The sequence below is a fragment of the Rathayibacter tritici genome, from assembly GCF_001641005.1.
Lineage (GTDB): Bacteria > Actinomycetota > Actinomycetes > Actinomycetales > Microbacteriaceae > Rathayibacter > Rathayibacter tritici.
This window is the reverse complement of the sequence record NZ_CP015515.1, coordinates 3,251,564-3,354,681: the sequence shown is the minus strand read 5'-3', so window position 1 is coordinate 3,354,681 and position 103,118 is coordinate 3,251,564. Positions and strand designations below refer to the sequence as shown.

The following is a 103,118-nucleotide window of genomic DNA, read 5'->3' as shown; positions in this document are numbered from 1 at the left end:
ACCGAGCTGCGGTCTCGAGTGCCGCTTCTCCACAGGGTTGTCCACCGGCCTCGAGTGATGCCTGTGCGGGAGCGGGAGGACGCGGATCCCACCTGTGGATAACTGCGGCTCAACACCGTAACCAACCGAGCCGACAGGAGACAAATCCACCACAGCGACTCCCGCGTGTCAATGAGCGGAAGCCCTCGTCCTCCGTGCATGATCGAGGATTCGCCCGGTCCACATTTGACCGGCGACGGTGCAGGCCGTAGCTTTAATCAGTTGACGCCTGCCCGGTGTCGTCCGTGCGGCCCTCGCGGGTTTCACGGAGCCGCAGCCGGGCACCCCTTCTTCCCGGAGGATCCGAGTCGCCGCCCGAGCGGGTGGCGCCGGTTCGCGCCGCGGAACACGTACGTGGAGATCTGAATCATGAGCAAGCGAACCTTCCAGCCGAACAACCGTCGTCGCGCCAAGGTGCACGGCTTTCGTCTGCGCATGCGCACCCGCGCCGGCCGCGCCATCCTGAGCGCTCGCCGCGCCAAGGGGCGCACCGAGCTCTCCGCCTAGTAGCGACCGGTACCGACCAGCGGTGCTGGCCAGAGCCAATCGCATCGTCCACGGAGGCGAGTACCGGACAGTCGTCCGTCGCGGTGTGCGGTCCACGGGACCGCACACCGTCACGTATGTCCGCCGGTCCTCCGCGGCCGCTCCTGCGCGGTTCGGGTTCATCGTCGCCAAGACGGTCGGCACCGCGGTGACGCGCAACACCGTCCGCCGCCGCCTCAAGGCTGTCGCGTTCGAGCTTGTCCGCGAGATCGACCCGGGCACCCAGGTGGTCGTCCGTGCACTCCCGGGCAGTGCCGACGCTGCGTGGTCGGATTTGCGGGCCGAAGTCGCTACCGCGATGGCGCGGGCCCTGCGCAAGAGCGGCGCCCCCTCATGACGGCAGTACTCCCCCGCTGCGAGTCCTGGCCCGCCCTGCTCGGCTGGACGGTGCTCCTGCTCCCGAGGAATCTCGGCGTCCTGCTTCTGATTGCCTACCGGTCCGTCGTCTCTCCGCTCTACGGGGACGTCTGCCGCTACTACCCCTCGTGCTCCGCGTACGCGCTCCAGGCGGTCCAGTTCCACGGGCTCGTCCTCGGCTCCGTCCTCGCGGCCCGCCGTCTGCTCCGCTGCCACCCGTGGGCGGCCGGCGGCATCGACGACGTCCCGACCTCGATCCCCCTGCACCGACCGGCTTCCGGCCGGACCCGCTTCGCTGTGACGCGAGCCGGGTTCGTCGTGGGCCCTCGAAAGGACTGACCTCACTTCATGGACCTCCTCGGCACGATCCTCTGGCCCCTCAAGTGGGTGGTCGAGCTGCTCCTCGTCGCCTTCCACCAGCTGCTGACGTTCACCGGCATGGAGGCGGCCGCAGGAATCACCTGGGTCCTCTCGATCGTCGGCCTGGTCATCGTCATCCGCGCCGCGCTTATTCCGATCTTCGTCAAGCAGATCAAGAGCCAGCGCCGGATGCTGGAGGTCGCACCTCAGCTCAAGAAGATCCAGGACAAGTACAAGGGCAAGCGCGACCAGCTGTCCCGCGAGGCGATGTCTCGCGAGACGATGGAGCTCTACAAGAAGACGGGCACCAATCCGCTCGCCTCCTGTCTGCCACTGCTGATCCAGATGCCGATCTTCTTCAGTCTGTTCTCGGTCCTGAACGCGGCGCAGCACAGCCAGAAGGGCGTCGGTCCGCTCGATGAGACCCTCGCCCGCCAGTTCGGCGAGGCGAACCTGTTCGGCGTTGCTCCGTTGCACCAGTCGATCCAGGGCGCGCTCGCTCAGGGCGGCCAGGAGCCGGTCATCGTCATCGCGGTGATCATGGTGGTCCTGATGACCGCCTCGCAGTTCATCACCCAGCTGCAGATCGTGTCGAAGAACATGTCCCCCGAGGCCAAGGCCTCGCCGACGTTCAAGCAGCAGCGGATCCTGCTCTACATCCTCCCCCTCGTCTTTGCTTTCTCGGGCTTCGCCTTCCCTCTCGGCGTCATGTTCTACTGGCTGACCTCGAACATCTGGACGATGATCCAGCAGTTCATCGTCATCCGGAACATGCCGACGCCGGGCAGTGAGGCCGCGAAGGCCCGCGAGGAGCGCCTGCGCCGCAAGGGCAAGCTGGTCGAGGAGACGACGGCCGCGGGCGATGTCACTCTCGTCGAGAAGAAGGCGGTCCAGCGCACGCAGCCCGTGAGCAAGAACCGCTCCAAGAAACAAGCCGGAAAGAAGTAGAGCCGCCATGACCGATCCGATGCAGACCATTTCTGACGACGCACCCGCGACGACTGTGGATGCCGACGCGCCCGCCGGCGACGAGGCGTCGGAGTCGACGCTGTCGCAGCTCGAGGACGAGGGCGACGTCGCCGCCGACTACATCGAGGAGTTCCTCGATATCTGCGACCTCGACGGCGATATCGACATCGAGGTCCGCAACGGTCGCGCGTACCTCTCGGTGACGGCCTCCGGTGACACCAACCTCCGCGTGCTCTCCCGTCCCGACGCGGTCCAGGCACTGCAGGAGCTGACCAGGCTCGCGGTGCAGACGAAGACGGGGGCCTTCTCGCGCCTCATCCTCGACATCGGGGGTTCCCGCGATGCGCGCGAGGCCGAGCTGGCGCAGCTCGTCGACCGGGCCGTCGAGCGCATCGAGGACGGCGCTACGTCGGCGTCGCTGCCGCCGATGTCGTCGTACGAGCGCAAGCTGGTGCACGACATGGTGAGCGAGCGCGGATTCGTGTCGGAGTCGCGCGGTGAGGCCCGCGAGCGCCACACCGTCATCACCCGCGGCTGAGCGGCGTGGAGTCGACGCTCGAGGCCGAACCCGCGGCTGCTGTGGCGATCGCCGGCGATCGTCTGCCCGTGCTGCGGCGTTTCACGCAGGCGCTGGCGGAGCAGGGTGAGGAGCGCGGTCTGATTGGACCGCTGGAGCTTCCCCGGCTCTGGACGCGGCACGTACTCAACAGTGCCCTGGTGGCGCCTCTCCTTCGTCCGGGGCTGGTGGGTGATGTTGGCAGTGGTGCCGGCCTTCCAGGGCTCGTACTGGGCATCGTGCGGCCCGACGTCCGCTTCGTGCTTATCGAGCCGATGGAACGCCGCATTGTGTGGCTCCGAGAGCAGGTCGAGCAGCTCGTACTCGATAATGTCTCGGTTATGCGGGCGCGAGCGGAGGAGATTCGGCTCCCTGAACCGCTCGACCAGGTGACGGCACGAGCGGTCAGCGCGTTGTCGAAGCTGATCCCGCTGACTGCGCCCCTGCTGCGTCCGGGTGGCGAGTTGGTCCTCCTGAAGGGGATCAACGCCGAGAAGGAGATCGAGGCGGCGGCGAAGCAGATCCGGCGTTGGCGAGTGTCCCCGCCCGAGGTCGTCATACTCGGCGACGGCGTGCTCTCCGAGGTGACGCGGGTCGTCCGGGCTACAGTGGGGTGATCGCCACGGCGCCGCAGTGAGTTCTTGGCTCATCGAGCGCCGACTTCGCGGTGTTGGCATCTGTCCCATTCGCTGAGCGAAGGTTTCACGTGAAACAATCCGATTCCGCCGGTCTGTCCGGAGGCTTCGACTCGTCGACGCCTCTTGCCCGGGAGATCGCCGACATGACGCGGCGACGGGCACTGTTGAACGCTCAGCCGCTGCCCAAGCCGGAATCGACGAGGGTCATCACGATCTCGAACCAGAAGGGCGGGGTCGGCAAAACCACGACGACGGTGAATCTTGCGGCCGGTCTCGCTCGCGGTGAGGCGAAGGTGCTCGTCATCGACCTGGACCCGCAGGGCAACGCGTCGACCGCTCTGGGTATTGAGCATCGCGCGGACACCGCGAGCGTCTACGACGTCATCGTCAACGACACTCCCCTGGCCGACGTCGTGCAGAAGAGCCCAGAGTTCGCGTCCCTCTACGGCGTCCCGGCGACGATCCATCTGGCCGGCGCGGAGATCGAGTTGGTGTCCCTCGTCGCGCGGGAGCAGCGGCTCCGTCGAGCTCTCGATCGGATGCTGGACGGGATGGACGAGCCGTTCGATTACGTCTTCATCGACTGCCCGCCCTCGCTCGGGTTGCTGACCATCAATGCCTTCGTGGCAGCCCGTGAGGTGCTCATCCCGATCCAGTGCGAGTACTACGCGCTCGAGGGGCTCAGCCAGCTCCTGAAGAACATCGACCTGATTGAGCGGCACCTGAATCCGAACCTCGGCGTGTCAACGATCCTGCTGACGATGTACGACGGCCGCACGAATCTGTCGCAGCAGGTAGCCGCGGATGTCCGCGAGCACTTCCCGAAGGAGGTACTGCGTGCTGTCATTCCGCGCAACGTCCGTATCTCCGAGGCTCCGAGTTACGGCCAGAGCGTGATCAGCTACGACCCTCAGTCGTCCGGGTCGCTGGCCTATCTAGAGGCTGCGGCCGAAATTGCACGCCGGGGTGCGCGCAGGCCGGCGGAGATGGCAGACGAAGGAGAGGCACGCTGATGGCGAACAAGCGCACAGGACTCGGCCGGGGGATCGGCTCGCTCATCCCGACCAGCGACGAGACGCGATCGCGACCGGTCGATGTCTTCTTCCCTGATCAGGTCGGCGATTCGGCTCGGGCCGAGGAGCTGCTCGAGGTGCCAGGCGCTCGGCTGGCACGACTCCCCCTGGCCGACATCGTGCCGAACACGGCACAGCCGCGGTCTGTCTTCGATGAGGACGATCTCGCCGAACTGGTGCACAGCATCCGGGAATTCGGCGTCCTGCAGCCGATCGTCGTCCGTCCGATCACGGCCCGCGGAAAGTCGACGTACGAACTCGTGATGGGGGAACGCCGGTTCCGCGCGTCCAAGGCGGCTGGCCTCACGACCATCCCGGCCGTGGTGAAGGACACCGCAGACGAGAATATGCTGCGGGACGCGCTGCTGGAGAACCTGCATAGGGCTGATCTCAATCCGCTCGAGGAGGCATCCGCCTACCAGCAGCTCTTGAGCGACTTCGGTATTACCCAGGAGGCGCTCGCTACTCGGCTCGGTCGGTCCCGACCGCAGATATCGAATACGTTGCGGCTCCTGCGCCTGCCCGCGGAGGTGCAGGCCCGGGTGGCGGCCGGCGTTCTGTCGGCTGGACACGCTCGCGCGGTCCTGTCTCTCGACGATGTCGAGCTCATGCGTCGGCTCGCGGACAAGATCGTCAGGGAGGATCTGTCGGTTCGAGCTGCGGAAGCAGCGGCTGCCCAGCTGAAGGCACCACGAGCGACCACCCGTGTTGCAGCACAGGAGCAGGGTGGACACTCCGGTCACCTCGCGTCGATTGCGGATCACCTCGGTGATCGGTTGAACACACGGGTGAAGGTGACGTTGGGGGCCCGCAAGGGACAGATGGTCATCGATTTCGCGACGATTCAGGACCTCAATCGGATCCTCGCGGAGATCGGCGAGCCGTCTGAGGTGTCGCTCGCACCGTAGAGCGTTTCACGTGAAACGGTGGCTGCGGCTCGGCAGGTTCTCGGTGGTCAAAGAGGCGCGGCGCGCTGTGTAGGGGCCGCGTCCCTCGTCAGAATGCTGAGCCGCCAGATCTCTGCTGGCGATCCCAGCGGCGGTGACGTTCGTCCTCAGATGGTCTAGGTAGCTAGGTCTCGACACGCCGCTGAGGCGGATCCTCAAGGAGTGTCAGATGCCCGCCGCAGAGCGTCATGCCCCGCGCCGGGTGGCTGTCCTTCTGGCCTTCCTAGAGAGGTACGAAAGACGAAGGCTGCCAGCAGTGAGGTCGTTCGGACGAGGGGAACGTTAGCACGAGGAGGAGGACCGCCGTTTCACGTGAAACGGCCTACGCGGAGGCGGCAAGCCTGGCGAGTGTCGAGTAGACGTCGCCGAGGTAGCGACCAGAGGCCTCGATGGCCTGGGGGACGAGTGAGGTCTCCGTCATGCCGGGGAGGACGTTGGCGTCGAAGAACCAGGGGGAGCCTGATTCGTCGAGAATAAAGTCGAGGCGGGAGAGATGCCGGAGCCCGAGGATTTCGTGGATGGCGACGGCCGCGCGGGAAACGTCGTCCGATACCTCCGGTGCAATGCGAGCCGGCGTGTAGAAGCGGGTCTCCCCCGCGTTGTAGCGGGCCTCGAAGGTGTAGCGGCCGGCGACGGGTGCGATCTCGACCGGCGGCAGAGCGAAGGGGCCGTCGCCGAGGTCGAGGACTCCGACGGAGACCTCCGTGCCGAGGATCTGCTGCTCGATGAGGACGACGTCGCCGTAGGTGTACGCCTCGACCATCGCGCGGGGCAGCTGGGACGAGTCCGAGACAATGCTGACGCCCTGAGCGGATCCGCCCTGGGCGGGCTTCACGACGAGCGGACCGGGAAGGTGTGCTTCGACCTGCTCGAGGATGCCGGCGGCGCCAAGTTCACGGAACGTCTCGCGGGGGAGGGTCACGGAGCGGGGAGTCGAGAAGCCGGCGCGAGCGACGAGGGTCTTGGCCGTCGGCTTGAACCAGGCGAGCCGCGCAGCATCCGTCCGAGAACCGACGTAAGCGAAACCCGCGGCCTCGAGGAGACCGAGGAGCGCACCGTCCTCGCCGCTGGCACCGTGCACGGCCGGCCAGACGACGTCCGGGCGCATCTGGAGAAGCGTTGTGAGGAGGTTTCCGTCAGGCTCGTGCAGGGTGATGCGGTGGCCCATCGCCGACAGTCGGTCAGCGACCCTTCGGCCGGAGCGGAGCGAGACGTCGCGTTCGTGGCTGATGCCGCCACTGATGACGACAATGTCGAGCGGACGGTCGAGCACAGAGAAACCGGTCATGACCAGGCCTTTCTTATCGTCGGAGCGGCGTCAGGAGATGTTGGGCGGCAGCCCGGCGTCGCGCCTGCTCGTCTCGGCGCTGGTCAACCGACCGGTACCGGCGAAGGTCGAGAGTAGATCGAGTTCGCCGTTGATCACCGTCGCGAGCCGCCGGATCCCGTCTCCGATCCGCTCTGGAGTCGGATAGCAGAAGGACAGGCGGATGTTCTGCCGACCGTCTCCGTTGCTGTAAAAAGCGGTGCCCGGCGTATAGGCGACCAGCTCTTTCACTGCCCTCGGCAGCATCGCCTTCGAGTCGAGCTCGTCCGGCAAGGTCACCCAGACGTAGAACCCGCCGTTCGGGTTCGTCCAGCGCAGATCGGGGAGGTGATTCTGCAAACCCCGGAGCATGGCCTCCTTGCGCTCTCGGTAGACGCCGCGGAAGGTGTCGATCTGGGCCTTCCAGTCGGCAGTCGTGAGGTACTGGGAGATCACGAGCTGACTGAACGACGAAGGACTGAGGACGGCCGCCTCATTGGCGAGGATGAGGCGCTCGCGAATCGCGTGCGGCGCGAGCGCCCAACCGACCCGGAATCCGGGCGCGAGCGTCTTGGAGAAGGTGCCGAGATAGATGACACCGTCCTCCTCGAGCGAGCGCATCGCCTTCGGCGGCACGTCCTCGAAGTAGAGGAGTCCGTACGGGTTGTCCTCCAGGACGAGGATTCCCTCGGACGTGCAGATCTCGAGGATCTCGACCCGGCGCTCCCAGCGCAGCGTCACTCCGGCCGGGTTGTGGAAGGTGGGGATCGTGTAGAGGAACTTGATCCTTTTTCCGGCGGCGCGGACCCGGGCGATGTGTTCCCGCAGTGCCGCAGGGATCAGACCGTGCTCGTCCATCGGGACGTGCTCGACCTCGGCCTGGTACGAGCGGAAGATAACCATCGCCGTGACATAGCTGGGGCCCTCGGAGAGGACGACATCACCGGGGTCGAGGAACAGCTTGGAGACGAGCTCCAGGGCGTGTTGCGAGCCCGTGGTGACGACGATGTCGTCTGCGCTCGCGGAAATACCTTCGAGGGCCATCACGTCCAGGATCTGCTCCCGGAGGACGGGGACACCCTGCCCGGATCCGTACTGCAGCGCGACGGGACCTTGTTCGCGCATCACTGTGTCGATGGCGCCGGACACCAGATCCTGGGGGAGCGCGGACACGAACGGCATTCCCCCGGCAAGCGAGACCACTTCGGGGCGCGACGCGACGGCGAACAGAGCCCGGACCTCGCTGGCGGCCAAACCGGCCGTGCGCTCCGCGTAGGAGTTATACCAGGGGTCGAGGTTGGTGCCGCGGTTGGTCACGATGGTTGTTCCGCTTCAATCGGTGGACAGGGTCGCCCGTGCCGAAGCCGGGTGGATCCACAGTACCGGCCGCTCCTGTGCTGTGCCGTGGTCGTCGGGCGCCACCGAGGGAACCGTGGCCTGCCCCGTTTCACGTGAAACAGCGGTGAAAGACGGAGAACCCCCGCCACAGCGTGACGAGGGTTCTCCGGCGGCCACACGGGCCGAGTGGGACGTGAACTCAGAGGAACGCGGCCAGATCGGCTTCAAGAGCGGGCTTCGGCTTGGCGCCGATGACGGTCTTGACGACCTCGCCCTTTTGGTAGACCTTCATCGCCGGGATGGACGTGATCTGGTACTTCGCAGCGGTCTGCGGGTTCTCGTCGACATTCAGCTTGACGATCTCGATCTTGTCGCCGTGCTCGGCCGAGATCTGGTCGAGGATCGGCGAGACCATGCGGCACGGGCCGCACCACTCGGCCCAGAAGTCGACCAGGACGGTCTTGTCGGAGTCGAGGACGTCGGACTGGAACGATGCGTCGGTGACGCTCTTCGCGGTGGACATGGTGTTCTCTCCTTCACGAGTCGGCGGCCGCCGGCTCCGGTGTGAGCTGACCGAACGGTCAGCGGGTGATGAGCTCGGCCCGGGGTGAGCCGTCGGTGTGGGCGACGCCGTCGGCGAGCGAGGCAAGGTAGTGCTCCGCGTCGAGCGCGGCGACCGTTCCGGATGCGGCGGCGGTGACGGCCTGACGGTAGGTCGGGTCGATCACGTCGCCAGCGGCGAAGACGCCGGGAACGGAGGTCTGGGAAGAGCGGCCGACCACCGAAATGGTGCCCTCGGTGGTGAGGTCGAGCTTGCCGTGCACGATGTGGGTGCGCGGGTCGTTGCCGATCGCGATGAACAGGCCGTCGAGGTCGAGGTGGGACTCGGTGCCGTCGACCGTGTCGCGCAGCTGTACGCCGTCGACATGGTTCTCGCCGGAGATCCCGGTTACCTCGGCGTTCCAAATGAACTCGATCTTGTCGTTGTCGAAGGCGCGTTTCTGCATGACCTTCGATGCGCGGAGCGAGTTCTTGCGGTGGATGAGGTAGACCTTCGCCGCGTGCTTGGTGAGGAAGGTCGCCTCCTCCATCGCGGAGTCGCCTCCACCGACGACCGCGATGGTCTTCCCCTTGAAGAAAAAGCCGTCGCAGGTGGCGCACCACGAGACACCGTGTCCCGATAGGCGGTCCTCGTCGTGGAGTCCGAGCTTGCGGTAGGCCGAGCCGGTTGCGACGACGACGGTCTTCGCTTCGATGCTCTCGCCGGAGCCGAGGTGGACCGTCTTCACCTCACCGTCGAGATCGAGGGAGGTGACGTCGTCGTAGAACGTCTCGGCGCCGAACTTCTCGGCCTGCGCCTGCATCGCAGTCATCAGCTCGGGGCCGAGGATGCCGTCGGGGAAGCCGGGGAAATTTTCGACGTCGGTGGTGTTCATCAGATCCCCGCCTATCTCGACCGACGAGGCCACGACCACCGGGTGCAGTTCGGCGCGCGCCGCGTACATGGCGGCGGTCCAGCCGGCTGGACCGGATCCGATGATGACGATGTCGCGCACGGCAACTCCTCGGGTGTGGTCGAGCGGTGACGGGTGGGGCGAAGGCCGAGCACCGGAAGCCGGTCGCTCGAACGTTCCGCGGCTCCGTGGGCTACAACACATCCTAGGCGGGCGCTATTCCTCGGGGCTGAGGGCGGCGGCTCCGCTCTCTGAACCGGCAGGGGCTCGCCTCGGAAACCGCGCCTGACCAGGTATTATCGCGAGACGAGTCAGCGGCCCAGACGGCGGAGGACCGGCGCGAGCAGAGCACGCAACTCCGGTACCCGCAGGAACCAGAGGACCGCGACGTAGACGAGCGCCATCGCCGTACCGATCACCGCCATCGAGAGCAGCGGTTCGACGTAGTTCGAGACGGCGAAACCGTCCGGCCGCGTCCCTCCGAGAGCGACGAGAACGCCGTAGCCGACAGCCGCCGAGGGCACCGCAGCGATGGTGAACTGCACGAGCCGGACCAGGATCCGCCTGCCTCCCGTCCCCCCGAGCCGGCGCCGCAGGAGGAGGGCAGCCACCACGGCCTGCACGCAGATGCCGAGTGAGGTGGCCGCGGCGATGCCGATAGCCACCTGGTCGACGGGGAGGCGGAGCACCACGAGGTAGCCGATGACCGCGACGACGACCTGCACCAGAGTGAACAGGAACGGTCGCAGTCCGTCGCTCAACGCATAGAAGGCGCGCTGCATGATAGCGATAGAGGAGAACAGCGGCAGGGCGATCACGTAGGCCGTGGCGATGGCACCGATGGCCTGCGCGTCGGCGAAGCGGTCAGTGAAAACGGAGCCGAACGGCACGGCGACGACGACGATGGCTGCGGCGGCGAAGACCAGCATCATCAGCACGAGCCGGAGCGAGGTGGAGACGTCGGAGCGGAATTCCTTCATTTCTCCCCGGGCGGTGTGCCCACTCATCTTGGTGAAGTACGCCATCGCGATCGAGATCGCGATCACCGAGTGCGGGAGCATGAAGATCAGCCACGCCTTCTGCAGCGCCGCCGCCGAGGGGCCCTCACCGGAGGCGATGGAGGAGACCCGGCTCTCGACGATCCCGGCGCCGATCGTCAGCAGCACCGTCGCGAACGACCACAGCGACATCCGCCCCGCTGTGCCGAGACCGACACCGCGGAAGCGGAAGTCCGGCCGATAGCTGAGGCCGACTTTCCGCCAGAAGAGCATCAGGAACAGCGACTGCACGACGATGCCCAGCGTCGCGCTGCCGGCGAGCAGGGAGACCATCGCCGACGTCCACGATTCGACCGGTCGATCTCCCTCCGGATCGGCGCCGAACAGCAGCATGAACGCCAGGAGCCCGGCGATCACGACGACATTGTTCAGCACCGGCGCCCAGGTGAAGGGGCCGAACGAGCCGCGCGCGTTGAGGACCTCGCCGAGGATCGTGAAGAGACCGTAGAAGAAGACCTGCGGCAGGCACCAGAAGGCGAAGGCGACGGCTAGCTGGTACTGCTCCGGCCCGTAGCCGGGCGCGTAGAGGCGCGCGAGCAGGGGTGCGAGCAGGGTCGCCGCGACCGTGGTCACCAGCAGGAGTCCGAGTGCCAGGGTGAGCAGTCGGTTGATGTACCCGCGTCCGCCGTCCGCATCCAGTCCCGCTCGGACGATCTGCGGGACGAGCACAGCGTTCAGCGCACCGCCGGCGATGATCGAGTAGATCGTGTTCGGCAGGAGGTTCGCGGTGGTGAAGGCGTCCGCGCCCGGTGCCACCGCGGCTCCGATCGTGTTCGCCATCACGATCGACATCACGAAGCCGAGGATCCGCGAGACCATCGTGCCGGAGGCGAGGACGGCGCTCGCGCGTCCGAGGGAGAAGCTAGCCACGCGGGTCCGATCGTTGGTCGTCGAGGCCGGGCTGGACCGCGAGCACGGCGTTCGGGTCCTCCTCCTCGGGGGTGTCGCCTCGACGGCGACGGAGGATGTTGCGGATGATGCCGAGCCCGAAGACGATGACGAGCACGATCCCGATGACGAGCGTGCCCACCGTCTCCCAGTCGGCGCGAACGCTGGTTGTCATCCCGGTCGCAGTGCCGATCGGAGCGCCGTCGGACGAGGTGAGTTGCAGGCCCAGGCTCGTTTCGCCGTTGCCGACGCGGGCCTTCACCGGAATGAGGACGCGGCCCTGTGAGCGGGCGTCGATCGCGGTGGTCTCGATGGCGCCCTCATCGATGTCGAGGACGGCGTTCGAGGTGGAGGCCTGGATCCGGACGGCGACGGGCCACGGGAGCTGATTGCGGACGTAAACGGGGATGCTCGAGTCTCGGGAGACCTGCAGGATGCTGTCGGTCGCGTCGATCGAGACCAGCGAGAGCGTAGTGTCGGCCTGCTCGCGAGCCGTAGTCACGGCATCGCGCCAGGCGCTGCCGTCGCCGCGCCAGCCCACGGAGAGCAGCGCGAGGACGTCGTTGCGGCTCTTGCCCGCCAGCAGTTCAGGCTTCTGCAGCACTGACGAGAAAGCCTCGACCCTGGAGCCGGAGCCGAGTAGGCCGCGAACCTGATTGACCCGGAGCGTCGACTCGGGCGAGTCGACGACGCTCGCGCCCTGGGTGGCGGGGACGGCGAGGGCCGAGGAGAGGGTGGTGGCGCGGGACCACGGCAGCGAGTCGATCGCGTCGAGGGTCTCGGACAGGCGCTCGGCGCTGAGCGCGGAGTCGCGGCCGAGGGTGAGCACCACGCTTGGTGCCTCGCCCTCCTCCTGCACCTCGGCGAGATCGGTGGCGATGACGGACACACGAGCACGCCACTCGGTGTCGTCGGTGGCGGTCGCGGCCGCGTTGAAGGCATCGGTCAGCCGGGAGTCGGCCACGACGAGGTCGGAGGCGCCGACGCTCGCCCGCGCGGTCGTGGTGACGTCCTGCGGGAGTAGGAGCCCGTCGGAGGCGACGATGGTGCGGTTCACGCCGCTGGCCGCGTAGACGTCGAGGTCGGAGCCGCGGAGGGTGCCCTCGTCCGGCCAGGCGACGTTCCCGAGCGAGGTGCTCCAGTCCGAGGCGACCAGCGACTCGGCGCTCGGTCGCGCCGGCAGATCCTCGGCGGGCTGGCCGGCGTCGGCGGCTGTGGTGGGGGCGGGAGTAGCGGTGCCGGGCGCCGCGGCGAACCGCTTGTTGTCGATCGCGTACTCGAAGGAGACGGGAGAGAGGAGCGTCGCGAGGCCGGCCTGCGCCTGCGCCGAGACGTCGGCATCGGCGTACGGCAGGGCGAAGCGCTCGTTCGGCGCGGTCTGCAGGCGGTCGAGCCAGTCGAGGGCCGACTTCGGAGCGGAGCGGCCGAGGATCCGGATCGAGGCGAGGATGCGCGGGTCGACCCCGATCGTCACTCCTTTCCCGATGACCTCGTCGAGCTGGCGGGTCAGGGTTCCCGTGCTGTTCGTGTCGTCGGCAAGTGTCTCGGCCGAGAGCAGGCCGTCCGCGGTGTCCGGGACGGTGAGAGGCACGAGGACGCTGACGCCGGTCTCGCGCTCGGGGGCCGCCTCGTCGGCGAGCTCCACCGCCGTCCGGGCGGTCGAGACGACACCGCCCGGTCCGGTGACAGTGACCAGGACGGCGTGAGTGCCGAGGGCGGTGCGGTCCTTCGAGAAGGGGATCTGATCGACCGGAACGGTGAGACCGACCTCGGCGGTACTCGAGGGCGCGAGGCGGAGCTGTGCGCCCGCCTGCACGGGGTCGGTGTCGTTGTCGGCCTCGGCGTCGAGCCAGTCGTGCAGCTCGGCGCGGGTGTCGAGGGTGGCGTAGGAGAGGGCGACGGTGACGTCGGCGGTGTCGATCGCCTCGGTGGTGTCGTTACGTACGGCGATCGAGAGCTGGAGGTCCCCACCGGGGCGCAGGACTCCGTCCTGGCCGGCTCCGGCCGTCGTGGTGACCCTGCCGGAGGCGGGCGCGGTGACGGCGGTCGAGACGTTCGGGGCCGCGAGCGCGGGGGAGGCGACGCCGGAGAGGCCGAGCGCGAGGGCGGCGGCAGCTGTGGAAGGGAGAAGGAGAAGCGCCGCCCGCGAGCGGAGGGAGGGGTCGCGCCGATGCATCGGTCTCACTCGGCCTCCATGCGGGTGATTCTACGGGCAGGCCTCCTCCGGGCAGGCGACGCGCGCCCGGAGTGCCCGGTGCTGACGGGTAACCGTATGACACGGTTATCCGCTGTCGCGACACCTCCCCACGACTAGGATCGTGCGAATGCACAGCGTCCAGACCGCTCTCGAGACTCTCCGCGCACTCGCGCAGACGCCGACCGTGGCGCGGCTGGCGGAGGCGTTCTCGGCAGAGGGGCACGAGCTCGCCCTCGTCGGGGGACCGGTCCGCGACGCCTTCCTCGGACACGGCGTGCACGACCTGGACTTCACCACCTCCGCTCGTCCCGACGACATCGTGCGGATCGTCGCTCCGATCGCCGAGGCGCACTGGGACATCGGTCGGGCCTTCGGCACGGTCGGCGCGCGCGTGTCGGGGGAGACGGTCGAGATCACGACCTATCGCAGCGACAGCTATGACGGTGTGAGCCGCAAGCCCGAGGTCGAGTTCGGCGATTCGCTCGAGGGGGATCTCGTGCGGCGCGACTTCACGGTGAACGCGATGGCGCTCCGGCTCCCCGAGGTGGTCCTCATCGATCCGTCCGGGGGTGTCGAGGACCTGCTCGCCGAGCGGCTGCGCACCCCCGCCCCGGCCGACCTCTCCTTCGGCGACGACCCGCTCCGAATGCTCCGCGGGGCGCGCTTCACCTCGCAGCTCGGCTTCCGCACCACCGACGAGGTGGAGTGGGCGATGGCGGAGCTCGCCGGCCGGATCCGCGACGTCTCGGCGGAGCGTGTGCAGGAGGAGCTGCGCAAGCTCCTTGCGACACCCTCGCCGCGAGCCGGGCTGGAGCTGCTGGTCGACACCGGTCTAGCCGGTCACGTCCTCCCGGAGCTGCCCGCCCTGCGCCTGGAGCAGGACGAACACCACCACCACAAGGACGTGTACACCCACAGCCTCACCGTCCTCGAGCAGGCGATCTCGCTGGAGCAGTCCCGGAACCCCGGAGCCGCTCCGGACGTCGTTCTGCGGCTCGCGGCACTCCTGCACGACATCGGCAAGCCGGCCACTCGACGTCTCGAGGCCGGCGGCGCGGTGAGCTTCCACCACCACGACCTGGTCGGCGCCAAGCTCGCAATCAAGCGGATGCGCGCGCTGAAGTTCGACAAGCACTCCATAACCGAGGTCGCCCGGCTGATCGAGCTGCACCTGCGGTTCTTCGGGTACACGGACGGCGCGTGGACCGACTCCGCGGTGCGCCGCTACGTGACCGACGCGGGGCCCCTGCTGGAGCGGCTGCACATCCTCACTCGCGCTGACGTGACCACGCGCAACCGACGCAAGGCCGACCGACTCTCACACGCCTACGACGACCTCGAGGCGCGCATCGCCGAGCTCGCCGAGAAGGAGGAGCTGGCCTCGAAGCGGCCCGACCTGGACGGCACCCGAATCATGGAGATCCTCGGCCTGGCTCCGGGGCCCGAGGTGGGGCAGGCGTACCGGTTCCTGCTCGAGCTGCGGCTGGAGGAGGGTCCGCTCGGCGAGGAGATCGCGACGCAGCGGCTCCGCGAGTGGTGGGCGTCGCGCTGAGGCGCTGACACCGCCCGCCCGCGACCCGCCCGGCGCGTCGCGGCGGTCCTGCTGTAGTCTGTCCAGGTTGTCCACGACCAGACGCACTCGCGTCCGCGGGAGTGGGCAGATGCTACATACCCTCCTGTCACGGAAATACCGTGGCCGTTCAGTCCGAAGGAGGTGGGTTAGTGACGCATCAGTACGAAATCATGGTCATCCTGGACCCCGAGATCGATGAGCGCACCGTCGCTCCGAGTCTCGACAAGTTCCTCAACGTCATCCGCACCGATGGTGGATCCATCGACAAGGTCGACGTCTGGGGCCGCCGTCGTCTGGCGTACGAGATCAACAAGAAGTCCGAGGGCATCTACGCCGTCGTCGACTTCACGTCGACCTCCGCCGCCGCGAACGAGCTCGACCGTCAGCTGAAGCTGTCCGAGGCCGTCATGCGCACCAAGGTGCTGCGGGCCGAAGAGGGCATCGCCCAGGTCGCGGCCGCCGCGAAGCTCGCCGACGAGAAGGCCGCCCGCAAGGCGGCCAAGGCCTCGGCCGCTCCCAAGGCGTAGCGCTCATGGCTGGCGAGACGATCATCACCGTGGTGGGGAACCTCACCGCTGACCCCGAGCTGCGCTACACGCAGGGCGGGCTCGCGGTCGCGAACTTCACCATCGCCTCCACGCCGCGCACCTTCGACCGTCAGGCGAACGACTGGAAGGACGGCGAAGCGCTGTTCCTCCGCGCCTCCGTCTGGCGCGAGTTCGCCGAGAACGTCGCGGGGACGCTGACCAAGGGGAGCCGTGTCGTCGCGACCGGCCGCCTGAAGCAGCGCTCCTACGAGACGAAGGAAGGCGAGAAGCGCACCAGCATCGAGCTCGAGATCGACGAGATCGGGCCGTCGCTTCGCTACGCGACCGCGCAGGTCACGCGCGCCTCCGGTGGAGGCGGACGCGGCCAGGCCGGTGGCGGCCAGGGCAACGGCGGTCAGATCGGCGGTGGCCAGGGCGGCTTCGGCGGCGGCAACCAGGGCGGCTCCGGCACCACCGGCGGCAACCGTGGCGGCCAGGCTGAGGAGCCGTGGGCGCCGAGCGCTCCTGCCGGTGGCGACGTGTGGAGCACGCCGGGCAGCTACAACGACGAGACGCCGTTCTGAGCCTCGGCTTGGACGCTCTCCTCACCTGAATCCCGCCCCACCCGCACCGCGATCGCTCGCGACGGGGCAGGGGCGAACCAGAATCTAAGGAAACCACTATGGCTGGAAAGAGCAGCGGCGACCGCCGCAAGCCGATCCGCGGCAAGGGCGCGAAGAACGCGGCCCCCGCGAAGTCGGTCCGCGTGGGTGTCATCGACTACAAAGACGTCGCGACCCTCCGCAAGTTCATCTCGGAGCGCGGGAAGATCCGCGCCCGTCGTATCACCGGCGTCTCCGTCCAGGAGCAGCGCCTCATCGCCCGCGCCGTCAAGAACGCCCGCGAGATGGCGCTCCTGCCCTACGCCGGCAGCGGAAGGTAGGTAACGGTATGTCCAAGGTCATCCTGACCCACGAGGTCGACGGGCTCGGTTCCGCCGGCGACGTCGTCGACGTGAAAAACGGGTTCGCCCGCAACTACCTCATCCCGCAGGGCTTCGGCGTCGCGTGGACCCGCGGTGGCGAGAAGCAGGTCGAGCAGATCAAGTCGGCGCGAGCCGCTCGTGAGCACAAGACCATCGAAGAGGCTCAGCACACCAAGCAGGTCCTCGAGGCCAACCGCGTGAAGCTGACGGTCAAGGCCGGCAAGGACGGCCGCCTGTTCGGCTCGGTGAAGACCTCCGACATCGCGAACGCGGTGGCGGCAGCCGGATTCGGTGAGCTCGACAAGCGCAAGATCGTGATCGCGAACGCGATCAAGCATGTCGGCGAGCACGAGGCCGTGGTGCGTCTGCGCGACGACATCCAGGCCACCGTGAAGCTGCAGGTGGTCGCGGCCAAGTAAGGCCGCGAGAGCGCCGCGGAGGGCGGTGCGAGAGGACTCACGGGTCCCCTCGCACCGCCCTCCGTCGTTACCGTTGTCCACAGCTCCATCCACATACACCCTCCGGCGGGACCAACCTTCACGGTGGTCTTGAGACTCTTTTCCCCACACAGCTGTGGAAAGCGGAAAAAGCCTGGTCAGGTCTGAGAAAATACTTCCCGGCAGCGCCGAATCCCACAGGGTTGTGCACATGTTGCCCACAGTGGGCACGGCGTTTCTCCTCGGTTCTGCACAGCTCTCTCCACAGGGCGGTTTGCGTGCTGCGGGTAGCGGTCCGTAGGGTGGCGCAGCGCCCCGCGAGGGGTGCGGGCAGGCGCCCGTGCGCCGCTGTCGGAGGTCGCTGGTAGACCGGACCCGACACCGGTTCATCCGGATGCGCAGCACCGACAGGAGGAGGCGAAGGCATGACGATCGCGCACCTGGCGGTACCCGGCTCGGACGGACGCGGCGAGTCCCGCGGCAATGAGCGGACTCCTCCACACGACCTCCTCGCCGAGCAATCGGCTCTCGGCGGAATGCTGCTCTCGAAGGATGCGGTCGCCGACGTCGTCGAGAGCGTCAAGGGCACGGACTTCTACATCCCGAAGCACGAGATCGTGTTCGACGCGATCCTCGCCCTCTACTCGCACGGCGAGCCGACCGACGTCATCGCGGTCACTGACGAGCTCACCAAGCAGGGCGAGCTTCAGCGGGCCGGCGGAGCCGACTACCTGCACACGCTCACCTCGATGGTGCCGACCGCCGCGAACGCGGGCTACTACGCCTCCATCGTCGCCGAGCGGGCGCTGCTGCGTCGTCTCGTCGAGGCGGGCACCCGGATCGCGCAGATGGGCTACCAGGGCGAGGGCGAGGTGCTCGATCTCGTCAATTCAGCGCAGGCCGAGATTTACAACGTCACGGGGTCCGAGACGGCGGAGGACTACGTCCCGCTGACCGACGCCGTGACGGTCGCGATCGATGAGATTGAGGCGGCCGCGCACAAGGACGGTGCCTTCACGGGTGTGCCCACGGGCTTCGCGGACCTCGACGACCTGACCAACGGCTTCCACCCCGGGCAGATGATCATCGTCGCCGCGCGACCCGCGCTCGGAAAGTCGACTCTCGCGCTCGACTTCGCCCGCGCCGCCGCGATCAAGCACAACATGGCCACGATCTTCTTCTCGCTCGAGATGGGGCGCAGCGAGATCGCGATGCGCCTCCTCTCGGCCGAGGCCTCGGTGCCGTTGCAGCACATGCGCAAGGGCACGGTCGACCAGCGCGACTGGACGACCATCGCCTCCACCCGCGGAAGGATCAACGACGCGCCCCTCTACATCGACGACTCGCCCAACATGACATTGGTGGAGATCCGCGCGAAGTGCCGCCGGCTCAAGCAGCGCGTCGGCCTCAAGATGGTCGTCATCGATTACCTCCAGCTGATGACCTCCGGCAAGAAGGTCGAGAGTCGCCAGCAGGAGGTCTCGGAGTTCTCGCGTGCGCTCAAGCTGCTCGCGAAGGAGCTGCAGGTGCCGGTCATCGCACTCTCGCAGCTGAACCGAGGCCCCGAGCAGCGCGCCGACAAGCTGCCCGCGATCTCGGATCTGCGCGAGTCGGGCTCGATCGAGCAGGACGCCGACATGGTGATCCTCCTGCACCGCGAGAGCGCGTACGAGAAGGACAATCCGCGGGCGGGCGAGGCCGACCTCATCGTCGCGAAGCACCGCAACGGTCCGACCCGAACGGTGACGGTCGGCTTCCACGGCCACTTCTCCCGCTTCGCCGACATCCCGGCGGTCTGACGGTCCCACGATCAAGGGGCTGAGTTGGAGGGCGCCGCCGACGGTCCAACTGGGTTAGGTCGGTCCCCCAGAATTCCAACTCCGGGGCCCGTTCTGTTGTAGCGTCGACGTATGGATCAGCATCGTTTCGCCGACTCGCCCTTCGGGAGCCCGACTCAGGAACCAGGGAACAAGTGGGCGTTCACCTACTACCTGCCGAAGCATCTGCCCCGCGCCATGGATCTCTCCGCGGAGGTTGTGTCAGCCCTCTCGGAGGCTGACGCAGCCCTGGGCCATCTTCAGGGCCTCGGGATGCTCATCACCGATCCGGGGCAACTCATCGGGCCCTACCTGAGGAGGGAGGCCCTGGCGAGCTCCCGCATCGAGGGGACCCAGGCGTCCCTCTCGGACGTCTTCCAGTCCGAAATCGATGAGGACTCGCGGAACGACGACACGGCCGAGGTCCACCGCTACCTCGAAGCGACGCACCAGGCGTACAAGCTGGCGAAGACCCTTCCCCTCACCCAGCGGCTGATCCTCGCCGTACACGCGACGCTCCTCACAGGAGTGCGAGGCGAGGAGAAGAACCCGGGCGAGTTCCGGACGTCCCCGGTCTGGGTCGGGCACGCCGGCGCAACGCCGGATATCGCGACCTTCGTTCCTCCACTGCCTGTCCACCTGGGTGATCTACTTGGCGACTGGGAGCGTTTCGTGAACGACGACGGACGGCACCTTCCTGCCTTGATCCAAGCGGGCCTCATGCATTATCAGTTCGAGACGATCCACCCCTTTCTCGACGGCAACGGGCGGATCGGGCGTCTGCTCATCAACCTGCTCCTCATGGAACGGAGGAGACTTCCCCAGCCCCTCCTGTACCTCTCCCACTTCTTCGAGACCCACCGCGAGGAGTACTACGAGCGCTTGCAGGCCGTCCGAGAGACCGGCGACGTGGAGGGCTGGCTGACGTTCTTCCTCGAAGCGGTCCGCGCACAGTCGGACGATGCGGTCGCACGTTCCCGGGAGCTCATCGGGATCCGCGAGCGCTACTACGAGGAAGCGATCAAGGAGAGGTCGAACCTGCCTCGACTCGTGGAGATCATCGTGCGCAATCCGTTCGTGACGGTCCGGCATGTTCAAGCCCGTCTCGACATCACGAACCAGGGCGCCAGGAACCTCATCCGCAATGCCGAAGGCCGCGGATGGCTTCGATCGCTGGGTACGCACGGCCGCGGGGGCAAGGAGCACTGGTACTCTCCGGACATTTTCCGAGTGATGGAGTTGCCGATGGCGTACGACAACTCGGCCGTTCCTTACCGGATCGGCCGCTCGTGAACGCTGAGGACTCGACCGAGAACGTCCCGCTGGGCGGCGGGTCGATCCGGCTGGGGCAGTTCCTGAAGTTCGCGGGGATCCTCTCGGGCGGCGAGGCGAAGGAGGCGGTCGCCGAGGGGCTCGTGACGGTCAACGGCGAGGTCGATCTGCGCCGTGGCCGCCAGCTCGTGGTGGGCGACGTCGTCGGATTCGACGGGAGCCGGTTCCGCGTCGGTGCGTGACGCGCGTCCCGCGACCCTCGATCCCGCTCGTGGACACCCCGCGGGCGCCGGTGCGTCGGCGTGTTGAGCAGCGGCTCGGCGCACACTGGCTCCTGGACATCCCGGGACGATAGGAGACGCGCATGCAGCTCGGCATTCACTTCATGAACTTCACCCTCCCCGGAGGGAGCGCGGGGATCGCACCGATCCTCGGGAAGACCGCGCGGACGGCCGAGGAGGTCGGCTGCGCCTGGTTCACGCTGATGGACCACTACTTCCAGATGGAGCACTTCGCGACCAGCGAGGATCCGATGCTCGAGGGCTACACCTCGCTCGGCTTCGTCGCCGGGCAGACGGAGCGGATGCGGCTGGGGCTGCTGGTCACCGGCGTGACCTACCGGCATCCGGGCCTGCTGGCGAAGATCGTCACCACCCTCGACGTGCTCTCCGGCGGGCGAGCGATGCTGGGTATCGGCGCGGCCTGGTACGAGCGCGAGCACCTCGGACTCGGTGTTCCGTACCCGCCGCTCAAGGAGCGGTTCGAGCGGCTGGAGGAGACACTGCGGATCTGCCGTCAGATGTGGAGCGAGGACGACGGGCCATTCGAGGGGACCCACTACCGGCTGGCGGAGACGCTGAACCACCCGGCGCCGATCCAGCAGCCGGGCCCGCCGATTCTGATCGGCGGCGGCGGGGAGCGGAAGACGCTGCGCCTCGTCGCCCAGTACGGCGATGCCTGCAACCTGTTCGGCACCGGCGCGGACGACGTGGCGCACAAGCTCGATGTGCTGAAACGGCACTGCGACGAGCTCGACCGCGACTACGCGGCGATCACGAAGACCATCACCGGCGGTGGCGATCCCCTCGGCGACCCCGACGGCTTCGTGCGGGCGATGGAACAGTACGCGGCGCTCGGGATCGACCACGTGCAGCTCGCGCCGGCCGGACCTGACCCGGAGGCGTACGTCGCCCGCCTGGGCGAGGGAGTGATCGAGCGGGCCGCCGCGCTCGGCTGAGCGCCCGCGGGCCCGTTCCGGCTCGTCGGCTGGTCCGAACCTTGCCATTCCGACCCGCCGTGCCGATCCTCCGTCCGCCCCTGTCCGCCAGCGGCGCGAATCACAGGGTGATCACATTCTCCAGGAGGAGATGGGCGGTAACGCTGATCGACGCATGACGAGCGCGCGCCTTCGCGCGGAGCAGATCCCAGGCGGCGTCGATGTTGACCCCTCTGCGGTGAGCGATCATCCCCTTGGCCTGCTCGATGACAATGCGGGAGTCGAGTGCATGCTGGAGCTGCTCGAGAGCCAGGGTGTTGATCCGGGTGGTCCGCTCGTGGACGAGAGCGATGGTGGCGACATCCGCGATGGCCTGCGCTGCCAAGACCTCGGACGCGTCGAGACCGCCCGCAGTGGCGCGGAAGATCCCGAGAGCTCCGATGGTTCTGCCGGCAAAGCGGAGGGGAATCGAGTGTGTCGATTGAAATCCGCATTCCTGGACGGCCTCTGCGACAAATGGCCATCGTGCGCCGATGTCCGCCGAACTGACTCCGGTGACGACGGCGCCGGTGCGGATCGTCTCTGCGAAGGGGCTGTCGTCCGAGGAGAATTGCAGCATCTCGATGAGGCACAGTCGTTCATCAGTCGAGGCGATCACGACGAGTTCGCCGTTCCCGTCCACCAGGACGATACCTGCGTCATCGGCATCGAGGAGCGTGGAGCACCGGTCGACGAGGTCCTGCAGGAGGTCGACCGCGTCGAACGCGTCGACCAGTGTGGTGGTGACGGCGGTCAGGGTGTCCAAGAGCATCTGCTCACGGTCAAGGGCGGCCATTATCGAATCCTACGTCCGCTTCAGATCGATGAGTCGATGAAGAAGTCGAGCTTTCTGACGATAATCCGACCGGTGACTTCGCGGATGCCGACGTCGGTGGCGAAGGCGCACGCCCGCATGACGGCCAGGGCGTCGTTCGCTCGACGTCGGGGGCATTTTCTCGTCCCGTCTTATCCCGACAGCATTTCCTCTGCATACTCGTCAGATGTCACCCGTCATCGCCGTCGGGTAGCGTCTCGTACGAGAAGTGACGAGTCGCATGGACGGTTCGCAGGACGGAGCGTTCCAGCATGGAGTACTGCCTCACGACCCGCAGTCGAGGCGTCACGAGGACGCCTGCGGCTTCCCGCGGTCTCGCCCGCGCCCGGCGCGCTCTGCACACCTCTCTGATCGGGAGTCGATCCCATGCACGATGAGTTCTCCGGAAGGATCGTTCCGATACCACCCGGCCTCGATGCCCATCTGTCGGTGAAGGAGAGCGTCAGGATGTCGCGAGGGATCCATTCGCTCGTGGGGCGCGACGCGCAAGGCTGGTTCGACTCGTGGGGCGCGAGCATCCTTCCCCATGGTCCTCTCGCGATCCGGACCGAGGTCTTCGACGGGCCGGGGATGACCCTGGTCCGCATCTGGCACACGTCGGCGCAGATCATCCCCGTGCCGGACTCGCGCTCAACCGCACTGCTCCCTCTCGCGGGCCAACTGAGCGTCCTCACCGAGGACGGCCGGCAGATCGGGGATCTCACTCGCGGTCAGCTGGGACTCGCGGGGAGAGAAGCCGCCTATACCCTGCACGCCGCAGCTCCGGTGAGCTGGATGGGCCTGAAGCTGGAGGGGAGCGTCGGTGGCGGGGTGGTGGCGGATCGCGAAACCGTCGTGCTACGCGATCCCGACCAGCTGCCCCTGATCGCCATCTCGATGATCAACTCCCTGTTCTCCCATCCGGATTCGCTGCAACCCGCGTCGCTGGTGCATCTGCGGAGTGCGCTGGTCGAAGTGCTGGGAAGCGCGGCGGTGAGTGCGCGGCAGCGTCAGGTGCACCAGGCGACGGGGTTCCTCGTCGGCCAGATCGGAGCCTCGCCGGCGGAGGCGATGCTCGTCATGCGCCTCTACGCGGTCCGCCACTCGCTCACCCTCACCGAGGTCGCATGCGAGGTCCTCGCTCAGCGTCTCGATCTCTCCGCCGCGTTGGGTCCTCACGGCTTCCGGTCCTGACGAGTCGGAGGGCGGGCTGCGGGGAGTCCGGGCTCAGCTCGGGATGTTCTCGTAGCCGCAGGTGATTCTGGTATCGCCCGCCGCCACGCTGTCCTCGGTCGGGCCGAAGGCGGTCACAGCGTCCAACCGTGCGGGATCGGCGGCCGCCGCGCAGAGGGACTGCATGTCGGCCTGGACGCCGTCCGCCGTTGTCGCTGTGGTGTTAGGGAGAGCGAAGACAACGAAGTCGGACGTACTGTCGCAGCCTGCGGGCACCCAGGTGTCGCCCTGGTGGGAGAAGCAGTCGCCGATCTCGACCGACGCGCTGACGGACTCCGTCGCCCCGTCACTGCGTGCTGCGGTGCAGCCGCTCAGAAGCAGGCCGACCACGATCAGGCCGAGCACACCTCCGGCACGCGGCGCTGAGCGCCGACCGTGCGTGGACGGGGCAGTGGAACGAGTATTCGAGGTCATGGGGGCTCCAGTCAGCGTGACGTCGCGGCGAGACCGCTGCGAGCCGCGCGGGAGCGCGACCAGGACAGCGTCCCGCGCGTCGACACGAGCGCGCGTCACTCTTCCGATGCGTCGACCTGCCCCTTGCGGGTGACATCGTCGCGCCGATCGAGGAGTCGCGGCGAGATCGAGCTTCGGCAGATCAGACAAGAGGACAGGTGCCGATGCGCCGAACCTATGGAGTATCCGTGAGACGCGCGCACGTTAGCGATCACATCCCGCCAAGTATGGTCATTCGCAGCTTGCACCTGAGAATGTGTCGGAATGAACGACTCCACCACCACATTTCGGACGCCTCCGACGCAGGAGCGTGCGCAACAGACCGTCGACCGGATGCTGGACGCCACGCGGGCGCTTCTGCTGGAGAATCGGGGTGCTTGGCCGACGACCGCTGCCGTGGCGCAGCGCGCGGGTGTCTCGATCGGCATTCTCTACCGCTACTTTCGGGGCCAGCGCGACCTCGTCACCACCGTCCGTCGAGACGATCCGGTCGCCGTGACCCACACTGCGTTGCTCCGGGCGGCAGGGATCGCCGCGTCCGCTTCCGATCAGCGCAGCAAGCGGCAGGCCGTCGCCGCGCTGAACGATTTCATCGCGGCTCTCGGGGCCGAGCCGGACCCCGTGCGCAGCGCCGAGCTCTACGAGTAGGAGCCGGAACCCGAGCGGAGCTGACCCACGAGAGGCGACCGGAACGCCTCGGGGCTCTCCGCGGACGGTCGAGACGACCCGGCCGGCCTGGTCCGCGAGGCCGCCGCCGCTGGGCCCCTCGTGCACACGACCACTCGAGAGCGCGCTATCGCTCCCGCCGGGGCCGTGCAGCGACTCGACCCGGGCGTTCTGTCGCCCGGTGCCGATGCGAGAGCGTCGGCACCGCAGCGGTAGTACGGATTGCGCCACGGCACCGAAGAGCGCGCCGCCGCGACCAATTTCTCTCCTTTGCGGCCCGTCTCTTCTCGCCCTTCCGAGAAAAACTCTGACGGGCAGGGGTGCCCTCCTTCTCCCCGCCATTCCGCGGATGACCCCAAGGAAGACCCCGACGATTCATCGACTACTCCTCGAATCAGGCACACGAACCCGGTGATTGCCGCCGAAAGAGGCGAGCATTGCCGGATTCTGCATTTGACAGAGCAGAGTCGCCAGGGTGTAAGCACACTCATCACGGCACCTGCTCCACGCGGCTGTCGATCGCTTGTTGTCACTCGACACGATGAGGAGAGGACTTCTGCATGCCCGCTGAGACACCGCGATATAAGTACTCGCTCCGGGGACAGGATGCGCTGGCTTGGCTCGCCGAACGGGACATGTGCGGCGAGGACGTCGGCGACTCCGAAATTCGACTGGTCGCCGACGAGATCGTCCTCCCCGACCTCCGAATGGCTCGCCTCTGGCACACTGCCGCCTCTTACAGCATCGCCCGGTCCTCTCCGTCGGCCCTGCTGCTGCTCCAGATCGAGGGGACGTGCACGATCGACTCGGACGAGTGGAACGAGCCGGCCGAGCTCGGGCCGGGAGACGCCGCCGTGCTCCCGGGCGGGACCCGCTTCCTCCTCTCCTCGGAGTCCACGACTGCCCGGTACGAGCTCGACTACGAACTCGACGTCCTCCCGCCCGCTGCTCGCGAGGAGCTCGCACGGGGGAAGATCCTCGTCGCCCCCGCGAGGGAGTACCGGGACGCGGTCGCTGCGACGTCGAACGCGGCGCTGAACTCGGGCATGAGCCTGCGCGATGCCGGGTTCTCGGACTTTGCGGCAGGGGTGCGGCACCTGACGACGGCGCTCCTGCTCCAGGCGCTTGAGACCTCGAGCCCCTGGCTGCTGACCTCTACCAGCGCCCTGCACCGCAGCGCGATGCGCGTCATCGCAGCACGCGCGGCCGACCCCGACTTCGACGTCGAATCGCTGGCAGCGGCCGTCAGGACCTCACCGCGCAACCTCCGTCATGTGTTCGCTCAGGCGGGGACGACGGCGAAGGTGGCGCTCACAGCGGAGCGCGTGCGGCTCGCGCGGCAGAACCTGGCGCGCCGGGCGGAGGGGCGCCCCCTCACTCGCACCGAGGTCGCCCGCCTCTCCGGGTTCAGAGACGTGCGTGCTCTGCGCCGGGCGGTCGCGAAGCAGCCGGATGAGGGGTCGGAGGAGGACCACGGCGTCCGCCGAGAGTCCGCGGCGCACTGACCGGGTCGCGGCGTCGGTCTACCGCAACGGCCTGCGCCGGCCGAGCCCGGCGCGCCGCTCGCCCCGCGGTTCAGACCCGCCTGACCTCGGTGACAGACGCGGTCAGGCGGCGACCCGCGCGTTCGACTGCGCGAGCAGCGCGACCGAGCGCAGCCGCGCCTCCGTCTGCAGCGACGCGTGGGCGACGATGACCTCGTCGGCCTCGGCGGAGCGGGCGAAGTCGGCGGCGTAGTCGGCCACCTGGTCGCCGGTGCCGACACCGGTATAGGTGGTCATGCTCGCGATGTGAGCGCCGATCGGGGCGCTGAGCAGGGCGTCGAGCTCGTCGTCCTCGAAGGTCTGGCCGAGCGGGAGCTGGCCGCTCTGGCGCAGCAGCATCATCAGGCGGGCGCGCTTCATCTGCGCGAACTGCTCCTGCGCGTCCTCCTCCGTGTCGGAGGCGATGGCGTTCATCCCGGCGATGACGTGGGGAGCGTCGAGCTGCTCGGAGGGGCGGAAGCCGCGGCGGTACTCGGCGACGGCCGGGTGCAGGGCGTCCGGAGCGAAGTGCGAGGCGAACGCGTAGGGCAGGCCGAGGGCGGCGGCGAGCTGGGCACCGAAGAGTGACGAGCCGAGGATGTAGAGCGGGACGCGGGTGCCGGCGCCGGGGGTCGCGCTCACGCCGGGGACGCGGGACTCGCCGGCGAGGAAGGCCTGCAGCTCCAGCACGTCCTGTGGGAAGCGCTCGGAGGAGTCCGGGTCGCGGCGCAGCGCGCGGAAGGTGGCCTGGTCGCTGCCGGGCGCGCGGCCGAGCCCCAAGTCGATCCGGCCCGGGTGCAGCGTTTCGAGAGTGCCGAACTGCTCGGCGATGGTGAGCGGGGAGTGGTTCGGGAGCATGACTCCGCCGGAGCCGAGGCGGATGGTCGACGTCTGCGAGGCGACGTGAGCGATCAGCACCGAGGTCGCGCTGGAGGCGATGCTCGCCATATTGTGGTGCTCGGCGTACCAGACGCGGCGGTAGCCGTTCCGCTCGGCCTCCTGGGCCAGGGCGACGGAGGCGGCGAAGCTGTCGCGAGCGGTCTCACCGGGGGCGATGGGGGCGAGGTCGAGGAGGGAGAGGGGAACGCTCATACGGAGGGGAACGCCCGCGACGGCTCCGGTGTTCCCGTCGCGGACGCCTTCCTCAGGCGTCAGGGATGTCGCGGCCGTACGCCTCCAGAGTCACGGCCTCGGGCTCCGGTCCGCCGCGCACTCCCGCCTCGAGGGCGTCGATGCGGGCGAGCTCCGAGCCGGAGAGCGCGAAGTCGAACACGTCGATGTTCTCAGCGATGCGCTCGGGCCGGGTGGACTTCGGGATGACCTGGCGGCCCTCCTGCAGGTGCCAGCGCAGCATGACCTGCGCCGCGGTCTTGCCGTACGTGGCGCCGAGCTGGAGGAGCACCGGGTCGTCGAAGCTGCGGCGCGGGGAGTCGCGGTAGGCGGTGATGCCGCCGATCGGCGACCAGGCCTGGGTGAGGATGTCGTTCTCGCAGCCGAAGCGCTCGACGCGCCGCTGCTGGAAGTACGGGTGCACCTCCAGCTGGTTCACCGCGGGCACGACGTCGGTCTCGGCGAGCAGGCGGGTGAGGTGCTCGACCATGAAGTTGCTCACGCCGATCGCCCGCACCCTCCCGTCGGCGAGCAGTGTCTCGAGCGCCCGGTACGCGTCGAGGGTGCGCTCGAAGGCCTCGGGCAGGGCCTGGTGCAGGATCAGCAGGTCGATCCGCTCGATGCCGAGCTTGGCCGCGCTCGTGTCGAAGGCGTGCAGGGTCTGGTCGTAGCCGTAGTCGCTGATCCACACCTTCGTCTCGACGAAGACGTCGTCGCGGCCGGCGATCGCCTCGCCCACCTCGCGCTCGTTGCCGTAAGCCGCCGCCGTGTCGATGTGCCGGTATCCCGCGTCGAGCGCGGCGGCGACGGCGGCGCGGGTCTCGTCGGGCGGAGTCTGGAAGACGCCGAGTCCAAGGGCGGGGATCTCGACACCGTTGTGGAGAGTGAACGTGTTCATGTGCCCACGCTACGTCCGCAGACGCCGAGTCGCCCGAGAAGCCGGGCGGTGCTCCTCGGGCGACTCGGATGGGGGGCTCAGCCGTCGGTCGGCAGCAGGCCGTCTCCTCCGTCGCGAGGACCTCCTCCACGGCCGGATCCTGGAACGCTCTGACGAGTTTCTTCACGTTCTCGTTGTCTCGGTCCGTCGAGCCGATGGTGAAAGGAGCACCACCACGACCCCTCTCGGAGTGCACGCCCGCGGCGCGACGCTGCTCGCCGACTCCCTCGAGACCACGCACGCGCTCGGCGGCCCCCACTTCACCGGCGCGCTCGGCACGTACAGCGCGCCCCTCTCGGCCACGGGTCGCGAACGTGGTGTCGGTGCTGACCGACCTCGCCGCGGAGGCGTCGGGCAAGGGCATGACCCTCGGCCTCGAGATCTGCAACCGCTACGAGACCAACGTCATCAACACCGCCGCGGACGCTCTGCGCCTCGCCGACGACAACGGTGCCGACAACGTCCTGATCCACCTGGATACTTACCACATGACCTTCGAGGAGGACGACTTCTTCCGCCCGGTGCTGCTCGTCGGGGATCGTCTCGGGTATGTCCACATCGGCGAGAACCACCGCGGCTACCTCGGCAGCGGCCACCTCGACGTCACGACCTTCTTCCCCGCCCTGGCCGCGATCGACTACCGCGGCCCGATCACCTTCGAGTCGTTCTCGTCGGCCGTCGTCTCGCCGACCCTCTCCACCGACCTCGCGGTGTGGCGGAACCTCTGGAATGACGGGCCGGCGCTCGCCCGCCACGCTCGCGGTTTCCTGGTGAACGCGCTGGAGAGCAGCCGTGGCGAGGCTTGAGGGGGAGGTCGCCGCGGAGGCGGAGCGGCCGGGCCTGGATGAGCTGGCCCGACGCGCCCTCGCCCTGACCGGGCCGGGTCGTCGCGCGGTCGTCGCGATCGCCGGAAGCCCCGGAGCAGGCAAGACCACCCTCGCCCGTGCCGTGGTCGCCCGCGCGAACGAGCTCGCGGGGGAGGGGACCGCCGCCTTCGTGCCGATGGACGGCTTCCACCTCGCCAATGCCACGCTCGACGGGCTCGGCCGCCGCGACCGCAAGGGTGCGCTCGACACGTTCGACGGCTGGGGCTTCCTCGCTCTGGTGCGGCGGCTGCGCGCCGAGACCGACCACGTGGTCTACGCGCCCACCTTCGAGCGCACCGTCGACGAGGGGGTGGCCGGTGCCCTGGCCGTGCACCCCTCCGCCGCGCTCGTGGTGCTGGAGGGCAACTACCTCCTCGTGGACGAGGGCCCGTGGGCGCTGCTGCGCACCGAGTTCGACGAGGCCTGGTTCTGCGCGACCCCCGAGACCGAGCGCTTCGAGCGCCTGGTCGACCGGCACGTCTCGTTCGGCCGGGCCCCTGAGGCGGCGTCCGCCTGGGCATCCGAGGTCGACGGTGCGAATGCGCTGCTGATCGAGGCGACCCGTGGCCGGGCCGACCTGATCGTGTCGGGGACGGCGGCGGGGGTCGTGCGACACAACGTCAGCTGAGAGGCGGTCTCATCCACGATGGTGGATGACGAGGCATCTCAGCTGACGTTGTGCTGCGTCCCGCGGGGCGACGGTCAGGGGAGGCGCTGCGCAGAGGCGCCGGCGTTCCCGCCGAAGCGGTCTTACGTCCAGGTCGCGCTTGAGACGCCCGTGGCGATGACCGTGTTCCCGTGGTAGACGGTGCCGTCCTTTGCGAGGTAGGTGGAGTCGCCGATCGATGTCGATCCTGAGGGGACGGTGGCGTGGGTGCTCTCGTTCCCGTCGCCGTCCCTCCGACGCGCGACTCCGTCCTTGACGTAGGTCGTGATGTCCGGAGAGACCGTCGAACTGCTCGACTGGTTGAAGTAGTGGATCGCCGCATCTGTCGCCGAGATGATGACCGTTCCGCCCTTGTAGACGTCGCCGTCCGGGGCGCGGTACGTCCTGTCTCTGATCGCGACGGACGACCATCGTCTGTCGCCGATCGCGGCGGATCGCGACGAGATCGCCGACCTCGCGGGCTTCCCGTTGGCTCAGGCGATGTCGAAGGCGGGAATTGCGAGTTCCGCCGAAACACCGTCAGCGAGGGCGTTCTCGCTTCTTTCCAGCGGCCGACTGGCGCGTTGCGATCCTTTCATTGGCGCAGTAGACACCCGGTGTATTCACCGCGCGTAGTGTTCCCGTCCATGGACACCACCCTCACGATGCTCGGCCTGCTCGGCTCCGGCCCGAGCCACGGCTACGACCTCAAGAGCAGTTACGACAAGCTGTTCGCCGCCGCTCGGCCGATCGCGTTCGGGCAGGTCTACTCCGCGCTCTCCCGCCTTGCCCGCGACGAGTATGTCGTCCTGGCAGGCGAGGAGGCGGGCCAGGGGCCGGACCGCAAGCGCTACGAGATCACCCCGCTGGGACGTGACCGCCTCCGTACCTGGCTTTTCACGCCGGATGCCCCCGCACCCGGTCTGCAGAGCAATCTCTACGCCAAGGCCGTGATCGGACTGGTCCTTGGCGACGACGCCGAGCGTCTGCTCGACCTCCAGAAGATCGAGCATCTCGACCGCATGCGGGAGATCACCCGGAGGAAGCGCGACGCAGACCTGATCACTGTGCTGCTCTGTGACCACGCTCTTCTCCACATCGACGCAGATCTCCGCTTCATCGATCTGACCGTCGCGCGGCTCAGCGAGCTCCGCCGGGAGGTCCTCGCGTGAGCGAGCCGATGGTCGTCCTCGGCTCCCATCGATCCCCGGTGCTCGCCGCCAGCGGACTCCGGCTCTCGTTCGGCCTCTCCAAGGCGGTCCGCGGCATCGACGTTGAGATCGAGCGTGGCGAGTGCGTCGCCGTCATGGGCCCGTCGGGTTCCGGGAAATCGACTCTTCTCCATTTGCTTGCCGGCGTGCTCGTTCCGGACGAGGGCGAGGTTCGCTTCGGTGACCTCGTCGTCTCCGACCTCTCCGAGGCCGATCGGGCGCGGCTGCGGCTGCGCGAGTTCGGTTTCGTCTTCCAGTTCGGTCAGCTCATCCCCGAGCTCTCCGCACTGGACAACGTCAGCATCCCCCTTCTCCTCAGCGGTATGCCTCGTCGACGGGCGATGATACAGGCGCGAGCTCAGCTCGACCAGCTGCGCGTGGCCGACCACGCACACAAGCTGCCCACCGAGCTCTCCGGTGGGCAGGCTCAGTGCGTCGCCATCGCTAGGGCTCTGGTGACGGCACCCACCGTCCTGTTCGCGGATGAGCCGACGGGCGCCCTCGATTCGCTTGTCGCCGAGTCGGTGATGGAGACGCTCACAGACGTCGCCCGCGTCAACCGGACGACGCTCGTGATCATCACGCACGATGCCCGCACCGCCTCCTATACCGACCGCGAGATATTCGTGCGCAACGGCCGGGTCACGACCGTCGACGCCCGACGACAGGACCGATGATGACGAACGACTTCGAGCTTCTGCGTACTCTTTCAGCCGGTGATCGTGCTGATCGCCGACGCCTCGTCGCAGTTGTGGCCTGCGCAGCCCTCGGCCTCGTCCTGGTGATGCTGCTGTGGAGCGCGGCCGACGCTCTGCATGAGCGGACGACCCGCAGCGCATGGCTCGATGTCGGCAACGACGCCGAAGTCGTTTCGGGACTGCAAGTGCCGCTGAGAGACGGGGCTCACGTAGCGGACTCCGTCTCCGCGATCTCGAGCATCGATTACGTGCGTGGCCTGCCTATCCTCGAGCTCGACGTCGCGGTGACCGGCTCTCCTGCTCTCCGCCTACCGGGCGGACTTCCCCTGCCCGAGCCTGGCGAGTACGTCGCGTCGCCCGCGCTCCAGCGGCTTATTGCTGCCCTGCCAGCGAATGAGCTCGGTGATCGCTACGGCACTCCCGTCGGCGTTCTGCCGACCGGTGTGCTCGAGGGCGATGAGACCCTGGCGATCGTCCGAGGAAAGACCAATGCCGCCGTGCAGGCCGCTGGTGGGTACTCCGTGGCGGGGTGGTCCTCGGACTCGTTCGCGTCGGCCGCTTATGACGGGATCGCTGTGGCTGGATCATTCGCCCTGCTGCTGCCGGTGCTGATGCTCCTCGCCTCGATCACTGATCTGGGCGGGGCGCAGCGCGCCGAACGTCTGGCGACCCTCCGTCTTCTCGGAGCGACTCCCTGGCGGGTCGCCCGTTTGGCTGCGCTCGAGGTCGCACTCCTCGCTCTCGTCGGAGGCATGGCGGGGGCTGCTGCCTTCAGCGTGCTCTCGTCGGTCCTGCGCCTGTCTATGCCCGCCGACCGTGTCGTCGTTGCGGGCCTGGTACCGGGCTTCGATGTCCGCGCACTGCTGGTGGTGGGGGCTGTCGTCATCGGGTCCGCGCTCGTTGCCGGCGCCCGAGCTCTGGCCGGGAGGATAGGCCCCCTCGGTCAGCAACGCCCTCTGATCGAGCGGCGCCCGTCGCTCCTGCGTCTCGTGCCCCTCGCCGTCGGCTTATTCGGCCTGATCCTGATCGTCCTCCGCCACCCCGCCGTCACCGACGCCTCCGCGGACACCCGCTCGCAGGAGACGGCGGCACTCGCGATCTGCGTGCTGCTTGTCGCCTCAGGGCTCCTCTCGGCCGGTCCGATTTTGCTGCACGCCGGCGCACGGATCGCAGTCCCGGTCGCCCGCGGCGCAGCTGCCACGCTCGCGCTGAATCGGCTGGTGCGCAACCCGCGGAAGGCGTTCCGCGGGGTCGGCGGCGTGGCGGCAGCGGTGTTCGTCTCCGCCCTCGTCTCGGGCGGGATGAGCGTCGCGGTCGATCCGCCGACGAGCAGCACGACGACCACGATGGTCTCTGCATTCCTGGACGCGGATGACTCCTCAAACGGGGCTCTCGACACGGACAAGGTGGACCGCTGGCGCAGCATCCCGGGACTGACGGGGGTAGCGCTGGGAGTGAGGAGCGACGAGGACAGCCTCCGATTCGTCGTGCGAGGTGAGGACGCAGCCGCTCTGGGTCTGGTGCCGGCTGAAGGCTCGCTCTCGGTCGATCTCGGCGGTCTGTACGGCCAGTCCTTCGCAGCGACTCCCGTTCCGGACATTGTGCGCGGCCGTCCTGGCGTTGTCGTCATCGGGACGGACGGTTCGGCAGAGGCGACCGACCGGGCTCGCACCCTCCTGCTCTCCTCCGGCCTGCCCGTCCGTCTCGTCCTCCACACGCCCGCTGAACGGGCGAACCAGCCCTCCCTGCTCCAGGACCAGCGATTCAAGGACTTGGCGGTCCCGGCGCTCCTCTTCCTCTCCGTTACATCAGGCCTGACGCTCGCGACGAACACCGTCGCGCAGCTGCTCGATCGCCGCCGTCTCCTCGCGTTGCTGCGGCTGACGGGAATGCCGCTCAGTGCTCTGCGGCGGGTGCTTGCGCTTGAGACCGCCCTGCCTTTCGTCCTCGCCGTCACCACAGCCGCGATCGCGGGTGCCGCGTGCGCGGAGGTCGTCGTGCAGGCCGTCAGTGCAGGAAGGCACATCGACGGTCCAGGCGTGGCCCTGGTCGCCGTGATTGTCGCCGTCGCGGCGCTCCTGCTGCTCTCGCTCGCCGTCACCTTCCGCGCCGCCCGTACCGCGACGCTGCCGAGCTCCATCCGCTTCGAGTAGCGCACAAGCGCTCTCTCTGATCTGCCGACGGACTCGTCGGTGCCTCCAACGCGCCTCGATGCTGGCGCAACAACGATCGATAGATAAGGAACAATCATGACCTCCTCGCCTTTCACCCTCTCCGGCCGCGTGGCCTCGCTCCTGGGGAGCGTGCTGATCGCCACGACCCTGCTTACCGGCTGCAGCTCATCGGGGCAGCAGCTGGAGTCCTCATCCGATTCGACTGGCAGATCGTCCTCGACAATGACCAAGGAGCGTGCCCTGTCGCTCCGAGGTGATTCCGAGCGGAAGGACGCCGAGTGGAGTGAGAAGTTCACCGCCTGCCTGGCACGAAACGGCGTCGCGGACACCGGGCCGGCGAAGAACAGCGATCCTCGTGCCGCCACAGTGTCGAAGGATTGCCAAAGCGAAGTGGGAGACCCCGAGCCCCTCACTCCGGAGGAGCAGGCGGCCGTCCGCATGCTCACCCAGCTCACGTTCGAATGCCTCCGCAAGAACGGCGCGAACATTCCGGATCTGACCCCCTCCGGCGACTGGAACGATTTCCCCGTCGACTTCGACTGGGACCAGTTCGAGGTCTGCGCCGACGGCGGCGACCAGTGACCGCCTCACGGAGACGAGTCGCGGTCATCGCCGCCGCTCTCATGCTGACAGCAGCCGGTTCACTCGCCGTGTGGACCGTTACGAGCAGCGCTCGTCCTGACGCCGCTCCCGCTCCTGTGCCGCCTGCCTATGTCGCGCAGGTCAGGTCGACCACCCTCGCGACGACTCAGCGTCTGACCGGAGACCTCCGACATCCCGCCCTTGCGACTCTGACGGCGCGTTCGGCGGGAACGCTGACTGCGGTGCCCGCTGCTACGTCCGAGCCCGCGCCGGGGGACGTGCTCTTCCGCGTCGATACGAGCCCGGTGGTTCTGCTCGGGGGATCGTTCCCCGTTTGGCGCGATCTCTCGCAGGGAGCGAAGGGGGAGGACGTGCTCCAGCTCGAGCGCAATCTCGCTGATCTCGGCTACTTCTCCCGTGTCCCGGATGAGGAGTTCCTCGAGCCCACGACGGAGGCCGTGAAGAAGTGGCAGAAGGCGATTGGCGTCTCCGAGACCGGCGTCGTGTCTCAGTCCTCGATCGTGTTCGTTCCGGAGCCGGCGCGCGTCGGGTCGACGTCGACCGCTCTGGGTGCCGTCGTCGACGCCAGCACGGTAGTCGCCGCCCTCACCACTCGGATGCCCTCCGTCGCAGTGAAGGTGCCGCTCGCGAAGCAGGCGCTCGCGACCGTCGGTTCTTCGGTCACCGTGACCCTCACGGACGGTAGGACGACCTCGGGTTCTATCAGCTCCGTCGGACAGCCGGTGGCCGAGGCAGGCAAGCAGTCCGACTCCGGTGGCCAGAGCGTCTCTGACCGCTTCGTACCCATCGAGATCGCCCTGACCGATCTCGCACAGCTCGGTGCCGTCCAGGAGGGGCCGGTCGCCGTGGATCTCGTCGGCGAGCGGCACGAGAACGTTCTCGCGGTTCCCGTGGATGCGCTGTTGGCTCAACCGGGCGGCGGTTTCGCCGTCGAGGTCGTGACCGACGGGGCGACACGCAGCACTGTGCCCGTCACGACAGGACTGTACGAGGACGCTCTCGTCGAGGTTTCAGGTGAAGGCCTGGCCGAGGGTACGACGGTGGTGTCGGCGCAGCCATGAGCAGCACACTGATCGAACTCGATGACATCGTCCGTGATCACGGCGCACCGCCGGTACGCGCGGTCGACCACATTTCACTCCGGATCGATCGAGGCGAGCTGATGGCGATCGTCGGCCCTAGCGGGTCGGGGAAGTCGAGCCTGCTCAACATCATGGGCCTGCTCGACCGGCCGACCTCTGGCAGCGTCCGTATCGAGGGAGTCGACATCGCCACACTGTCCGATCGGCAGCTTTCCGGGCTCCGGGCCTCGACACTCGGCTTCGTCTTCCAGCAGTTCCACCTCGATGAGACCCTGACCGCGCTGGACAACGTCGCGAACGGAGCTCTCTACTCCGGTGTTCCGCGGCGCATCAGGAGGAGAGACGCAGACGCTGCGCTCGGACGTGTCGGGCTCGGGCATCGGCTCGATCATCGACCGCACCAGCTCTCCGGAGGGGAGAAGCAGCGCGTAGCCATCGCGCGTGCACTCGTCTCGCAGGCGCCGCTTCTTCTTGCCGATGAGCCGACGGGGGCCTTGGACTCCGTCTCCGGAGCCGGAGTCGTCGCTCTGCTCCGCGAGGTCAACGAGCGGGGTACGAGCGTCGTCGTGATCACCCACGATCATACGCTCGCCGACAGTCTGCCGCGGGTCGTCGCCCTCCGAGACGGGCGGATTGACACCTGTGCAGCGACACCTGCCGAGGAGGTTCTGCCGTGAACCGCTCCCGACTCCTTCCTGTCGACCTTTTGCGCGCGGGCGCTTCTGGTCTGCGCTTCCGCCCCCTCCGAGCAGCTCTCTCCGCGCTCGGCATAGCGGTGGGAATCGCCGCGATGGTCGCCGTCGTCGGCATCTCCTCGACCAGCCAGGCCAAGCTCGGTCAGCAGCTCGATCTCCTCGGCACGAACCTCCTCACCGCGGGGGCTGCGGCGACCCCGGGAGCAGAGGTGGCACCTCTTGCTCCTAATGCCGTCGAACGAGTCCTGAGGATCGAGGGAACGGAGGCAGCCTCGGCGACGTCATACCTCTCCACGACGAACGTCTACCGCAACTCCTTCGTCGATCCGGGACGCACTCGTGGCCTGATGGTGAGTGTCGCCGATCACCGGCTGCTCGAGGTGACGAAGAGCCGCCTCGCCGTCGGCCGATGGTTCGATACAGCCACCGAGGCCGTCCCCAGCGTGGTGCTGGGGTCGCAGGCCGCCCGGGTCCTCGGGATCGAGAAGGTCGGAACGGTTGTGTGGCTCGGGGGGCACGACTTCACTGTGATCGGCCTCCTCGCTCCATCGCCGCTCGCCCCGGAACTCGATCTGAACGCCCTGGTACCGTCCTCGGTCGCGACCTCCGATCTGCACTGGGACGGCCGTCCGACGACGGTCTACGAACGCTCGGCCGACTCCGCCGTCGAGAGGATTCAGACGCTGATCGCTGCCAGCATCGATCCGCAGCATCCCCGCCACGTCGGCGTCACGCGTCCGTCGGATGCGTTGCACGCTCGCGCCGCGGTTGACGCTTCTTTCACCGGGCTGCTCCTCGGCGTCGGCTCAGTGGCACTGCTCGTCGGCGGGATCGGCGTCGCCAACACCATGGTGATCTCGGTTCTCGAGCGTCGGCGCGAAATCGGCCTGCGTCGGGCCCTGGGCGCCACCCGCGGTCACATCCGCGTGCAGTTCCTGATGGAGGCCTTCCTTCTCTCGCTCCTCGGCGGAGTCGGTGGTGTCGGGATCGGCGCGGGTGCCGTCGCCGTCTTCGCGACAACGAACGCGGCGCCTTTCACGGTCCCGATGGGGATCGTGCTCGCGGGCGTCGGATCGACTCTTGCGATCGGACTGCTGGCCGGGCTGTATCCGGCGGTGTCCGCGGCCCGCACACCGCCGGCGGTCGCGCTGACGACGTAACGGAGGTGCCCTGCGAAGAGGCGGCCGGACGACGCGCTTCGTCGCCGAGAGCTGTCGAGGAATGCCGTGGAGGTGGTTCCAGAAAGGCCTCGGTCGCCTTTCCAAAGCCACCTCCCTCCCGGACATCTCAGCAGAGGCGCGGAGCAACGGTCACGTGCAGACCGCCTTGTGCGCGTCGGTGGTGACGCTCAGAGAGCCGTCGACTATCCGCTGTGGTGGACGCAGTTCGCCGCGGCGTCTGCGCGGGAGGCGCCCGCGGTGTCCACCCGGCAGACCTCCGCCGGTCCTCGCCGGCGACCGCGGCCGCTCGCGGGCAGGCACACCCACCGCTCTCCCCCTAGCAGAGTCGGAGCCGACCACGGTGGCGTGTTCTTTCGAGCCGACACGTTCCCGGGATCCTGCTCGCGAGGTCGGCTCCGTCCATTCACCCTTCGAATCAGGAGCAGGTCGGCTCGTTCGTGTAGGTAAAGACGTTCTGGTTCGCGGTGCTGCTATTCGCTTGGTTGAAGTACCAGTGGATGGAGGTGGTCTTCTCGAGTAGCTTGGTGCTTCCGTTATAGACGTCTCCGTTGGGGGCGAGGTAGACGGCGTCGCCGATGGCCGTCGAGTTGTCGGGGACTGTGTGCTTCGAGAGGTTCCCGTTGGCGTCCTGGCGGTTTCCGGTTGTTCCGCTGACCCAGGAGAAGATGTCGTAGCCGGCGGCGTCGCCGAAGCGGTTGTAGGTCCAGTGCACCTTGTCGACGTCTTTGGCCACGATGTCGTTGCCCTGGTAGACGTTTCCATCGGAGGAGAGGAAGGCCCCGTCTCCGACGGCTTTCGCATCCGAGGGGACCTTGTCGTATGTCGTCACGTTGCCGTCGCCATCCCGTCGGTAGGCGACTCCGCCCTTCACGTAGGTAAAGATATTCTGGTTCGCGGTGCTGCTATTCGCTTGGTTGAAGTACCAGTGGATGGAGGTGGTCTTCTCGAGTACCTTGGTGCTTCCGTTATAGACGTCTCCGTTGGGGGCGAGGTAGACGGCGTCGCCGATGGCCGTCGAGTTGTCGGGGACTGTGTGCTTCGAGAGGTTCCCGTTGGCGTCCTGGCGGTATCCGGTTGTTCCGCTGACCCAGGAGAAGATGTCGTAGCCGGCGGCCTCGCCGAAGCGGTTGTAGGTCCAGTGCACCTTGTCGACGTCTTTGGCCACGATGTCGTTACCCTGGTAGACGTTTCCATCGGAGGAGAGGAAGGCCCCGTCTCCGACGGCTTTCGCCCCGTAGGGAACCTTCTCGTACGTGGTCAGGTTCCCGTCTCCGTCTCGCCGGAACGCGGAGGGTCGGCTGGTTCCGCTCACGGGAGCCGCGGCCGAGAGGCCCTCCGACGAGCTCGCGGCGAAGGCGCTCTTTCCGCCCTTCGCCGGAACGGTGATGTCGGGCAGCGAGAGCAGACCGTCGGAGCCCGTCGCGCCCGAGTAGGTCGTGGTTCCGTCCTTGAAGGTGTAACCGTCTGTGAGGGTGACGGTGATGGTCTTTCCGGGGTCGGCGGTGGTGCCGTCGGTGGTGCATTCGACCCGGACGCCGGTGATGGTTTCGCAGGCCTTGCCGGAGTAGGACGACTGGGTGAACTTCAGCGTGGGTGTTCCGGACGCGGCGGCGGCGGGAGTGGCGAGGGAGATGGCGACGACCGGGACGGTCCAGGCGGTGCCCTTGACGAGGGTTCTGCGGTGGACGCCGTCGGTGGCGGGGATGCTCCAGCCGTCGTCGATGCGGATGGTGCGGGGTGCGGGGTTGTTCACGGTGCCTCCAGGGGCTGATCGGGATGTGGGACGGCCCTTATGGTTCTGGCCCGCCCCACCCGGCGAGAAGCGCGAACGGCCCGGTCTGGAAGTTCCGTCGGGCAAGTCTGGAAGTCGGCGCCGCTGAGCGGGTCCGTTCTCGACACTGATGGCTTGACCTCTCTCAGTGCCCTGCCCTCGTCCCTCCACTCGGATGTCCCTGTCCCGGAGACCGTCTCGGCGGCCCGCCGGAGCGATTCCTCGGAGAGGGGTGTGGTCGCGGAGGGGGCGGTGGCGCGACTGGTTGGCGCGGCACGGCGTCGTCGTCACGGCCGGCGGGAGCCGTCTCCGACTGTTCGCCGATGCGGTCGGGGCGGAGGAGTTGGTGCTGAGGCGGATGTGGCACACGGCTCGCGAGGTGCATCGCCGGGGACGTCCGGGCGGTGCTGTCGTGAGTCTGCTGGTGGAGGGGATGCTGACCCTGCGCGACGCCGAGGGAGTGGAACGGCCGGTGGAGACCGGCGGTGGCCTCGTGCTCTGGTCCGACTCCGCGGTGACCGCGACCAGCGAGGGACGCTGCGGGACGATCGAGGTCGCGGTGGGCAGGCGGATCCTGGAGCGGTACTTCGCCTGGACCGATGTCGGTGTCACGCTGATCCCCGCTGGGGCGGTTGCGGCGCGCATCCTCCTCGCGGCGGTCAGTACCGCGTTGACCGGACCCGTCCGGCCGGAGGATCCGGCGTGGCCTCTGGTGGGCGGCATGATGGGCAGCGGAGTGGGTGCGCTCCTGGCCGAGATCGGCCCGGCGGTCAGCCCGTCCGCGCCGGCGACGGCCGTGCGACTCCTGCGGCGTGCGCACACGGTTATCGAGCGCTGCTGCGGCGACGCCTCCTTCGACGTCCGCACTCTGGCGTCCGCGCTCTCGGTCTCGATGGCGTCGCTCTACTCCGCCTTTGCGCACTCGCCGCGGACACCGGCCCAGACCATCCGTGCTACGCGGGTCCGTCTCGCCCAGAGGATGCTGGATCTACGTCTCGCCCCGACCGCTTCGGACCAGGACGCCGTGGCCGAGCTGGCGGGCTTCGCCTCGGCGGAGGCGATGTCGAGGGCGTTGCGCACGGAGGCGCGGAAACGGCCGCGGTGACCGCGAGCGGCGCGGTGCTGCGTCTTGCCACTCCGCGCCCGCTTCCTCAACCCCTCCGTGCTCCGGGCCGCTGGCCGGCACTCGTCGCGTACCGTGATTGCCGACTCATGACGGCGACGAGGGAGACACCATGACGGAGCAGATCGGCATCCCCGAGGCCACGGCGCTCGGGAGCGAGCAGCGGAGCATCGCTATCCTCGGCGCGGGCGGCGACCTCACCGAGCGGCTGCTCCTGCCGGGCCTGGGCCGGGTGGCCGAACTCGCGCGCGATCTGGAGCTGACGCTGATCGGGGCGGCGCGCACGCCGCAGAGCGACGAGGAGTGGCAGGGGCTCGTCCGTCGGAGCCTCGAGGCGGCCGGAGTCGCCGCGCGCACGGTCGACGCCCTCGCCTCGCGCGCGCGCTTCGTCGCCACCGACGCCTCCGACCCGGAGCAGCTGAAGGCCCTCCTCGACGCCTGCCCGTCCACTCCGGTGCTCTACGTCGCGCTGCCGCCGGCGATGGGCCACGCGGTCGCCTCCTCGCTCGCCGAGCTCGACCTGCCCGAGGAGCTGGTCGTCGCGATCGAGAAGCCGTTCGGTGAGGACCTGGAGGACGCCATCGCCCTCAACGCCGCGTTCGCGAAGGTCCTTCCCGAGAGCCGGTTCTGGCGCATCGACCACTTCCTCGGCAACGCGACCGTGCTGGGGATGCTCGGCCTTCGGTTCGGCAACCGGCTGCTCGAGGCGAGCTGGAGCGCCGAGCAGATCGAGAAGGTCGAGATCGTTTACGACGAGACGCTCGGTATCGAGGGGCGTGCGGCCTTCTACGAGAGGACCGGCGCGCTGCGCGACATGCTGCAGAGCCACCTCCTGATGGTGCTCGCGCTGACCGCGATGGAGCGCCCCGACGAGATCGCGCCGGATGACGTGCACGCGCGGATGGCCGAGGTGCTCGGTGCGGTGCGGCTCTGGCGCGACGATCCCTCCTCTGCCCGCCGCGCCCGCTACACCGAGGGGCGGATCGACGGGCGCTTCTTCCCCTCGTATGTCGACGAGCCCGACGTCGACCCCGAGACCGGTACCGAGACCCTCGCGCAGCTGCTGCTCCAGGTCGACACACCGCGCTGGGCGGGCGTCCCCTTCGTCCTGCGCTCCGGCAAGGCGATCGGCGACCCGCGCCACGAGGTGGCGATCCATTTCCGCGCGGCCACTCCGCCGCGGGGGCTGCGCGGGGCCGAGGCGGGCACGGTCCTTCGGATTGGCCTGAAGGGCGGGGACGTGCGGCTGGATTTCGTCGTGAATAGCGCCGATGAGCTGACCGACCTTGAGCGCACCACGCTGGAAGCGCGGCCCGGTGCGGCGACGTTGGATCCGTACGCGCAGGTGCTCGCGGGCGTTCTGCAAGGGGACACCCTTTTGGCCGTGCCCGGCGATGTGGCTGAGCAGTGCTGGCGCATTGTGACGCCGGTGCTTTCGCACTGGGCTGAGGGGGGTGCTGCGCTGGAGGAGTACGAGGCGGGGAGTGGGGGGCCGGAGGGGTGGTGAAGGCAGCGCACTCAGTGGAGGGACCCAACGAGTTCGGGCACCCGGTCACAAGAGGCGCATCCTAGCCGGCTCGTAACAGGCCCTCCCACTTCATGGCGGGCCGCTGGAGGCGCAAGAGACTTGCGCCCTTGGGCAGGAACGCGGGCATAGCAACCCAGTAGGCGAATCCGCTCGCTCGCCGTCTGAGGGCCGGTCGGCTGCGACGATCAGCCTCTTAGTCAGGCCGTGCTTCGGCAGCGAACTGCATCCCGGGTCCGTTCAGAGCATCAGCACACGGCTCGAATCCGCCCGTTTCAGCAGCTCGGGCACGTTGGCATTCAGTCGGCGCGGCATGATCCGCGCGCTGGTAGCGTCAGGTCCGCGGACTGCAAGAGGATGCAGGATGTAACGTTGTTGATGCACCGCAACAACCTGGAGGTCTTCGATGAGCAACGAGCGCTCAACCGATCAATTCGTTCGCGACATGCTTCGCGAGATCGGTTTTCCTCGTCCGTGGGAGCAGAGTTGCTCCGACGCTCCCGCTTATATATACGAGGCGCTGGAGGGTTCATCGAAATCTGGCGGCGCGGGTCGCGGCAAGCCCGAGTTTGTCATCGAGTCCGCAGACTTCATCGTCGTGATCGAGGATAAGCCTCGCTTCGAGGACGCTGTGTTCCTTGACGACGACGGTCGCGTGGACCTCGCCCCTGCCGCCCGTGTCAGATATGCACTTAACGGCGCTGTTCATTACGCAACGGCGTTCGCAAAAAAGGCGGCCAAGAAAGTGTTCGCAGTTGGAATTGCTGGCACTGAAAATCATTACAGAATGGCGGTCGCCTTCGTAGCTCAACATACCGAGCCAAGGGTATTGGAAGACCTCGAGACGCTCACGACGTTCGCTTCGGAGAACATTAATGAGTATTATAGAGTTGCGGTCCTTGGCGAACTTCCTCGCGAGGAGAGGGAAGTGCGTGAAATTAGAAAGGTTGCTGGCGTCCTGCACGAGGGCATGCGCAACTTCGCTTCGCTCGAAAACGAAAATAAGGCCACTCTCGTTTCGGCGATTCTCCTTGCGCTTAAGTACCGACCCGAATTGCTGGAGGACCTCACGGGTGACCAGCGCAACGGGTACCGCGATGGCGAAAAGGTCTACAACGCGGCGAGGGAGTTTCTCGAGAGTCCGGACGCGGACCTTGGACCGAAGCAGAAAATCGGCATAATGCTAGACCGGTTTTCCTTTATTCGAAGGCACGTGTTGCTGAATGCTAGAAATAAGGACCTGGGCAAAACGCCGCTTCGATATTTCACAGAAATCTTGGATCACGAAGTTTTTGAGGTTGTATCCAATCCTTCGAACTCGGCATTTGACGTGCTCGGCAATTTTTACGGCGAATTCGTCAAGTATGGCGGCTCAGACGGCAACTCGCTCGGCATTGTCTTGACTCCTCACCACATCACTGACCTAATGGCCACGCTCATCGACGTGAACAGCGACGACGTGGTACTTGACCCGACAGCTGGTTCCGGCGCGTTCCTTGTAGCGGCGATGCGCCGCATGTTCGATGACGTGTCAGCTCGGTACGCTAGTGACAAAACGGTTCTCTACCAACGACTCGATGATATCAAAAGGTTTAAACTTCACGGCATTGAGCTGCAAGACAAGCTGTTTGCGGTCGGGACCACAAATATGATTCTGCGCGGGGATGGCAAAGCAAACTTCCAACGACATAACTTTTTCGACGTCACGCGCGACGACTTCTTTCCTTATAATCCCGAGCGCCCTGGGCGCTACGAGCGGTTCACCAAGGTGTTGATGAATCCGCCATATTCGCAGTCAAAAGACAAGACCACTCGACATCTTTCGGAATTGTCATTCATTGAGAAGGCTCTCTCCCACCTTGACGTCCGCGGGCGGCTTGCGGCAATTGTGCCTCAGTCCGCCATGGTGGGCAAAACCAAGGAGGACAAGGCGCTCAAGGCGAAGATAATGAGGCGCCACACCCTCGACGCCGTTTTGACGATGAACCAGGACACCTTCCACGGTGTTGGCACCCATGTAGTAATTGCGCTGTTCACGGCAGGCGTGCCACACCCGGAATCCAAGAAGACCACTTTCGTCAACTACAAGGACGATGGGTACAAGGTCCGTCAACACGTGGGTCTCGTCGACGACGGACGCGCTGCCGACCGACGTAAGCACTTGCTCGAGGTTGTCAACGACGGCGTGCCCGACGATTCGGCGTTCGTCGTTCGGTCGGAAGTGGCCGCATCCGATGAGTGGCAGCACAGTTATTTCTATTTTAACGACCAGCCGCCGACTTATGACGATCTCTTCTCAACTGTTGCCGATTATGTGACGTGGCAGGTTGATATGCACACACACGGTCGCGGACACCTTATTACGCCGACAAAATCAACTTCAGCGGAGGAGTGCAAGGGCGAATGAAAAGCTACGGTGATTTGAAGTTCGCACCCGTGCTTATAATCGACGTTTTTGAAACCATGAAGGCTTCGGCGGCATGGTTCGATAGGGTGCATTTAAAGAAGGGTGAGCCAGAGGTTCCTTACCTCAGCCAGACGCGCTCAGATAACAGCATCGCGGCAATTGTTGCCGACCAGGGTGTAGCTCCCGAGTCGGGAAACTGCATTACGGTCACACTAAAGACACAGGCAACTTTCTATCAGCCCGTCCCTTTCTACACCGCTCAAAATTTCCTGGTCTTTCGCCACCGCTCGATGAACGAAAATTCAGGTCTTTTTCTGACGACCATCATGCGTCGCGCGATGCAGAAGTTCTCGTGGGGGTACGGCGTATCCATGGAGCGTTTGAGTAAGACCCGCATAATGGCACCAGTCACGACAGATGTGACTGGCAAGCAGGTTATCGACTGGGACGGCATGTCTAGTTGTGGTGCCGAATTGATGGTGGCGGCAGCGGAATCCGCGCGGCGTGTTCAGTCAGTCGATTTCGCGAAGGCCGTTGAAGACCTTCCTGTTTTACAATACGAGCCAATGTTGATCACCGACGTTTTTGGCAGTGTAAAGGCGTCCACGGCTTGGTTCGACAAGGCGAAGCTGCATGTCGGAGATGACGACGCGTATCCGTTTGTCTCTCGCGGAAAGGCGAGTAATGGCGTAGGCGGATTCACTGCAAGGCAGGCAAGATTACCGGAGTGTGGCCAAGCTATTACGATCGGTCTCGATACGCAGACCGTCGCCTATCAGCCAGTGGCATTCTACACAAGTCAGAACATTCAGGTCTTGCGACACCCGCTTCTTGACCGTGACGCCGGTCTAGTTCTTGTTGCGTGCCTGCAAAAGCAAATGAGAAAGTTTAGCTGGGGCGGTAATGGAGCGACCCTGGGGCGACTGAAGAAGACTCGCATCATGGTGCCAGTCACGAGGGATGTTGACGGTCGGCTTCATGTCGACTGGGCTGGGATGGGCCGTTTCGGGGAGATCATCCGCGCACGCACAGTGGACGCCTCGGCAAAGGCGCTGCCGTAACGTCATCAGTTATGTGCGTGGTGGGCTCCGGCCAAGTACTGATCAGCGTGCTGGGTGCGCTGGTCGTTCGTCGGGGGCTGGCGCAGGTGGGGCGGGACCCGGCGGCTCCGCTCCTCTTTGGCGTGAGCGCTGGCGACGCCCGAGAGGTTCCAGCACCGCCCACCAGCGCCCGCCGCGCATAACGGAGCCCTCCCAGCCGCCACGACTCCATCAACTCCCGCTCAACTGCCCTCGCTCACCTATGTGAGAGCGCTCTCCCATAAACCCTTGACCTCCCCGCGCACCCGTGCGTAAGCTCGCCGCACACTCGTGAGAGCGCTCTCACGGCACGCGGACAGCATGCGTGGGAGCGCTGTCCGGAGTGCTCCCACCACCATCACGAAGGAGTGACCGTGCTTGCATCACGACGTGCCGGGGTCGCCACAGCGATCGCCGGCGCCGCCACTCTCGCCCTCCTCGTCTCCGGATGCACGTCCGGATCGGACGCGGCAGAGGGCGGGGACATCGAACTGACCGTCACCACATTCAACGCTATGGGCTTCGACGAGCTCTACGGCGAGTACGAGGACGCCCACCCGGGCACCACCATCGTCCCGAACAACATCGACACGGGCGGCAACGCACGAACCGATGCGTTCACCAAGCTCGCCGCCGGCTCCGGGCTCGCGGACGTCGTCGCCATCGAGGAGGGCTGGCTCGGCTCCGTCATGGAGGTCTCGGACCAGTTCGTCGACCTGCGCGACCACGGCATCGAGGACCGCAAAGCCGACTGGGTCGACTGGAAGTACGAGCAGGCGACCGACCCCGAGGGGCGCGTCATCGGCTACGGCACCGACATCGGACCCGAGGGCCTCTGCTACAACACGGCCGCCTTCGAGGCCGCGGGCATGCCCACCGACCGGGCCGCCGTCGCCGAGATGCTCGGCGGAGCGGACGCGACCTGGGACGACTACTTCGCCGCCGGGAAGACGTACCACGACGCCACGGGCAAGGCCTGGTTCGACCACTCCGGATTCGTCTGGAACGCGATGGTCAACCAGCTGCCCGAGGGGTATTACACCGCCGACGGAAAGCTCAACGTCGACGGCAACCCCGACCTCCAGGAGCGCTGGGGGCAGCTGACCGACGCCACCGCCTCGGGCCTCTCGGCCGCGCAAAAGGCGTGGGACTGGAACAAGGGCAAGTCGTTCACCGACGAGACCTTCGCCACCTTCGTCTGCCCGGGCTGGATGTTCGGGACGCTGAAGAGCAACGTCGAGGCCGGCGGCGGTAACGCCGAATCCACCGGCTGGGACTTCGCCGACGTCTTCCCCGGCGGCCCGGCCAACTGGGGTGGCTCGTTCCTCTCGGTTCCGACCCAGTCGAAGCACCCCGCCGAGGCGGCGGCGCTCGCGTCGTGGCTGAGCGAGCCGGAGCAGCAGCTGAAGGCGTTCGAGGCGGCCGGACCGTTCCCGAGCACCCTGGACGCGCAGAAGGAGCTTGCCTCCGCCGCCGCTCCCGACCCCGGCATGAACGACTCGCCGACCGGTGCGATCCTCGCCCAGCGCGCCGAGGGTGTCGTCGCCCAGTACAAGGGCCCGGACGACTCACTCATTCAGGAGAACGTCTTCGGACCGGTGCTGCAGAAGGTCGACCGCGGCGAGATCGACGGCACGGAGGGCTGGAACGAGGCGCTCCAGCTCCTGGGCGAACTCGTCGACTGACGCTCCCCGATCCCGGGGGTCCGGCCGCTGTCGGACCCCCGGCCCCCGTGGCGGGACCTCCACCGAGGCGCCGACGCGCCACCATCGACTCCGACTCGACCTCGAAGAGAGCGCCATGACGAGCACACTCACCCCGCCGGCCACGGCGACGCCCCCCGCGGGGAAGCGGCGCCCGGCGCCCCGACTCCCGCTGACCTTCCGTCAGCGCACGAGCCGCTTCGACGTGAAGGCCTCGCCCTACCTCTACATCTCGCCGTTCTTCCTGCTGTTCGCGCTCACGGGCGCGTTCCCGCTGGTCTACACGCTCGTGGTGTCGCTCTACGACTGGCAGCTGCTCCAGGGCCAGGGCGACTTTGTCGGATTCGCGAACTTTGCGGCGGTGCTCGGCGACCGCTTCTTCTGGAACTCGATCGTCAACACGCTGAGCATCTTTGTGCTCTCCACGATTCCGCAGCTCGCCGTCGCGCTGCTGCTCGCAGCGGCACTCGACCAGGCGCTGCGGGCGAGCACCTTCTGGCGGATGAGCGTGCTGCTGCCGTACATCGTGTCGCCGGTCGCGGTGGCGTTGATCTTCTCCAGCGTGTTCAGCGACCAGGAGGGTCTGATCAACAACCTGCTCGGCCTGGTCGGTGTCGGCCCGATCGAGTGGACGAACGACCGCCTCGCCAGCCACATCGCGATCGCGACGATGGTGAACTGGCGCTGGACCGGCTACAACGCCCTCATCCTCCTTGCCGCCATGCAGGCGGTACCGCGTGAGCTGCACGAGTCGGCCGCGATCGACGGGGCGAACGCGTTCCGCCGCTTCCGCTCGATCACGATCCCCAGCATCCGACCGACCCTGATCTTCGTGATCATCACCGCCACCATCGGCGGCCTGCAGATCTTCGCGGAGCCGCGCCTGTTCGACGTCTCGAACGCCGGTGGCATCGGCGGTTCGGACCGGCAGTTCCAGACCACCGTCCTCTATCTCTGGGAGATGGCCTTCTTCCGCCAGAACTTCGGTGAGGCGGCCGCGATCGCGTGGCTGCTGTTCCTCCTGATCGTCCTGATCGGACTGCTGAACTTCGCGATCTCGCGGCGGATCGCCTCCGTCGAGAACCGGATCGCGCGACGAACGAAGCGGCGCTCCGGCACGCGCCCCGCCTCCGCCGACGAGATCGCCGCGTCGGACCCCCTGCTCACCACCACCGGCCTCGGCCAGAACGAGAGCGAGCGATGACCGCCCCCTCCGCCGCTTTCCCGGTCCGCCGCGCCCGCGCCGGCCGCGTCGACCGGCCCGGCTTCCTCACCTACGGGCTGCTGAGCGCGTTCATCCTCGGCTCCACCTACCCGCTGTGGTGGTCGTTCGTCGTCGCGAGCGGCAGCAATGCGACCCGCAGCGAGACGTTGCCGCTGGTACCGGGCGGCAACTTCCTCGCCAACGCCGCGCAGGTACTGACGGCGATCCCGTTCTGGACGGCGCTGCTGAACAGCGTGCTCGTCTCGGGGATCATCACGCTCTCGGTCGTGTCGTTCTCCACCCTGGCCGGCTACGCCTTCGCCAAGCTGCGGTTCCGCGGGCGCGACGGGCTCATGATCGGAGTCGTCGCGACGATGGCGATCCCGACGCAGCTGGGCATCATCCCGCTGTTCATCCTGATGCGGGAGCTGGGCTGGACGGGCTCGCTCGGCGCAGTGATCGTGCCGACGCTGGTTACGGCGTTCGGCGTGTTCTTCATGCGGCAGTACCTGGTCGACGTGATCCCGGACGAGCTGATCGAGGCGGCGCGGATGGACGGGGCGAACCAGTTCCGCACGTTCCTCACCGTCGCGGTGCCGGCGGCGCGACCGGCGATGGCGATCCTCGGGCTCTTCACCTTCATGATGGCGTGGACCGACTTCCTCTGGCCGCTGATCGTGCTCAGCCCCACGAATCCGACCCTGCAGACGGCGCTCGCGCAGCTGCAGTCGGGCTACTACGTCGACTACTCGATCGTGCTCGCCGGCGCCGTGCTCTCTGTGGTCCCGCTGCTGGTGCTGTTCCTGCTCGCCGGTCGCCAGCTGATCGCGGGGATCATGAGCGGAGCGGTGAAGGGCTGACGCCGGCTCGCGTAGTTTCGGCTCGCGGAACCGTGTTCGGCTCGCAGAAATCGACGCCTTCTGCGAGCCGAGCGCGTTTCTGCGAGCCGAAGGTGCGCGGCGCCGCTCGCACCCCCTCGCACCGGGGGCGCCGCGGACGAGCCGACTCCTGCGGCCCTCGGCTAGCCTCAGAAGCACCCGCGAGGAAGGCCCGCATGACAGACGACACCGCCTCGGCGGCACCGACGCTCGAAGCCGTCGCCGCGCTCGCGGGAGTCTCCCGCGCCACGGTCAGCCGGGTCGTCAATGACTCGCCACGCGTGAAGGACGGCGCCCGCACCGCCGTGCTCGCCGCGATCGACCAGCTCGGCTACGTCCCGAACCGCGCCGCGCGCTCCCTCGCCAGCCGCCGCACGCAGACCGTCGCGCTCGTGGTGCCGGAGTCGGCGGCGAAGGTGTTCGCGGATCCGTTCCTCGCCTCGGTCGTGCAGGGGGCCGCGATGGCCTTCGTCGGTACGGAGTACACGCTCACCATCGTGATCGCGTCGGAGGCGGCGCCCGAGAAGACGCGGCGCTACCTGCTCGGCGGCAACGTCGACGGCGCGCTCGTTGTCTCGCACCACAGCGGCGACCACTCCTACGCGCAGCTCGGCGCCTCCCTCCCCGTGGTGTTCGGCGGGCGGCCGCTGACGGAGGACGGCGGCAGCTACTTCGTCGACGTCGACAACACCGGAGCGGCGCACGCCGTCACCGAGCACCTCCTGAGCCTGGGCCGCACGGCTCCTGCGATGATCGCGAGCCGCCAGGACATGCCCGCCGCCATCGATCGCCTAGCGGGCTGGCGCTCGGCCGTCACGGCCGCCGGTCTGGATGCCTCGGCCGTCGAGTACGGGGACTACTCGCCCGAGGACGGCGCCTACGCGATGCGCCGCCTCCTCGACTTCGGCCGGCCGATCGACGCGGTCTTCGCCTCCAATGACCAGATGGCGGCGGGCGCCCTGACCGCGTTGCGCGAGCGCGGCCTCACGGTGCCGGTCGATATCGCGCTCGCGGGCTTCGACGGCGACTACTTCGCCGAGGCGAGCGAGCCGCGCCTGACCACGGTGCGCCAGCCTTCCACGGGACTCGGCGAGGCGATGGCCGACGTGCTGGTGCGCCTCCTGGCCGGCGAGGAGGTCCAGCGGGTGACGCTGCTGCCGACCCAGCTGCTGATCCGCGGCTCCACGGTCGCCGGAGCGTAGGAGCAGGCGCTGAGTCGCCCGGATCGGTCGTGCTGCTCGGCGTGTCGCGGGCCGATCCGGGCGACTCAGCGACGCGGGATCGTGGCGCGGGTGGTTGTGATGCATGCGGCGGACGGGCTCTCCCCAGTGATCGGAGTTTCCAGGGCCACCGTCACCCTCGGCGGTGCCCCGCTCCGCCTCAGCTGCGCTCGCGCAGGGCAGCGCGCAGACTCCGAGAGCTGCGGAAGCCCGTGCGGTCGGCGACGTCGTCCCAGTCGAGCGGACGCGACGTGCTGTGCGCGGTCAGGCGCCGGACGACGAGCAGTCTCGCGCGCTTGATCTCGGCTCGGGGCGTGGAGCCGATGGCTGCGAACGCCTCGAAGAGCCGACGCTCCGAGATCGACACGAGGGAGGCGAGCGCTGTGACTGTCAGAGCGCGGTCGGTGCACCGCTCATGGATGATCCGCCGGGCTCTGCGGACGATATCCGCCTCCGCGTTCGAGGCCATCGCGGCGCAACGGCCCGCCTCGAGAAGCGCGCCGGCAGCCGACGCCTCCAGGGCGAGCATCCAGAGGTGCCAGGCCGGACCGGCCGCACTGAAGGCGGACAGAAAAGCGTTGCTGCTCGCGGCCAGGAAGCGCGTTGCTCCCGTGGCCGGTAGCGGGAGTGCTCCCCAGACGCCGGCGAGTCCGAAGCGCCGCTCGAAGTCCTCCCCGAGGACGATCTCGATGGTCCCCGTCGACCCGCAGGTGTCGAGCGTGGCGACCACGCTGCCCCGACGCAGGTAGCCCTCTCCCTTGCTGATCGTGAACGGTCGGGAATCGGTCGCCACAACGAGGCGGCCGTCGAGGACAAGGGTGAGCGCGAGATCCTCCGCTGTCTGACCGGGACGGGTGCGCAGCCGCGCAAACGAGTGCCAGAGTCGGGATACGGTGAGTCCACGGGAACGGACAACATCGGCGATGACCCTGCCAGACACCTGATCATCGATCACATCGAATCCGTTTGCTCTCAGCCACTGCTCAGCCGATCGACCGCTCACTCGGACTCCCCGCTCGATCAGCGGCTCGCTACTGCCTTGAGCCGTCTTTGGCTGCAATCCATGCATCCGCTCCCCTTCCCGAACCGTCTCGCGCAGTGACCCTAAGAGACGCAGATGACCACTGATCCTCGGAGGACGTTTTCCCGCGGAACACCGGACGGTAAGACGCGGAACACGGTCGCGACGGGCCACGGCACCTGCACTGTTGCGGAGCGCCTCGGCCGGGAACGGCGGGGCGCGGGACCGGGGCAGACCCCCGGTCGCCCCCCTGATCCCTCGAGGAGAGCAATGACCGACAACCACACCGACCCGACAAAGGACATCGTCCTCGGCGACGGCTGGAGCATCGACGACGCTTCCGGTACCGGCCGCCGCACGCTCGTGTCTGCCGCTGTCTGGACTGTGCCCGCCGTCGCCGCAGCGATCGCGACTCCGGCGGCGGCCGCGTCCGGGAAACCCACGACGACGACAACGAAGAAGGCCGATCTCCGTAACGCCTCCACCACCTGGAACGCGCAGGGCGGGGAAAAGGACATCCCGGCCAACAACACCTTCGGGGCCGACAAGGGCCTGGTCGTGCACGCGAAGGTGACGAACGATGGACCGGACACGGTCACCGGCATCACCGTCTGCTTCAAGTTGCCGCACTCCACCCACCAGACGAGCCGGACACGCCCGCACTACCCGGTGGCGCGCGGCGGTTGGGAGTATCTCAACGACTACCCGTTCGGCATGGACTGCTGGGTGTTCACCTTCATCAACCGCACGCTCACCCTCGCGCCGGGTGAGAGCGCGGAGGTAGACATCGATTACTGGACGACTCCCGACGCCTACCGCGTGGGGGAGAGCATCCACCCGTGGGTCGACTTCCAGATGGTCAACGGCGAAGACACGAACGAGTTCAACAATGGCGCGTTCACCAACAACGATTACCACGTCCACACCTGATCCGCGCCACCAGCGGAAGGCCCCGCCCGGAACTGGCCGGCGGGGCCTTCCGCGTTCCCTGTGCACTCCGCCGGCCGCGAAACCGGCTCCGTTCGAGCTTCCCTGCCGAGCCATCGGGACGACCGGGCCCGCCTTCGTCATGTACCGCGGAGCATCGCGGCCACCGGCCACGACCTCCGATCACCTGGAGAAGATCATGACCACCGCTACCCCCACCAGTCTCGCCGACGGCTCCTCCGTCACGCACGGCACCGCCACGACGACGATCGCCGACGGCGTGGTCGAGAAGGTCGCGGACAGTGCGGCTCGAGGGGACTCCTGCGCGCACGATCGGGGCAACGCCGCCGCCCGCGCCCTCCGTGCCGCGGTCACCGCGCAGGACCGCGGCCAGGGCATCTCCGTCGAGGTCGGCGAGGGGCAGGTTGCTGCCTCCCTCACCGTCGTGACGGCTCCCCTCACTGCCGGCCGGGCGCTCGACCCGCGGCTGGTGCGGCTCACGACGCATTCGTCCCGCACCGGATCGGCGATCGCCCTCGCCGTCCTGCTCATCCTCCTGTTCGTGTGGCTGGGCACGGAGGCGGTCCTCGCCGTCCTCGGCCGCCCCGCGCTGTTCGTGGCCCCCCAGGACGGAGCGTCGTCGCTGCTGACCGCGGCCGCTGTTCCCATCGCGCTGACCGCCGCCGCCGGTGCCGTGCTGGCTCTGGTCGGGCTCGTCTTAATCGTCGTGTCGCTCGCGTCCAACCGCCGCGAGGGGTCGCCGCCGCGATGGCGACGCTCGTCCGCTCGATCTGGCCCCGGTTCGCGGCGGCCTTCGCCAGGGTCGACCGGGCGCGGCACGCGATCCCGGGCTTTCGCCGGTATCTGGGGCGGAACGACGCTGCCGGAGTACCGCGGACGCGGGCTCTACGGCCTCGTCCGCGTCTCGACCACGCCCCGGTCCCGCCGGCGCCGGACGCACAACGAAGGCTGAGAGCCCGGATATGCACGTTTTCGGCATTCGGGCGGTCCCTCAGCCTTAGATACGAATGCCGATCAGCTCGGAGACGTGATCTCGAGCGCGATGTTGTCGGGATCGCGGAACTCGAGGATGCTCGCGCCGCCGGTGTCCTTGATCGGCTCGTGCGCGATACCGAGGTCGTCGAGCACGGCCGCGGCGGCTTTCAGCGCGTCGAGGTCGGGCACCGTGAAGCTGACGTGGTCGAGTCCGACGCGGTCCTCATCGAAGTGGTCGTCTCCCGGAGCGACGGGGCGAAGGCCCAGCAGTCCGCCCGGGAACTGGTAGATCACTCCGCCGAAGACGAAGGCCAGCGTGTCCTTCTCCTCCTGCGAGGCCTCCGCGGGCGGCGCCTCGAAGGCGACGTCGAAGCCGAAGACGGAGTCGTAGAAGGGGCGCGAGACGGCGATGTCGCGAACGGTCAGACGGACGTGGTTGTAGTCGACAACAGGGATCGGCACGGAAGTTCCTCTCGGCGGGACGAGCCGGAGTGCCCGTCTCCAGGGGTTCGGAGACGGCCCGGCGCCGGTTCGGGGCTGGCGCCGACGCCGGGGATCGAGTAGCGCCGGCGCGTCAGTCCAGCTCGGTCGGCCGCGCCGGCTCGGCCAGCAGCGCGCGCGCTGCCATCCCGATCACCGCGCTGTAGGTGGGGTAGGCGAAGCGGACGCTCGCGAGGGTCGCGAGATCGACTCCGGCTGCCATCGCCGTGGTCACCGACTGGACGACCTCGATCGCGTTCTCGCCGACCGCGTGCGCGCCGAGCAGCAGCTCGCGGCGCCGGTCCGCGATCAGGGTGAGGAATCCGCTCTCGCGGTCGTCGATGACGGCGCGGTCCAGGTCCGAGAACGGCACCGAGGCGACGACGCACTGCGGGTCGCGCTCGCGGGCCTGCTCCTGCGTGAAGCCGACCCCCGCGTAGTCCGGGTCCGTGAATCCGCCGGCCGGCAGGAGGAACTGGGGGGTGCGCCGGTTCGCACCGAGTACCGCGTTCTCGGCCGCCGCCTCCGCCTCGAACTGCGCCGCCTGCACGAGCATGTCGCGTCCGTTCGCGTCACCGACCGCGAAGATGTGCGGCACGACGGTGCGGAAGTACTGGTCGGCGGGGACCGCCGAGCGGACGACCTCGATACCCGCCTTTTCGAGCCCCAGATCCTCGACGTCGGCGGGCCAGCCGGTGGCCATGATCACCACGTCGACCTCGGCGGTGCGTGACTCCTCGCTCTCGCGCCACTGGATCGCGAGCGCCCCGTCGCCCTGCCGCTCGAGCCCCGAGACCGTCTCGATTCCGGTGTGCACGCGCACGCCCTGGCGCGCGAAGGCGCCGGAGACATGCTCGGAGATGCTGGAGTCGGAGGTCATCAGGATCCTCGGTGCCACGTCGAGCAGCGTCACCTCCGAGCCGAAGGCGTTGAACACCGTGACGAGCTGAGCGCCCGTGTTGCCGCCGCCGATCACCGCGACGCGGCGGGGCAGCTCGGTCAGGCCGAGCACGTCCTCCGGCACGGTCGCCAGCTCGGCGCCCGGGATCGGCAGCCGCCGCGAGTGCCCGCCGACGCAGATCAGGATGGAGCGCGCGCGGATCCGCCGACCGCTGTCGAGCACGAGGGTGCTCTCGTCGACGAAGCGGGCGCGGCCCTCGTGGATCAGGTCGACCCCCGCCTCCTCGAACCGCTGCGCCTCGCGCTTGATCGAGCGCACCAGGTCGACCCGCTCGTGCACGTGGCGCACGGTCGCCGCCCAGTCGAGGGTCGGCGTTCCGACGTCGATCCCGTAGTCGCCGGCGGAGCGGGTCTCGCGCATCATCCGAGCCGTCTTCGCGAGGACGCGGGTGGGCACGCAGCCCGTGTTGACGCAAGTGCCGCCGACGCGCGCGGCCTCGAGCACGACGACGCGCGCTCCGAGCTCGGCGGCGCGGAGGGCGGCGGCCGTCCCCGCCGGTCCTGCGCCGATGACGGCGACGTCGTACTCGGCCTGCTCGGGAATGCTGTCGGGCACGGGGACCTCCGGTTCTGGGTGTCCCACGATCCTGCCGGGCCTCGCGACTAGACACCCGGTCTTGACAGGCCCCGCGCCCCGGGCGATCGCTGTCCGCGCCCTGCCGGGACCGCTCCCGCCGCCCGTGAGCAGTTCACCTGCGGCCTGCACGTGCACGTCGGCGTCGCGTCGCCGGAGGAGGGGATCGCGGTGCTCGACCGGCTGCGCGCTCTCCTCGCGCTGAGCACCAACTCCCCTCTGAACTCCGGGGTCGACACCGGATTCGCCAGCTGGCGCTACCAGTCGTGGGGGCGCTGGCCGACGGCCGGACCGGTCGGGATCTGGGGCGACCTGGCGCAGTGCACGCCGAAGACTCCGCGCTGATCGGCGTCCAGATCCGGGCGCTCACTGAGACCGCGGTCCGCGACGAGAGCGTCGGAGTCCCGCCCGTGCCGCTGCCGACTCCGGTGATTGCCGTCTCCTCCTGGCTGGCGAGCCGCCACGGCACGACCGGTGACCTGATCGATCCAGTCGAGAGCTGCCCGGCTCCCGCCTCCACGGTGCTGACGCGCCTGCTCGATCACGCGGGACGGGCGCTGGCGGAGGCGGGCGACGAGGAGGTCGCAGCGCGCGGCGTCGAGCGAGTCCTGGCGCGCGGCACGGGGGCCGAGCGGCAGCGTGCGGTGTGGGCGCGAACGGGCGCGGCGGCTGCGGTGATCGCGGACGCGGCGGAGGCGACGCGGGCGTAGCGGCTCAGGGTTCGGCCGGCGGCGTTTCCGGCTCAGGAGTCTCGGGCACCAGCTGGTAGCCGCCCTCGATCGTTCCGTCCGGGCGGAGCAGGATCTGCGTGTAGACGGGGGGCGCCGCCACGGAGGGTTGTGCCGCTGACGCGCAGCGGCTCCCCGGCGAAGAACGCCTCCGAGCCGGTGCAGCCGGCGAAGAAGGACTCGTCCGGGCGCTGCACCGCGAGGCAGACCGTGGTCCCGTTCGGCTCCGTGATCAGCAGGCGATCGTTCTCCGCGGTGTCAAACCCGGAACCATAGATGACGGCCTCCCTGGCGAGCAGGGCGAGGCCCGGCGGGACGTCGGTGGTCGGCTGCCAGCCCTCGACGAGCGTGGCGAAGCGGTCGGCGGGGTCCACGGACGCGGTCGGCGCGGTCACGGGATCGGGCGGCGGCGGGAGGAGAAGCGCGATGGGGATGATCGCGCCGACCGCGGCTCCACCGATGATCGCGCCGGCGAGTACGAGGCGGCGGCGAGGGTGCTGTGTGCGGGGGGCCCGCTGGTCGGAGTGCACGGTGCGCGACGGAGGAGTCGCGGGGATCGGGAGTGCAGTCGCGGACAGCGGGAGCGCAGTCGCGGGCTGCGGTGGGTCCTCCGTCACAGGTTCCTCAGTGCGCGCGGCGGCGGGATGGGTGGCCGGCCGCGTCGCTTGCGAAGGGACGTCCTCCTCCGCGTTCAGTTCGCCGAGCCGGCGCAGCGCCACGCCACGCTCGTCCCGGTCGGCGCCGTCGTCGCGGGGTCGGGCCGACAGGATCCGCTCGAGATCCCGGCGCTCGTCGTCCTCGGCCTGCACCCCGCCAGTATGGCGGCGCGGACGCCGAAACGGTCCGATGCCTCCCGAGGCGCCGCGTTGTCGGCGGTGTCTCGGCGGCAGCGGGCCGTCTCGGTGCGGGCGTCAGCCCGACGGGTTCTCGACCGGGTCGCCCTCGGGGTCGGTGGCCGTCTCGGGGTCGACGTGCTCGGGATCGGTGGTCTGCGGGTCCTCGGGAGTGTTCTTCTCGGTCATCGGATCCTCCTTGTCGCTGGATGCGGAACGTGCGGACATCGTTCACGCTACGGCGCACGTCGCGGCCACCGCGCCCGGTTGACTCCGCCGCCTGCGCTGCGCAACGAAGGCTGGGGGCGCCGCAACGGCTCCGGGGAGCGCTCCAGCCCGCTCCTGACCTTGGTTGCGCACTGCGTTGCGCTGTCCCCGCCGACGCTCGTGCCAGCCACGCGCCTCCGCCGCAAGGCCTGGCAGCGCTCTCACGCGAATTCGTACGCTGAGCCCACCCGAGTCGAGGAGCTGCAGCGCCACATGATCCGCACCACCGTGACCATCGAGGGCAAGACCTACGGTCTGTCCCAGGGGACCGACGTCGATGATCTGAAGCGGTCGGCGACCGGAGCGACGCAGGCCGGAGGGGGCCTGATCGACTTCGTGATCGTCGGGAACCGCCAGGTCAGCGTCCTGATCTCGACGGGTGTGCCGGTGATCTTCGAGGAGCTGGAGGTCCCGAACGACGAGCGTGACACTGGCGATGTCCGCCAGCCGTGGGACGACATCGACTACCTCGACTGATCCGCTTCTCCCGCTCGCATTCCCGGTGCCACGTCGCGCTACTCCTCCCGCTCGCGCGGTGTCGGTCCGCTCGCCGAAGGGTCGCCTGAGGCAGGTTCGTTCCGAGACGGTTCGCCCTGGTCCAGCTCGCCTGCGACCAGCGTGCGGGCGGCTGCGGAGAGTGCCGAGCGGATGCGCTCCGCGGGCTGGCACAGCATCGCCGCGATCGCGTCGATGTCGTGTCCGCCCGTGTGCCGGAGCAGCCAGGCCTGGCGTTCGAGCGTCGGCAGCGCGTGGAGGCGCCGGTGGAAGCCGGTGCGCAGCAGATCGTCCTCGCGGATCACGGGCTCGGCTTGCTCCGGCCGTTCGATTGCGGACCCGGTGCGCCGCACGCTCGCGCGTCCGACCTCGGCGCGCATCAGGTCGAGCGCGCTGGAGTCCTCGAGTCCCCGTGGTCGCTCGCTGCGGACGGTCGCCGCGGCACGACGGAGTGCGGCGCTGGCCGCGGCATCCGAGAGGGTCAGGCGGTAGGCGTAGGCGTAGAGGCCGAGGACGCGGTTCTCGAGTGCGCGGCCCGCGGGGAGCTCCTCCTGCTGCTGCGACGGCGACCTGCGGATGGCGGCGACCGGTCTGTCGTAGGTGGTCACGGTGACTCCTCGGCTCCGCGCGCTCCCGGCCGGGTATCGCGTCGGAGGCGATGCTAGAGAGCTGAGAACGATCGTTCTACCCTTGACATTCTCGATTCCGTGTCGACAGAGCGCGGGAAAGCGCTTTCCCTACTGTCGTCTGGAAAAGGTGGAGCGCTCTCACTCCCGAGCCGAGAGCACGCAGAACTCGTTGCCCTCGGGGTCTGCCAGGACGACCCACGATCGCTCGCCCTGCCCCACGTCGGCCCGCGTCGCGCCGAGCCCCATCAGTCGCGCCACCTCCGCCTCCTGGTCGTCCGGCACGAAATCCAAGTGCAGCCGGTTTTTCACGGCCTTGCGCTCGGGCACGTCGAGGAACAGCAGGCTCGGACCGCGACCCGACGGAGCGAGCAGCTCGATGCCGTCCTCGTCCTCGTCGACGACGTCCCAGCCGAGCGCCTCCTGCCACCAGTGCCCCACGGCGCGGAAGTCGGTGCAGTCGACGATGATCTCTTCGAGTCGCAGGCTCATGCCCCGACGCTAACCGGCGCGGGCAGGGTCGGGGAAGTGCGTCCCGGTAGATCTCCGCGCGGTCGTGGCCTCCACCTGTCGGAGCCGGATGTCGGCGCCGGAGGTCCGTGCCGCTTCGGCACGACCGCTGGCGGTCACGGCGGCGGCGCGGCATCCTCGACGCGGGCGTCCCTGCGCCCGGAGACGAGGATCCGCATGAGTACCGCACGAGAGCACTGGGAGGCGCGCTACGCCGACTCCGATCGCATCTGGTCGGGCAGGCCGAACGCGACGCTGGTCGGGCTGGTCGGTTCGCTGCCGCCGGGGCGCGCCCTCGATCTCGGTGCGGGCGAGGGAGCGGATGCGCTGTGGCTCGCATCGCTGGGCTGGAGCGTGACCGGGCTCGATCTCTCCGAGACGGCGCTGGATCGGGCGCGCGAGGCCGCGACCGCGCAGGGCGTCAGCGTGGACTTCGTACAGGCCGACCTCGCCGGCGAGTGGCCGGTGGAGGGGCGGTTCGATCTGGTCACGGCGAGCTTTCTGCACTCGATGGTCGAGTTCCCGCGGATCGACGTGCTGCGGCAGGCCGCGGGCGTCGTCGCGCCGGGTGGTCGCCTCGCCGTCGTCTCGCACGCCGCACCGCCGCCGTGGGCGAGCAACGACGAGCATCAGCACGGAGTGATGCGCCTCGCCGGCCCCGGGGAGGAACTCGCCGAGCTCGCCCTCGACCCCTCGGAGTGGACCGCTCAGGTCGTCGAGACGCGGGAGCGCGCGGCGACCGCCCCGGACGGCACTGCGGCGGTGCTCCTGGACGGTGTGCTCCTCCTGCAGCGCCGCGCCTGACGGCGGGCCGGACACACCCCTGGCACCTCTCCGGCCCCCGACGCGTTTTCGCTTGCACGACCGACGGTGCGTGTTCCGCGGCCATGGGGTCGTTGCGCATCGCCGGTCGAAGCCGAGATCGTCACGCTCGACGGTCATCGTCGCCACATGCTAGGTCCAAAGGAGTGAGTCACTCCAGTTACTCGGGGCTCCCGTATGAGAGATCGGAACAAGCTGCACGGACGGGTACGCGCGCAAGACAGAGGGTAGAACTCGCGGGTTTCCGACCTTTCGATGCTTGAGAATCTGCTGAATGAGGCTGAGCTGGCCGAACGTGCGAGTGAACGGCCCAGCCGTGTCGAGCGCTGGGTGGAGACCAGGGGAAGGAAGGCGGGGCGCTGGAAGTACGCGGTTAAAGAGGCGTCCGTGGTGAGCGCAGATGTTGCGGACGATACCGAGAGACCTCAGCCATGACTCCAGCTGAGGGGCGCTGAGACCATATAGGCCTGCTATGACGTCTTGCACATGGCGAGGTGAGAAGCCGAACAGCCGCGTCATTGCTCCCCAGTCGAAAATTTCAACCGCCGCCCAGGTTGGCAGCGAGCCGGCGTATTCATTTTTGTGATGATTCACAAAATCTTCTCGAGAGCGCTCCAATTCCTTCGTATAATTACTCAGCCAGTCTTTGTACGCTTGGCCCTGTGCTCTCGAGCTCAGGAGCCGAGGATTCAGATGTGCCGTCTCGTGGATGCGACCGAGCTCATGTCCGAGAAGGGCCCTTGTATTCAATTCAATGTGAGAAAGCTGAGCGAATGCCATCGCCCGCAAGGTGGCGTCGAAGCGGTAAAGAGCGACCACGTCGGCGAGGGTGGTGCCAGGGTAGAACTGATCGAGGCGCGAGGTGCCGGCGAGCCGGCGAAAGGGGTACCAATACCCACTGAGGCGGTAATAGCTTGAGGTTGTGAGTGTCTCAATCGCCTCGTCGACGTCGCCCACGTCCATGCCTCGTGCGGAAAGAAGTGCGACTTGATCGCGGTAAGACTTGAACGTCTTGATCGGCGTCGGCAAGGTACCCCACACAGAGTGAAGACCGGCCCTGGACCTATGTATTAGGCGGAACCGGTCGTAATGATGGCCACTGTACACCGCGTGGAACGTCCGAGCAAGCGGCCGGGTCACCTGAAGGCAGGGACCATGAGACGAGCCAGCGGCAGCCCGCGCCTCCTCGAGGGAGATGCCGCGTCGGGCGTTGGAGCGGTGTCGCGGAGAGGGCGGAGTGGAGGATCCAGGGCGGGCTCGTCTTCGACAACTCCCTCGCCTGCCCGCCGCCGCGGCAGCTCGGACTAGCGTGATCCCCGTCCCCCGACCCCGCAGGAGGCGCCGTGCCGCTCGATCCGTACCTCGCCGCCCGGCTGCCGCTTCTGGACGGTCTCGCGTATCCGCTCGACGCCGAGCAGGCCGCCCGAATGGCCGCGTTCGAGGAGGATCCCGGGCCGTGGTCGCTGCCCGGCGGGATCGTCGTCAGCACGGAGGTGGCGGCCGGCCCGCACGGACCGGTTCCGCTGCGCGTGTACTCGCCCACCGCGCCCGAGCGAGCGCTGCTCTGGGTCCACGGGGGAGGATTCGCCGCCGGCAGCATCGACATGCGCGAGTCGCACGTCGTCGCGGCGGAGCTCGCTGCCCGCGCTCAGGCCCGCGTCGCCTCCGTCGACTACCGGCTCGCCGGCGCCGACATCCGCTATCCCGTTCCGCTGGACGACGTGCACGCGGCCTGGCGTCACCTCCGCGGGAGGACCCGCGAGGCGCAGCCGGTCGCGATCGGCGGCGCGAGTGCGGGCGCGGCGCTGGCTCTCGGCGCGGTCCTGCGCGAGCGCGACTCCGGTGCGTGCCTGCCCGATCACGTGCTCCTGGCCTACCCGTTCGCGCACTTCCCCACCCCCTCCCTCGACGACGCGGTCGCGGCCGAGCTGCGCCTGCTTCCGCCGATCCTCCGCTTTCCCCCGTCGAGCATCGAGAGCATGGTGCGCACCTACATCGGGCGGATCTCGGACCTGCCCGCCGAGGCGCTCCCCGGATCCGCGCCGCTGGCCGGGTTGCCCCCGGTCACGGTCCTCGTGAACGAGTGCGACGAGCTGCGCGGGTCGGCCGAGCTGCTCCTGCGCCAGCTCGCGGAGGCGGGCGTCGCCGTGACCGGGCACCTCGCCGCGGGGATGCCCCACGGCCACCTCAACCGGACTCCGGCGCTGCTCGAGGTCGACCGGTCGCTGCACCTCTTCGCCGCTCAGCTGCGCGCGATGGGCTGAGGCGCCCCACTCCGTTCAGGCCCGGTCGTGCAGGGTGATGTGGTAGCCGTCCGGGTCGACGAACGTGAAGGTACGGCCGAACGGGCCGTCGATCGGAGCCGCGACGACGGCCTGCCCGTCAGCGACGAGTGCGTCGTGGATCTCTTGCACGCCGGTCGCGTGCAGCCAGATCGCGGTGCCGACGCCGGGCCGGGAGGTGGAGTCGAGGTCGGTGCCGGGTGCGAGGTCGCGCAGGGCGAACGCGATCGGCGTGGTCGTGAAGACGACGGCGTGCGGCGGACCTGCGGGCGAGCGGACGAGGCCGAGGTAGTGCTCGTAGAACGCTTGCGAGGCGTCGAGATCGCGGACCTGGAGCGAGACGAAGTCGGGGCCGGTGACGGGCATAGGTTCCTCCTGGGCTTGTGTCAGATTTCTGACACGAGAAAGCGTATGTCAGGCTGTTGACATGAGTCAAGGCGGCATCGACCTCGAGACCTCGCTCGGCTACCTGCTCAAGGAGGCGTCGAGCGCCCTCCGCGCGGCGATGGAGGCGGTCCTCCGTCCGCTCGGGATGACCGTCACCCACTACTCCTGCCTCGAGCTGCTCGCCCAGCGCCCCGGCCTCTCCAACTCCGAGCTCGCCCGCGGCGCTTTCGTGACCCGGCAGTCGATGAACGTGCTCCTCCGGACCCTCGAGCGCGAGGGCATCGTTACGCGGCCCGACGCGGCTCCGGTCGGCAAGGTGCTGCCGACGCGGCTCACCGAGCGCGGACGCCGCAGCCTGGCCGAGGCCTCCGCCGTTGTCCGCGGGGTCGAGCTGCGGATGCTGGAGGGGCTCGCGGAGCAGGAGCGCGAGACCGCGGCGCGGCTGCTCCGCGGGATGATCCGGTCGTTGCGGGCGGGGGAGGGAAGCGCGACGCAGAAGTGATGCTGGGCGTCGACTCAGGTCGCCCACGGGCACCACACGGCGGCCGCGCCCGCGTTCACCGGCGTCGTCTATTCTCGCGGTCGTCCACGCCCCCTCCCTTGGAAGGAACCCCGGATGACCCAGCAGGACGTCCCTCAGATCATCGTGCCCCTCGGCCGCCCCGTCGCCGTCGAAGCGCTGCGCTACACCGCGATGTACGGCCCGAAGCCGTTCCCCGAAGCGCTGCTGATCCTGTTCGACAACGGCTCGTACAAGATCCTCTCGCCCGGGGAGGAGCACTACGGGAGCTACGTCTCGGCCATCGATCCGAGTGAGCCGCTGCGCCACATCGCCTTCCTCTCCTGGCCGTCGAGTGACTGGGAGAGCAACGTCGCGTCGCACACCCTCAGCTTCGAGCCGGAGACCCGCGCGTTCATTCAGACGCTGCTGCTGCCCGGCGCGCCGGTGCCGCACGCGCAGCACGGCTACACCGAGACGATCGAGGATCCGGCGAGCGTCGACCTCGGTGCCTCGTGGGAACAGGTGCGAGAGACCTACGCCGCCGTCTTCGAGCGGCTGCTCGATCGCGTGACGCGCGGCTGACGGGTCCGCCGTCGTCCGAGCGCTCGACGCTGGGGCGACGGCGGGCTACTGACGGCGCTGCTGCGCGGGCCGGTCGGTCGGCGAGGTCTCGGCTGAGGAGTGTTCATTCTCTTGTCGGAGGACTGACCTCACCGGCCTCGTCCTCGAGAAGGCGGCGGTTTCTGCGACGGATTCTGATGAGCTGGATTCCGTAGACGATTCCTCCGGCGAGGAGGCCGACGGCTGCCGATGCGACGAGACTCCAGGGAAGCTCCAGATTTCGGATGAGCGGCAGGGCAAGGAGTCCTGCTCCGAGAACGACGGCGATCGTCAGTGTGGGATGGGGACGCTCCGCAGCGTTGAGCATCAGCAGTCGATCGCTCCGGCTGCGCTCCCGACGATCCTTCCGAAAGCGAATCCCAGGGGTACCGACTTTTCGGCCCCTTCTTGTGCTTGACACGATAGCTTCTTACTCTCCTCGGCGGACGGCGAATGCAGGAGGGGCCACGGCCTTCGCTCGTGCGGAGTCGAAAACTGCGACGATCGAGAAGGCTACCTCTCGGGTCAGGTCCGGTCAATGACGTCCCCACTCCTCCCCCGCGAAGCCAACAGGCGTCGATCTCCCATTCGCCTGGCGCTTATCTGTCAGTATCGACAGGATCGACTCTGCGAGTGCGCTATCGTCGCGGTGGTGAATGGTCGGTCATCATTCCCGTGAAATGCCGTGTCTATTCTCATGCTCTCTCGGCGGCTCCTGATCCGCGTGCCACCGCCGTCGGCGAGACGCACTGTCTCGAAGGATCGGCGCGTGGCAAGCTGGCCGCATGGATCTGGAAGTGCGGCCCGGGCTGGTCGTGCCGGCGTCCGAACTGCAGTGGCGGTTCTCGCGCTCGTCGGGGCCGGGCGGGCAGCACGTGAACACCTCGGACAGCCGTGTGCAGCTCACCTGGAACGTCGCTGAGTCGACGGCACTCAGCGAGGAGCAGCGCGCCCGCGTGCTCGAGCGCCTCGGGCGGCGCCTCGTCTCCGGGGCGATCACCGTCACCGTTGCGCAGGAGCGTTCGCAGCTGCGCAACCGCGAGACGGCACTCGAGATGCTCCGCGGTCTCGTGAGCACCGCCCTCGCACCTCCCTCCGCCCCGCGGCGACCGACCCGACCCACCCGCGGCTCCACCCGCCGCCGACTCGCGGCCAAGCAGCAGCGCTCGGCGGCCAAGCAGCAGCGCCGTCGCCCGCCGGGGGAGTGACCTGAACGGAACCGAGGGTGGAAGGCGGCGATCCGCCCGCAGAGGGTCCGGCTGGGCCTCCCGCCCTCGGGTTCCGCACGCCGACCCGGCCGGCGCAGGGCCGGCTCAGGGCCGGAAGAACGCCTCGATCGCCGCGGTCAGTGCGACCAGATCGTCCACATGGGTGAGTTCGCGCGCCGAGTGCATGGAGAGCAGCGGGACTCCCACGTCGACCGTCGAGATGCCGAGCCGGGTCGCGGTCAATGGTCCGATCGTGGAGCCGCACGGTGCGGAGTTGTTGGAGACGAACTCCTGGTACTCGACGCCTGCCCGCTCGCAGACATCCGCCCACAGCGCGGCTCCCCGCGCATCCGTCGCGTAGCGCTGCGCCGCGTTGATCTTCAGCAGCGGCCCCTTCCCGGCGACCGGCTGGTTCACCGGGTCGTGCTTGTCGGAGTAGTTGGGATGCACGGAGTGGCCCGCGTCGGCCGAGAGGCACCAGGAGGCGGCGATCGCGCGGGCGCGCTCATCGACGCCGGCGCCCAGGGCCGTGCCGATGCGGGAGAGCACGTCCTCGAGGAACGGGCCGCTCGCTCCGGACCGGCTCGCGGAGCCGAGTTCCTCGTGGTCGAACGCCGCGAGCACGCTGATGTGCCCGGCCCGGGCGTCGGCGCTCGCCGCGAGGAGCGCGACGAGGCCGGCGTGCACCGAGCTGAGGTCGTCCATCCGACCGGCGGCGAGGAACATCTCGTCGAGGCCGAAGCGGCGGGGAGCCTGCGTGTCGGCGGTGAGCAGGTCGTAGCCGGCGATGTCGGAGGCGCCGTCGAGTTCGGCGTACGCGCCGAGCAGGTCGAGCAGGTCGACCTCGGCCGCGTCACCGACGCCGAACACGGGGACGGTGTGCTTCTGCCGATCGAGGGTGAGGGAGTCGTTCGCCGTGCGGTCGAGATGGATCGCGAGCTGCGGGATGCGCAGGAAGGGCCCCGTGCGCAGCAGCCGCGTCGAGCCGTCGCGTAGGATCACGCGGCCGGCCAGCTCGAGCTCGCGGTCGAGCCAGGAGGTGATCAGCGGGCCGCCGTAGATCTCGACGCCGGCCTGAAGCCAGCCCTTCGAACCGATTGTCGGCCGCGGCTTGAGCATGAAGCCGGGGGAGTCGGTGTGGGCGCCCAGGATGCGGAATGGCGAAACCGCCTCCGCGCCCTCGGGCAGGTGCCAGGCGATGATCGCGCCGTCCCGGACGACGTAGTAGCGGCCGGGTTCCGCGGGCCACGCCCGCGTCTCGTCCAGCCCCGCGAATCCGGCGACGTCTAGGCGACGCGCCACCTCGGCCGCCGCGTGGTAGGAGGAGGGGGAGGCGGTCAGGAACTCGGCGAAGTCGGCGATGTGGTGCTCACGCGTGGTCATCCCTCCAGTGAAGCACGCGCCTTCGCGGCGGCTCCCTCTGGCACCCCTCGCGTCGAGACGCCGGGATGGGGGCCCAGACACCGCTGTGGAGGCGGTGCCTCGGCGGCGCCGCGAAGACGGTTCCCGGAGATGTCGTGCAAGCGGACGTGTCGTTCCCTGGATAGCCGACCTGAGTGCCTATACCGGATGTTTTCAGCAGATCCATACTTTCTCTTTGCTGGGCGGATGAGCGCGCGATCACGCTTTCCCCCGCGCTCTCCCTCTTGCGTTCGGGGGCTCCGGGGCGTACACCATTGAGTGGAACGTCTCCGAGGCGCCTTGCTTCGATTGCACAGTGAACTTCTCCGCTTCAAGGGTCTGATGATGCTGAAAACAAGCGCCCTTTCTCTACTGGGTATGGCGACGGCGACACTGCTCGTCGGTGCGGGTGTCGAGGCTCCAGCCGCAATGGCCGCTGGCTCGCAGACCTCTGCCCGCTATTATCTGCCGAGTGGTTATCGTGATTTTCCCGCTGGGAGTGATTCTCTCGAAGCCAGTCTCTTGGACCCCGGGACGATCGGTCTGTGCAACATCGGTTTCGGAGATGTGAGCATCGCGTCGTGGGACGACACGGTTCTGGGGCATGTCGACCTGTTCTGTGGCGACAGCGCCAGTGGTTACATCCACATCCGTGACGGAGACGGTTCGCTTAACGATATCGGCCATGAAGCAGACTGGCAGGATGTCGTCGACTCGTTCGGCGGAGGGCTCTGGGATGACTTCATGCTCTACGCCACAGGTGAGGCTATCGTTAGCGACAAGGCGCCGGACGACCACGGAAACGACAAGCTCTGCTTTACTACTCCCATCGATATCTACACCTCTGACGGCACGTACATCACCACCTATCAGCCCACCGTCATCGTGTCCGCGAACAACAAGAGCGTCGTGACGAGCTACCCGACTCACTTCCAGTCGGACTGCTGACGATGGCGTCACGATGGTATGTCGATGGACCCGTCCCCGCCCGTGAGCCGGAGGGGAGAGTGACCCTGCGCCTGCGCGTCGACTACGGGCAGCGTTGGCCGTTGAACGATCACATCGGGGCGAGGCCCGCCGACCCGATCGAGTGGCGCAGCATTCTCTCGCCCGAGCTATACGACCGCCTGGTCGCCTGGGCAGCCTTCTTCAATCAATACGCCGACCATCGCACCGGGCTCTACGGCAGCGAGGAGCGTCGCAAGTGGTTCGACCAGGAGGGTCGCCGGCTTCTCATCGACCTGCGACGCGAAGCCGGAGACCGCTTCGATTTCACGCTGCACCTCTGGTTCTGACAGCGCCGTGAAGCCCGCCGCACCGGTGAGGTGCGACGGGCTCCCGGTGCGTCAGCCGCAGCTGCGCGCGCTGTACGGCGCCGTGGCCGTTGCCGTGACGGCCGTGCCACCGACCGTGGCCGTGCCGGTGACCGTCGCCTGGCCCGCGGCGAGCTGCGTCGAGCGCACCGTGTAGGCGGCGGACGCGGACGCGCCGGACTTCACTCCGGAGAACGTCTTCACGCCCTCCGAGGTGCTGACCGAGACGTCCATCGGCACGGTGTCGCCGTTCTTGGCAACCACCGTCAGCACGACCTTGCCCGCGACGCAGCGCGACGAGGCCGTCGCACTCACCTTCAGCGAGGACTGCACGGTGACGGTGACCTGCACCGGCATGCGCGACGCGTCCTGCGCGACTCCCGAGACCGTGAAGGTCCCGGCCGAGGCGTACGCGGCGGGCGCGACGGCGTCCCACGCCACATCGACCGTGCTGGTGGCACCGGCGGCGGTCGTGATGGTGGCACGGGGCAGGACCGGCGCGGTACCGGCCGTAGTCGTCGCGGTCAGCGGAGCGACCGAGGCAACGGCCAGGCCGGGCGCGTAGCCCTCGAGCACCTTCTGGTACTCGGCGCGGGTCACCGGGATGACGGTGCCGTGGCGGGGCTTGCCGCCGTCGGCGTTCTGCGGCAGGCCCGTGCGGAGCTTCGCTCCAAGCGGCTGCCAGGAGTCACCGTTCGCGAGGTCGTCGGTGCCGAACGGGATGTAGTGGTTCGGCCCGTCGTGGTAGTTCGGCTGGTCGATGAAGAGGAACCAGTCGAGGCCGTTCACGTCGCCCTCATTGGCGGGGAAGACGTTGGGGCCCTCACCGCTCGTGAAGGTCTTGCCGGGCTCGCCGTTGGGCAGGCCCGAGGCGACCCGCTCCTTGACCAGCGACCACTCGTCCGCGGGTCCGCCGGTGCCGGGCAGCGAGCCCGAGACGGTGGCCAGCAGGTCGGTGCTCTTCTCCTCGCGCAGCGTCATCGACGCCTCGTCCTTGGTGAAGCGGTAGTAGGTGTCGCCGTCCTTCGCGACCGTCGAGTCGATGGTGCCCTTGCCGGTGCCGCGCTTAACGTCGATCCACGGCTTCGCCTCCGAGAAGGAGGTGAAGTCCTCGGTCGTCGCGTACATCATCTGGTTGTAGGTGACGGCGGTACGGTCGGCGGTGTTCGTCGTCGGGTACATGTTGGAGGCCCAGAACACGACGTACGTCTGGAGCTCGTCGTCCCAATACGCCTCGGGAGCCCAGGTGTTGCCGGCGAAGTCCGTGGAGACCTTGATGTGGCGCTGGGCGGACCAGTTCACCAGGTCGGTCGACTCCCAGACCTCGATGTACTTCGACCCCGACTTCTGGGCGGTGTCGAAGCCGCCGGGGAGCCCGTCGATCTTGAGGTCGGTGGCGAGCATGAAAAACGTGTCGCCCTCGTGCGAGCGGATGATGAACGGATCACGCAGTCCCATCGTCCCCAGGTTCGAGGTGAAGACCGGCTTGCCATCGTTCAGCGTGTTCCAGCTGAGCGCGTCGTTGCCCTTCGAGGCGGCGAGGCTGATGCGCTCGGCGCCGTCACCTTCTCCGGTGAAGAACGCCCAGACGTACGCCTGGGTGTCCTCGGTGCCCGCGGGTAGCGGCTGCACCCGGAGGGTGACGTCGCGGGTGCGGGTGACGGATCCGCTGGTCGCGGTCGCTCGGACAACCACGTCGATCGCGGGGCTGCCGGTTGCGGGGCGGTCGACGTCGATGGTGCGGGTGCCGGCGGCGCTGCCGTCGCGGACGGTCGCTCCGCTCGGACTGACGACGCTCCAGGCGATGCTCGAGCCGAGCGTGCCGGTGGAGGGCACCGAGACGTTCGTGCGGATGTCGCCGACGTTCGGGATCGCGATCGCGGCGAGGTCGCGCTGGACCTTCGTGGCGTCGTCGAGTTGCGCGGCGACCCGCACCAGGTATTCGACCGAGCGGGTCTCGGAGCCGACCGTGTACGTGGCGGTGAGGGTCGCGGAGGCGTCCGGTTGTCCCGCGGCGGGACGCGTGACGGTTGCGGTGCCGCCGGTGATCGCGACGGCTGCGCTGTTCGACCTCCAGGTGATGCCTACCCCGCTGGCGGTGGTAGGCACCGTGAATCCGGCGGTCGCCTCCGTGGGCACCGTGACCGACGCGACTGCGCGGTCGAGGGCCTCGGAGGAGTAGAGCGACTGCACCGCGGTGCTGCTGAGGGCGCTGTCGTAGACGGCGAAGTCGTCCATCTCGCCGTTCCAGCCCGGGTCGTTGTACGTCGAGCGCGCGATGTACGCGACGAGCGACGAGCCGAACGAGGAGACGTTGCGGGCGATCGTGCTCTGCGAGATCTGGGCGCCGTTGACATAGACGGTGAGCTTGCCGGTCGTGCCGTCGATGACGGTCGTGTAGAGCGAGAGGCCTGAGGGGGTGCGGGCGCCAAGGGTCGGGGTGCTGGTCGCTCCGGCGCCGACCTCCGTGTTGTAGGGAGCGTTCGCGTTGACGGAGTTGGTGACGACCGACTTCGTGTAGCCGGAGAGGTTGCTCGGGTTGAGCAGCCAGTAGCCGGAGGAGAACGGCGCCCCGGCGGCGACGGGTGCTCCGACGAACGCGGCGGCGACGTTGCCGGTGCCGCCCTTGTTCGCGAGCCAAGTGGAGAAGGTGAGGTCCTTCTTGCCGACGAGGCCGGCGGTGGGGATCTCGAGGTAGGGCGCGGCCGAGGCGGATCCGCCGGGGAGGCTGATGAGCCCGTTGCGGAACTGGGCTCCGGAGCCGCGCAACGTCGCGCTGTAGCCGTTGCCGCTGGTGTCCGCGACCGTGGTGCCGGTGGGGGCGGTGTCGAACGTGTAGTGGAGGAGCGGGGTCTCGGTGGCTCCGAAGGCGGAGCTGGGGACCGTGGCGCCGAGTAGCGCCGTGGCGGCGACGGTCGCGACCGCCAGAGCGGTCCTCACCGCCGATCGTGATCGTCTCATGCAGATGGCCCTCGTAATCGGGTGCAGCGTCGAGGCACGATCCGCAGGGCGGTGTGCGTCTTCGCACGGAATGTGAACGTGAACACTCTATGCGCGAGCCGTGCTTTCTGACCAGGGGCTCGAGGTCCGCGACGCAACGTCAGCTGAGAGCACATCTCATCCACGATCGTCGATGAGACGTGCTCTCAGCTGATGTTGCGTCGCTCATCGGGTGCACGATGTCGGCATGGCCTCCGATCGCCCCGTCCTGCTCCTCGTCGACGTCGCCGACGGCGGCCGCGAGGATCCCGAGTACGAGATCGAGCTGCAGCTGCTGACCGCGAGCGTCGTTTCCGCCGCCGCCGCCACCGGCTTCGTCGTCGACCGCGTCCCGGCCGAGCAGACCGACACGGCCGAGCTCGAGCGCAGGCTTGCCGCCGCCGCCGCCGTCATGGTCACCGGCGGGGAGGACATCGATCCTTCTCTCTACGGCGGCCGACGGGATGATCCGCACCGCGGCCAGTCGTTCCCCACGGCCGATCGCGCACAGGTTGCGCTCGTCCGCCGCGCCGTCGAGACCCGGACTCCGCTGATCGGCATCTGCCGCGGGATGCAGCTGATCAACGTCGCTCTCGGGGGCGATCTCGTGCAGCACCTCGCCGGTGGCGGCCACGTCGGCCGGTCTATACCCGGCGAGCACCTCTCGGGAATGATCGACCACCGCGTGGCCCTCGATCCGGGGAGCGCCCTCGCCCGCATCCTCGGCGCGGTCGAACTCGACGTCCGCAGCTCACATCACCAGGCCGTCGACCGCCCGGGTGAGGGACTCGTCGTGGTCGGCCGCGCCCACGACGGCACCGTCGAGGCCCTCGAGCACGAGTCCGCGCCGCTCTGGTGCGTGCAGTGGCACCCGGAGGACGCGGGCTCGCGTGGCACCGTGCTCACCGACCTGCTCGGGGCGGCGCTCGCCGCGGTCCGCTGAGGCCGCTCACGAGGCGGGCCTCAGGAGGGCAGATCAGGAGCCGGGTAGCCGTCCCAACCGCCGTTGATACCGCCCTCGCTCGACTCCGCGGCGATCCGGCGACGGATGTAGGCGCCGAGGTAGGGGAGCGAGAACTGTACGTGCCCGTGGCCGGCCGGATGCACGTAGCCGGAGTCGATGAGCCGCTTCTTGTAGACCTGCACATAGGCATCGGACACCCCCATTCGACGAACGATGTCCGCGACTTTGCTCCGATCCTCGTCCTCGGCCATCGCGCCCAGGAACTTCTGGTCGACATCCGAGAGGTCCCCGTACACGCGACTGATGACCCGGCTCTCGACGGCGCGGATGGCTCGATCGTGTGCGACGGTGGCGTCGGCCAGCGTGATCGACGGGGCGGTGCTGTCGTTGCGCCAGGCGTAGTCGCCCGCAAGCTGGACGAGGTAAGGATAGCCCTGGGAGAGGGAGACGAGGGTGCGCAGCGCCTCCTTGTCGATGCTGCGCCCGCCCAGGCCCGCGGTCTCGACGAAGACGCGCTGCGTCTCAGAGGCGGACAGGCGCTCGAACTGCACCTCGCGGGAGCGTCGGAGGAAGGTGGTGTGCTCGGCCGCGAGGAGGGCGTCGAGACTGACCTTCACTCCGGCAAAGACGATCATGATCGGGGCGCCGTCCTCGAGCGCGTGCGAGACCTGCAGAGCGAAGGAGCTGAGCTCGCGCAGGCGGACTTTGCCGGAGGAGACCTCGTCGATCGTGATGAGAATGCCGCCGCTGCCGGCGAGCGCCGAGGACAGGGCGACGAGGTCCGTCCGGAGTTGCGGCTTGACCGTCCGCTGGCGATCGACGTACTGGACCTCGGCGCTGAACTGCCAGACGCCCAGCTTGGTGAGCCTTGCCCGGGTGGCAGGAGCCATCCCGTTGAGGAGAGCGGGGATGGCGGAGTCCATGATCCGCCCGGTGAGGCCTGCGCTGGCGTCATCGCTGATGACCAGCCAGCCCGCGTCACGAGCTGCGTCCTGCAGCGTGGTGAGGAACGAGGTCTTTCCCGCTCCGCGGAGTCCGGAGACGAGCACCGAGTGGTTCTCGCCGAAGTCGAGGGTCTCGAACACCGACTGGAGTTCGCGGAGCTCTTCCCCGTGGCCGCCGAAGACGGCAGGCTTCTTCCCGTACCCGGGTGTGAAGGGGCTGGGCGCGCTGCCGGTCATCAAGGCCTCCGAATCGTATTCATTTTATTCTATTCGGCGGCGCACGGCCCCGCGGGCGTCGGCCGAGACGGCCCGGCCCGCCTACGTGATCGACCCGCGCATCACTCCGCTGACCACCCAGCGCTGGGCGAACAGGTACACGATCAGCAGCGGCGCCATCGCCATCAGGTAGGACGCGAAGGCGACGGTGTAGTTCGTGTTGTACTGCCCCTGGAAGACGTACTCGGCCAGCGGCAGGGTGCGGGCGGACGGGTCCGAGAGCACCACGAGCGGCAGGATGAAGTCGTTCCACGCCCACACGCAGGTCAGGATGCCGACGGTCGCGTTCATCGGACCGAGCAGCGGGAAGATCACCTGCCAATAGGTGCGCCAGGTCGAGGCGCCGTCCATGCGAGCCGCCTCCTCGAGCTCGATCGGGATCGACCGGATGAACGCCGTGTAGAGGAAGGTGTTGATCGAGAGGCCGAACACGGCGTAGAGCAGGATCAACCCGGCCTGGTTGTCCAGGCCCAGCAGGGCCGTCTCCTTCACGACCGGCAGCATGATGATGGGGAACGGCACGAAGACCGCGGCGAGCAGGTAGAAGTAGACGCCCCTGAAGAACGGCCTGTGCATGTTGCGGGCGATCGCGTACGCGACCATCGAGTTCGAGAACAGTGTCAGCACGACCGCTCCGACTGTGATCAGCGCCGTGTTCACCACTGCCTGCGGGAAGCGGGTCGCCGTCCACGCCTCGGCGAAGTTGCCCCACGAGATAGAGGTTGGCAGCTCGAAGCCGGTTCCGCCGAGCTGGTCGGGCGTTTTCAGCGCCGTGACCACGGCGAAGGAGAGTGGCAGGAGGATCGTCAGCGAGCAGACGGCGATAAGCGCGGTCGCCCACCAGTTGATCCGGCGCGTGTCGCGGGAGGGCCGGCGCTGCCCCTCGGGCTCGCCGAGGGCGAGGGCGGTGCTGGGAGTGATGGTCGATGTCATCAGAACGAGGCCTCTCTGCGGCTGAGGATTCGGAACTGGATCAGCGAGACCGCGATGATGACAAGGAAGTAGAGGACGGCGTTGGCCGTCTGATACGCGTACTCGCCGCCCTGGAATCCGCCCCGGTAGATCAGCAGCGTGATCGACTCCGTCGACGTGCCGGGGCCACCGTTGGTGAGGGCGATGATGTGGTCGAACACCTGGAGGAAGTTCTTCATCGAGATGACCATGTTGATCGTGAAGAAGGAGGCGATCAGCGGGAACGTGATCGAGGTGAACTGCCGCCACGTCCCCGCTCCGTCGAGCGAGGCCGCCTCATAGAGCTCGCCCGGAATGCTTTGGAGCCCCGCGAGGTAGATGATGATCGAGAAGGCCGATGCCTGCCAGACCGCCAGCACCACGATCGCCACCCACGCCCAGTCGGCATTCGCCAGGATGTTCTCGCCGATCACCGGGATCGCACCGAGGATCTGCGGCAGCGAATGCGCAAAGAGGTACTGGAACACATAGCCGATGACGAGGGTCGAGAGCACGTAGGGGATGAAGTAGATCCCGCGGAAGGCCGTCTGGAATCGGATCTTCGCGTTGAGTCCAATGGCGAGGGCGAGCGAGATCACGTTCACCAGCACCGTCGCCACAATGGCGAAGCCGAAGGTGAATCCATAGGCCTTCCAGACCCGGTCGTCCTGGAGGAGCGCCAGATAGTTGGAGGCGCCGATCAGGTCCCAGGAGCCGTAGCCGGCGTAATCCGTGAAGCTGAAGAAAATGGCGGTGAGCACCGGAACCGTGTGCAGCACGAAGAAGAGCAGGACGGCGGGGACTGTCATCCAGTAGAAGGTGGTCGAGGTGCGCTTGCGACGCGCGGGCGGCGCAGGCGCGGTCGCCACCGCCTGCGCGGCGACCGTCGTGGTCGAGGTCATGGTGTCACTTCCTGGTCGTGCGTGCCGAAACTTTCCGCCACTCACTGTCGAGGGTCCGTAGCGCCGCGTCGGCGTCCCCGCTGGCGAGGAACTCCTGAAGCGTGGGGTTGAGCGGGATGCTCGCGGGGATCTGGTGGTCGACGAAGCCGACCAGCCGTCCCTGCTCGAAGTAGGGCTGCAGCTCGGCGAGCGTCGGATCCGCGGTGGGTGCGGCGTTGACCAGCGGCGAGAAGGCGGCCTGGCTCTCGACGTACGGCTCGACGACTCCGGGGGTCAGCAGGAAGTCGACGAAGCGGCGGGCTGCCTTCAGCTTCGGAGTGCCCCGGCCGATGGCGATCGCCACGTCGACGCCCGAGGTGACCCGCGTGTGGGCCGGGTCGTCGAGCACCGGGTAGGGGAAGACGCCCAGGTCGATGTCGGGGTTGTTGGTGCGCACCGGGTTGATCGCCCAGATGCCCTGCGGGTACATCGCCGCCTCGCCCGCGGCGAAGGCCCGGTTGCCGTCGTCGTAGCTGCAGCCGAACGAGCCCTCCTGGGTGTAGGAGAAGAGCTGCCCGAGCCGCTCCATCGTGCTCGCGTAGTCCTTCGAGAACGAGACGGGCGAGTCCGGGCCGAGGGTCGCTCCCTCCGCACGCATCGCGTCGAAGAAGCCGTCCGGTTGCAGCTGTCCGCCGAGCGCGTTGAAGGCCGGGGAGCCGGTCCAGTTGTCGAGCAGGGCGCCGTAGATCGCAGTGACGCCCGCGGCGGTGAGCGCGTCGCAGACGGCGATCAGCTCGTCCCAGGTGGTCGGCACCTCGATCCCGTTGTCGGCGAAGATCGTCCGGTTGTAGAGGATCCCGTCCGCATTGTTCGAGAAGGCGAGTGCGTTCACCTCTTTCCCCTCGTAGCTGCCGAGCGCGGCGACGATATCGAGGGCCGCCGGGTTCACCCGGTCGACCAGCTCGTCGCCGGTGAAATCGTGGAAGACGCCGGCCTTGGCCAGACCGGCGTAGTAGCGGCTGCCGTTCACGGTCAGCACGTCCGGCACCTTGTCCTTGACGAGCAGGGTGCGGATGGCCGTGTCCGGGTCGGGCACAGTGTTGGCGATCACGCGGATGTCGGGGTTGGCCGCCTCGAACTCGCGGATGATCCGCGCGAAGTCCTCGACCGCCTCCGCCTTGGATTGGAAGAAGTCGAGTGTGGTCACCCCGTCGCCGGCGCCGGCGCAGGAGGCGAGGGTGGCAGCGGACGCCGCGGCGAGCGGGACCGAGAGGAACAGGCGCCGGGAGAACTCGGGGGGACGATGACGTGCGGACATGCGGCGCCTCCTGACGCGCGGGAACAGGTCGGTGCCGAGCGGCGACTGACCGGGCCGGCCGAGCGGCGAGGGCCACGGCGGAGATGCGCCGCGGATCAAGGCCCGGGAGCGTCATCCTGCCCGGCGGGTAGCCCTCGCCCGCGCCGACGGCGGCACCCCAGTGCGCGGAGGTGGCGAGACGGGCGTCGACGCTGGTGCCGCCGTCCGCCAGGTGGAAGAGGCGGGATTCCCGGCCGATGAGGGCTACCGTGTCGTTCGTTGGGGCGACACTGGGGTGCATGGCTAGTTTCTAAAGCAGAACGAATCGGAGTGTCAAGAGCGGTGATGGCCCCCGTTTTCGTTCCTTTTGCCACTCGAGGCCGGGAGCTTCGTACCAGGCCGGAAAGAAGGAGCCCCGTGACCGACACCATTGTCGCCGAGGACGCCTCCGGGAGCTCGTTCGAGCTTCTGGCGCGCGAGGTGCTCATCCACGGTCCCGTTTCGCGCGCCGAGCTCGGCCGCCGCCTCGGTCTCTCGCCGGCCAGCCTCACCCGGCTCGCACGACCCCTCCTCGACGGCGGCCTCGTCGTCGAGGGCCCCGAGCAGAGCATCGGCGTCGGCCGCCCCGCCCGCCCGCTCGACATTCGCGCCGACGCGCTGAGCTTCGCGGGCGTGAAGATCACCGGGACCGAGGCGCTCGCGGTGCGCACCGACCTGCGCGCGCGGACCGAGCGGGAGCTGGTGCGCGCGCTGCCGAGCACGGAGCCCGCCGACGTGATCGCCGCAATCGTCTCGGTCGTCCACGAACTGGGCGGCGCCTCCGCCTTCGCCGGCCTTGGTGTGACACTCGGCGGCAGCATCGCCGCCGACGGCCGGGTCAGCCGCGCCCCATTCCTCGGCTGGCGCGATGTGGACCTTGCCGCTCCGCTCTCGGCCGCCCTCGGGCTGCCGGTCGCCCTCGAGAACGACGTGGTCGCCCTCACCGGCGCCGAGCACTGGTTCGGGCGGGGCCGCGGCATCTCGCACTTCGCGGTGCTCACCGTCGGCGCCGGAGTCGGCTATGGGCTGGTCGTCCACGACCGGGTGGTCGCGCCCCCGGAGGCGGGACTCGGCCTGGGTGAGCACTACCCGCTGGACGCCACCGGGCCCGTCTGCGAGGCCGGCCACCGCGGCTGCTCGACCGCGATGCTCAGCCTGCCCTCGCTCCTGCGTCAGCTTTTCGTCGCCACCGGGCGCGAGCTGACGCTGGCCGATGGTTTCGCGGCCGCGCGCGCGGGCGATGCCGGCGCCGCGCGCGTCCTCGCCGACTCCGCCCGCGCGCTCGGCACGATGATTGCCGCGATCGGCGACCTTTCGATGTCCGGCACGATCATCCTCGCCGGAGAGGGGGTCGCCCTCTACTCCGAGCAGGCGGCAGCGGTGGACGCGGCGATCGCGGCCGCGCGCGACCCGGATGCTCCGCCCCTGTCACTGCTGGTCGTCGACGGCGGGCTGGTGGAGTGGGCGCGGGGCGCGGCGGCCACGGCGATTCAGCGACTCCTGCCGCGGATCGCGCTCCGGGCGCTGATCTGAGCCTTCACCGCCCGCGCTGAGCCCGTCATGCGCCCGGCGGCCCGCGCACGCCGCGTCGGCTACTCCGCTGCTCGCACCGCCGCCTGTCCTGACTCTCAGAGGCTTCCTGGTGCTGCGCGACACGGCAGAGCAAGGATGATCAGCACTCGGCCTCGCTTCGGAGTGAGGGACCGGGTTCTCCGCTCGCCTTTTCGCGAGAGGGGAGGGGTTTGCGTGTCCGCGGTCACCCAGCTGCCCCAGAGGCATCGCCGCCCGCGGCCCCTGCCTGGGGGACGTTGGGTCCGCGGTCGTGTGCTTCGTGGAGACGCGCACGCCGGCGCTCGATCAGAGGGAGCCGGGATGACGCGACAAGCGCCCCACCGTCGTCGATCAAGAGGAGACACCATGACCAACCACACCGTCCGACCGCGATCCGCGGGAGCACTCGCCGCGGTACTCGCGGCCACCGCTCTCGTGACACTCGGAGCCGCGGCTCCGGCCTCCGCGTCCGGACCGGCGTGTCCCACGGACACGATCATCGACGGATCACGACTCGCGTCCATCAGTCCCGAGTGTTCCTTCGCCGGCGATCAGGTGAACGTCGGTGGTGTGGTGATGAGTATCCCGAACCCGGGAGCTTCCGTGCGAGCGTCCTCCGCGGTCGCCGCCGGCTACCAGGACGTCCCCGACGTCGTCGTGTACCGCGCGGGGAACGGCGGGGTCGCCGCCGTCGCCGGCGACCAGGAGTTCGGATCCGAGGGAACCCTCGCTGCCCTGCGGAGCGAGAACTCCGCCGTAGCCGCGAGCGCGCGTCCCTCCGCCGTCAGCACGCTGGACTCCGCCCCTGTCGTCCCCGGCTGCGATGACCGCACCGCCTACAAGCTGAGCGGAGAGAAGTGGGCGGGCGCGTACGAGTGGTCGTACAACAACACCGGTTCGCCCGTGACCAGTGGCGTCGCGAGAATCCAGGACGCACTGGACACCGTGACCGGGGGCGTCACACGCTGCGGCTCCGACGTGGACCTCACGGCGACCCACCGCTACCTGGGCACGTCCACCAACTCGGTCGATGTCACGAAGGCCGGAGGGTGCAGCGAGGGGGATGACCGCAGCACCATCGGTTGGGGTGAGCTGTCGTCGAAGTACCTCGCGACGACGTGCAGTTGGTCCCAGGACGGCATCATCGTGTCGTCCGACATCAAGTTCAACAACCGGGCGCCCTGGTGGGACAACACCGGCCGCGCCTGCCAGGGGAAGACCTACGATCTCCAGGGCACCGCGACCCACGAGGCGGGGCATGTCTTCGGGCTCGACCACGTCGCCCCCGCCACCCACCAGGTCATGAAGCCGGCCTCGGACCCGTGCGAGTACAGCCAGGAGAAGCTCGGAGCCGGTGACGCCGAGGGCTTGAAGCGCCTCTACGGATAGTCGACTCCCGGTGCTCCTCCGGTCGCTCGTCGCGCCGGGGGAGTACCGCGGCGCAGGATAGAGGCATGACGACGACACTTATCACCGGAGCCAACCGCTCCCTCGGCCTCGAGACCGCCCGCCGCCTCCTGGAGGCCGGCCACACCGTCTACGCCGGCCTGCGCGATACGGCCGACGGCGAGGCCGTCAGCGCGCTCGGCGCCCTTCCCGTCCGCCTCGATGTCACCGATCAGGCGAGCGTCGACTCCGCTCTCGCCTCGCTTCCCGAACTCGACGTTCTTGTCAACAACGCCGGCATCCTCGGCACCTCGTTCGGCGTGGACGACCTCACCCCGGAGGCGATGGCGAGCGTCCTCGAGACCAACGTGGTGGGAATCGTCCGCGTCACGCAGGCGGCGCTCCCCCTGCTGCGCCGCTCCTCGAACCCGGTCGTCGTGAACGTGGCCTCCGGAGTCGGCTGGCCGCGCTGGCTGAGCACGCAGGGTCACGACGAGTTCCCCGTCACCGCGATCCCGTACGCGGCCTCGAAGGCGGCGGTCGTCGCGCTGACCGTTCAGTACGCCAAGAATCTGCCGGGGATGCGCATCAACGCGAGCGATCCCGGCTACACCGCGACCGATTTCAACGGCCACGGCGGGCACCAGACCGTCACTGAGGGCACCGACGCGACCGTTGCGCTCGCCCTGCTCAGCTCCGACGGGCCGACGGGCGAGTTCCACGACCGTCGAGGGCGCATCGAGTACTGACGGCGGACGCGATAAGCCGCGGCGCCCAGACGCGGCGTGCCACCCGAGGCGCGGAGAGATCCCGCCCGCCGCCTCGGGTCGGCCCTCCCGTGCTCGGACGGCACGGCGACCCTCAGCCCAGACGCGAGGTCGGCACCGTCTCGAGGTGGCGTAGGTCGCGGCGCAGGCGCTGCGAGCGGACGTAGCTGCTGAGCGCGTGTTCGGGCGAGGGCGGCGCATCGCTCCCGCCGAGGAGCGCCCGCGCGGTGGTCAGGCGGGCGCGGCGGATCTCGTCGAAGACCGTCGTGCCGTTGCGCGCGAACGTGCGCTGGAGGGTCCGCTTGGGCACGCCGAGGCGCTCGCAGATCTCCTGCACCGAGAGTCGGGAGTCGGTGGACATCGCGGCGATCAGCGCGAGGGCACGGGTGTAGACGTCTTCGCTGCTCTCGCGCGGGAGCGAGGTTGCGAGTATGGCTCCGGCGAGCTGCTCGATGGCCGCCCGCACCAGCGGGAACGCCGGGGAGTCGGCGTCCAGGGCCGAGGCGAAGGTCGAATTGACGGTCGAGAGAAGGATGCCGCGGCTGGCCGCGTCGGCCTCAGTGACGACAGCGCCACCGTCGGCCGAGTCGACCAGACCCAGCAGCGGCCGGTCGAGGGCGATCTCGGTGCGGGCGCTCGGGGTGTCGGTGACGATCGTGAACGACGTGTCGCACCGGAGGAAGGCGATGTCGCCCGGGCCGAGCTGTACTTCGAGAGCCGCAGGATCGTCGGGCTGGATCACGAGCACACCCTCGAGCGGGATGATCAGACGAATTCCCGCGCCGACGCGCGCCGTGCGGTGCAGGCGGCCGGGCGAGTGCCAGATTCTGAGCACTTCCACTCCGTCGCTGCACACGGTGTCGGCGACGATGCGGAACGAGCCGACGGCGCGAACGTCCACTCCGCTCCCGGCCAACCAGGCGGCTGCGGCCGCATCCCGGCGGGACACCCCACGGTCGACGATCGGCCGGCTGCCTTCTACGATCCCCATCACGTCGTAGTCCTTTCCTCTGGGCGTCCCTCGGGTGACGCGATACCCCTAGCCTGACTGATCAGACCCCGTCGTGAGAAGTCGTCATGCGACGGCATCCGTCGATCACCGCCAGCGTAGGCTGTCGGACCCCGTCCTCGGGGGACGAAAGCGTACCTCGGGAGAGCGGCGAGGATCGACGTGCACCTCGAGAGCAGCGGCGTCGGTGAAGGGTCGGCCCTCGCCCGTGCGACCACGCAGCACGATCGAGTGGCGGAGCATTCGAGGGGCCCGCAGCGGTGCGGTCGTGTAGTGCGCGACGGCAACGAACCCGGCGCCAGGAGCAACGCGCTCGGGTCGGCCGACCACCGTGATCGGGGCCTCGTCGTACTCGAGCTCGGTGCCGGAACCGTCAGTGAAGGAACCGCAGAGCAGGGCGAGGTCGTGCAGTGCGGTGGGTCCGGGGTTGTGGAACTGCATCCAGAAGGTGATCAGCGCGAACGAGCGGCGGGGCGGACCGAGGCGCACGGCCGTGCCGTCGAGGACGAGGTGCGGGAGTGCAGCAGTAGGTGTCCGCCGTCGCAACATCAGCCGTGTCTCCCGGCTCCCGGCTCGACGGGTGGCGCCGGTGTTGCGCTCCGGGCGAGTTGGAGGAGGGTGCACGCCGCGAGCACCCCGACCAGGGCCGCTGCCCAGCTCAGGTCCTGCGGGTCGAATTGCAGCAGCTGGGCCGGAATACCCGTGAATCCGAGGATTCCTTGGGCCGCGGCTGCCGTCGCAAAGGCGAGTAAGGCGGACGCCGCGGCGACGGGGGCAGGAGCGGCCGGAGTGTCCTCTTCGCCGAGGACGAAGCCCCGGAGAGCGGCGGCGAGGGAGAGCGCGCACAGGCCGGCCGCGATGAGGGCCGCGGTCGTGTAGGCGGGCCCGGCGGCGAGGAGGAGGAGGCAGCCGACGACGATCTGCAGACCGGCTCGGGCGATCCTGGAGGTCGGGTGCGCGGGCACCGGGCGGCCTCCACCGAGGGCCAGAGCAAGGGCGCGCGTCGCGCCACTGCGCCGTCGGGCCGGTCGGCGGCCGGGGGTGCGGAGCAGCGCGGCGGCTCCCGAGACGAGCAGGGCGGCGCCGACGAGGAGGGGGAAGACGAGAGCGGCGGCGGGCAGGCCGGGAGCGGCGTCGGCGGGGGTCATCAGGTCTCCTTCAGGGGGCGAGAGCAGCGCACGGAGCACCTCGATGATCGAGCCTGCGGGAGCCGCTCGGGACGCCGGGCGCGAACGCTCCGAGGCCAGGCGCGCCCGCCCGTCAGAACGCGCCGCGAATCGTGCCAAACAAGACTCCATAACGCGCCACGCTTCGCTCTGAAGGGGTCTCGCGGGGTGAAGCTGACCAGGCTTTGGGTCGCCTCCTCCGCCGCGGTCACCGCTCCGCACGAGCGTCTCCGCCCCCGCGCCGGTCGACCCGACCCGAGCCCAGCCGTCGTGCCATCCCGACCGACGGCGACCGCATCTCTTCGAAGGCGAGCCGCTATGACCGCACCTGTGCGCCCCCGGATCCCCACTCTCAGCGAGCGGATCGACCGCTCCCTCCTGTCCCTGCACGCGCTCCCCGGACTCGACGTGCGCACCCTCGCCCGCACTCTCGGTGTCCCTGCCCTGATCGTGACGGCGAACCATTGGCTGCACCGCGGGAGTTCTGTGCGCTCCGCGCTGGCCCGCATCCGCGTCGATGTGGCGCAGCGAGTCCTCCGCGAGCAGGCGGTCTCGGTGCCTAGCACGCTGGTCCGTCGCCGCGCCGCCGAGTACGCGGGTTTCCGCTCGCTCGACGAGATGGACCGCGCGTTCCTCCGCTACCGCCACCGTACGAGCTTCGATCTGCTGCTCTCGACCCGGGTGACGGCCGCCGGCCCGGCGTGAGGCGCTGCGCGCCCGCGACTCCGCCTGGCGTGGAGATGCTCACGCGTGGCGGCGTTGTGGGTTCCGGCTATGCGGACGGTCGACGGCGTACGCTCACCGGGTGGACGAGCTACGGCGGGCGTACGGCGCGCGGGCAAAGGAGTACGCCGCGCTGCTCGGGTCGGTCGAGGCGACTCCTGCTGCGGATCGGGATCTGATCGGCTCGTGGGCGGACGGCCTGGACGGGCTGGTCGCGGACGTCGGCTGCGGACCGGGGCACTGGACGGAGTTCCTCCGGCAGCACGGAGTCGCCGCGGTCGGTCTGGATCCGGTGCCGGAGTTCGTCGCCCTGGCGCGCGCGCGATTTCCGGAGGCGTCGTTTCGTCTGGGGTCGGCACGCGACCTCGACCTCGACGGCCTCGTCGGCGTGCTCGCGTGGTACTCGCTCATCCACCTCCCACCCGCTGAGCTGCCTCCTGCCGTCGCCGCGCTCGCCGAGCGGTTGCGTCCGGGTGGCGGCCTGATCATCGGCTTCTTCGAGGGGCCGCGGACGGAGGTGTTCGCGCATGCGGTCGCGCCGGCCTGGTTTCATCCGCTCGCCGCGATGCGTGCACTCGCTGAGCAGGCCGGGCTCGAGGTGACCCACGCCCTCCGCCGCAGCGCACCCGGCACTCGTGACCACGGCGAGCTGATCGCCGTCCGCCCCCGGTGAACCGCCCCGCTGGCCCACCCCGGCCGGTAGCAGGTGACGGCGCGAGACACCGCCATCCGAGTGGCGCCCCGGCCGCCGGAGCGGCCGGGGCGTCGTGGGCTCCGGCTGCTAGAGCCGGTCGGCGCGCCACTCCGTGGAGATCTCCTCGCCGCGGCGGAAGGCCTCCTCCTCGCGCTCGCGTAGCTCGACGCGGCGGATCTTCCCCGAGATCGTCTTGGGCAGCGGGTGGAACTCGAGGCGACGGACCCGCTCGAAGGAGGAGAGCAGCTCACGGGTGTGCGCGAAGATCGCCGTCGCCGTCTCGGCGGTCGGCTCCCAACCCTCCGCGAGAGTGACATAGGCCTTCACCACGCTGTGGCGGACCTCGTCCGGAGCAGGGACCACGGCCGATTCGGCGACGGCGGGATGCTGCAGGAGCACGCTCTCGACCTCGAACGGCGAGATCTTGAAGTCGGAGGACTTGAAGATGTCGTCGGTGCGGCCCACGAAGGTGATCGTGCCATCGACGGCGCGCACCGCCACGTCTCCGGTGTGGAAGTAGCCGTCGGCGCGGGAACGCTCGGTCCGATCCTCATCGCCGTGGTACCCGGACATCAGGTTGACGGGCTCGACGGAGAGGTCGAGGCAGATCTCGCCGGTGGGGGCGGGCTCGCCGGTCAGCGGATCGACGAGGGCGATGGCGACACCGGGCAGCGCGCGGCCCATCGCTCCGGGGACGACGTCGGCTCCGGGCGGGTTGGCGATGATCGCTGTCGTCTCGGTCTGGCCGTAGCCGTCGCGGATGGTCAGGCCCCACTCCCGCTCGACGGTCGCGATGACCTCTGGGTTGAGCGGCTCGCCCGCCGAGAGGATCTCGGTGAGCGCGCGCGGCTTCGCTCCGAGGGCCGACTGGATCAGCATCCGCCACACGGTCGGCGGAGCGCAGAACGTGGTGACCTCGGCCCGGTCGAGCTGCTGGTGCAGGGCCGAGGGTGAGAACCGGCTGTAGTTGTAGACGAACACCGTCGCCTCGGCATTCCACGGCGCGAAGAAGCAGCTCCAGGCGTGCTTGCCCCAGCCGGGCGAGCTGATTGCCATGTGCACGTCGTCCGGCTGGACGCCGAGCCAGTACATGGTGCTGAGGTGGCCGACGGGGTAGGACTCGTGGGTGTGCACGACCATCTTCGGCTTCGACGTGGTGCCGGAGGTGAAGTAGATCAGGCACGGGTCCGAACTCTCGACGACCACCGTCGGGCTGACGCCGAAGGGCTCGACGGAGTCGGTGTAGTCGAGCCAGCCCTCCGCCGCGCCGCCGACGACGATGCGGCCGAAGTCGCCCTCCATCTCGTCGAACTTGGCAGTCTCGGAGGCATCGGCGATGACGTGCGCCACCTCGCCGCGCGCGAGGCGGTCGGCCAGGTCGGCCGGGGAGAGCAGGGTCGTGGTGGGCAGGATGACCGCGCCGAGCTTCATGATCGCGAGCATCGACTCCCACAGCTCGAGCCGGTTTCCGAGCATGAGCATCACGTGATCGCCCTGCTCGACGCCGACCGAGTGGAGCCAGGCGGCGACCTCGTCCGAGCGCCAGCGCATCCGGTCGAAGGAGTACTGCTGCTCGGAGCCGTCCTCCTCGACGATCCACAGCGCGGTGCGCTCGTTGCCGATCGCGATCGCGTCGAACCAGTCGACCGCCCAGTTGAAGCGCGGGCCGACGTCCGGCCACTGGAACGCCTCCGTCGCGGCGACCGCATCGGTGCGGTGCTGCAGGAGGGTGTCGCGGGCGGCGCGGAAGCTCCCGGTGGGGTTCATGCATGTCTCCGTCGTGGTCGAGGTCCGGTCGCTGGCGGGACCGCCCCCCATTCTGCTCCCGCCGCAGGACCGCCGCCGCGTGGACCAGGGCCCACTCGCGAACTCGGACCCGGGGAAGAGCCTGTGGAGGGACTTCTGCTGCGCCGTGCCGCCGCCGGCCGGTAATGGCCCCAGGACCCCACGAGGTCCGCGGCCCCCGCTACGGGCCTCCCGAATCGACCATCGACGCGATAACGTCTCATCCGCACAGGTGTCGACGTTGTTCTCGGCAGGATGCAGGAAGGGCCAGGCGATCGAGATCGCGTGGCCCTTCGATGACGACGCGATAGGCAAGGAACAGTGATGCCCACGAGGAGCAGGGTGCTCGACTCACGTACTTCTCTGGGTGCCGCTCGTGTCCTTGTGGCCGTCGGTGCGGTGATTGCCGTCCTCGCGACGCTGGTGCTCCTCCTGCTTTCGCCGCGCGGGACGGAGTGGCAGGCGATCGACGCCGTGAGGCCGCTGGCGCTCACGGCGTCGATTACGGTCGCCTGCCTGCTGACGGCTGGCGCCCCCTACTACGTGCTCCGTGGACGAGCGCCCTGGCCGGCGCTCTGGCTTGCGTCCGTCCTGTGCCTCCTCGGCGTGGTCCTCGTCGTCGCCGTGGTGGCCGACCGATTCGGCGCCGACGACGGGACCACAGTGCTCACCGCTCTCGTCGTCATGATCCCCGTCTGCTGCTATTCCACGGTCGCGATCGTCGTGACGGAGTCGATCCTGCGGCGGGGGAGGGGCTCCGCGCGGTGACGCCGATCCACCGCCTCCGCGCGGGCGGGCCCTCAGTACTTGATGGACTGCCCGCCGTCGATGGGGAGGACGGTGGCGTTCACGTAGGACGCGTCGTCCGAGAGGAGGAAGGCGACGACGGAGGCGATTTCGTCGGCCTCGCCGTAGCGCTTGGTCGGGTTGACCTGGATGAACTCCTCGGCCGCCTTGCGCGGGTTCTCGGGGTCGAGCTGCTTCATCGAGTTCTCGACCATCGGGGTCCAGATGGCGCCGGGGGCGATCGCGTTGATGCGGATGCCGAACTCGCCGTACTCGATCGCGGAGTTGCGGGTGAGGCCGACGACGCCGTGCTTGGCGGCCGCGTAGCCGGACTGGTTGCCGATCGCGGTGATCCCGCCGACGCTCGCAGTGTTCACGACCATGCCGAAGCCCTGCTCGCGCATGACCTTCAGCACTTTCTCGAGGCCGAGGAAGACGCCGCGGAGATTGATCGCGACGACCTTGTCGAATTCGTCGGCCGTGAAGTCCTCAGTGCGGTTCTGGCGCCCCTCGATACCGGCGTTATTGAAGAAGCCGTCAATCCGCCCGAAGTGCTCGAGGGTGCGGGCGACGTAGGCGTCGACGTCCGCCTCCTTCGATACGTCGGCGACGACGCTGATCGACTCGGTGCCCTCGGGAAGCGCCTGCACAGTGGTGGCGAGACCCTGCTCGGAGAGGTCGACGAGGGCGAGGCGGGCGCCCTCCTGGGCGAGGCGGACGGCGGCGGCGCGACCGAGGCCGGATCCGCCTCCGGTGATGAGGACGACGCGGTCGGTGAAGCGAGTGCTGGTGGTGGTCATGACGACTCCTGCTCGAAGAGGGATGGGCTCGGAGGCCGTGCGGTCGGCGAGTCCGTATCCATGCGTCTGCATGCAATTAGCGCGACGATACGCCACACCTGTTGGCTGAGGCTGAGTGCGCTGCCAGGGAGAGTCGCGGCGGTCGGTCGGCCGAGCACCACCGATCCCGACCCTGGCAACCGTCGCAGAGTGCGTGCGACCGCCGCCCGGGCTCGGGTGGACCGGAGGAACGCCAGTGGACAGGGGGAACCACGATGGACACCGGAACACCGACCGGCGCTCAGCTCGGAACCCGGCGGTGCGCCGAGTGGCAGTGCTGGGGGCGTCCGCACTGCTCGCCGGATCAGCCCTCAGCGGATGCACGCCGGGCGCCGACGAGGCGGAGGACGGGACGTCCGCTGCTCCGGCGTCCGTCGCTCCGCTCGGGCCCGTGACGCTGCCGGAGGGCGCGAACGCAGCCGTGACCTGGACCGACCGGATCGGCGCCGTCGATTCGCAGACCGTGAACCTCAGCGGCCAACCGCTGCACATCACCGTCTCCGTCGCCTGCGACACCGAGGACGCCGAGGTCACGATCGAGGTCGTCGGGCTGATGACGAGCGGATCGTCCTGCGTCTACAGTCCGAACACCATGCGCACCGGCACCGGCGGCGGCACTACGGGCAGTATGCAGATCGCCGTCGACCAGGACGCGGAGATCAGAGTGACGACGGTCCCGGACGACGCGCACTGGTCGGCCGCCGTCTCGACCGGCCCGCGGATCATCCCCGGATGAGGCCCGCGAGGACGCAGACATCGCGGTGACCGAGAGCGACCATCGCAACGTCTCGGTGCTGAGCCGTCGCTCCGAGGCGTCAGCCGATCGGGACGCCGAGTTCGGCCATGAAGGGGACGGCGTCAACGGCCTCGCCGTCGACGCGCGTCTCGAAGTGCAGGTGGCAGCCGGTGGAGGCACCGGTCGAGCCGCGCAGGGCGATGACCTCACCCGCGGTGACCGTGTCGCCGACCGACACCATCAGCTCGCTGTTGTGCGCGTAGCCGGTCTCGATGCCGCCGCCGTTGTCGAGCAGGATCCAATTGCCGTAACTGCCCTGGTACGACGCCTCCTCGACGGTGCCGCTGGAGGCCGCGAGGACCGGGGTGCCGCAGGCGCCGGCGAGGTCGGTGCCCTTGTGGAACAGATTCACGCCCGCGACGGGCGCGTCAGGGCGCGGACCGTATCCGCTGCTGATGTGACCCGAGATCGGGACGACCCACGCGCCCGACGCGCCCGCGGCGGCGGCCGTCGACTCGCCGGAGGTGGCGGTGATCGCGTCGAGGGACGCGGTGGGCACGAGGACCTCGGGCTTCGCCTCGGCAGCGAAGGCGTCGCGGGTGACGCTCTGCTGCACGACTCCGGCGGCCACGAAGCTCTGCGGGCGGGCCGCGGCGACGGCGCTCGCCGTGTCGCGGGTCAGCTCGGAGTCGGCGGTGCCGCCCACGGCGAACGCGGGCATCGTCGAGGTGATCGCGATGCCGGCCACGAGGGTCATCGCGGCGACGGCGGAGACGCGGGGGCGCGAGGAGCCGCGGGTAGCGCGGCGGGTGCGGGTCTCCTGCTCACGGAGGGAGCGACGGGTCGGAAGGGCGGACGGGCTGCCGGTCTCGGCTCCTGCGGGGGAGGAAGTCGAGGCGCGAGACGAACGGTGCATGCAGAGAGGTTCCAGGTCTGCCGGCGCTCGCTGGGGGAAGCGAACGTCGGGTGGGGAGGGGGCGGATCGCGCGGCCGAGCCGAGGCGACCCTCCAAGTTACCTGCGTTCTGCCGCTGCGGAGCTGAGAAAAAGCTCCGGAGTCAAGTGGTTGCCCGCGTCGATCTGCTCTCGATCCCTCGTGTCTGCCTCGATCGGCCGAACGAGACGCCGCCTCCGCCTCGGTCGGCCCGGGGGCGGGGTCAGCGGTGCGAGGTGACGACGAGCAGGGCGACCACGCCCGCGACCGTCGCCGCGACTCCGGAGCCGAGGCGCCACCACATCCACTTGTCGCGCTTGGGCCCACGCATCGGACGGCGAAGGCCTGCGCGTCCCTGGTAGCCGCCGGGATCGTTCTGGAAGACCATGCCCCCAGCCTGCCGAACGCAGCCTCACCGCCGAGCCGACTCGCCGGAGCCCTCCCGCGAGATGCCATCCTCCCCTCCGCGAGATGCCACTTACGACGCCTCCGCCCGGCGTGTCGCCTACCTAAGTGGCATCTCGCGGAGAGGGGGTGGCGTCTCGCGGGCGAGCGGGGCTCGGTAGCGTGGGGGCGTCGGCCGGAGTGGTCGACGAGCGGAGGAGCGGACATGGCCGGGACCGAGAAGGACGCACGCGACAAGGCGGCGAAGAAGCGCGCGAAGAAGGCGCTGAAGAAGGCCGAGAAGTCGGTGCGCGCGGCGCACGAGGCTGTCCGTGACTCCAGCAAGAAGCTGCGCAAGAAGGCCCGCAAGCTCGCGGAGCAGACCGAGAAGCTCAAGCGCGCCCAGGAGAAGGCGGCGAAGAAGGCGGCCGCGGCCGAGAGCCGTCCGTCCACTCCGAAGCACGCCGCCGAGCCGGCGGTCGGCGCCCTCGACCTCACCCCGCCGTTGCCCGGCTCGCCGAAGCCCGCTGACGAGCCGGACCCCGCCGAGGAGCCCTCCGCCCGGCAGGAGCCGGCCCCCGACTCCGACCCCGCGCACACGCCCAACCTCACCCCACCGCTACCGCGGTCGACCTCCTGAGCGCATGCCTGAGAATCCGCACAGGGTACCGGGGCAGGCGCATCCCTCGAGGTGAACAGTCGGTGAAGCCTCACCGCCACGCCGAACGGGCTCCCGGGGCCGAGGCATCATGTCTGCGTGGATCCCTTTATCCTGCTCGCGCTCGTCGTCGTCACGGCCCTCGCCTTCGATTTCACCAATGGCTTCCATGACACGGCGAACGCGATGGCGACGTCCATCGCGACCGGTGCCCTGAAGCCCCGAACCGCGGTCGCCCTCTCGGCGTCGCTGAACCTCGTCGGGGCGTTCCTCAGCATCGAGGTGGCGCTGACCGTCACCAACGCCGTCGTGAAGATCCAGGACTCCTCGGGCGCACCCGACCCGGCGCTGCTGGAGGGCGGCGGATCCGCTCTGCTGCTGATTGTGCTGGCCGGCCTGATCGGCGGCATCGTCTGGAACCTGCTCACCTGGCTGCTCGGCCTGCCCTCGAGCTCCTCGCACGCCCTCTTCGGCGGCCTGATCGGCTCCGCTCTCGCGGGCCTGGGGCTCAACGGGGTGAACTGGGCGGGCGACGGCACCACGCTCGACGGCGTTGTCGGCAAGGTGATCCTCCCGGCGTTGATGTCGCCCGTGCTCGCCGGAGCGGTCGCGGCAATCGGTACCTGGCTCGTCTTCCGGGTGATCGGGAACCTCGCCGAGAAGGGCCTGCACCGCGGATTCCGTATCGGCCAGATCGGCAGCGCCTCTCTCGTCTCACTTGCACACGGCACCAACGACGCGCAGAAGACGATGGGAGTGATCACGCTGGCGCTGATCGCGGCCGGCGGCTGGAGCGACACCGAGTCGGTCCCGTTCTGGGTGAAGCTCAGCTGCGCGCTGGCCATCTCGCTCGGCACCTACATCGGCGGCTGGCGGATCATCCGCACCGTCGGCAAGGGCCTGGTCGAGATCAACACGCCGCAGGGCATGGCCGCCGAGAGCGCCTCCGCCGCGGTCATCCTCGCCTCCAGCCACCTCGGCTTCGCGCTCTCGACCACGCACGTCGCGACCGGCTCGATCCTCGGCTCCGGAGTCGGCCGGCCCGGCGCCCAGGTGCGCTGGCGGGTGGCGCTGCGCATGGTGATCGCGTGGGTCATCACCCTGCCGGCCGCCGCCCTCGTCGGCGCCGTGATGTGGTGGGTCGGGCACCTCGTCGGCGGCGCGGCAGGTGGTCTGCTGATGGCCGCGGTCCTCGTCGCCGTCGCCTCCTTCATCTCCATCCGCTCGCGCCGCGACAGCATCGGCGCGCACAACGTCAACGACGAGTGGCAGGACGCGGCGGCACGCCCCGCGCCCGAGACCGCCGGCGTCTGAGCGAAAGGATCCGCACCGTGTTCTCCCTCTTCCTCTCCGCCGCCGGCCAGGTGGCCCTCGTCGCCGTTCTCCTCGGAGCGGGCCTGCCCGTGCTCTTCGCCGTCGGTGTCCGCTCGTTCGCGCTCGCCTCCGGTGCGGTCAGTGCCGGTGCTCCCGCGGCCGGTGCCCCCGCCGCCGGTGCCCCCGCCGCCGGTGCCCCCGCCGCCAGTGCCCCTACGGAACGGCGTGGCCTGCCCGCCCCGCTGCTGCGTGGGATCGGAGTGCTCTGCTTCGCGCTGGTCGTCGGCTCCGTGGTGATCGGTCTGAGCGTCATCGTCGCGACGGGCCTCGGCCAGTCGGTGAGTTTCGAGCACGTGATCCCGACGTTCGCGCCCAAGGGCTGAGCATGGCATCGACGGATCCGATCGCGGCGCGGGAGGGGATCGTCGCCCGCGTCGTCGGCTGGCTGCGCGCGGGCTACCCGTCGGGAGTGCCGGAGCAGGACTACCTACCGCTGTTGGGCCTGCTGCGTCGCAGCCTGACGACGGACGAGGTCGAGCAGGTCGTCGCGCGGCTCCTGTCGGAGTCGGAGCGGGCCGAGACCGTCGTTTCGCGAGCCGTCGTGCGCGAGCGGATCGAGCAGCTGCTGCTCGGGCCGGCGCTGCCGGAGGACGTCGCCCGCGTGTCCTCGCGTCTCGCGAACGCGGGCTGGCCGCTGGCGGGTCCGGAGTCGCTCGCCGAGCCGGACACCCGCGACGGCCTGGTCACGCGCATCGTCCGCTGGTTGCGGGCCGGCTACCCCTCCGGCCTGCCCGAGCAGGACTTCGTGCCGCTGCTGGCGCTGCTCCGCCGTCGCCTGAGCGACGAGGAAGTCGCCGAGGTGGCCGCCGGGTTGGCCGCCGATGCGCCCGCCTCCCGCGCTGACGTGGGCACCGCGATCGTCGGAGTGACCTCGGAGCTGCCCTCGGAGGAGGACATTGAGCGGGTGCGCCGGTCGTTGGCCGCGCTGGGCTGGCCGGACGAGTTCGCGAGCTGAGCGGTTCGTCCCCGATGGGCGGGGGACACGTGTCGGATCTCTTCCGCCCGGTCAGGAGCACAGCGGATTCGGCGGAAGCAGGTCGGTCAGCTCCACGTCGAGTACCGCGCAGAGGGCGAGCAGCGTCCGTAGCGTCGGGTTGGCGGGCGACCCCGGCTTCGATTCGCCCTTCTCGAACTTCTGGTAGGTGTAGCCGGCCAGGTCTGCGGCATCGGCGACACTCTGCTGGCTCAGGCCTTTCGCGATGCGGGCGCGATGCATCCTGATACCGAGCTCGCGCGTGTACAGCGCCCAGTCGTGGTCGTGGGAGGAAGTCGCCATGCCCGCCAGTCTCGGCGAGGATCACGCGAGGAGGTACCATACACACATGGGAAAGTGCAGATGGTCATCCGACGCGTGCTCGGGGCAGGCGCACGGCCCGAAGGCCGGCGCCGGGTGCGCCTGGTCACCGGCCGTTCCGTCAGATCCCACTCCAAGCTTCGTGATGGCTGCCTCCAGCAGAGTGGAGCCATGACAGCACCCGAGGAGCAGGCGCGATCACTCGCGATCATCGGCGGTGGCCCCCGTGCGGTGGGCGTGCTCGAACGCCTCGCCGCGAACGCCCCCGAACTCGGCGCCGGCCCACTCGTCGTGCATGTGGTCGACCCGTTCCCCATCGGGCCGGGGCGGATCTGGCGCTACGAGCAATCGCCGCTGCTGAAGCTCAACTCCCGCGCCGCGGACGTCACGATGTTCACCGACGCGAGCTCGACGATCGAGGGCCCGGTCCGCCCCGGACCGTCGCTGATCGAATGGGCGGAGGCGGTACGCGCGGGCGAGGTGGTCCTGGACGTCGGGGACCCAGCCGTCCGGTGCGAAATCGAGGGGCTTCGAGCCGAGAGCTTCCCCACCCGCCGTCTGCAGTGCCTCTACCTCCGCTGGTTCTACCGGGAGGTGGTGGCCGCGCTCGGACCGGACGTCGAGATCCGCGAGCACCGGGCTCGCGCGACGGAGGTCCTCGGCTGCGCCGAGGGCGCTCAGGTGATCGTTCTCGACTCCGGCGACAGGCTCACCGCCGATCTCGTGCTGTTCGCGCTCGGCCGCAGCGGCGCCCTGCCGACGGAGGAGCAGGCCTGCCTGGCCGCCTTCGCCGCGCGGCACAGTCTCGACTACCTTCCCCCGTCCTCTACCGCCGACGCCGACCTCAGCGCTCTGACCGCCGGCCGCGACGTGATCGTGCGCGGCTTCGGGCTCGTCGCCGTTGACCTCGTGGTGCTGCTGACGGAGGGGAGAGGCGGCCGGTTCACGCGCGACCGCGCCGGCGTCCTGCGATACCTGCCGTCCGGCCGTGAGCCGCGGATCACGATCGGCAGCCGCCGAGGTGTGCCCCACCACTCCAAGATCACCTCGACGCTGCAGGGGGAAGCGCCTGAGCTTCGGTGGTTCACCGCCGCCGCAGCCGAGGAACTGCGCTCGCGCGGTCGAGCACTCGATTTCACCGAGGATGTCTGGCCGCTGATCGCCAAGGAGCTGCTCTGGGGCTACTACCGCGAGCTCTTCACGGGACACCCCGAACGGGTGGGGGTCGGCTGGTCGCAGTTCGCGGCGGTGTTCTCGCGGCTCGACCCGCGCGCGGCGGTGCTCGCCGGAGCGGAGGGTCCCCGCCCCGACGCCGCGCAGGGCTACGCCGTCCCGGCCCTCGGCCCCGATGCCGCCCGGGTACTGGCGGATGCGCGGGCGCTCGCGGCGCTCGTCGCCGACACGGTGCCCGACGAGATCGACCGGCTCTTCCTCCCCGACCTCGATCGCCCGCTCGCCGGCGCCCGCTTCGCGGATGCGGGGGCAGTGCAGGACGCGGTACGCGCGTGTATCCGTGACGACCTCGCCCTGCGCACCCGTCAGGCGCACAGCGCCACCGTGGGCCTGTTCCTCGCGGTGCTGCGCAGTCACGTCCTCCTCGCCGACCTCGCCGCATCGGCCGAGTGGACGCCGCGCTCGCGCATCGAGGACCTGCACGGCTGGTGGCGCGGCTGGTTCAGCTTCCTCGCGAGCGGCCCGCCTGCGCATCGCCTCGACGAGCTGCTCGCTCTCTCGGCGGCCGGTGTCGTCGACTTCCTCGGCCCGGGCATCCGCGTCGTCGCCTCCGAGGAGGAGGGCCGCTTCGTCGCGAGCAGCTCCGCCGCCGATCGCGTGGTCGCGGCCGACGCGCTCGTCGACGCGCGCCTCCCGGAGGTAGGGGTCGCCACGAGCGACGACCCTCTGCTGCGCGCACTCATCGCCTCGGGCGAGGCCGTCGAGGACGTCGTTGATCGGGGCGAGGCGCTCGTTTCGACGGGGCGGTTGCGCGTCCACCAGGACGACGCGCTGCTGTGTTCGATCAGGGGCGACCGCACGGGTCGGAGGTACGCGATCGGGCCGTACACGGATGCGCCGTTCGTCGGCGCGTTCGCGCGGCCGCAGACGAACGCGGTGTCGTTCCGCGAGCACGACCGGGTGGCGCGGGCGCTGCTGCGGCGTCTCCGCGGCCTGGGGCACGGCGACCTGCAGCCCGGCGCCACCAGTTGTCGATCACCGGCTGCGAGAGGTCGACGCCCGGCCGGTTGAAGCCGTAGAACGCTCCGGAGGCGACGGCCTGGAAGAACTCGGCGCGATTCACCGCGAGCGGGCCGCCGTCGATCCGACCCCGCGGGCGACCCGGCCGCCCGCGGGGTCGGATCGACGTCCGTCACTTCTCCGGATGGACCACCAACCCGACGCCACCGCCGCGCCGCACCGGTTCGGCGACCGCCGTCATCCGGCCGGACGGATCGACCTCGATGGCCGCCGCCGCGCCGATCTTCGCGGCCGAGGTGAGGGTGTCGCCCGACGGGGTCAACTGCTGGCCGTAGGGAGCGAGGACATCGGCGTACGCCGTGATGAACTCGGGCTCGGCCGAGGTCGACGCGGTGTTGCGCTGGGATGCGCGCGGCGCCGCCACCGCCTCCGGGAGCGTCATGCCGAGGTCGATGCGGTTGATCAGCGTCTGGAGCACCGTCGTGATGATCGTCGATCCTCCGGGCGAACCGACGACAAGCCGGACGTCGCCGCCGTCGAGCACGATCGTCGGCGCCATCGATGAGCGCGGTCGCTTGCCCGGTTCGATCCGGTTCGGGTCCCCGTCGACGAACGTCGTGGAGAAGTCGGTGAGCTCGTTGTTGAGGAGGAAGCCCCGTCCGGGGACGGTCATCGCCGAGCCGCCGGTCTGCTCGATCGACAGTGTGTAGGAGGCGGCGTTGCCCCACTTGTCGACCACGGAGAGGTGGGTGGTCGATATGTTCTCGGTGTCGGGCTCCGTCACGGCGGGGGCGATCGAGCATCCGAGTCCCTCGAGAGTGCCGGGCCCGACCGGGTGCACGGACGCCGTCCTCGGGTCGATCGTGCAGTCCCGGGTGTCCGCGAACTCCTTGCTGAGGAGCGTCTCGGTCGGCACATCGGAGAATGCCGAGTCGCCCACGAAGGCGTCGCGGTCGGCGAAGGCGCGGGCGGACGCCTCGAGGTAGAGGTGCAGGGCGCTGCCTGGGTCCTCCGCGCTGAGATCGTGGTTCTCGAGGATGTTCAGTGCCTCGCCGACCGCGATCCCTCCCGCGGCGGAGGGCCCCATGCCGTAGACGTCACGTCCGCGGTAGGAGACGTGGGTGGGCGCCTGCTCGACCACGGAGTAGGCGCCGAGGTCGGCGGCGGTCAGCGAGCCGGCCGGGGTGGGGAGGTCGGAGCCGGATGCGACGCGCGGGTTCTGGACCGTGTCGGCGATCTCGGCGGCCAGCGCGCCTCCGTAGAACGCGCTCGGCCCGTGAACGGCGATGGAGGTCAGGGTCTTCGCGAGATCGAGATTGCGGAACGTGCTCCCCACCTTCGGGGCATCGCCGCCCGGGAGGAACAGCTTCGCCGTGTCCGGGAACGCCTGGAACCGCTTCAGATTGTCGAGCGTCTGGCTGCGGAAGGTGTCATCGACCCGGAAGCCCCTCGCCGCGAGCGCGATCGACGGCGCCAGCACGACGGGGAGCGGCAGGGTGCCGAAGCGCGTGACGGCGGCGTCCCAGGTCGCCACCGTTCCGGGGACGCCGACCGCGACGCCCGAGGAGACGAGGTCTGGGCTGAACGGATAGGGAGCGCCCGTCGCCGGATCGATGAACGCGTCCGAGGTGATCCCGGCCGGCGCGGTCTCGCGCCCGTCGATGGTGCTGACCTCACCGGACGCCTTGTCGAAGTAGACCAGGTACCCGCCGCCGCCGATGCCGGCGCTGTAGGGCTCGGTGACCCCCAGAGCGGCGGCCGTCGCGACCGCGGCGTCCGCGGCATTGCCGCCGCGCTTGAGTACTTCGAGGCCCACCCGGCTCGCGTTCGCGTCGACGGAGGAGACCGCACCGCCGTAGCCGACCGACGTGGAGGGGGACAGAACGGGCCCACCGAGGACGTCGCGGATCTTCTCGGGCGAGAGCCTGGCGTCCGTGAGGTGACCGGAGATCGGCTGGTCGAGCGCAGATGCCGGCGCGGCACCCGCCGCTCCGAATGAGACGACCGCGACCAGCGCGATCGCGATCCGGCGGAACACGGGTGTCGTGGCCAAGGTGTTCCTCCATCAGAACTCAGTGGGGTGCGGAGTGCGGGTCTGGGGTCCCTCATCCAGGGGTAGGTCTCGGATGCGGGGTAGGGACTGTACCGCGGCTGCCCGCCGACGTCGAGGTGTTCCTCGCGCTGTCTCTCAGCCTTGCCTCGGTGGCGATGTCCAACCCGGAGGTGCGGGGAGAGCGTCGGCCGCGGGAATCCCCACCCACAGAATTCCATCGGCACGTCGTGCGCCCACGGCGAGTGCGCCGAGGGGCTCCGCCATGTCCTCGGCGGCATCGGCACCCGTCGACTCCGGATTATCGACGGTCCTTTCGTAGTGGCGGGCCGACGGATCGGCCCGCCACCAGCGTCGGCTACTTCGCGGAGATCGTCTCCGGAAGGGGCTGATCGGAGAACTGCGTCCGGGTCGTGCCCGCGCCGATCTCTGCTCGCAGCGACTGGATCTCCTGACCGTTCAGAATGCTTGACTGGCTGGACTCCTGTTGCGGCGTCAGCCCTTCTTCCACAGACGCCGACATGGATTCATCCCCCTGCGGTCGTGCTGTGTCCGACGCGGTCCCGTACGGGTTGTCGACCCTGTGGTTCAGTATTGAATACGTCACCCAGTCTGGGCACTTCTCCTTGCCGCCATTGTCGCAATACATGTTTTGCAGGCCGAGCACGCCGCCCGCGGGCCACCCGTCGTACGTGGAGACCTCGTGGGGGTTGTACACGCCGATCAGCTTCCGGCGGTCCGTCAGCGTGCAGGTGGCACTGTCGCACGCGTACTTCCCCGCGTAAGCGGCCAGCGCATATCGACCGTCGGCCTGCCGGGTGTAGTTCTTCGACATCATGACTCTTCTCTGAGCCTCGACGCTCCAAACGTTGTACTTATTCCAGGCTTTGTCGACTCCCCAACCGAGTCCGCTGTCGGCGTCGTAGAATCCGCGTCGAAGCGGAATGTTCCCCAGCCTGGGGTGTGCGGCGGTAGCGAGAACCTCACTGGTGGGATATCCACTGGGCGGGGGTGCCGCGTTCGCCACCGCCGCTCCTGACAGCCCGATCCCGACCGCCAACGCGGAAGCAATGACCGCTCGAATCGTGAGCCTCCGGGCGGCCGTTGGAGCAGCGATGGTCGCGCGGATGGCCTTGGCGCGCTCGACAAGTGTGAGTTCGACGTGTGGCTTCACAGGTTCTTTCCCCTCAGATCATTGGATGGAAGTTCCTTCAGTAGGCCACCATTCTCCGTTTGGGGGAGATCCTCAAAGCCCCCGTAGGGTGGGGCTCAATTCTGCTAGGAAGTTCAGGATCCGCCCGTAGAGGGCTCCAATCATTGTCGAACCGTGAATGATCCGCAGCTCGATCACGAGCGCACTCGAACGGGCGCCGCGGTCGGTGCGGGAAAGATCAGTCACCACGCTTCTGCCGCTTCTCGACCAGCCCTTCCACTCCCGTGGGTGCGCTGGATGGTGTCAACGTCGACGCGGGTCTCGCCCTGGGTTTATCGGGACCCGATGGAGAAGAGCGCTTGAGGCGTTGTTTCGAGGGCGTCGCAGATGAGGGTGAGTGTGGTGAAGCGGATGGCCTTGGCTCGGTTGTTCTTGAGGATGGACAGATTGGCCACGGTGATCCCGGTTCGAGCGGACAGCTCGGTAAGAGTGACCCGCCGATCGGCGAGAACTGCGTCGAGGTGGCAGAGGATCCGATGGTTGCCGTTCCCCTCGTCGGGGGCGCTAGACGACGCCATCGACGTCTTCTTCTAGGAGAGCGCCCGCGCGAAAAGCGGCCGTCAGCGCTGCGGCGATCAGCCCAGCGATGATGATGGGAATCGGCCACTGAGGCAGGTTCGTGCCGATCGTTCGGTAATCGCTGCCAAGGAAGGCGATCCGCTGTTGCTCGCTCACGTGGCCTGTCCCGAAGAGGAGGCCGATCCTCGTGTTCAGGTAGATGGTCGCGGCGGTATCGGCAAGCCCCTGCGCACTACCGCCGGCGAGGAGTGCGACGCTGAGGCGTTGCCAATTGCCGAGGACGAACGTGTCGAAGGGACGAGCCAACGAGATCCCACGCAGCGCTCGAAGCAGGAAAAGAGCGCCAAGGACGACAGTTGCAGCATGGAGAGCTGTGGGCAGCGCGCAGATGAGACGCACACTGAAGGTTGAGTCCGCGAGCGTCCCTGTCGCTCCGTCTCGGAGATCGGCTTGTAAGAGCTGCGGGAGGTAGCTCAGCGGCACCGCTCCGTCCGCTCGTCCGAAGGCGAACGGTGCCCGACCCGTGACGATCGTCATCGCCTGGATGGCGTCGAGGACCACGGTGAATGCGGCGACGATCAACAGAGTCGCTCGCACGAAGCGAAGGAGCGGCGGCCGGTCTTTGACGCGTCCGCTGAGGACCGTTCCTGTGTGCTTCATTTCTTCGTGTGCTTCATCTCTTCGCCTTTATTGATGATCGATGTTATCGAAAAACAATAATACGGCGGGGGCTGGTAGCGCAAGAACCTCTCCGCGGGTCAGCGACGAGCGGGCGCCCCTGTTCTACCGTCTCGACCCGTCGTCGCGCAGCAGCACCTTCCCGTCCGCATACGCGTCATGCGAGAACCACACCGTCACCCCGGCCGCCTCTGCCCGCTGAAGCTCTATCGACGTCCGCTCATGCGCCTCCGCCTCGTCGCTGATGAACCGCGGCAGCCACCGCAACCGCCGCGACCACCCCAGGAACTCCCGCCCCCACGCCGCGTCCCCCGCCACGAGCACCTGGCCGTCGAAGAGCACCCCCAGGTGCCCCCGCGCGTGCCCCGGCAGCGACACCACGAGCACCGATCCGTCCCCGAGCAGGTCGAACCCGCTCAGCCCAGCGACCGTCACCGCGGGCTGCTCGTCCGCCACGATCCCGGGCGTGAACCACGCAGGCAGCAGCGCGCGGAAGATGCCCTCCCGCACCCGACTCCGCCGCAGCGACGCGACCTGCCCCGACGACAGGACGAACGTCGCGTCCGGGAACCAGCGCACCCCGCCCACATGATCCGGGTGCAGGTGCGTCAGCACCACGAACTCCACGTCGTCCGGCGTCAGCCCGAGGGCGAGCAGCCGCTGGTCGACGGTCTCCTCGCCCGACACCAGCGCCGGCAGGATCCGCCCGTACAGCCACCCGACGAGCCCCGTCCCGCGGAACGTCGGCGGGTACCCCGTGTCCACGAGCACCCGCCGCCCGCTCGCGTGCGTGTAGAGGAACACGTTCGAGGGGAACACTCGCCGCGGCAGCCCCTTCCCGCGGAACACCCGCGACAGCGGGAACACCGTGCTCCCGCACGCCATCACCTGCACCGATGACTCAGCCACGCGTCCTCCTCAGATGCTCTCCGACCCGGCGGATCCCCTCGGCCAGCGGCACGGTCGGCTCGTAGCCGAGCTCGGCCCGCGCCCGCGAGATGTCGAGGGTCTGCGCGTAGGCGAGCGTCGCGACGGTGTACCGGGTGAACGGCGGCTCCCGCCCGGGCAGCAGCCGGTACACCCGCTCCAGCACCTCCGCGAGCACCGTCAGCACGCGCAGGTCCACGCGGATGAAGCGCGGCTCCTCGCCCATCGCGGTGAAGAAGCGCGCGAGCAGGTCGCCGAGCGGGGCCGGCTCGCCGTTGGTGATGTTGTAGACGCCGCCCTCGGCGACCGGAGCGTCGGCCGCGAGCACCAGCGCGTGCGCGGCGTTCTCGACGCAGGTGATGTCGACAGGGTTCCGGCCGCCGTCGAAGAGGGGGATGCCGCGGCGGCGGCTGGCGGCGACGAAGCGGGGGAGGAGGCTGGGGTCGCCGACCCCGATCAGACCCCGGGGGCGCAGGATGACGAGCTCGCGGATCCGGCCGGTGCGGTGCGCCTCCTGCAGCAGCTGTTCGGCCTCGATCTTGCTGCGGATGTAGAGGCTCATCCGGCTGCCGGTGTCGACGTCCTCCTCCCGCACCAGGAATTGGTGGCGCCGCGCGGAGTAGATACTCGGCGACGAGACGAAGACGAACCGGCGGATTCCGCAGCGCTCGGCCAGCGCGATCATCGCCTCCGTGCCCGCCACGTTCGCGCGTTCGAACTCGCTCCACCGGCCCCACGGGCTCGACAGTGCGGCGGCGTGCACAAGGACGTCGGCGTGCACGTCCAGACGGCCCAGCTCGGCGAGGTCGGCGCGGAGGATCGTGGCACCCTCCTCCTCCAGCCGCGCCAGCGCCCGCGGGTCGCGGCCCGTGGCGAGCACGTCGTCGCCCGCGGCCAGGAACTCCCGCACCGCGTAACCGCCGAGAAAGCCCGTCGCTCCGGTGATCAGGACGCGGCGCTCACCGGACATCGACGACGTCCAGCCTGCGCTTGCGGCCCCAGTACCAGAGCAGGGTCCCGAGGTAGCCGAGCGCCTTGCCCTTCCGGATCGACATCAGGACGACCGCGCGCGTATTGAAGACGGCCTCGCGGCGGTCGATCACCTGGCAGACCTTCAGGTGCAGTTCCAGGTCCTCATCGGTGTCGTCGATGCTCGAGCGCGGGAATCCGCCGACCTCGAGGTAGAGCGCGGCGTCGATCGCGAGGTTGCAGCCGGCCGCCATGAACATCCGGTACCGCTGGCCGGGGCGACGGTAGAAGACGGCCGGCGCGTGCTCCATCAGGCGGATCAGCGCGGTGCCGAGCACGCCGTCGTACCAGCGGTAGACCGCCTCGTCCGTCCGCGGGGACAACCGTCCGCCGACGAAGCGAGCGCCGCCGCGCACGTCGGCTTTGAGACGCGCGACCCACTCGGGACTGGGCAGGCAATCGGCGTCGGTGCGGGCCACGACTGACGCGCCGTCGGCAATCGCGTGGCGGAACCCGGTGTCGGACGCGGCTCCGGTGCCCTTCTGCGCCTCGTCGATCACGGCGATCTGGCGTTCCGGGCACCGCCGGCGGAACTCTTCGATCACGGCGCGCGAGCCATCGGTGCTCCCGTTGTCCACGAGCAGGAGCGTGAACTGCGGATCTGTCTGCCGAGCGAGCGCGTCGAGGGCGCCGTCGAGCAGCTTCTCCTCATCGAGGAAGGGCACGACCACCCAGAACCCGCGCGCGCTCATCCGTCCCCCGCTCCGGGACCATGCTGTCGGCGGGGGCTCGCGCCGTCAAACTGTGACGCCGCGGCACGCTCCAGTGCACAGGCGCGCTATACAGTGAGGCGCTCCGTGCGTCCCGGAGCAGGAAGGGGCCAGCGTGCCCGACCTCCTCCCGCTCCGCATCCTCGGCACCGGAGAGGCCCTCCCCGAGCGGATCGTCAGCACCGCCGAGGTCGCCGCGGTCTGCGGTCTGCCCGCCGACGAGGCCGAGCGCCGCTCCGGCGTGCGCACCCGCCACTGGGTCACGGATGACGAGGATCCCCTGGAGCTGGGCCTGCTCGCCGCCCGTCGGGCGCTCGCGGCCGCCGGACTCGACACGGTCGACGTGGTGCTCAACGCCTCGGGCACGCAGGTGCAGGCGATCCCGGACGGAGGCGCGCTGCTCGCGGCGGGCCTCGGCCTCGACGACGTCTCGGCGTACAGCGTGCACGCGACCTGCCTGTCGTTCCTGGTTGCGCTGCAGGAGGCGGGGTTCCTGCTCGCGACGGGACGGGCCGACCACGTGCTCATCGTCTCGACCGACTGCGGCAGCCGCGGCATCGATCCGACCCAGCCGGAGAGCGCCCTCCTGTTCGGCGACGCGGCCGCCGCCGTCGTGATCGGCCGTGCCGACACTCCGTGCCAGGGCCTGGTGACCACGCGCTTCCGCACCCGCCCGAGCGGAGTGAGGCACGCGGAGTTGCGCGGGTTCGGCTCGCGTATCCGCATCGAGGAGGCGGCCGAGCGGCTGGCGGATTTCCGCTTCGACATGCAGGGCAAGGCGCTCCTCCTGGATGCACTGCGGCACTTCCCGGCGTTCCTGGAGGAGGTGCGGCCCGGCCTTTCGACCGGCCTCCCCGGTATCGACCGCGTCGTTCCGCACCAGACCAGCGCGGCCGGCCTCGCGGGCATGGCCCGCTTCTGGGGACGCGAGCGGATGACGATCACGCTCGGCGAGGTCGGCAACACGATCGGCAGCGCGATCCCGCTGGCCCTGCACCGGACGCGCGTCCAGCCGGGGGAGTCGGTGCTCCTGGTGGGGACGGGTGCGGGCACGCACTACGGGGCGGTGGTGCTGCAAGCGTGAGCGGGGCGGGCGGACCTGCTCGGGAACGGCGAGGCGGTGAGTAGGGGAGAGCTTCGAGAGAGTTCAGCGGTGCGACTCTGCCAGGCGATCATCGCCGCGTCGGCCCACGCTGTGGTCGAGGCAGGGTTCATGTCGTAGGAAGCCCAAAAACGAGCTTCTCGATCGGACTCCAGCGCGAGAAGCGTCAGCGGGCTGGACCGGACGGGTGTCGCGGAAATCGAGGATGGAATCTCGGTGCCGCCGTGGAATTTCCCCTCAGCTGATGCTGGGGTCGTGCTGTTCGGTGCAGCCATGCTCGGACTGTACACCTGCGCCGACGCTTCACATCGAATCGAAGAGGATCGGTTCCACGTCGGCGCTTATCGCCGGGAAGGTCTTGTGAAATGATCTCCCATCGCGGTGCGATCGGGCCTACTCTAAATCGCCGACCGCGCCGCGGAGGCGCACGACCCTCCTCCTGTTCTCCACGAGCGTGTCGTGAATGGCGAGGGTTTCTCCTAGCTGAGCCGAGTCCTCATGTCCCCAGCGGACGAAATGAATGCCAAGTCCCGAGCAGTGCTGAATGAGCTAGTCGATGCCTTCGCGGAAGCCGGCGGTGCGAATCCCGGGTTGGTCGCTAGCGTTCTCCGCGACGCCGCCGATCTCCTCGATGTAACTAATTCGGACACTCTTGCCCATCGACGGCGGCGAATGCCGACGTCGATGGACAAGCGCTCGGCGGCCTTTGATGCGCCGAATCTTCCCCCCCGTCTCACCCGGCGCTTTGTGAGCGGTCGAGGTCGATGACTGCGAATCCGGCAGCGTGCGACGCCGGGTACAGCACTTTACGACGGCAACTCCGGCCGCACTGCGACGTTCTTACTCTCCATTCCCCCGGAAGTCCGCTCGCCGTGAGGACGTCGGGCGTGCCGTGTCGAGTGAGAGCGTTATTCATAAGCGTTTACCAGCCGAGTCGGTAAAGTTCGAGGCGGGT

At 68.7% G+C, this 103,118-nt stretch carries 104 protein-coding genes and 1 pseudogene (1 of these 105 cut by a window edge); 63 read left to right on the top strand and 42 right to left on the bottom strand.

Annotated features, from left to right (window positions below; all coding sequences use genetic code 11):
- The first annotated feature begins 408 nt into the window (after positions 1-408).
- The 8 genes from rpmH (at position 409) to A6122_RS15280 (ending at position 5,446) form a co-directional block, all read left to right on the top strand.
- Complete coding sequence (gene rpmH, locus A6122_RS15315; RefSeq protein WP_027692766.1) at positions 409-546, top strand: 50S ribosomal protein L34; 138 nt, start codon at positions 409-411, stop codon at positions 544-546.
- A 22-nt stretch (positions 547-568) separates the two neighbouring features.
- On the top strand, positions 569-922 hold the full coding sequence (rnpA, locus tag A6122_RS15310) for a ribonuclease P protein component (RefSeq protein WP_068256742.1): 354 nt from the start codon (positions 569-571) through the stop codon (positions 920-922).
- The gene (gene yidD, locus A6122_RS15305; RefSeq protein ID WP_068256739.1) at positions 919-1,281 is read left to right on the top strand and encodes a membrane protein insertion efficiency factor YidD; all 363 of its coding nucleotides are present in this window, start codon (positions 919-921) and stop codon (positions 1,279-1,281) included. The genes rnpA and yidD overlap by 4 nt, the downstream gene beginning before the upstream one ends.
- A gap of 9 nt (positions 1,282-1,290) precedes the next feature.
- Positions 1,291-2,250 carry a membrane protein insertase YidC gene (gene yidC, locus A6122_RS15300; RefSeq protein WP_068256737.1) on the top strand — a complete coding sequence of 320 codons (960 nt, stop codon included), beginning with the start codon at positions 1,291-1,293 and terminating at the stop codon, positions 2,248-2,250.
- Between the two features lie 7 nt (positions 2,251-2,257).
- Entirely contained in the window at positions 2,258-2,809 is a 552-nt protein-coding gene (locus A6122_RS15295; protein ID WP_084416124.1) for a Jag family protein, read from the top strand.
- Positions 2,810-2,814: 5 nt separating this feature from the next.
- A complete protein-coding gene (rsmG, locus tag A6122_RS15290; protein WP_104261829.1) occupies positions 2,815-3,444 on the top strand; it encodes a 16S rRNA (guanine(527)-N(7))-methyltransferase RsmG in 630 nt (209 codons plus the stop codon).
- Positions 3,445-3,608: 164 nt separating this feature from the next.
- Positions 3,609-4,478 (top strand): ParA family protein, encoded by an 870-nt coding sequence (locus A6122_RS15285; RefSeq protein ID WP_084416218.1) that lies wholly within the window; start codon positions 3,609-3,611, stop codon positions 4,476-4,478.
- The gene (locus A6122_RS15280) at positions 4,478-5,446 is read left to right on the top strand and encodes a ParB/RepB/Spo0J family partition protein (RefSeq protein ID WP_068256730.1); all 969 of its coding nucleotides are present in this window, start codon (positions 4,478-4,480) and stop codon (positions 5,444-5,446) included. The genes A6122_RS15285 and A6122_RS15280 overlap by 1 nt, the downstream gene beginning before the upstream one ends.
- A gap of 361 nt (positions 5,447-5,807) precedes the next feature.
- Here A6122_RS15280 and A6122_RS15275 read toward each other — a convergent pair whose 3' ends face one another.
- The 6 genes from A6122_RS15275 to A6122_RS15250 form a co-directional block, all read right to left on the bottom strand.
- A complete protein-coding gene (locus tag A6122_RS15275; RefSeq protein ID WP_068256727.1) occupies positions 5,808-6,773 on the bottom strand; it encodes a D-alanine--D-alanine ligase family protein in 966 nt (321 codons plus the stop codon).
- A gap of 30 nt (positions 6,774-6,803) precedes the next feature.
- Positions 6,804-8,108, bottom strand: a complete 1,305-nt coding sequence (locus tag A6122_RS15270; protein ID WP_068256724.1) for an aminotransferase-like domain-containing protein — start codon at positions 8,106-8,108, stop codon at positions 6,804-6,806.
- Between the two features lie 220 nt (positions 8,109-8,328).
- The gene (trxA, locus tag A6122_RS15265; protein ID WP_068256722.1) at positions 8,329-8,652 is read right to left on the bottom strand and encodes a thioredoxin; all 324 of its coding nucleotides are present in this window, start codon (positions 8,650-8,652) and stop codon (positions 8,329-8,331) included.
- 58 nt (positions 8,653-8,710) lie between these two features.
- Positions 8,711-9,685 (bottom strand): thioredoxin-disulfide reductase, encoded by a 975-nt coding sequence (gene trxB / locus A6122_RS15260; protein ID WP_068256719.1) that lies wholly within the window; start codon positions 9,683-9,685, stop codon positions 8,711-8,713.
- Positions 9,686-9,894: 209 nt separating this feature from the next.
- Positions 9,895-11,511, bottom strand: coding sequence for a murein biosynthesis integral membrane protein MurJ (murJ, locus tag A6122_RS15255; protein ID WP_084416123.1), 1,617 nt, complete (start codon positions 11,509-11,511; stop codon positions 9,895-9,897).
- Entirely contained in the window at positions 11,504-13,705 is a 2,202-nt protein-coding gene (locus tag A6122_RS15250) for a DUF6049 family protein (protein WP_068256717.1), read from the bottom strand. The genes murJ and A6122_RS15250 overlap by 8 nt, the downstream gene beginning before the upstream one ends.
- A gap of 148 nt (positions 13,706-13,853) precedes the next feature.
- Between A6122_RS15250 and A6122_RS15245 the strand changes: the two genes are divergently transcribed.
- The 9 genes from A6122_RS15245 to A6122_RS15205 all read left to right on the top strand — a co-directional run bounded on the left by A6122_RS15245 (position 13,854) and on the right by A6122_RS15205 (position 21,574).
- Positions 13,854-15,278 (top strand): CCA tRNA nucleotidyltransferase, encoded by a 1,425-nt coding sequence (locus tag A6122_RS15245; RefSeq protein ID WP_068256715.1) that lies wholly within the window; start codon positions 13,854-13,856, stop codon positions 15,276-15,278.
- Positions 15,279-15,448: 170 nt separating this feature from the next.
- Complete coding sequence (gene rpsF, locus A6122_RS15240; protein ID WP_068207796.1) at positions 15,449-15,826, top strand: 30S ribosomal protein S6; 378 nt, start codon at positions 15,449-15,451, stop codon at positions 15,824-15,826.
- Positions 15,827-15,831: 5 nt separating this feature from the next.
- On the top strand, positions 15,832-16,410 hold the full coding sequence (locus A6122_RS15235) for a single-stranded DNA-binding protein (protein WP_068256713.1): 579 nt from the start codon (positions 15,832-15,834) through the stop codon (positions 16,408-16,410).
- 98 nt (positions 16,411-16,508) lie between these two features.
- Positions 16,509-16,769 (top strand): 30S ribosomal protein S18, encoded by a 261-nt coding sequence (gene rpsR / locus A6122_RS15230; RefSeq protein ID WP_055784551.1) that lies wholly within the window; start codon positions 16,509-16,511, stop codon positions 16,767-16,769.
- A gap of 8 nt (positions 16,770-16,777) precedes the next feature.
- The gene (gene rplI, locus A6122_RS15225; RefSeq protein ID WP_068256710.1) at positions 16,778-17,230 is read left to right on the top strand and encodes a 50S ribosomal protein L9; all 453 of its coding nucleotides are present in this window, start codon (positions 16,778-16,780) and stop codon (positions 17,228-17,230) included.
- A 443-nt stretch (positions 17,231-17,673) separates the two neighbouring features.
- On the top strand, positions 17,674-19,047 hold the full coding sequence (gene dnaB, locus A6122_RS15220) for a replicative DNA helicase (protein ID WP_068256707.1): 1,374 nt from the start codon (positions 17,674-17,676) through the stop codon (positions 19,045-19,047).
- A gap of 216 nt (positions 19,048-19,263) precedes the next feature.
- Positions 19,264-20,358, top strand: coding sequence for a Fic family protein (locus A6122_RS15215; protein WP_208855033.1), 1,095 nt, complete (start codon positions 19,264-19,266; stop codon positions 20,356-20,358).
- On the top strand, positions 20,355-20,579 hold the full coding sequence (locus A6122_RS17060; protein ID WP_068256701.1) for an RNA-binding S4 domain-containing protein: 225 nt from the start codon (positions 20,355-20,357) through the stop codon (positions 20,577-20,579). Before A6122_RS15215 ends, A6122_RS17060 begins: the two co-directional genes overlap by 4 nt.
- A gap of 122 nt (positions 20,580-20,701) precedes the next feature.
- Positions 20,702-21,574: an LLM class F420-dependent oxidoreductase gene (locus A6122_RS15205; protein WP_068256698.1), complete on the top strand. Its 873-nt coding sequence runs from the start codon at positions 20,702-20,704 to the stop codon at positions 21,572-21,574.
- 100 nt (positions 21,575-21,674) lie between these two features.
- On the opposite strand, the gene A6122_RS15200 is transcribed toward A6122_RS15205, so the two are convergent.
- Positions 21,675-22,388 carry a GAF and ANTAR domain-containing protein gene (locus A6122_RS15200; RefSeq protein ID WP_068256695.1) on the bottom strand — a complete coding sequence of 238 codons (714 nt, stop codon included), beginning with the start codon at positions 22,386-22,388 and terminating at the stop codon, positions 21,675-21,677.
- A 486-nt stretch (positions 22,389-22,874) separates the two neighbouring features.
- Between A6122_RS15200 and A6122_RS15195 the strand changes: the two genes are divergently transcribed.
- Positions 22,875-23,600 carry an ANTAR domain-containing protein gene (locus A6122_RS15195; protein WP_068256692.1) on the top strand — a complete coding sequence of 242 codons (726 nt, stop codon included), beginning with the start codon at positions 22,875-22,877 and terminating at the stop codon, positions 23,598-23,600.
- Between the two features lie 33 nt (positions 23,601-23,633).
- Here the strand turns inward: A6122_RS15195 and A6122_RS15190 are convergent, their stop codons facing one another.
- Complete coding sequence (locus A6122_RS15190) at positions 23,634-24,053, bottom strand: hypothetical protein (protein WP_146085032.1); 420 nt, start codon at positions 24,051-24,053, stop codon at positions 23,634-23,636.
- Between the two features lie 303 nt (positions 24,054-24,356).
- Between A6122_RS15190 and A6122_RS15185 the strand changes: the two genes are divergently transcribed.
- Positions 24,357-24,740, top strand: coding sequence for a TetR/AcrR family transcriptional regulator (locus A6122_RS15185; RefSeq protein WP_084416121.1), 384 nt, complete (start codon positions 24,357-24,359; stop codon positions 24,738-24,740).
- Positions 24,741-25,318: 578 nt separating this feature from the next.
- Positions 25,319-26,263, top strand: coding sequence for a cupin domain-containing protein (locus A6122_RS15180; RefSeq protein WP_084416120.1), 945 nt, complete (start codon positions 25,319-25,321; stop codon positions 26,261-26,263).
- Between the two features lie 102 nt (positions 26,264-26,365).
- On the opposite strand, the gene A6122_RS15175 is transcribed toward A6122_RS15180, so the two are convergent.
- Together A6122_RS15175 and A6122_RS15170 are read right to left on the bottom strand one after the other, a co-directional pair.
- Positions 26,366-27,373 (bottom strand): LLM class flavin-dependent oxidoreductase, encoded by a 1,008-nt coding sequence (locus A6122_RS15175; RefSeq protein WP_068256685.1) that lies wholly within the window; start codon positions 27,371-27,373, stop codon positions 26,366-26,368.
- A gap of 52 nt (positions 27,374-27,425) precedes the next feature.
- Positions 27,426-28,289: an aldo/keto reductase gene (locus tag A6122_RS15170; protein ID WP_068256682.1), complete on the bottom strand. Its 864-nt coding sequence runs from the start codon at positions 28,287-28,289 to the stop codon at positions 27,426-27,428.
- A gap of 68 nt (positions 28,290-28,357) precedes the next feature.
- Here A6122_RS15170 and A6122_RS17165 point away from each other — a divergent pair, with 68 nt between their 5' ends.
- From A6122_RS17165 to A6122_RS15125, 9 genes are all read left to right on the top strand, one after another.
- Entirely contained in the window at positions 28,358-29,134 is a 777-nt protein-coding gene (locus A6122_RS17165; protein ID WP_335720332.1) for a sugar phosphate isomerase/epimerase family protein, read from the top strand.
- On the top strand, positions 29,121-29,822 hold the full coding sequence (locus A6122_RS15160; protein ID WP_181137164.1) for a nucleoside/nucleotide kinase family protein: 702 nt from the start codon (positions 29,121-29,123) through the stop codon (positions 29,820-29,822). Before A6122_RS17165 ends, A6122_RS15160 begins: the two co-directional genes overlap by 14 nt.
- A 665-nt stretch (positions 29,823-30,487) precedes the next feature.
- Positions 30,488-31,012 (top strand): PadR family transcriptional regulator, encoded by a 525-nt coding sequence (locus tag A6122_RS15155; protein WP_068256676.1) that lies wholly within the window; start codon positions 30,488-30,490, stop codon positions 31,010-31,012.
- On the top strand, positions 31,009-31,728 hold the full coding sequence (locus A6122_RS15150) for an ABC transporter ATP-binding protein (protein ID WP_237358210.1): 720 nt from the start codon (positions 31,009-31,011) through the stop codon (positions 31,726-31,728). Before A6122_RS15155 ends, A6122_RS15150 begins: the two co-directional genes overlap by 4 nt.
- A complete protein-coding gene (locus A6122_RS15145; RefSeq protein ID WP_068256673.1) occupies positions 31,728-33,902 on the top strand; it encodes an FtsX-like permease family protein in 2,175 nt (724 codons plus the stop codon). Before A6122_RS15150 ends, A6122_RS15145 begins: the two co-directional genes overlap by 1 nt.
- A 150-nt stretch (positions 33,903-34,052) precedes the next feature.
- Entirely contained in the window at positions 34,053-34,505 is a 453-nt protein-coding gene (locus A6122_RS17055) for a hypothetical protein (protein ID WP_167542402.1), read from the top strand.
- A gap of 242 nt (positions 34,506-34,747) precedes the next feature.
- Positions 34,748-35,587, top strand: coding sequence for a peptidoglycan-binding protein (locus tag A6122_RS15135; RefSeq protein WP_167542401.1), 840 nt, complete (start codon positions 34,748-34,750; stop codon positions 35,585-35,587).
- Complete coding sequence (locus A6122_RS15130) at positions 35,584-36,285, top strand: ABC transporter ATP-binding protein (protein ID WP_068256667.1); 702 nt, start codon at positions 35,584-35,586, stop codon at positions 36,283-36,285. The genes A6122_RS15135 and A6122_RS15130 overlap by 4 nt, the downstream gene beginning before the upstream one ends.
- Positions 36,282-37,463, top strand: a complete 1,182-nt coding sequence (locus tag A6122_RS15125; RefSeq protein ID WP_068256664.1) for an ABC transporter permease — start codon at positions 36,282-36,284, stop codon at positions 37,461-37,463. The genes A6122_RS15130 and A6122_RS15125 overlap by 4 nt, the downstream gene beginning before the upstream one ends.
- Positions 37,464-37,899: 436 nt before the next feature.
- Here the strand turns inward: A6122_RS15125 and A6122_RS16855 are convergent, their stop codons facing one another.
- Positions 37,900-39,237, bottom strand: a complete 1,338-nt coding sequence (locus A6122_RS16855; RefSeq protein ID WP_068256662.1) for an MORN repeat-containing protein — start codon at positions 39,235-39,237, stop codon at positions 37,900-37,902.
- Positions 39,238-39,667: 430 nt separating this feature from the next.
- On the opposite strand from A6122_RS16855, the gene A6122_RS15115 reads away from it, so the two are divergent.
- Both A6122_RS15115 and A6122_RS15110 read left to right on the top strand, forming a co-directional pair.
- A complete protein-coding gene (locus A6122_RS15115) occupies positions 39,668-40,360 on the top strand; it encodes an AraC family transcriptional regulator (RefSeq protein ID WP_146077221.1) in 693 nt (230 codons plus the stop codon).
- A 130-nt stretch (positions 40,361-40,490) separates the two neighbouring features.
- A complete protein-coding gene (locus A6122_RS15110; RefSeq protein WP_068256657.1) occupies positions 40,491-41,885 on the top strand; it encodes a glucose-6-phosphate dehydrogenase in 1,395 nt (464 codons plus the stop codon).
- 258 nt (positions 41,886-42,143) lie between these two features.
- On the opposite strand, the gene A6122_RS17160 is transcribed toward A6122_RS15110, so the two are convergent.
- Positions 42,144-42,317, bottom strand: coding sequence for a hypothetical protein (locus A6122_RS17160; RefSeq protein ID WP_208855031.1), 174 nt, complete (start codon positions 42,315-42,317; stop codon positions 42,144-42,146).
- On the opposite strand from A6122_RS17160, the gene A6122_RS15105 reads away from it, so the two are divergent.
- From A6122_RS15105 to A6122_RS15080, 6 genes are all read left to right on the top strand, one after another.
- On the top strand, positions 42,310-44,310 hold the full coding sequence (locus A6122_RS15105) for an HsdM family class I SAM-dependent methyltransferase (protein WP_068256654.1): 2,001 nt from the start codon (positions 42,310-42,312) through the stop codon (positions 44,308-44,310). The two genes, A6122_RS17160 and A6122_RS15105, sit on opposite strands and share 8 nt — an antisense overlap.
- Positions 44,307-45,371 carry a restriction endonuclease subunit S gene (locus A6122_RS15100; protein WP_068256650.1) on the top strand — a complete coding sequence of 355 codons (1,065 nt, stop codon included), beginning with the start codon at positions 44,307-44,309 and terminating at the stop codon, positions 45,369-45,371. The genes A6122_RS15105 and A6122_RS15100 overlap by 4 nt, the downstream gene beginning before the upstream one ends.
- A gap of 392 nt (positions 45,372-45,763) precedes the next feature.
- On the top strand, positions 45,764-47,074 hold the full coding sequence (locus A6122_RS15095; RefSeq protein WP_068256648.1) for an ABC transporter substrate-binding protein: 1,311 nt from the start codon (positions 45,764-45,766) through the stop codon (positions 47,072-47,074).
- A gap of 115 nt (positions 47,075-47,189) precedes the next feature.
- Positions 47,190-48,296, top strand: a complete 1,107-nt coding sequence (locus A6122_RS15090) for a carbohydrate ABC transporter permease (RefSeq protein ID WP_068256641.1) — start codon at positions 47,190-47,192, stop codon at positions 48,294-48,296.
- Positions 48,293-49,156, top strand: coding sequence for a carbohydrate ABC transporter permease (locus A6122_RS15085; protein WP_068256638.1), 864 nt, complete (start codon positions 48,293-48,295; stop codon positions 49,154-49,156). Before A6122_RS15090 ends, A6122_RS15085 begins: the two co-directional genes overlap by 4 nt.
- A gap of 194 nt (positions 49,157-49,350) precedes the next feature.
- Positions 49,351-50,376: a LacI family DNA-binding transcriptional regulator gene (locus A6122_RS15080; protein WP_068256636.1), complete on the top strand. Its 1,026-nt coding sequence runs from the start codon at positions 49,351-49,353 to the stop codon at positions 50,374-50,376.
- Between the two features lie 178 nt (positions 50,377-50,554).
- Here the strand turns inward: A6122_RS15080 and A6122_RS15075 are convergent, their stop codons facing one another.
- Positions 50,555-51,349: a helix-turn-helix domain-containing protein gene (locus A6122_RS15075; protein ID WP_068256634.1), complete on the bottom strand. Its 795-nt coding sequence runs from the start codon at positions 51,347-51,349 to the stop codon at positions 50,555-50,557.
- A 336-nt stretch (positions 51,350-51,685) separates the two neighbouring features.
- On the opposite strand from A6122_RS15075, the gene A6122_RS15070 reads away from it, so the two are divergent.
- The gene (locus A6122_RS15070) at positions 51,686-52,345 is read left to right on the top strand and encodes a hypothetical protein (protein WP_068256631.1); all 660 of its coding nucleotides are present in this window, start codon (positions 51,686-51,688) and stop codon (positions 52,343-52,345) included.
- A 196-nt stretch (positions 52,346-52,541) separates the two neighbouring features.
- A complete protein-coding gene (locus A6122_RS15065) occupies positions 52,542-53,315 on the top strand; it encodes an Asp23/Gls24 family envelope stress response protein (RefSeq protein ID WP_146076789.1) in 774 nt (257 codons plus the stop codon).
- A gap of 62 nt (positions 53,316-53,377) precedes the next feature.
- On the opposite strand, the gene A6122_RS15060 is transcribed toward A6122_RS15065, so the two are convergent.
- Positions 53,378-53,800, bottom strand: a complete 423-nt coding sequence (locus A6122_RS15060; RefSeq protein WP_068256626.1) for a VOC family protein — start codon at positions 53,798-53,800, stop codon at positions 53,378-53,380.
- Between the two features lie 112 nt (positions 53,801-53,912).
- Positions 53,913-55,334: a dihydrolipoyl dehydrogenase family protein gene (locus A6122_RS15055; protein ID WP_237358209.1), complete on the bottom strand. Its 1,422-nt coding sequence runs from the start codon at positions 55,332-55,334 to the stop codon at positions 53,913-53,915.
- 132 nt (positions 55,335-55,466) lie between these two features.
- Between A6122_RS15055 and A6122_RS15050 the strand changes: the two are divergent.
- Together A6122_RS15050 and A6122_RS15045 are read left to right on the top strand one after the other, a co-directional pair.
- Positions 55,467-55,697: pseudogene (locus tag A6122_RS15050) on the top strand (glutamate-cysteine ligase family protein); the annotation flags it as partial.
- Positions 55,673-56,062 (top strand): glutamate--cysteine ligase family protein, encoded by a 390-nt coding sequence (locus tag A6122_RS15045; protein WP_068256621.1) that lies wholly within the window; start codon positions 55,673-55,675, stop codon positions 56,060-56,062. The pseudogene A6122_RS15050 and the gene A6122_RS15045, both read left to right, overlap by 25 nt.
- 32 nt (positions 56,063-56,094) lie before the next feature.
- On the opposite strand, the gene A6122_RS15040 is transcribed toward A6122_RS15045, so the two are convergent.
- Positions 56,095-56,889: a hypothetical protein gene (locus A6122_RS15040; protein WP_068256618.1), complete on the bottom strand. Its 795-nt coding sequence runs from the start codon at positions 56,887-56,889 to the stop codon at positions 56,095-56,097.
- Between the two features lie 504 nt (positions 56,890-57,393).
- Here A6122_RS15040 and A6122_RS15035 point away from each other — a divergent pair.
- A complete protein-coding gene (locus A6122_RS15035) occupies positions 57,394-57,657 on the top strand; it encodes a hypothetical protein (protein WP_068257742.1) in 264 nt (87 codons plus the stop codon).
- Positions 57,658-57,695: 38 nt separating this feature from the next.
- Here the strand turns inward: A6122_RS15035 and A6122_RS15030 are convergent, their stop codons facing one another.
- Positions 57,696-58,283 (bottom strand): hypothetical protein, encoded by a 588-nt coding sequence (locus A6122_RS15030; protein ID WP_068256617.1) that lies wholly within the window; start codon positions 58,281-58,283, stop codon positions 57,696-57,698.
- Between the two features lie 159 nt (positions 58,284-58,442).
- Entirely contained in the window at positions 58,443-58,793 is a 351-nt protein-coding gene (locus tag A6122_RS15025; protein WP_068256615.1) for a VOC family protein, read from the bottom strand.
- Between the two features lie 195 nt (positions 58,794-58,988).
- On the opposite strand from A6122_RS15025, the gene A6122_RS15020 reads away from it, so the two are divergent.
- Positions 58,989-59,615, top strand: a complete 627-nt coding sequence (locus tag A6122_RS15020) for a class I SAM-dependent methyltransferase (protein WP_068256612.1) — start codon at positions 58,989-58,991, stop codon at positions 59,613-59,615.
- Positions 59,616-59,765: 150 nt separating this feature from the next.
- Here the strand turns inward: A6122_RS15020 and A6122_RS16195 are convergent, their stop codons facing one another.
- Positions 59,766-60,596 carry an Abi family protein gene (locus A6122_RS16195; RefSeq protein ID WP_084416112.1) on the bottom strand — a complete coding sequence of 277 codons (831 nt, stop codon included), beginning with the start codon at positions 60,594-60,596 and terminating at the stop codon, positions 59,766-59,768.
- A gap of 380 nt (positions 60,597-60,976) precedes the next feature.
- Here A6122_RS16195 and A6122_RS15015 point away from each other — a divergent pair, with 380 nt between their 5' ends.
- Entirely contained in the window at positions 60,977-61,897 is a 921-nt protein-coding gene (locus A6122_RS15015; protein ID WP_068256610.1) for an alpha/beta hydrolase, read from the top strand.
- Between the two features lie 15 nt (positions 61,898-61,912).
- Here the strand turns inward: A6122_RS15015 and A6122_RS15010 are convergent, their stop codons facing one another.
- Positions 61,913-62,281, bottom strand: a complete 369-nt coding sequence (locus tag A6122_RS15010) for a VOC family protein (RefSeq protein WP_068256608.1) — start codon at positions 62,279-62,281, stop codon at positions 61,913-61,915.
- A gap of 61 nt (positions 62,282-62,342) precedes the next feature.
- Between A6122_RS15010 and A6122_RS15005 the strand changes: the two genes are divergently transcribed.
- The 3 genes from A6122_RS15005 (at position 62,343) to arfB (ending at position 64,612) form a co-directional block, all read left to right on the top strand.
- The gene (locus tag A6122_RS15005; RefSeq protein WP_068256605.1) at positions 62,343-62,804 is read left to right on the top strand and encodes a MarR family winged helix-turn-helix transcriptional regulator; all 462 of its coding nucleotides are present in this window, start codon (positions 62,343-62,345) and stop codon (positions 62,802-62,804) included.
- A 114-nt stretch (positions 62,805-62,918) separates the two neighbouring features.
- Positions 62,919-63,386, top strand: coding sequence for a hypothetical protein (locus A6122_RS15000; RefSeq protein ID WP_068256602.1), 468 nt, complete (start codon positions 62,919-62,921; stop codon positions 63,384-63,386).
- Between the two features lie 803 nt (positions 63,387-64,189).
- Complete coding sequence (gene arfB / locus A6122_RS14990) at positions 64,190-64,612, top strand: alternative ribosome rescue aminoacyl-tRNA hydrolase ArfB (RefSeq protein ID WP_068256597.1); 423 nt, start codon at positions 64,190-64,192, stop codon at positions 64,610-64,612.
- A 105-nt stretch (positions 64,613-64,717) separates the two neighbouring features.
- On the opposite strand, the gene A6122_RS14985 is transcribed toward arfB, so the two are convergent.
- A complete protein-coding gene (locus tag A6122_RS14985) occupies positions 64,718-65,995 on the bottom strand; it encodes a M18 family aminopeptidase (protein ID WP_068256594.1) in 1,278 nt (425 codons plus the stop codon).
- Between the two features lie 360 nt (positions 65,996-66,355).
- On the opposite strand from A6122_RS14985, the gene A6122_RS16850 reads away from it, so the two are divergent.
- Complete coding sequence (locus A6122_RS16850) at positions 66,356-66,961, top strand: hypothetical protein (protein ID WP_146076759.1); 606 nt, start codon at positions 66,356-66,358, stop codon at positions 66,959-66,961.
- A 59-nt stretch (positions 66,962-67,020) separates the two neighbouring features.
- Positions 67,021-67,308, top strand: coding sequence for a hypothetical protein (locus tag A6122_RS14975; protein ID WP_068256588.1), 288 nt, complete (start codon positions 67,021-67,023; stop codon positions 67,306-67,308).
- A gap of 51 nt (positions 67,309-67,359) precedes the next feature.
- On the opposite strand, the gene A6122_RS14970 is transcribed toward A6122_RS14975, so the two are convergent.
- Entirely contained in the window at positions 67,360-70,266 is a 2,907-nt protein-coding gene (locus tag A6122_RS14970; protein ID WP_068256587.1) for an immunoglobulin-like domain-containing protein, read from the bottom strand.
- 247 nt (positions 70,267-70,513) lie between these two features.
- On the opposite strand from A6122_RS14970, the gene A6122_RS14965 reads away from it, so the two are divergent.
- Positions 70,514-71,248 carry a gamma-glutamyl-gamma-aminobutyrate hydrolase family protein gene (locus A6122_RS14965; RefSeq protein ID WP_068256586.1) on the top strand — a complete coding sequence of 245 codons (735 nt, stop codon included), beginning with the start codon at positions 70,514-70,516 and terminating at the stop codon, positions 71,246-71,248.
- A gap of 20 nt (positions 71,249-71,268) precedes the next feature.
- Here A6122_RS14965 and A6122_RS14960 read toward each other — a convergent pair whose 3' ends face one another.
- The 4 genes from A6122_RS14960 to A6122_RS14940 all read right to left on the bottom strand — a co-directional run bounded on the left by A6122_RS14960 (position 71,269) and on the right by A6122_RS14940 (position 75,639).
- Positions 71,269-72,450 (bottom strand): ATP-binding protein, encoded by a 1,182-nt coding sequence (locus tag A6122_RS14960; RefSeq protein WP_068256585.1) that lies wholly within the window; start codon positions 72,448-72,450, stop codon positions 71,269-71,271.
- A gap of 81 nt (positions 72,451-72,531) precedes the next feature.
- Complete coding sequence (locus A6122_RS14950) at positions 72,532-73,422, bottom strand: carbohydrate ABC transporter permease (protein ID WP_104261831.1); 891 nt, start codon at positions 73,420-73,422, stop codon at positions 72,532-72,534.
- Entirely contained in the window at positions 73,422-74,342 is a 921-nt protein-coding gene (locus tag A6122_RS14945) for a carbohydrate ABC transporter permease (RefSeq protein WP_068256579.1), read from the bottom strand. The genes A6122_RS14950 and A6122_RS14945 overlap by 1 nt, the downstream gene beginning before the upstream one ends.
- A gap of 4 nt (positions 74,343-74,346) precedes the next feature.
- Positions 74,347-75,639, bottom strand: coding sequence for an ABC transporter substrate-binding protein (locus tag A6122_RS14940; protein ID WP_068256578.1), 1,293 nt, complete (start codon positions 75,637-75,639; stop codon positions 74,347-74,349).
- A gap of 396 nt (positions 75,640-76,035) precedes the next feature.
- Here A6122_RS14940 and A6122_RS14935 point away from each other — a divergent pair, with 396 nt between their 5' ends.
- From A6122_RS14935 to A6122_RS14925, 3 genes are all read left to right on the top strand, one after another.
- Entirely contained in the window at positions 76,036-77,190 is a 1,155-nt protein-coding gene (locus A6122_RS14935; RefSeq protein WP_068256576.1) for an ROK family transcriptional regulator, read from the top strand.
- Positions 77,191-77,574: 384 nt separating this feature from the next.
- The gene (locus A6122_RS14930) at positions 77,575-78,597 is read left to right on the top strand and encodes a matrixin family metalloprotease (protein WP_068256570.1); all 1,023 of its coding nucleotides are present in this window, start codon (positions 77,575-77,577) and stop codon (positions 78,595-78,597) included.
- 65 nt (positions 78,598-78,662) lie between these two features.
- Positions 78,663-79,343 (top strand): SDR family NAD(P)-dependent oxidoreductase, encoded by a 681-nt coding sequence (locus A6122_RS14925; RefSeq protein ID WP_068256567.1) that lies wholly within the window; start codon positions 78,663-78,665, stop codon positions 79,341-79,343.
- A 112-nt stretch (positions 79,344-79,455) separates the two neighbouring features.
- Here the strand turns inward: A6122_RS14925 and A6122_RS14920 are convergent, their stop codons facing one another.
- From A6122_RS14920 to A6122_RS14910, 3 genes are all read right to left on the bottom strand, one after another.
- Entirely contained in the window at positions 79,456-80,352 is an 897-nt protein-coding gene (locus tag A6122_RS14920) for a helix-turn-helix transcriptional regulator (protein WP_068256565.1), read from the bottom strand.
- A 105-nt stretch (positions 80,353-80,457) separates the two neighbouring features.
- Positions 80,458-80,919: a hypothetical protein gene (locus tag A6122_RS14915; protein WP_068256562.1), complete on the bottom strand. Its 462-nt coding sequence runs from the start codon at positions 80,917-80,919 to the stop codon at positions 80,458-80,460.
- Positions 80,919-81,518 carry a hypothetical protein gene (locus A6122_RS14910; protein WP_068256560.1) on the bottom strand — a complete coding sequence of 200 codons (600 nt, stop codon included), beginning with the start codon at positions 81,516-81,518 and terminating at the stop codon, positions 80,919-80,921. The genes A6122_RS14915 and A6122_RS14910 overlap by 1 nt, the downstream gene beginning before the upstream one ends.
- Positions 81,519-81,854: 336 nt before the next feature.
- Here A6122_RS14910 and A6122_RS14905 point away from each other — a divergent pair, with 336 nt between their 5' ends.
- On the top strand, positions 81,855-82,241 hold the full coding sequence (locus A6122_RS14905; protein ID WP_068256559.1) for a hypothetical protein: 387 nt from the start codon (positions 81,855-81,857) through the stop codon (positions 82,239-82,241).
- A gap of 100 nt (positions 82,242-82,341) precedes the next feature.
- A complete protein-coding gene (locus A6122_RS14900; RefSeq protein WP_068256558.1) occupies positions 82,342-82,932 on the top strand; it encodes a class I SAM-dependent methyltransferase in 591 nt (196 codons plus the stop codon).
- 108 nt (positions 82,933-83,040) lie between these two features.
- On the opposite strand, the gene A6122_RS14895 is transcribed toward A6122_RS14900, so the two are convergent.
- A complete protein-coding gene (locus A6122_RS14895) occupies positions 83,041-84,720 on the bottom strand; it encodes an AMP-binding protein (protein ID WP_068256555.1) in 1,680 nt (559 codons plus the stop codon).
- 342 nt (positions 84,721-85,062) lie between these two features.
- Between A6122_RS14895 and A6122_RS14885 the strand changes: the two genes are divergently transcribed.
- Positions 85,063-85,506, top strand: a complete 444-nt coding sequence (locus A6122_RS14885; RefSeq protein WP_146085034.1) for a hypothetical protein — start codon at positions 85,063-85,065, stop codon at positions 85,504-85,506.
- 32 nt (positions 85,507-85,538) lie between these two features.
- Here A6122_RS14885 and A6122_RS14880 read toward each other — a convergent pair whose 3' ends face one another.
- Entirely contained in the window at positions 85,539-86,324 is a 786-nt protein-coding gene (locus tag A6122_RS14880) for a glucose 1-dehydrogenase (RefSeq protein ID WP_068256545.1), read from the bottom strand.
- Positions 86,325-86,631: 307 nt separating this feature from the next.
- On the opposite strand from A6122_RS14880, the gene A6122_RS14875 reads away from it, so the two are divergent.
- Complete coding sequence (locus tag A6122_RS14875) at positions 86,632-87,099, top strand: hypothetical protein (RefSeq protein ID WP_146085035.1); 468 nt, start codon at positions 86,632-86,634, stop codon at positions 87,097-87,099.
- A gap of 79 nt (positions 87,100-87,178) precedes the next feature.
- On the opposite strand, the gene A6122_RS14870 is transcribed toward A6122_RS14875, so the two are convergent.
- Positions 87,179-88,015, bottom strand: a complete 837-nt coding sequence (locus A6122_RS14870; protein ID WP_068256540.1) for a M23 family metallopeptidase — start codon at positions 88,013-88,015, stop codon at positions 87,179-87,181.
- Between the two features lie 240 nt (positions 88,016-88,255).
- On the bottom strand, positions 88,256-88,420 hold the full coding sequence (locus A6122_RS16845; RefSeq protein WP_157593831.1) for a hypothetical protein: 165 nt from the start codon (positions 88,418-88,420) through the stop codon (positions 88,256-88,258).
- A gap of 222 nt (positions 88,421-88,642) precedes the next feature.
- Here A6122_RS16845 and A6122_RS14865 point away from each other — a divergent pair, with 222 nt between their 5' ends.
- From A6122_RS14865 to A6122_RS14850, 4 genes are all read left to right on the top strand, one after another.
- Positions 88,643-89,056, top strand: a complete 414-nt coding sequence (locus A6122_RS14865; protein WP_068256539.1) for a hypothetical protein — start codon at positions 88,643-88,645, stop codon at positions 89,054-89,056.
- Between the two features lie 117 nt (positions 89,057-89,173).
- Positions 89,174-90,388 carry an inorganic phosphate transporter gene (locus tag A6122_RS14860; protein WP_068256536.1) on the top strand — a complete coding sequence of 405 codons (1,215 nt, stop codon included), beginning with the start codon at positions 89,174-89,176 and terminating at the stop codon, positions 90,386-90,388.
- 17 nt (positions 90,389-90,405) lie between these two features.
- Positions 90,406-90,771, top strand: coding sequence for a hypothetical protein (locus A6122_RS14855; RefSeq protein ID WP_068256533.1), 366 nt, complete (start codon positions 90,406-90,408; stop codon positions 90,769-90,771).
- A gap of 2 nt (positions 90,772-90,773) precedes the next feature.
- On the top strand, positions 90,774-91,403 hold the full coding sequence (locus A6122_RS14850; RefSeq protein ID WP_068256530.1) for a DUF3349 domain-containing protein: 630 nt from the start codon (positions 90,774-90,776) through the stop codon (positions 91,401-91,403).
- A 51-nt stretch (positions 91,404-91,454) separates the two neighbouring features.
- On the opposite strand, the gene A6122_RS14845 is transcribed toward A6122_RS14850, so the two are convergent.
- A complete protein-coding gene (locus A6122_RS14845) occupies positions 91,455-91,724 on the bottom strand; it encodes a helix-turn-helix domain-containing protein (RefSeq protein WP_068256527.1) in 270 nt (89 codons plus the stop codon).
- A 189-nt stretch (positions 91,725-91,913) separates the two neighbouring features.
- On the opposite strand from A6122_RS14845, the gene A6122_RS14840 reads away from it, so the two are divergent.
- Positions 91,914-93,986: an FAD/NAD(P)-binding protein gene (locus A6122_RS14840; RefSeq protein ID WP_068256524.1), complete on the top strand. Its 2,073-nt coding sequence runs from the start codon at positions 91,914-91,916 to the stop codon at positions 93,984-93,986.
- 121 nt (positions 93,987-94,107) lie between these two features.
- Here A6122_RS14840 and ggt read toward each other — a convergent pair whose 3' ends face one another.
- From ggt to A6122_RS14805, 7 genes are all read right to left on the bottom strand, one after another.
- Positions 94,108-95,988: a gamma-glutamyltransferase gene (gene ggt, locus A6122_RS14835; protein WP_084416106.1), complete on the bottom strand. Its 1,881-nt coding sequence runs from the start codon at positions 95,986-95,988 to the stop codon at positions 94,108-94,110.
- Positions 95,989-96,343: 355 nt separating this feature from the next.
- Positions 96,344-97,159 carry a hypothetical protein gene (locus A6122_RS16835; RefSeq protein ID WP_146077216.1) on the bottom strand — a complete coding sequence of 272 codons (816 nt, stop codon included), beginning with the start codon at positions 97,157-97,159 and terminating at the stop codon, positions 96,344-96,346.
- Between the two features lie 311 nt (positions 97,160-97,470).
- Positions 97,471-97,716, bottom strand: coding sequence for a helix-turn-helix domain-containing protein (locus tag A6122_RS14825; protein ID WP_068256518.1), 246 nt, complete (start codon positions 97,714-97,716; stop codon positions 97,471-97,473).
- Positions 97,703-98,299: a hypothetical protein gene (locus tag A6122_RS14820; RefSeq protein WP_157593830.1), complete on the bottom strand. Its 597-nt coding sequence runs from the start codon at positions 98,297-98,299 to the stop codon at positions 97,703-97,705. Before A6122_RS14820 ends, A6122_RS14825 begins: the two co-directional genes overlap by 14 nt.
- A gap of 201 nt (positions 98,300-98,500) precedes the next feature.
- Complete coding sequence (locus tag A6122_RS14815; protein ID WP_068256512.1) at positions 98,501-99,304, bottom strand: MBL fold metallo-hydrolase; 804 nt, start codon at positions 99,302-99,304, stop codon at positions 98,501-98,503.
- Entirely contained in the window at positions 99,297-100,292 is a 996-nt protein-coding gene (locus tag A6122_RS14810) for an NAD-dependent epimerase/dehydratase family protein (RefSeq protein ID WP_068256508.1), read from the bottom strand. Before A6122_RS14810 ends, A6122_RS14815 begins: the two co-directional genes overlap by 8 nt.
- Positions 100,282-101,043, bottom strand: coding sequence for a glycosyltransferase (locus tag A6122_RS14805; protein ID WP_068256505.1), 762 nt, complete (start codon positions 101,041-101,043; stop codon positions 100,282-100,284). Before A6122_RS14805 ends, A6122_RS14810 begins: the two co-directional genes overlap by 11 nt.
- Positions 101,044-101,176: 133 nt before the next feature.
- On the opposite strand from A6122_RS14805, the gene A6122_RS14800 reads away from it, so the two are divergent.
- A complete protein-coding gene (locus A6122_RS14800) occupies positions 101,177-102,145 on the top strand; it encodes a 3-oxoacyl-ACP synthase III family protein (RefSeq protein ID WP_068256502.1) in 969 nt (322 codons plus the stop codon).
- Positions 102,146-103,085: 940 nt separating this feature from the next.
- On the opposite strand, the gene A6122_RS16190 is transcribed toward A6122_RS14800, so the two are convergent.
- Positions 103,086-103,118 carry the 3' end of a transposase family protein gene (locus A6122_RS16190; RefSeq protein WP_084415986.1) on the bottom strand. It continues 738 nt past the right edge of the window, so 33 of the gene's 771 nt are visible here — the last part of the coding sequence; its start codon lies beyond the right edge, outside the window — the gene reads right to left on this strand; it ends in the stop codon at positions 103,086-103,088.

What these genes read in the sequence shown, in the direction of transcription:
- rpmH (WP_027692766.1), top strand. Translation starts at nt 409, where the DNA reads ATGAGCAAGCGAACCTTCCAGCCGAACAACCGTCGTCGCGCCAAGGTG.
- yidD (WP_068256739.1), top strand. Translation starts at nt 919, where the DNA reads ATGACGGCAGTACTCCCCCGCTGCGAGTCCTGGCCCGCCCTGCTCGGC.
- yidC (WP_068256737.1), top strand. Translation starts at nt 1,291, where the DNA reads ATGGACCTCCTCGGCACGATCCTCTGGCCCCTCAAGTGGGTGGTCGAG.
- A6122_RS15295 (WP_084416124.1), top strand. Translation starts at nt 2,258, where the DNA reads ATGACCGATCCGATGCAGACCATTTCTGACGACGCACCCGCGACGACT.
- A6122_RS15285 (WP_084416218.1), top strand. Translation starts at nt 3,609, where the DNA reads ATGACGCGGCGACGGGCACTGTTGAACGCTCAGCCGCTGCCCAAGCCG.
- A6122_RS15280 (WP_068256730.1), top strand. Translation starts at nt 4,478, where the DNA reads ATGGCGAACAAGCGCACAGGACTCGGCCGGGGGATCGGCTCGCTCATC.
- A6122_RS15275 (WP_068256727.1), bottom strand. Translation starts at nt 6,773, where the DNA reads ATGACCGGTTTCTCTGTGCTCGACCGTCCGCTCGACATTGTCGTCATC.
- trxA (WP_068256722.1), bottom strand. Translation starts at nt 8,652, where the DNA reads ATGTCCACCGCGAAGAGCGTCACCGACGCATCGTTCCAGTCCGACGTC.
- A6122_RS15250 (WP_068256717.1), bottom strand. Translation starts at nt 13,705, where the DNA reads ATGCATCGGCGCGACCCCTCCCTCCGCTCGCGGGCGGCGCTTCTCCTT.
- A6122_RS15245 (WP_068256715.1), top strand. Translation starts at nt 13,854, where the DNA reads ATGCACAGCGTCCAGACCGCTCTCGAGACTCTCCGCGCACTCGCGCAG.
- A6122_RS15235 (WP_068256713.1), top strand. Translation starts at nt 15,832, where the DNA reads ATGGCTGGCGAGACGATCATCACCGTGGTGGGGAACCTCACCGCTGAC.
- rpsR (WP_055784551.1), top strand. Translation starts at nt 16,509, where the DNA reads ATGGCTGGAAAGAGCAGCGGCGACCGCCGCAAGCCGATCCGCGGCAAG.
- rplI (WP_068256710.1), top strand. Translation starts at nt 16,778, where the DNA reads ATGTCCAAGGTCATCCTGACCCACGAGGTCGACGGGCTCGGTTCCGCC.
- dnaB (WP_068256707.1), top strand. Translation starts at nt 17,674, where the DNA reads ATGACGATCGCGCACCTGGCGGTACCCGGCTCGGACGGACGCGGCGAG.
- A6122_RS15215 (WP_208855033.1), top strand. Translation starts at nt 19,264, where the DNA reads ATGGATCTCTCCGCGGAGGTTGTGTCAGCCCTCTCGGAGGCTGACGCA.
- A6122_RS15205 (WP_068256698.1), top strand. Translation starts at nt 20,702, where the DNA reads ATGCAGCTCGGCATTCACTTCATGAACTTCACCCTCCCCGGAGGGAGC.
- A6122_RS15200 (WP_068256695.1), bottom strand. Translation starts at nt 22,388, where the DNA reads ATGGCCGCCCTTGACCGTGAGCAGATGCTCTTGGACACCCTGACCGCC.
- A6122_RS15195 (WP_068256692.1), top strand. Translation starts at nt 22,875, where the DNA reads ATGTCGCGAGGGATCCATTCGCTCGTGGGGCGCGACGCGCAAGGCTGG.
- A6122_RS15190 (WP_146085032.1), bottom strand. Translation starts at nt 24,053, where the DNA reads ATGACCTCGAATACTCGTTCCACTGCCCCGTCCACGCACGGTCGGCGC.
- A6122_RS15185 (WP_084416121.1), top strand. Translation starts at nt 24,357, where the DNA reads ATGAACGACTCCACCACCACATTTCGGACGCCTCCGACGCAGGAGCGT.
- A6122_RS15180 (WP_084416120.1), top strand. Translation starts at nt 25,319, where the DNA reads ATGCCCGCTGAGACACCGCGATATAAGTACTCGCTCCGGGGACAGGAT.
- A6122_RS15175 (WP_068256685.1), bottom strand. Translation starts at nt 27,373, where the DNA reads ATGAGCGTTCCCCTCTCCCTCCTCGACCTCGCCCCCATCGCCCCCGGT.
- A6122_RS15170 (WP_068256682.1), bottom strand. Translation starts at nt 28,289, where the DNA reads ATGAACACGTTCACTCTCCACAACGGTGTCGAGATCCCCGCCCTTGGA.
- A6122_RS17165 (WP_335720332.1), top strand. Translation starts at nt 28,358, where the DNA reads ATGGGGGGCTCAGCCGTCGGTCGGCAGCAGGCCGTCTCCTCCGTCGCG.
- A6122_RS15155 (WP_068256676.1), top strand. Translation starts at nt 30,488, where the DNA reads ATGGACACCACCCTCACGATGCTCGGCCTGCTCGGCTCCGGCCCGAGC.
- A6122_RS15145 (WP_068256673.1), top strand. Translation starts at nt 31,728, where the DNA reads ATGACGAACGACTTCGAGCTTCTGCGTACTCTTTCAGCCGGTGATCGT.
- A6122_RS15130 (WP_068256667.1), top strand. Translation starts at nt 35,584, where the DNA reads ATGAGCAGCACACTGATCGAACTCGATGACATCGTCCGTGATCACGGC.
- A6122_RS15110 (WP_068256657.1), top strand. Translation starts at nt 40,491, where the DNA reads ATGACGGAGCAGATCGGCATCCCCGAGGCCACGGCGCTCGGGAGCGAG.
- A6122_RS15105 (WP_068256654.1), top strand. Translation starts at nt 42,310, where the DNA reads ATGAGCAACGAGCGCTCAACCGATCAATTCGTTCGCGACATGCTTCGC.
- A6122_RS15100 (WP_068256650.1), top strand. Translation starts at nt 44,307, where the DNA reads ATGAAAAGCTACGGTGATTTGAAGTTCGCACCCGTGCTTATAATCGAC.
- A6122_RS15090 (WP_068256641.1), top strand. Translation starts at nt 47,190, where the DNA reads ATGACGAGCACACTCACCCCGCCGGCCACGGCGACGCCCCCCGCGGGG.
- A6122_RS15085 (WP_068256638.1), top strand. Translation starts at nt 48,293, where the DNA reads ATGACCGCCCCCTCCGCCGCTTTCCCGGTCCGCCGCGCCCGCGCCGGC.
- A6122_RS15080 (WP_068256636.1), top strand. Translation starts at nt 49,351, where the DNA reads ATGACAGACGACACCGCCTCGGCGGCACCGACGCTCGAAGCCGTCGCC.
- A6122_RS15070 (WP_068256631.1), top strand. Translation starts at nt 51,686, where the DNA reads ATGACCGACAACCACACCGACCCGACAAAGGACATCGTCCTCGGCGAC.
- A6122_RS15065 (WP_146076789.1), top strand. Translation starts at nt 52,542, where the DNA reads ATGACCACCGCTACCCCCACCAGTCTCGCCGACGGCTCCTCCGTCACG.
- A6122_RS15035 (WP_068257742.1), top strand. Translation starts at nt 57,394, where the DNA reads ATGATCCGCACCACCGTGACCATCGAGGGCAAGACCTACGGTCTGTCC.
- A6122_RS15025 (WP_068256615.1), bottom strand. Translation starts at nt 58,793, where the DNA reads ATGAGCCTGCGACTCGAAGAGATCATCGTCGACTGCACCGACTTCCGC.
- A6122_RS15020 (WP_068256612.1), top strand. Translation starts at nt 58,989, where the DNA reads ATGAGTACCGCACGAGAGCACTGGGAGGCGCGCTACGCCGACTCCGAT.
- A6122_RS16195 (WP_084416112.1), bottom strand. Translation starts at nt 60,596, where the DNA reads ATGGACGTGGGCGACGTCGACGAGGCGATTGAGACACTCACAACCTCA.
- A6122_RS15010 (WP_068256608.1), bottom strand. Translation starts at nt 62,281, where the DNA reads ATGCCCGTCACCGGCCCCGACTTCGTCTCGCTCCAGGTCCGCGATCTC.
- A6122_RS15005 (WP_068256605.1), top strand. Translation starts at nt 62,343, where the DNA reads ATGAGTCAAGGCGGCATCGACCTCGAGACCTCGCTCGGCTACCTGCTC.
- A6122_RS15000 (WP_068256602.1), top strand. Translation starts at nt 62,919, where the DNA reads ATGACCCAGCAGGACGTCCCTCAGATCATCGTGCCCCTCGGCCGCCCC.
- arfB (WP_068256597.1), top strand. Translation starts at nt 64,190, where the DNA reads ATGGATCTGGAAGTGCGGCCCGGGCTGGTCGTGCCGGCGTCCGAACTG.
- A6122_RS14985 (WP_068256594.1), bottom strand. Translation starts at nt 65,995, where the DNA reads ATGACCACGCGTGAGCACCACATCGCCGACTTCGCCGAGTTCCTGACC.
- A6122_RS16850 (WP_146076759.1), top strand. Translation starts at nt 66,356, where the DNA reads ATGATGCTGAAAACAAGCGCCCTTTCTCTACTGGGTATGGCGACGGCG.
- A6122_RS14965 (WP_068256586.1), top strand. Translation starts at nt 70,514, where the DNA reads ATGGCCTCCGATCGCCCCGTCCTGCTCCTCGTCGACGTCGCCGACGGC.
- A6122_RS14960 (WP_068256585.1), bottom strand. Translation starts at nt 72,450, where the DNA reads ATGACCGGCAGCGCGCCCAGCCCCTTCACACCCGGGTACGGGAAGAAG.
- A6122_RS14950 (WP_104261831.1), bottom strand. Translation starts at nt 73,422, where the DNA reads ATGACATCGACCATCACTCCCAGCACCGCCCTCGCCCTCGGCGAGCCC.
- A6122_RS14945 (WP_068256579.1), bottom strand. Translation starts at nt 74,342, where the DNA reads ATGACCTCGACCACGACGGTCGCCGCGCAGGCGGTGGCGACCGCGCCT.
- A6122_RS14940 (WP_068256578.1), bottom strand. Translation starts at nt 75,639, where the DNA reads ATGTCCGCACGTCATCGTCCCCCCGAGTTCTCCCGGCGCCTGTTCCTC.
- A6122_RS14930 (WP_068256570.1), top strand. Translation starts at nt 77,575, where the DNA reads ATGACCAACCACACCGTCCGACCGCGATCCGCGGGAGCACTCGCCGCG.
- A6122_RS14925 (WP_068256567.1), top strand. Translation starts at nt 78,663, where the DNA reads ATGACGACGACACTTATCACCGGAGCCAACCGCTCCCTCGGCCTCGAG.
- A6122_RS14920 (WP_068256565.1), bottom strand. Translation starts at nt 80,352, where the DNA reads ATGGGGATCGTAGAAGGCAGCCGGCCGATCGTCGACCGTGGGGTGTCC.
- A6122_RS14915 (WP_068256562.1), bottom strand. Translation starts at nt 80,919, where the DNA reads ATGTTGCGACGGCGGACACCTACTGCTGCACTCCCGCACCTCGTCCTC.
- A6122_RS14910 (WP_068256560.1), bottom strand. Translation starts at nt 81,518, where the DNA reads ATGACCCCCGCCGACGCCGCTCCCGGCCTGCCCGCCGCCGCTCTCGTC.
- A6122_RS14905 (WP_068256559.1), top strand. Translation starts at nt 81,855, where the DNA reads ATGACCGCACCTGTGCGCCCCCGGATCCCCACTCTCAGCGAGCGGATC.
- A6122_RS14895 (WP_068256555.1), bottom strand. Translation starts at nt 84,720, where the DNA reads ATGAACCCCACCGGGAGCTTCCGCGCCGCCCGCGACACCCTCCTGCAG.
- A6122_RS14885 (WP_146085034.1), top strand. Translation starts at nt 85,063, where the DNA reads ATGCCCACGAGGAGCAGGGTGCTCGACTCACGTACTTCTCTGGGTGCC.
- A6122_RS14880 (WP_068256545.1), bottom strand. Translation starts at nt 86,324, where the DNA reads ATGACCACCACCAGCACTCGCTTCACCGACCGCGTCGTCCTCATCACC.
- A6122_RS14870 (WP_068256540.1), bottom strand. Translation starts at nt 88,015, where the DNA reads ATGCACCGTTCGTCTCGCGCCTCGACTTCCTCCCCCGCAGGAGCCGAG.
- A6122_RS16845 (WP_157593831.1), bottom strand. Translation starts at nt 88,420, where the DNA reads ATGGTCTTCCAGAACGATCCCGGCGGCTACCAGGGACGCGCAGGCCTT.
- A6122_RS14865 (WP_068256539.1), top strand. Translation starts at nt 88,643, where the DNA reads ATGGCCGGGACCGAGAAGGACGCACGCGACAAGGCGGCGAAGAAGCGC.
- A6122_RS14850 (WP_068256530.1), top strand. Translation starts at nt 90,774, where the DNA reads ATGGCATCGACGGATCCGATCGCGGCGCGGGAGGGGATCGTCGCCCGC.
- A6122_RS14845 (WP_068256527.1), bottom strand. Translation starts at nt 91,724, where the DNA reads ATGGCGACTTCCTCCCACGACCACGACTGGGCGCTGTACACGCGCGAG.
- A6122_RS14840 (WP_068256524.1), top strand. Translation starts at nt 91,914, where the DNA reads ATGACAGCACCCGAGGAGCAGGCGCGATCACTCGCGATCATCGGCGGT.
- A6122_RS14825 (WP_068256518.1), bottom strand. Translation starts at nt 97,716, where the DNA reads ATGGCGTCGTCTAGCGCCCCCGACGAGGGGAACGGCAACCATCGGATC.
- A6122_RS14810 (WP_068256508.1), bottom strand. Translation starts at nt 100,292, where the DNA reads ATGTCCGGTGAGCGCCGCGTCCTGATCACCGGAGCGACGGGCTTTCTC.
- A6122_RS14805 (WP_068256505.1), bottom strand. Translation starts at nt 101,043, where the DNA reads ATGAGCGCGCGCGGGTTCTGGGTGGTCGTGCCCTTCCTCGATGAGGAG.